General features: G+C 62.5%; 113 protein-coding genes and 3 pseudogenes (2 of these 116 only partly in view). 47 read left to right on the top strand and 69 right to left on the bottom strand.

Translation table 11 applies throughout. The features are described from left to right. The 6 genes from XI02_RS18385 to XI02_RS18360 all read left to right on the top strand — a co-directional run. Positions 1-614 carry the final stretch of a biotin carboxylase N-terminal domain-containing protein gene (locus XI02_RS18385; RefSeq protein WP_018271034.1) on the top strand. The gene continues 1381 nt to the left of window position 1, outside the view, so only the last 614 of its 1995 coding nucleotides appear in the window; its start codon lies off the left edge, out of view; its stop codon occupies positions 612-614. 31 nt (positions 615-645) lie between these two features. Then, positions 646-1416: an enoyl-CoA hydratase/isomerase family protein gene (locus XI02_RS18380; RefSeq protein WP_038373314.1), complete on the top strand. Its 771-nt coding sequence runs from the start codon at positions 646-648 to the stop codon at positions 1414-1416. 100 nt (positions 1417-1516) lie between these two features. Next, positions 1517-2719, top strand: a complete 1203-nt coding sequence (locus XI02_RS18375; protein WP_172649180.1) for an ABC transporter substrate-binding protein — start codon at positions 1517-1519, stop codon at positions 2717-2719. Positions 2720-2827: 108 nt separating this feature from the next. Continuing rightward, entirely contained in the window at positions 2828-3622 is a 795-nt protein-coding gene (locus XI02_RS18370) for an enoyl-CoA hydratase/isomerase family protein (protein WP_018271033.1), read from the top strand. A 4-nt stretch (positions 3623-3626) separates the two neighbouring features. Continuing rightward, the gene (locus XI02_RS18365) at positions 3627-4445 is read left to right on the top strand and encodes an NAD(P)-dependent oxidoreductase (RefSeq protein ID WP_026192612.1); all 819 of its coding nucleotides are present in this window, start codon (positions 3627-3629) and stop codon (positions 4443-4445) included. 82 nt (positions 4446-4527) lie between these two features. Then, positions 4528-4947: a DUF2000 domain-containing protein gene (locus XI02_RS18360; protein ID WP_016840667.1), complete on the top strand. Its 420-nt coding sequence runs from the start codon at positions 4528-4530 to the stop codon at positions 4945-4947. Between the two features lie 211 nt (positions 4948-5158). Here XI02_RS18360 and XI02_RS18355 read toward each other — a convergent pair whose 3' ends face one another. After that, complete coding sequence (locus XI02_RS18355) at positions 5159-5953, bottom strand: enoyl-CoA hydratase/isomerase family protein (protein ID WP_018271032.1); 795 nt, start codon at positions 5951-5953, stop codon at positions 5159-5161. 189 nt (positions 5954-6142) lie between these two features. On the opposite strand from XI02_RS18355, the gene XI02_RS18350 reads away from it, so the two are divergent. Continuing rightward, complete coding sequence (locus XI02_RS18350) at positions 6143-6652, top strand: ParB N-terminal domain-containing protein (protein ID WP_016840669.1); 510 nt, start codon at positions 6143-6145, stop codon at positions 6650-6652. Positions 6653-6872: 220 nt separating this feature from the next. On the opposite strand, the gene XI02_RS18345 is transcribed toward XI02_RS18350, so the two are convergent. The 7 genes from XI02_RS18345 to XI02_RS18315 form a co-directional block, all read right to left on the bottom strand. Beyond that, positions 6873-7274, bottom strand: a complete 402-nt coding sequence (locus tag XI02_RS18345; protein WP_016840670.1) for a Zn-ribbon domain-containing OB-fold protein — start codon at positions 7272-7274, stop codon at positions 6873-6875. An 83-nt stretch (positions 7275-7357) separates the two neighbouring features. After that, the gene (locus XI02_RS18340; RefSeq protein ID WP_016840671.1) at positions 7358-8554 is read right to left on the bottom strand and encodes an acetyl-CoA acetyltransferase; all 1197 of its coding nucleotides are present in this window, start codon (positions 8552-8554) and stop codon (positions 7358-7360) included. Further along, a complete protein-coding gene (locus XI02_RS18335) occupies positions 8551-9834 on the bottom strand; it encodes a CaiB/BaiF CoA-transferase family protein (RefSeq protein ID WP_018271031.1) in 1284 nt (427 codons plus the stop codon). The genes XI02_RS18340 and XI02_RS18335 overlap by 4 nt, the downstream gene beginning before the upstream one ends. 54 nt (positions 9835-9888) lie before the next feature. Further along, on the bottom strand, positions 9889-11109 hold the full coding sequence (locus XI02_RS18330) for an ABC transporter substrate-binding protein (RefSeq protein WP_018271030.1): 1221 nt from the start codon (positions 11107-11109) through the stop codon (positions 9889-9891). Between the two features lie 27 nt (positions 11110-11136). Then, positions 11137-12102, bottom strand: a complete 966-nt coding sequence (locus XI02_RS18325) for a PDR/VanB family oxidoreductase (RefSeq protein WP_018271029.1) — start codon at positions 12100-12102, stop codon at positions 11137-11139. Continuing rightward, positions 12099-13418 (bottom strand): Rieske 2Fe-2S domain-containing protein, encoded by a 1320-nt coding sequence (locus XI02_RS18320; protein ID WP_018271028.1) that lies wholly within the window; start codon positions 13416-13418, stop codon positions 12099-12101. The genes XI02_RS18325 and XI02_RS18320 overlap by 4 nt, the downstream gene beginning before the upstream one ends. Before the next feature lie 13 nt (positions 13419-13431). Then, positions 13432-13758: a type II toxin-antitoxin system HicB family antitoxin gene (locus tag XI02_RS18315; protein WP_018271027.1), complete on the bottom strand. Its 327-nt coding sequence runs from the start codon at positions 13756-13758 to the stop codon at positions 13432-13434. Between the two features lie 206 nt (positions 13759-13964). Here XI02_RS18315 and XI02_RS18310 point away from each other — a divergent pair, with 206 nt between their 5' ends. Then, positions 13965-14459 (top strand): MarR family winged helix-turn-helix transcriptional regulator, encoded by a 495-nt coding sequence (locus tag XI02_RS18310; RefSeq protein WP_016845415.1) that lies wholly within the window; start codon positions 13965-13967, stop codon positions 14457-14459. Positions 14460-14480: 21 nt separating this feature from the next. Here XI02_RS18310 and XI02_RS18305 read toward each other — a convergent pair whose 3' ends face one another. The 4 genes from XI02_RS18305 to XI02_RS18290 are packed head-to-tail and all read right to left on the bottom strand — an operon-like array spanning position 14481 to position 19669. Then, positions 14481-15674: a CaiB/BaiF CoA-transferase family protein gene (locus tag XI02_RS18305; protein WP_016845416.1), complete on the bottom strand. Its 1194-nt coding sequence runs from the start codon at positions 15672-15674 to the stop codon at positions 14481-14483. Between the two features lie 10 nt (positions 15675-15684). Then, positions 15685-17922 carry an acyl-CoA dehydrogenase gene (locus tag XI02_RS18300; RefSeq protein WP_018271026.1) on the bottom strand — a complete coding sequence of 746 codons (2238 nt, stop codon included), beginning with the start codon at positions 17920-17922 and terminating at the stop codon, positions 15685-15687. 13 nt (positions 17923-17935) lie between these two features. Beyond that, positions 17936-18745 carry an enoyl-CoA hydratase/isomerase family protein gene (locus tag XI02_RS18295; protein ID WP_225648237.1) on the bottom strand — a complete coding sequence of 270 codons (810 nt, stop codon included), beginning with the start codon at positions 18743-18745 and terminating at the stop codon, positions 17936-17938. Positions 18746-18802: 57 nt separating this feature from the next. After that, positions 18803-19669, bottom strand: coding sequence for a FadR/GntR family transcriptional regulator (locus XI02_RS18290; protein ID WP_018271025.1), 867 nt, complete (start codon positions 19667-19669; stop codon positions 18803-18805). 81 nt (positions 19670-19750) lie between these two features. Here XI02_RS18290 and XI02_RS18285 point away from each other — a divergent pair, with 81 nt between their 5' ends. The 3 genes from XI02_RS18285 (at position 19751) to XI02_RS18275 (ending at position 22487) form a co-directional block, all read left to right on the top strand. Then, complete coding sequence (locus XI02_RS18285; protein WP_018271024.1) at positions 19751-20890, top strand: acyl-CoA dehydrogenase family protein; 1140 nt, start codon at positions 19751-19753, stop codon at positions 20888-20890. Positions 20891-20943: 53 nt separating this feature from the next. After that, the gene (locus XI02_RS18280) at positions 20944-22146 is read left to right on the top strand and encodes an ABC transporter substrate-binding protein (RefSeq protein WP_085964933.1); all 1203 of its coding nucleotides are present in this window, start codon (positions 20944-20946) and stop codon (positions 22144-22146) included. Between the two features lie 137 nt (positions 22147-22283). Next, positions 22284-22487 (top strand): DUF3606 domain-containing protein, encoded by a 204-nt coding sequence (locus XI02_RS18275; protein WP_016843841.1) that lies wholly within the window; start codon positions 22284-22286, stop codon positions 22485-22487. Between the two features lie 729 nt (positions 22488-23216). Here the strand turns inward: XI02_RS18275 and XI02_RS18270 are convergent. Continuing rightward, positions 23217-24488, bottom strand: coding sequence for a hypothetical protein (locus XI02_RS18270; protein WP_018271023.1), 1272 nt, complete (start codon positions 24486-24488; stop codon positions 23217-23219). 807 nt (positions 24489-25295) lie between these two features. On the opposite strand from XI02_RS18270, the gene XI02_RS18265 reads away from it, so the two are divergent. Continuing rightward, the gene (locus tag XI02_RS18265; RefSeq protein WP_016843840.1) at positions 25296-25655 is read left to right on the top strand and encodes a PRC-barrel domain-containing protein; all 360 of its coding nucleotides are present in this window, start codon (positions 25296-25298) and stop codon (positions 25653-25655) included. A 623-nt stretch (positions 25656-26278) separates the two neighbouring features. On the opposite strand, the gene XI02_RS18260 is transcribed toward XI02_RS18265, so the two are convergent. Further along, complete coding sequence (locus tag XI02_RS18260) at positions 26279-26563, bottom strand: hypothetical protein (protein WP_157183448.1); 285 nt, start codon at positions 26561-26563, stop codon at positions 26279-26281. 548 nt (positions 26564-27111) lie between these two features. Further along, the gene (locus XI02_RS45415) at positions 27112-27483 is read right to left on the bottom strand and encodes an adenylate/guanylate cyclase domain-containing protein (RefSeq protein WP_026192608.1); all 372 of its coding nucleotides are present in this window, start codon (positions 27481-27483) and stop codon (positions 27112-27114) included. Between the two features lie 205 nt (positions 27484-27688). Here XI02_RS45415 and XI02_RS18250 point away from each other — a divergent pair, with 205 nt between their 5' ends. Continuing rightward, positions 27689-27835: a hypothetical protein gene (locus tag XI02_RS18250; protein ID WP_016843837.1), complete on the top strand. Its 147-nt coding sequence runs from the start codon at positions 27689-27691 to the stop codon at positions 27833-27835. Positions 27836-28552: 717 nt separating this feature from the next. Then, positions 28553-28996: a hypothetical protein gene (locus XI02_RS18245; protein ID WP_129964975.1), complete on the top strand. Its 444-nt coding sequence runs from the start codon at positions 28553-28555 to the stop codon at positions 28994-28996. Positions 28997-29123: 127 nt separating this feature from the next. Here the strand turns inward: XI02_RS18245 and XI02_RS18240 are convergent, their stop codons facing one another. Beyond that, a complete protein-coding gene (locus XI02_RS18240) occupies positions 29124-29768 on the bottom strand; it encodes a response regulator transcription factor (RefSeq protein ID WP_026192607.1) in 645 nt (214 codons plus the stop codon). A gap of 72 nt (positions 29769-29840) precedes the next feature. Between XI02_RS18240 and XI02_RS18235 the strand changes: the two genes are divergently transcribed. Beyond that, on the top strand, positions 29841-31187 hold the full coding sequence (locus XI02_RS18235) for an ATP-binding protein (RefSeq protein ID WP_244620788.1): 1347 nt from the start codon (positions 29841-29843) through the stop codon (positions 31185-31187). Positions 31188-31197: 10 nt separating this feature from the next. Here the strand turns inward: XI02_RS18235 and XI02_RS18230 are convergent, their stop codons facing one another. Beyond that, positions 31198-31557 (bottom strand): nuclear transport factor 2 family protein, encoded by a 360-nt coding sequence (locus XI02_RS18230; protein ID WP_016843833.1) that lies wholly within the window; start codon positions 31555-31557, stop codon positions 31198-31200. A 159-nt stretch (positions 31558-31716) separates the two neighbouring features. On the opposite strand from XI02_RS18230, the pseudogene XI02_RS46390 reads away from it, so the two are divergent. Together XI02_RS46390 and XI02_RS18225 are read left to right on the top strand one after the other, a co-directional pair. Next, a pseudogene (locus XI02_RS46390) lies at positions 31717-31957 on the top strand (hypothetical protein); the annotation flags it as partial. 492 nt (positions 31958-32449) lie between these two features. Then, the gene (locus XI02_RS18225) at positions 32450-32656 is read left to right on the top strand and encodes a hypothetical protein (protein ID WP_018271019.1); all 207 of its coding nucleotides are present in this window, start codon (positions 32450-32452) and stop codon (positions 32654-32656) included. A gap of 398 nt (positions 32657-33054) precedes the next feature. Here the strand turns inward: XI02_RS18225 and XI02_RS18220 are convergent, their stop codons facing one another. Then, the gene (locus XI02_RS18220) at positions 33055-33390 is read right to left on the bottom strand and encodes a hypothetical protein (protein WP_125459372.1); all 336 of its coding nucleotides are present in this window, start codon (positions 33388-33390) and stop codon (positions 33055-33057) included. Positions 33391-33584: 194 nt separating this feature from the next. Between XI02_RS18220 and XI02_RS18215 the strand changes: the two genes are divergently transcribed. The 6 genes from XI02_RS18215 (at position 33585) to XI02_RS18190 (ending at position 39518) form a co-directional block, all read left to right on the top strand. Next, positions 33585-33911 (top strand): hypothetical protein, encoded by a 327-nt coding sequence (locus tag XI02_RS18215; RefSeq protein WP_018271017.1) that lies wholly within the window; start codon positions 33585-33587, stop codon positions 33909-33911. Between the two features lie 641 nt (positions 33912-34552). Beyond that, positions 34553-36103: an IS21-like element ISBj11 family transposase gene (gene istA / locus XI02_RS18210; protein ID WP_080586188.1), complete on the top strand. Its 1551-nt coding sequence runs from the start codon at positions 34553-34555 to the stop codon at positions 36101-36103. Further along, positions 36100-36909, top strand: a complete 810-nt coding sequence (gene istB / locus XI02_RS18205) for an IS21-like element ISBj11 family helper ATPase IstB (RefSeq protein WP_016842034.1) — start codon at positions 36100-36102, stop codon at positions 36907-36909. The genes istA and istB overlap by 4 nt, the downstream gene beginning before the upstream one ends. A gap of 163 nt (positions 36910-37072) precedes the next feature. Beyond that, the gene (locus tag XI02_RS18200) at positions 37073-37279 is read left to right on the top strand and encodes a hypothetical protein (protein WP_018271015.1); all 207 of its coding nucleotides are present in this window, start codon (positions 37073-37075) and stop codon (positions 37277-37279) included. Between the two features lie 776 nt (positions 37280-38055). Then, a complete protein-coding gene (locus XI02_RS18195) occupies positions 38056-38331 on the top strand; it encodes a hypothetical protein (RefSeq protein ID WP_018271013.1) in 276 nt (91 codons plus the stop codon). 341 nt (positions 38332-38672) lie between these two features. Then, positions 38673-39518, top strand: a complete 846-nt coding sequence (locus XI02_RS18190; RefSeq protein ID WP_018271011.1) for a Ku protein — start codon at positions 38673-38675, stop codon at positions 39516-39518. Positions 39519-39731: 213 nt separating this feature from the next. On the opposite strand, the gene XI02_RS18185 is transcribed toward XI02_RS18190, so the two are convergent. After that, entirely contained in the window at positions 39732-41168 is a 1437-nt protein-coding gene (locus XI02_RS18185; protein WP_018271438.1) for an IS1182 family transposase, read from the bottom strand. A 359-nt stretch (positions 41169-41527) separates the two neighbouring features. Here XI02_RS18185 and XI02_RS18180 point away from each other — a divergent pair, with 359 nt between their 5' ends. The 3 genes and pseudogenes from XI02_RS18180 (at position 41528) to XI02_RS18175 (ending at position 42662) form a co-directional block, all read left to right on the top strand. After that, positions 41528-41899 carry a transposase gene (locus XI02_RS18180; protein ID WP_018271008.1) on the top strand — a complete coding sequence of 124 codons (372 nt, stop codon included), beginning with the start codon at positions 41528-41530 and terminating at the stop codon, positions 41897-41899. Further along, a pseudogene (locus XI02_RS45410) lies at positions 41857-41964 on the top strand (transposase domain-containing protein); the annotation flags it as partial. The gene XI02_RS18180 and the pseudogene XI02_RS45410, both read left to right, overlap by 43 nt. A 482-nt stretch (positions 41965-42446) precedes the next feature. Next, the gene (locus XI02_RS18175) at positions 42447-42662 is read left to right on the top strand and encodes a hypothetical protein (protein WP_018271007.1); all 216 of its coding nucleotides are present in this window, start codon (positions 42447-42449) and stop codon (positions 42660-42662) included. An 879-nt stretch (positions 42663-43541) separates the two neighbouring features. Here the strand turns inward: XI02_RS18175 and XI02_RS18170 are convergent. Continuing rightward, positions 43542-43817, bottom strand: a complete 276-nt coding sequence (locus tag XI02_RS18170) for a photosystem reaction center subunit H (RefSeq protein ID WP_075969240.1) — start codon at positions 43815-43817, stop codon at positions 43542-43544. Between the two features lie 1084 nt (positions 43818-44901). Between XI02_RS18170 and XI02_RS46385 the strand changes: the two genes are divergently transcribed. Next, positions 44902-45114, top strand: a complete 213-nt coding sequence (locus tag XI02_RS46385) for a hypothetical protein (protein WP_371814157.1) — start codon at positions 44902-44904, stop codon at positions 45112-45114. Here XI02_RS46385 and XI02_RS18165 read toward each other — a convergent pair. Beyond that, positions 45111-45839 carry a Crp/Fnr family transcriptional regulator gene (locus XI02_RS18165; RefSeq protein WP_016844137.1) on the bottom strand — a complete coding sequence of 243 codons (729 nt, stop codon included), beginning with the start codon at positions 45837-45839 and terminating at the stop codon, positions 45111-45113. The genes XI02_RS46385 and XI02_RS18165 overlap by 4 nt on opposite strands. A 443-nt stretch (positions 45840-46282) precedes the next feature. Between XI02_RS18165 and XI02_RS18160 the strand changes: the two genes are divergently transcribed. Next, positions 46283-46462, top strand: coding sequence for a hypothetical protein (locus XI02_RS18160; protein ID WP_018271005.1), 180 nt, complete (start codon positions 46283-46285; stop codon positions 46460-46462). Between the two features lie 1005 nt (positions 46463-47467). Here XI02_RS18160 and aspT (XI02_RS18155) read toward each other — a convergent pair. After that, positions 47468-49162, bottom strand: coding sequence for an aspartate-alanine antiporter (gene aspT, locus XI02_RS18155; protein ID WP_018271004.1), 1695 nt, complete (start codon positions 49160-49162; stop codon positions 47468-47470). A 26-nt stretch (positions 49163-49188) separates the two neighbouring features. After that, positions 49189-50880 carry an aspartate-alanine antiporter gene (gene aspT / locus XI02_RS18150; RefSeq protein WP_016842241.1) on the bottom strand — a complete coding sequence of 564 codons (1692 nt, stop codon included), beginning with the start codon at positions 50878-50880 and terminating at the stop codon, positions 49189-49191. 359 nt (positions 50881-51239) lie between these two features. Here aspT (XI02_RS18150) and aspD point away from each other — a divergent pair, with 359 nt between their 5' ends. Then, positions 51240-52865, top strand: coding sequence for an aspartate 4-decarboxylase (gene aspD / locus XI02_RS18145; RefSeq protein ID WP_018271003.1), 1626 nt, complete (start codon positions 51240-51242; stop codon positions 52863-52865). Positions 52866-52965: 100 nt separating this feature from the next. Here aspD and XI02_RS18140 read toward each other — a convergent pair whose 3' ends face one another. From XI02_RS18140 to XI02_RS18090, 11 genes are all read right to left on the bottom strand, one after another. Continuing rightward, complete coding sequence (locus XI02_RS18140) at positions 52966-53703, bottom strand: outer membrane protein (RefSeq protein WP_018271002.1); 738 nt, start codon at positions 53701-53703, stop codon at positions 52966-52968. 213 nt (positions 53704-53916) lie between these two features. Then, positions 53917-54147, bottom strand: coding sequence for a hypothetical protein (locus XI02_RS18135; RefSeq protein ID WP_038374749.1), 231 nt, complete (start codon positions 54145-54147; stop codon positions 53917-53919). A gap of 249 nt (positions 54148-54396) precedes the next feature. After that, positions 54397-54690: an HdeA/HdeB family chaperone gene (locus XI02_RS18130; RefSeq protein ID WP_018271001.1), complete on the bottom strand. Its 294-nt coding sequence runs from the start codon at positions 54688-54690 to the stop codon at positions 54397-54399. Between the two features lie 23 nt (positions 54691-54713). Then, positions 54714-55010 (bottom strand): HdeA/HdeB family chaperone, encoded by a 297-nt coding sequence (locus tag XI02_RS18125; RefSeq protein WP_016842236.1) that lies wholly within the window; start codon positions 55008-55010, stop codon positions 54714-54716. 243 nt (positions 55011-55253) lie between these two features. Next, positions 55254-55688, bottom strand: coding sequence for a hypothetical protein (locus XI02_RS18120; RefSeq protein ID WP_244620874.1), 435 nt, complete (start codon positions 55686-55688; stop codon positions 55254-55256). A gap of 17 nt (positions 55689-55705) precedes the next feature. Continuing rightward, complete coding sequence (locus XI02_RS18115) at positions 55706-56638, bottom strand: DUF2950 domain-containing protein (RefSeq protein WP_018270999.1); 933 nt, start codon at positions 56636-56638, stop codon at positions 55706-55708. Next, complete coding sequence (locus XI02_RS18110; protein WP_041482804.1) at positions 56635-58320, bottom strand: DUF3300 domain-containing protein; 1686 nt, start codon at positions 58318-58320, stop codon at positions 56635-56637. The genes XI02_RS18115 and XI02_RS18110 overlap by 4 nt, the downstream gene beginning before the upstream one ends. A gap of 87 nt (positions 58321-58407) precedes the next feature. Continuing rightward, positions 58408-59742 carry a TAXI family TRAP transporter solute-binding subunit gene (locus XI02_RS18105; protein ID WP_210291425.1) on the bottom strand — a complete coding sequence of 445 codons (1335 nt, stop codon included), beginning with the start codon at positions 59740-59742 and terminating at the stop codon, positions 58408-58410. Positions 59743-59833: 91 nt separating this feature from the next. After that, entirely contained in the window at positions 59834-60247 is a 414-nt protein-coding gene (locus XI02_RS18100) for a hypothetical protein (RefSeq protein WP_041482636.1), read from the bottom strand. Between the two features lie 24 nt (positions 60248-60271). Next, positions 60272-61504 carry an HlyD family secretion protein gene (locus XI02_RS18095; RefSeq protein ID WP_018270995.1) on the bottom strand — a complete coding sequence of 411 codons (1233 nt, stop codon included), beginning with the start codon at positions 61502-61504 and terminating at the stop codon, positions 60272-60274. After that, positions 61497-61934 carry a hypothetical protein gene (locus tag XI02_RS18090; protein ID WP_018270994.1) on the bottom strand — a complete coding sequence of 146 codons (438 nt, stop codon included), beginning with the start codon at positions 61932-61934 and terminating at the stop codon, positions 61497-61499. Before XI02_RS18090 ends, XI02_RS18095 begins: the two co-directional genes overlap by 8 nt. A gap of 156 nt (positions 61935-62090) precedes the next feature. Here XI02_RS18090 and XI02_RS18085 point away from each other — a divergent pair, with 156 nt between their 5' ends. Beyond that, on the top strand, positions 62091-62546 hold the full coding sequence (locus XI02_RS18085; protein WP_018270993.1) for a hypothetical protein: 456 nt from the start codon (positions 62091-62093) through the stop codon (positions 62544-62546). Positions 62547-62569: 23 nt separating this feature from the next. Beyond that, on the top strand, positions 62570-63370 hold the full coding sequence (gene ppk2 / locus XI02_RS18080) for a polyphosphate kinase 2 (protein ID WP_018270992.1): 801 nt from the start codon (positions 62570-62572) through the stop codon (positions 63368-63370). Positions 63371-63411: 41 nt separating this feature from the next. Here ppk2 and XI02_RS18075 read toward each other — a convergent pair whose 3' ends face one another. The 3 genes from XI02_RS18075 to XI02_RS18065 all read right to left on the bottom strand — a co-directional run bounded on the left by XI02_RS18075 (position 63412) and on the right by XI02_RS18065 (position 68562). Next, positions 63412-63813 (bottom strand): hypothetical protein, encoded by a 402-nt coding sequence (locus tag XI02_RS18075; RefSeq protein WP_018270991.1) that lies wholly within the window; start codon positions 63811-63813, stop codon positions 63412-63414. Positions 63814-63936: 123 nt separating this feature from the next. Further along, the gene (locus XI02_RS18070) at positions 63937-66687 is read right to left on the bottom strand and encodes a decarboxylase (RefSeq protein ID WP_018270990.1); all 2751 of its coding nucleotides are present in this window, start codon (positions 66685-66687) and stop codon (positions 63937-63939) included. 180 nt (positions 66688-66867) lie between these two features. Then, positions 66868-68562, bottom strand: a complete 1695-nt coding sequence (locus XI02_RS18065; protein WP_018270989.1) for a SulP family inorganic anion transporter — start codon at positions 68560-68562, stop codon at positions 66868-66870. 164 nt (positions 68563-68726) lie between these two features. Between XI02_RS18065 and XI02_RS18060 the strand changes: the two genes are divergently transcribed. Together XI02_RS18060 and XI02_RS18055 are read left to right on the top strand one after the other, a co-directional pair. Continuing rightward, a complete protein-coding gene (locus XI02_RS18060) occupies positions 68727-69614 on the top strand; it encodes a S9 family peptidase (protein ID WP_026192601.1) in 888 nt (295 codons plus the stop codon). Between the two features lie 27 nt (positions 69615-69641). Next, positions 69642-70223: an invasion associated locus B family protein gene (locus XI02_RS18055; RefSeq protein WP_018270987.1), complete on the top strand. Its 582-nt coding sequence runs from the start codon at positions 69642-69644 to the stop codon at positions 70221-70223. A 16-nt stretch (positions 70224-70239) separates the two neighbouring features. Here XI02_RS18055 and XI02_RS18050 read toward each other — a convergent pair whose 3' ends face one another. The 3 genes from XI02_RS18050 to XI02_RS18040 form a co-directional block, all read right to left on the bottom strand. After that, positions 70240-70614, bottom strand: coding sequence for a response regulator (locus XI02_RS18050; RefSeq protein ID WP_018270986.1), 375 nt, complete (start codon positions 70612-70614; stop codon positions 70240-70242). 169 nt (positions 70615-70783) lie between these two features. Further along, positions 70784-71416: a response regulator transcription factor gene (locus tag XI02_RS18045; RefSeq protein ID WP_075968889.1), complete on the bottom strand. Its 633-nt coding sequence runs from the start codon at positions 71414-71416 to the stop codon at positions 70784-70786. A 118-nt stretch (positions 71417-71534) separates the two neighbouring features. Further along, positions 71535-73379 carry an ABC transporter substrate binding protein gene (locus XI02_RS18040; RefSeq protein ID WP_018270985.1) on the bottom strand — a complete coding sequence of 615 codons (1845 nt, stop codon included), beginning with the start codon at positions 73377-73379 and terminating at the stop codon, positions 71535-71537. Between the two features lie 250 nt (positions 73380-73629). Between XI02_RS18040 and XI02_RS18035 the strand changes: the two genes are divergently transcribed. After that, a complete protein-coding gene (locus XI02_RS18035) occupies positions 73630-74298 on the top strand; it encodes a helix-turn-helix domain-containing protein (RefSeq protein ID WP_016842217.1) in 669 nt (222 codons plus the stop codon). A 6-nt stretch (positions 74299-74304) separates the two neighbouring features. Here XI02_RS18035 and XI02_RS18030 read toward each other — a convergent pair whose 3' ends face one another. Then, the gene (locus XI02_RS18030; protein ID WP_026192598.1) at positions 74305-74742 is read right to left on the bottom strand and encodes a potassium channel family protein; all 438 of its coding nucleotides are present in this window, start codon (positions 74740-74742) and stop codon (positions 74305-74307) included. After that, a complete protein-coding gene (locus XI02_RS18025) occupies positions 74742-75821 on the bottom strand; it encodes an AI-2E family transporter (protein WP_018270983.1) in 1080 nt (359 codons plus the stop codon). The genes XI02_RS18030 and XI02_RS18025 overlap by 1 nt, the downstream gene beginning before the upstream one ends. A 402-nt stretch (positions 75822-76223) precedes the next feature. Here XI02_RS18025 and XI02_RS18020 point away from each other — a divergent pair, with 402 nt between their 5' ends. Beyond that, positions 76224-76643 carry a hypothetical protein gene (locus XI02_RS18020; RefSeq protein WP_026192597.1) on the top strand — a complete coding sequence of 140 codons (420 nt, stop codon included), beginning with the start codon at positions 76224-76226 and terminating at the stop codon, positions 76641-76643. A 36-nt stretch (positions 76644-76679) separates the two neighbouring features. On the opposite strand, the gene XI02_RS18015 is transcribed toward XI02_RS18020, so the two are convergent. From XI02_RS18015 to XI02_RS18000, 4 genes and pseudogenes are all read right to left on the bottom strand, one after another. Next, complete coding sequence (locus XI02_RS18015) at positions 76680-76997, bottom strand: hypothetical protein (RefSeq protein ID WP_018270981.1); 318 nt, start codon at positions 76995-76997, stop codon at positions 76680-76682. 122 nt (positions 76998-77119) lie between these two features. Further along, on the bottom strand, positions 77120-77269 hold the full coding sequence (locus XI02_RS18010) for a hypothetical protein (protein WP_157183447.1): 150 nt from the start codon (positions 77267-77269) through the stop codon (positions 77120-77122). A 184-nt stretch (positions 77270-77453) separates the two neighbouring features. Next, positions 77454-78169 (bottom strand): annotated as a pseudogene (locus XI02_RS18005) (IS5 family transposase). Positions 78170-78286: 117 nt separating this feature from the next. Beyond that, positions 78287-78940 carry an ATP-dependent Clp protease proteolytic subunit gene (locus tag XI02_RS18000; RefSeq protein WP_018270979.1) on the bottom strand — a complete coding sequence of 218 codons (654 nt, stop codon included), beginning with the start codon at positions 78938-78940 and terminating at the stop codon, positions 78287-78289. Between the two features lie 692 nt (positions 78941-79632). On the opposite strand from XI02_RS18000, the gene XI02_RS46005 reads away from it, so the two are divergent. Continuing rightward, the gene (locus tag XI02_RS46005; protein ID WP_016842209.1) at positions 79633-79755 is read left to right on the top strand and encodes a hypothetical protein; all 123 of its coding nucleotides are present in this window, start codon (positions 79633-79635) and stop codon (positions 79753-79755) included. 27 nt (positions 79756-79782) lie between these two features. On the opposite strand, the gene XI02_RS17995 is transcribed toward XI02_RS46005, so the two are convergent. The 10 genes from XI02_RS17995 to XI02_RS17950 form a co-directional block, all read right to left on the bottom strand. Beyond that, the gene (locus tag XI02_RS17995; RefSeq protein ID WP_026192596.1) at positions 79783-80775 is read right to left on the bottom strand and encodes a formate dehydrogenase subunit gamma; all 993 of its coding nucleotides are present in this window, start codon (positions 80773-80775) and stop codon (positions 79783-79785) included. A 41-nt stretch (positions 80776-80816) separates the two neighbouring features. Further along, positions 80817-81413: a formate dehydrogenase FDH3 subunit beta gene (gene fdh3B / locus XI02_RS17990; protein WP_026192595.1), complete on the bottom strand. Its 597-nt coding sequence runs from the start codon at positions 81411-81413 to the stop codon at positions 80817-80819. A 12-nt stretch (positions 81414-81425) separates the two neighbouring features. Beyond that, positions 81426-84368 carry a formate dehydrogenase subunit alpha gene (locus XI02_RS17985; RefSeq protein WP_026192594.1) on the bottom strand — a complete coding sequence of 981 codons (2943 nt, stop codon included), beginning with the start codon at positions 84366-84368 and terminating at the stop codon, positions 81426-81428. Between the two features lie 2 nt (positions 84369-84370). Further along, positions 84371-84589, bottom strand: coding sequence for a twin-arginine translocation signal domain-containing protein (locus tag XI02_RS17980; protein WP_016842205.1), 219 nt, complete (start codon positions 84587-84589; stop codon positions 84371-84373). Positions 84590-84618: 29 nt separating this feature from the next. Then, a complete protein-coding gene (locus XI02_RS17975) occupies positions 84619-85410 on the bottom strand; it encodes a Cro/CI family transcriptional regulator (RefSeq protein ID WP_018270975.1) in 792 nt (263 codons plus the stop codon). A 116-nt stretch (positions 85411-85526) separates the two neighbouring features. Beyond that, positions 85527-86147 (bottom strand): DUF3306 domain-containing protein, encoded by a 621-nt coding sequence (locus XI02_RS17970; RefSeq protein WP_018270974.1) that lies wholly within the window; start codon positions 86145-86147, stop codon positions 85527-85529. Next, positions 86144-86659 carry a DUF3305 domain-containing protein gene (locus XI02_RS17965; RefSeq protein ID WP_018270973.1) on the bottom strand — a complete coding sequence of 172 codons (516 nt, stop codon included), beginning with the start codon at positions 86657-86659 and terminating at the stop codon, positions 86144-86146. The genes XI02_RS17970 and XI02_RS17965 overlap by 4 nt, the downstream gene beginning before the upstream one ends. Then, positions 86656-87663 (bottom strand): DUF6352 family protein, encoded by a 1008-nt coding sequence (locus XI02_RS17960; RefSeq protein ID WP_018270972.1) that lies wholly within the window; start codon positions 87661-87663, stop codon positions 86656-86658. Before XI02_RS17960 ends, XI02_RS17965 begins: the two co-directional genes overlap by 4 nt. Further along, the gene (locus tag XI02_RS17955) at positions 87660-88199 is read right to left on the bottom strand and encodes a DUF6505 family protein (protein WP_016842200.1); all 540 of its coding nucleotides are present in this window, start codon (positions 88197-88199) and stop codon (positions 87660-87662) included. Before XI02_RS17955 ends, XI02_RS17960 begins: the two co-directional genes overlap by 4 nt. Beyond that, a complete protein-coding gene (locus XI02_RS17950) occupies positions 88196-88951 on the bottom strand; it encodes a biotin/lipoate--protein ligase family protein (RefSeq protein ID WP_041482634.1) in 756 nt (251 codons plus the stop codon). The genes XI02_RS17955 and XI02_RS17950 overlap by 4 nt, the downstream gene beginning before the upstream one ends. Before the next feature lie 152 nt (positions 88952-89103). On the opposite strand from XI02_RS17950, the gene XI02_RS17945 reads away from it, so the two are divergent. Together XI02_RS17945 and XI02_RS17940 are read left to right on the top strand one after the other, a co-directional pair. Then, a complete protein-coding gene (locus XI02_RS17945) occupies positions 89104-91074 on the top strand; it encodes a 4Fe-4S binding protein (protein ID WP_026192591.1) in 1971 nt (656 codons plus the stop codon). 6 nt (positions 91075-91080) lie between these two features. Next, positions 91081-91371: a hypothetical protein gene (locus XI02_RS17940; RefSeq protein WP_240537094.1), complete on the top strand. Its 291-nt coding sequence runs from the start codon at positions 91081-91083 to the stop codon at positions 91369-91371. Between the two features lie 65 nt (positions 91372-91436). Here the strand turns inward: XI02_RS17940 and XI02_RS17935 are convergent, their stop codons facing one another. Continuing rightward, complete coding sequence (locus tag XI02_RS17935; protein ID WP_018270968.1) at positions 91437-92729, bottom strand: c-type cytochrome; 1293 nt, start codon at positions 92727-92729, stop codon at positions 91437-91439. A 287-nt stretch (positions 92730-93016) separates the two neighbouring features. Between XI02_RS17935 and XI02_RS17930 the strand changes: the two genes are divergently transcribed. Then, complete coding sequence (locus XI02_RS17930) at positions 93017-93256, top strand: hypothetical protein (protein WP_018270967.1); 240 nt, start codon at positions 93017-93019, stop codon at positions 93254-93256. Between the two features lie 123 nt (positions 93257-93379). Here the strand turns inward: XI02_RS17930 and XI02_RS17925 are convergent, their stop codons facing one another. From XI02_RS17925 to XI02_RS17885, 9 genes are all read right to left on the bottom strand, one after another. Next, positions 93380-93574 (bottom strand): hypothetical protein, encoded by a 195-nt coding sequence (locus tag XI02_RS17925; protein WP_016842193.1) that lies wholly within the window; start codon positions 93572-93574, stop codon positions 93380-93382. 154 nt (positions 93575-93728) lie between these two features. Next, complete coding sequence (locus tag XI02_RS17920) at positions 93729-94976, bottom strand: acyl-CoA dehydrogenase family protein (RefSeq protein ID WP_051110156.1); 1248 nt, start codon at positions 94974-94976, stop codon at positions 93729-93731. 68 nt (positions 94977-95044) lie between these two features. After that, complete coding sequence (locus XI02_RS17915; RefSeq protein WP_018270965.1) at positions 95045-96724, bottom strand: AMP-binding protein; 1680 nt, start codon at positions 96722-96724, stop codon at positions 95045-95047. A 114-nt stretch (positions 96725-96838) separates the two neighbouring features. After that, complete coding sequence (locus XI02_RS17910; RefSeq protein ID WP_233285872.1) at positions 96839-97498, bottom strand: GntR family transcriptional regulator; 660 nt, start codon at positions 97496-97498, stop codon at positions 96839-96841. Positions 97499-97643: 145 nt separating this feature from the next. Continuing rightward, positions 97644-99185 carry a sugar ABC transporter ATP-binding protein gene (locus tag XI02_RS17905; RefSeq protein WP_018270964.1) on the bottom strand — a complete coding sequence of 514 codons (1542 nt, stop codon included), beginning with the start codon at positions 99183-99185 and terminating at the stop codon, positions 97644-97646. Then, the gene (locus XI02_RS17900) at positions 99182-100300 is read right to left on the bottom strand and encodes an SMP-30/gluconolactonase/LRE family protein (RefSeq protein WP_018270963.1); all 1119 of its coding nucleotides are present in this window, start codon (positions 100298-100300) and stop codon (positions 99182-99184) included. Before XI02_RS17900 ends, XI02_RS17905 begins: the two co-directional genes overlap by 4 nt. Positions 100301-100303: 3 nt before the next feature. Continuing rightward, on the bottom strand, positions 100304-102415 hold the full coding sequence (locus tag XI02_RS17895) for an SMP-30/gluconolactonase/LRE family protein (RefSeq protein WP_018270962.1): 2112 nt from the start codon (positions 102413-102415) through the stop codon (positions 100304-100306). A gap of 115 nt (positions 102416-102530) precedes the next feature. After that, positions 102531-103553, bottom strand: a complete 1023-nt coding sequence (locus tag XI02_RS17890) for a sugar ABC transporter substrate-binding protein (protein WP_016842186.1) — start codon at positions 103551-103553, stop codon at positions 102531-102533. Positions 103554-103612: 59 nt separating this feature from the next. Beyond that, entirely contained in the window at positions 103613-104599 is a 987-nt protein-coding gene (locus XI02_RS17885; RefSeq protein ID WP_016842185.1) for an ABC transporter permease, read from the bottom strand. Between the two features lie 528 nt (positions 104600-105127). Between XI02_RS17885 and XI02_RS17880 the strand changes: the two genes are divergently transcribed. After that, the gene (locus XI02_RS17880) at positions 105128-105703 is read left to right on the top strand and encodes an alpha-ketoglutarate-dependent dioxygenase AlkB (RefSeq protein ID WP_018270961.1); all 576 of its coding nucleotides are present in this window, start codon (positions 105128-105130) and stop codon (positions 105701-105703) included. A gap of 215 nt (positions 105704-105918) precedes the next feature. Here XI02_RS17880 and XI02_RS17875 read toward each other — a convergent pair whose 3' ends face one another. Together XI02_RS17875 and XI02_RS17870 are read right to left on the bottom strand one after the other, a co-directional pair. After that, positions 105919-106191, bottom strand: coding sequence for a DUF2312 domain-containing protein (locus XI02_RS17875; protein WP_016842183.1), 273 nt, complete (start codon positions 106189-106191; stop codon positions 105919-105921). 108 nt (positions 106192-106299) lie between these two features. After that, entirely contained in the window at positions 106300-106911 is a 612-nt protein-coding gene (locus XI02_RS17870) for an exopolysaccharide biosynthesis protein (protein WP_018270960.1), read from the bottom strand. A 66-nt stretch (positions 106912-106977) separates the two neighbouring features. Here XI02_RS17870 and XI02_RS17865 point away from each other — a divergent pair, with 66 nt between their 5' ends. Both XI02_RS17865 and XI02_RS17860 read left to right on the top strand, forming a co-directional pair. Next, a complete protein-coding gene (locus XI02_RS17865; RefSeq protein WP_018270959.1) occupies positions 106978-107505 on the top strand; it encodes a hypothetical protein in 528 nt (175 codons plus the stop codon). 8 nt (positions 107506-107513) lie between these two features. Next, the gene (locus XI02_RS17860) at positions 107514-107876 is read left to right on the top strand and encodes a hypothetical protein (RefSeq protein WP_063710722.1); all 363 of its coding nucleotides are present in this window, start codon (positions 107514-107516) and stop codon (positions 107874-107876) included. Positions 107877-108029: 153 nt separating this feature from the next. Here the strand turns inward: XI02_RS17860 and XI02_RS17855 are convergent, their stop codons facing one another. Beyond that, complete coding sequence (locus XI02_RS17855; RefSeq protein ID WP_018270957.1) at positions 108030-108950, bottom strand: LysR substrate-binding domain-containing protein; 921 nt, start codon at positions 108948-108950, stop codon at positions 108030-108032. A 100-nt stretch (positions 108951-109050) separates the two neighbouring features. Here XI02_RS17855 and XI02_RS17850 point away from each other — a divergent pair, with 100 nt between their 5' ends. The 5 genes in view from XI02_RS17850 to XI02_RS17830 are tightly spaced (at most 31 nt apart) and all read left to right on the top strand, a layout consistent with a single transcriptional unit that may run on beyond the window. Continuing rightward, positions 109051-109824: an ABC transporter ATP-binding protein gene (locus XI02_RS17850; RefSeq protein ID WP_018270956.1), complete on the top strand. Its 774-nt coding sequence runs from the start codon at positions 109051-109053 to the stop codon at positions 109822-109824. Next, complete coding sequence (locus tag XI02_RS17845; protein ID WP_016846058.1) at positions 109821-110543, top strand: ABC transporter ATP-binding protein; 723 nt, start codon at positions 109821-109823, stop codon at positions 110541-110543. The genes XI02_RS17850 and XI02_RS17845 overlap by 4 nt, the downstream gene beginning before the upstream one ends. Position 110544: 1 nt before the next feature. Continuing rightward, positions 110545-111459, top strand: coding sequence for a branched-chain amino acid ABC transporter permease (locus tag XI02_RS17840; protein WP_018270955.1), 915 nt, complete (start codon positions 110545-110547; stop codon positions 111457-111459). 3 nt (positions 111460-111462) lie between these two features. After that, positions 111463-112536, top strand: coding sequence for a branched-chain amino acid ABC transporter permease (locus tag XI02_RS17835; RefSeq protein WP_018270954.1), 1074 nt, complete (start codon positions 111463-111465; stop codon positions 112534-112536). A gap of 31 nt (positions 112537-112567) precedes the next feature. Next, positions 112568-113480, top strand: partial view of an ABC transporter substrate-binding protein gene (locus XI02_RS17830; protein ID WP_026192587.1) — the 5' portion only. 275 nt of this gene lie beyond the right edge of the window; 913 of the gene's 1188 nt are visible here — the first part of the coding sequence; it begins with the start codon at positions 112568-112570; the stop codon falls past the right edge of the window.

Below are 113480 nucleotides of genomic sequence, written 5' to 3'. Positions count from 1 at the left end.
GTGCGTTTTTCTGGATGATGCGCCAGCGCGCTGCCGCTTCCGGCAACCCCTGGCAGTCCAACAGTCTGACCGGCTGGCAGATGGCGGCAGCCGATGACGGCTTGTCACCGATCCCCATTCTCCACCTCGAAGCCGCAGGCGACAGCGCGGAGATCCGCTTTGCGCCCTTGCAGCCAGATGGCTCGATGCTGATCGGTGTCGACGATGACAGGATTCGGGTGCAGCTTTCGCCGCTTGCCGATGACACGTTCGCAGCCACAGTCAACGCGCGCTGCGAGACCGTGCGGATCGTACAGAAAGACCAGGCGATCTTCGTGCACGATCCACGCCGCGCCCATAGCATGACCGCGATCCCCTACCTCAGATACATCAGCACCGACGCCGAGATCAGCGGCGAACTGCGCGCCCCGATGACCGGCCTGGTGTTGAAGATCAATGTCACGGTCGGTAGCCGCGTGAAGGCAGGCGATCCGACCGTTGTCATGGAATCCATGAAGATGGAACTGCGCATTGCCAGCGAGGTGAACGGCATCGTGACCGCCGTCCACTTCAAACCCGGCGACACCGTCGAGCGAAACGCCGTCGTCGCCGTCGTCGAGCCTGCCCCGCAATAGCCACCTCCTCACGAACCCTTCAGGAAAGCACATGTTACGATTGGGAAGTGTAAATTATGATGTTCAGGACAACATCGCGATCCTGACGCTCGACGAGCCCAACAAGCTGAACGCACTGACCAGCGGCATTCGCATGGGCATCCGCGAAGGACTACAGCGGGCCGACCAGGACGATGCGGTACGTGTCAGCATCATCACCGGCGCCGGTGGCAAGGCATTCTGCGCTGGCGCCGATATCGGCACCTTCGATTTCGATCCGGAGAAAGCGCGCGCGTTCTTCATCGACGCCATGGAGGTCCTGAGCGCTCCCGAACGGGCCCTCAAGCCGGTGATCGCCGCGGTCAACGGAATAGCCTATGGTGGTGGATTTGAGCTCGCCATTGCATCCGACTTCATCCTGGCGGCCGAGAGCGCTCGCTTTGGCGTACCCGAGATCAAGCTCGGGCTGCTGCCCGGCTTCGCTATCGTTCGGCTTCAGGACATCGTCGGGCGCGCAAAAGCCAAGGAAATGAGCATCCTCGGCGACCCTGTCGACGCCGCGGAAGCAAGTCGTCTTGGACTCGTATCGCGCGTCGTTCCCGACGAACGTCTTCTCGTCGACGCAATCGCGTTCGCGCAACGCATCGCCTCACAGCCTCGCCTTGCCGTGCAGATGGCCAAGTCCTTCTACAATCGCGGTCTTGGCGGCAACGAGATGCGCCATGCGATCGATGGGTTTCCGTTCCTGCTGATGCACGCCGATGCACGCGAAGGCATCAATGCATTCCGGGAAAAGCGCGAGCCGCGATTCGATAAGACGTAGCTGTAACGGCTGCGTTCGGCCCGACCACATCGTCGCGCAGACATCCTGTCCCGACGACCAACCACCCTACTGTCCGATAGAACAAAATGAGGGAGAACACGTGAAGAGGAATTTCCTGGCCCTGGCCATCCTGGTTGCGACAGCGTCGACCGCCTCCGCCCAAATCTCGAATGACGTGGTCCGGATTGGCGTCCTGACCGACCTGTCAAGCTGGGGACGCGACAACAGCGGTCCCGGCTCGGTCGAGGCGGCGAAAATGGCCGTTGAGGAGTTTGGCCCGACAGTGCTCGGAAAGCCAATCGAGATCGTCAGCGCCGACCACCAGATGAAGACCGACGTCGGCCTGCAGATCGTTCGCGACTGGTTCGACAACGGCAAGGTCGACGCGGTAGCGGACATTCCGAACTCGGGAATTGCGATCGCCGTTCACAATATGGTGCGGGAGCGCAACAAGATCGCGCTGCTGTCCGGCCCGGGCGCGAGCTCCCTGACCGACGAATTGTGCAGCCCCAACACCGTACATTTTTCTTACGATACCTACGCGCTATCCAAAGTGACGGCGTCGGCTGTCATCAAGGAGGGTGGCAAGTCCTGGTTTTTTGTCACCGCCGACTACGCGTTCGGCCAGCAACTTGAGAAAGACGCGACGCGCTTCATCAAGGAGCTGGACGGCAAGGTACTCGGCAACGTGCGGCATCCGACCAACACAGCCGACTTGTCGTCATTTGTACTGCAGGCGCAAAACTCCAAGGCGGATGTTGTGGCCTTTGCCAATGCTGGCCAGGACACCGACAATGCCATCAAGCAATCCGGTGAATTCGGCCTGGTTCAGGCCGGCCAGAAGCTTGTCGGCCTGCTGATGTTCGATACCGACGTGCACGCTGTCGGCCTGCAGGCCGCACAAGGCACTTACATGACGACGGCCTCCTACTGGAACATGGATGACAAGACCCGCGCCTGGTCAAAGAGGTTCTTCACCCGGACCAACGTCATGCCGACCATGATTCACACCGGCGTCTACGGCTCTGTGCTGCACTATCTCAAGGCGATCAAAACCGCCGGCACAGATGATCCCGCCGCGGTCATGGCCAAGATGCGCGAACTTCCGGTCGAGAACACATTCGTACATGGCGCCAGGCTGCGCGAGGACGGGCGGGTGATCCGTGACATGTACCTGGCGCGCGTGAAGAAGCCATCAGATTCGAAGGAGCCGTGGGACTATCTCGAGATCGTCAAGACAATCCGGGGTGAGGACGCATATCGGCCTGTCAGCGAATCGAAGTGCGCGCTTCTCAAGAAGTGAAACGACCTGATCGGCGCAGAGAGCGAGCGAAGGCCACTGCTTGGCCGGGCGGATTTTGGGAAACAAGTAAGGCAATTCATTGCCGAACATCGGAAGGACGATCAGTTCGTGACCACAGCATCATCTCCAATCGAACTCGTCGTTGCCGACAGGATCGGGACGATTTGGCTGAACCGGCCGGAGCGAGGCAATGGGATCGAGCTCGGGCTGGCGACTGCGCTCAGGGCAGCTGCCTTCGACCTCGAACGTGACGCCAGCGTCAAGGTCGTCGTCATCCGAGGCCGCGGAGCAAATTTCTCGGTCGGCGGAGATCTTCGAGCTTTCTCCGCTGCCGGCGCCACCTTCCCGCGGCTTGCAATGGACATCATCACTGCCTTCCACGACGCACTCGCTTCACTGAGACGCTCAGGAAAGCCGGCTATCGCCGCGGTGCACGGGGCTTGCGCCGGCGGAGCAATGTCCCTGGCGTTGGCCTGCGATTTCGTTCTAGCCGCCGACACGGCTCATTTTTCAGTGGCGTACCGGCGGCTGGGCGTTTCCGCCGATGGCGGCATGAGTTACTCGCTGACGCGCCTGGCGGGGCCAAGACGAGCGCTGGAGTTGATGCTCCTCTCTGACCGCACAAGCGCAAGCGAGGCACTGTCGCGCGGATTGATCACGAGAGTATGTGCAGAGCAGGAGCTCGAGGCCGAGCTGACCCGAATGGCGCGGGCGCTAGCCGATAACTCACCCGCCGCAAGCCGTGCGGTGAAAGCCCTGGTCTGGAGCGCCGATACCACAACGCTCGACGAACAACTGTCGGCCGAGCTAGCTTCATTCGTCGACTGCGCCTCCTCGGCGGACTTTCGCGAGGGCATGAAGGCGTTCAACGAGAGGCGGCCGCCAATATTCGCAGGAGAGTGAGAAAATGGGATCCCTGGACGGTAAGGTCGTTTTCATTACAGGCGCGAGCCGCGGCATAGGCCGGGAGATCGCGCTTAAATTCGCATCGGAAGGAGCGCGAGTTGCACTCGCGGCCAAATCGAGCGAGCCCCATCCAACTCTTCCCGGAACTATCCATACAGTGGCCGAAGACATTCGTAAGCTCGGTACCGCCGCCCTTCCCCTCCGTGTCGATGTACGCGACGCCGATGCGCTCGCAAACGCCATCGAAAGGACGGTTCAGGAATTCGGCGGGTTGGACATCCTGGTGAACAATGCCAGCGCCATCAGTCCGACCGGACTGCTCGATACGCCGGCCAGGAAGTTCGATTTGCTGAGTGCGGTGAACGGCAGGGCGACCTACATCTGTGCCTATCATGCTGTACCGCACCTGAAGCGGTCGTCAAATCCCCACGTTCTCACCTTGTCGCCGCCACTGCCAAAGTCGGCAATCTGGCTCGGCAAGTATCCCGCATACGCCACCTCGAAGTACAGCATGACGATGTACACGCTGGCGCTCGCCGAGGAATTTCGATCGTTCGGAATTGCCGCCAATGCCCTTTGGCCAAAGACCATGATTGCGACCGACGCCGTGCGCGTGCATTACCAGTCGGATTATCGCCGCAGCCGCTCGCCTTCAATCATGGCCGATGCGGCACACTTCATCGTTACGCAAGGCAGCCGCGAATTCTCGGGCAGAACCTTGATCGACGAGGAGGTTTTGCGTTTGCAGGGTGTCGACGACTTGTCGGTCTATGCAATAGATCCTGCCAGCCAGCTTGCGCCAGACATCTTGATCGAATGACTGCAGCAACGATCAGGGAACGCTTCCCGGCAGGGAAGCATCGAGGTACTGGGACTTACCCGGCTGCAGGAATGGCTTCCGAATGAACATCGTCAGCGCGCGCGTCGCCATTATTGTGAATCCAGCCTTGCCGCTCGGGTTGATTGCGAACACAGTTGCGGCCTTGAGCATCGGTATCGGCGCCGCGGAGCCGGACCTTGGAGGAAACTTCTTGACCGACGGCAACGGGCTCACTGTCCGGACCAGCGCAAACCGTCCGGTACCAATTCTGCAAGCCACGCCCGAAGCGCTGTCCGTACTGCTGACGCGCGCGCAGCCATTGGCGAGCGGCGCCGTTTTGGTACCTTTCCCGCAATTCGCCAGGGGGCTCCACCGCTTTGAGGACTATCTCGCCGAATTTCCGCTGCGCGCGCTCTCGAACGAGACGATCGACGGCTTGGGCTTCTACGGGCCTGAGAAATGGGTTCGGTCGCTGACGGGCAATTTGAAGCTCTTGCGCTGAAGATAACGCCGCGTCATGAACCTGAGGACTGACCTCATCATAAGCATGGTCGTGTACCCTTACGCCCATGGCGCTATCTCCGCTCAAGCATAGCGTCAAGGTGCTCTCGCTGGGCGATTAGAACCTTTCAGCCCTCATGAGCCACGTTTCAAGCTCACCGGGAAGCCCTCGAGTGCGAGCGTCCGGCTATCTCAAGGGGAGCCGCGTGACATTAGAGCTTCTGGATTTCGGCTGGTGGCCGGCCGGCCCGCAAGCCTTCCCGAGCCGAAGCTGTCCTCATCACGGTGGAAAAGCTCTTGCGCTCGTCAGCCAGACCTTCGGCCAACGGACGGTCGAGAGCTGACCGGGTAAGGCGCTTGGCAAAGGCCAGGCCTTCGGCACTTCGGCCCAACAGCTCAGCGCCGATCTCAAGGGAGCGCGCGAGGGGATCGGCGACGACCTCATGCACAATTCCGATTTCGTGGGCGCGCTGTCCGGTCACTGTCAGGCCACGAAGGATCATCTCGAGTGCCCTGGCCTCTCCAACAATCCTGGGCAAACGCTGTGTACCGCCACCACCCGGAAAGATGCCGATGCGCGTTTCCGGAAGTCCGATCGCCGTAACACTGCTCCCGGCGATGCGCAGGTCGCATGCCAGCGAAAGCTCGAAGCCACCTCCCATGCACAGGCCATTGATTGCCGCAATGACCGGCTTGTCGACGGCTGCAATCGCATCCGTCAGCGCGTGGAAACCAGGTGGCCGAGGACCAGGCGACGACGGGGCGCGAGACGCTCCGCGCTCAATGGCATCTGCGGCCTCGGAGAGTTCCGCAACGTCGTAGTGACGGATGAAAATGCCGGGTAGGCCCCCTGTAATGACAATGACCCGGACCGATGGGGCCATTCTTGCAGCGGCGACCGCATCGAACATCTCAGCCGCCCCGGCGGCCGTCATGGTGCCGAATGGGACGTTAGCATAGGTGATGACACGGACCGCGTCGCGATCCTGGATGGAAACAAGGGGCATAGCCTACCCTCACCGCAACCGCTCGCCGGACAATCACGCGTTGGCGTTGCGCCGCTCAGAATGCGCCCGGGTCCCACACCGATCAAGCCTCGGCGCGCTAAGATTGCCATTGCAGGCGAGCGGTTCATTCTTAAAATCCTGCCTCCCCGGCATGCGTTTCGGACGGGCCTGTAGAGCGGAGTAGACGTTATGCCCAAGCCGGAAAGCTTCCCAATCGAGAAGATCTACGTTCCCGTGAAAAGACGGAAGGCAATCAAGCCTCAAGTCGTCGAGGAGATCGCTGGAAGCATTCTGGAAATCGGACAACAAACCCCCATTCTCGTCAGGCCCGACGAAGACCGCTTCGTTCTGGTCGAGGGACTACAGCGGCTCGAAGCTTGCAAGGCGCTTGGAGAGACGACGGTTGTGGGCATCGTGGTCTCGGCGGAGGATGCTCAGCAAAGGACGCTCTTGTCCGAGGGACCCGAAGCAGATGCGGAACGCGACAAGATGGCGCGATTGAAAAAGCTGCGTCTCGAGAAGGAAGCTGCAGAAAGTTCGATTGCTGCCTTGAACAGGACGGATAAGGAGCGAGCCCGCCCGGCAAGGGGCGCCGGCGAGAACCCGAGAACATCGCCAAGCCGGGCCTCAGCACCGACGCCGAAAAAGACGTTGTCGGAGTGGATCGCGCAGCAAAAGCGCGACGGTGGCCGCTATTGATTGCCCGCTTTCGGTCTTGCATCCAACGTCGTCTATCCGGCGATGGAATTATCTTGATCTCTCGCTGCTCGAGCGATCTTCCAAGTCACGGCAATACTTGAACTTTCGCGCCATCCATCCTGCGCTTGTTTGAGTCAGCTTAAGCCAAGAGAAACAACGTCGACACACCGGGTCCGGCTCGTCTGCGTCTGGATTATTCTTGCCAAATCCACAAAACTTGTTAGCCGGTCGAGTGACCGTCCACCCGGTCAGCGCCTTGCTTCAGCCGCCATTGCAGCAACGAAAAGGATGGATCGGACTCCGGGTGATGTTCGAAGACCCCTCCAACCTCAGTTCCGATGATCACGGTCTGGCGCGGGTCGCCCTGCAGATTACCCACCATGCGCACGCCACCGGCGTGTGGTAGCTCGACGAGCAACGCGAGATATGGGCCGTGCTGCTTTAGCGCCGGGTGGGATGGATGCCACACGCGCTCCCAACTGTAGATGCGGCCGGTCGGCTCGACGTCAGTCCACGTAAGGTCAAAGGAATGACAATTGTGGCAAATCCATTCGGGGCCGAATTGCCAGGAACGGCAGCCGGCGCAGCGTTGCACCAGCAGGCGGTTTTCCCGCAGGCCCATCCAATACGGTGCCGAAAGCCCATCTGGGTCACTGACCGGAATGGGCAACCCGGCAGGAAGATAGTGCGCACGTGAAGACCCACTCATAGCGTCGCCTCTGAACCCAGAATGAGGTTGCTGGCCGGCGTCACCATCGGGCCGCCGATCACCAGCGCCACATCATTTCGTCGAGCCTGGCTCGCCGACGCGCCACGCACCTGACGAACCGCTTCAAGCACCAGCTCAAAGCCGTGCATGTAGCATTCGGCAAGGTTGCCGCCACTGGTGTTGAGCGGGAGCCTCCCGGATGGAGCGATCAAATTGTCGAAAGTCAGGAAGTCGTTGGCCTTCTCGGGCCTGAAGAAGCCGTGCTCCGCCAGCGCCATCACGACACCGCCGGTGAAGTTCTCGTACGCCTGGACCACACCGACATCCGACGGCCCTACCCCGGCCATGCGGTACAGATCGGATGCAACGGTGCCGAAGTTCGCGGTGGCGTAGAGTGGTGCATTGTGCGCCGTTGCCGCCGCACGATGTCCGGATCCGAAGGCCGCACCGAGCAGATAGGCCGGCTTGTGCCGGAAGTCGCTGGCGCGCTCTGCCGATACCAGCACCAATGCCGCTGCGCCGTCATTTTCCATGCAGCAATCGTAAAGATGGAAGGGCTCCACGATCCAGCGCGAGGCATCGTATCTCTCGACATCCAGCGGCTTGCCTCGCATCACCGCGCGCGGGTTGGCCTGGGCATGATGATAGGAGGCGAGCGCAATCGCACGCAAAGCCTCCTGTCGCACGCCATGCTCGTGCATGTAGCGCTGCACCCGCATGGCAAAGCGCTGCGGGGGCGCCAGCACCCCATAGGGCATCAGATAGGACCGTTCGCCCGAAACGGTGTGAATCCCGGCCGCCTGGCCGAAACGGCCATATTGGCCCTGCGCCAATGAGCGGAACACCACGACACAATCGGCAAGGCCCGCGACGATCGAGGCGGCCGCATTGGCAACCGCCGCGCTGCAACCGCCGCCGCCCCCGCCCCATTGCATGGTCGCGGAGCGTAGTCGATGCGTACCCAGCGCCGCAGCCAGCCGTGACGCCTCGCTGCGATCGTCGCTGTAGGACGAGAAGCCATCGATCTCGCGGGGATCGAGCCCGGCATCCTCGCAAGCCGCCAGGATCGCCTTCAACGCGAGCTTGAATTCCGGATCGGGAGAAGCGCCATGACGATAATATTCGGTTTCACCGATCCCGATCACGGCCACACGGCCCCGCAGCGTCCGCTCGTCTCGCGCGCGCCCGGTCACGGTTTGGCATCCTGTCGCAAAGCCTCGCTGCCGAAGGCGCCGCCTCCGGCAAGGCGCGCGATCTCCGTCTTGTCGTAGCCGAGCAACTCAAGCAGCACGTTCTCGGTGTGCTGCCCAACTGCCGGTGCCGCAACGGGATCCACGATCGGTGTCCGCGAATACCGGATCGGCAGGTTCACGTTCGGCACCCACCCCACCGTCTCATGCGGGATCCGGGTGACGATCCCGCGCTCCCTCGCCTCGGGCGAACGGATCGCCTCGCCGACGGTGCGCAGCTGGCCGCAGGGCACGCCGGCCGCCCGCATCCGCGACTGCCAGTGCGACCAGGGCTGCCGGGCAAAGGCATCGCCGAGGATCGCGAACAACTCCTCGCGCCGGCGGATTCGATCGGGGCCGGTTGCATAGATTTCGGCCCCCGCGAGATCCTCGCGCTCGAGAACCTGCGCCATCAGGCGCTGGAAGATCTTGTCATTGCCGCAGTTGATATAGAAGGAGCAATCGCTGGCCCGGAACACACCCGACGGACACGTGTCCGGGCTGGTGTTGCCGCTTCGCTTCGGATCGGCACCGCTAAAGAGCGACTGCGTGGTCGCGTAGCCGGTCATCAGGACGGCGTTCTCGAACAACGACACCTCGATGGCCTGGCCGTGCCCGCTACGCTCGCGCGCGAACAAGGCGCCAAGGATCGCATTGCTTGCCATCATTGCAGTGCTGATATCCATCACCGGCGACAATGCGCGCACTCCCTCGCGATCGGCATAGCCGTTCATCGACACGAAGCCGCTCTCGACCTGCGCGATCGGATCAAAGCCAAGCCGGTCCGAAAATGCCCCGTCGCGGCCATAGGCCGACACCGAGCAGTAGATGATTTCGGGTTTGATCTTGCGGCAGCTCTCGTAGTCGAGCCCCAACCGTGCCATCACGCTCGCAGAAAAATTCTCGACAACGACGTCCGCCGTCGCGATCAGCTCGCGCGCGACCTTCAGACCCTCGGCCGATTTGAGATCGAGGGTAATGCTGCGCTTGTTGCGGTTGGTCCACAGGAACGGCGCGCCGTGCCTGAGATCGGGATGCACCGGGGGATAACGGCGCAGATCGTCGCCGCGGCTAGGTGCTTCGATCTTGATCACCTCGGCCCCCATGTCGGCGAGGATCATGGTGGCAAACGGCCCCGCGATGAAATGCGAGAAATCGATCACCCGGATCCCCTCGAGCGCCGCTGGCGCTCCAGCGGGACGAGGCGTGTGCTCGGGGAAGTCGGCTTCAAGCTGATCCAGCATCGGGATATCCGTCAAATTTGAGAAGTGTTGATCCAAGGATCGCGGCCGTCGTCGTCAATTGCTCTTCGGCTCGACGACCGAGCAGCCGCCCTGGTCGAGCGGCCGGAAGGCCTCGGGGCCGGACAGCACTCCGACCTGCTCCAGCAGGTCCCACTTGCTCTTCGAGGCACTCGAGCTCTTCACCTTGAAGATGTACATGTTGTGGATGGCGCGGCCGTCCGCGCGAACCACGACCGGCCCGAACAAGGCGTCGTCGATCGGTTTCTCCTTCAGCTTCTGAACGACCGCCGGCGCGTCATTGGTTCCCGCCTCCAGCGCGGCGTTCAGATAAGCAAGCACTGAGGAATAGACGCCGGCGTGGAAGGCGGTCGGCGACTGCCCATGCTGCCGCTCGCTGAATTTGGCCGACCAGGCGCGGCTGGCATCGTCGAGGTCCCAGTAGAACGGCTGCGTGATGATCAGCCCCTCCCCGACCGCAAGCCCGCTCGACTCGACATCGTTGGTGGTGGTCAATAGCGCGGCGAAGGTGCGTCCGCTCTGCTTCAGCCCGAACTCGGCGGATTGCTTGATCAGGCTGACGGTGTCGCCACCGGCGGTCGCGAACGCGATCACATCCGCGCCCGAGCCTTCGGCCTGCAGGATGAACGAGGCATAGTCTGCATTGTTGATCGGCACATTGACCGATCCGAGCACGGTCCCGCCACCGGCACCGATCACCGCCGTCCCGTCGCGCACCATCGATTTGCCGAGCGCATTGTCGGTGGCGATGAAGTACCATTTCTTGCCGCCGTGATGCACGAGATAGGCGCCGATGGTGTGCGAGGCCGCCCAGGTATCGAAGGTCCACTGAATCGTATTGGGCGAGCAGTATCTCCCGGTCAGGTCGGACGACGCCGCACTCGATGCGATCAGCGCCGCTTTGGTGCCGCGCACGACCTCGTTGACCGCCAGCCCAACGGCCGAGTTCGGCACGTCGGCGACCGCATCGACCTTCTCCTGATCGATCCAGCGGCGCGCGATGGCGGCGCCGACATCAGCCTTGTTCTGGTGGTCCGCCGAGACGATCTCGACCTTGAAATCCGGATGAAGCCGCATGAAGTCCTCGGCCGCCATTTTGGCCGCTGTCACCGAACCTTCGCCGGCATTGTCCGAGTAAGGGCCGGACGCGTCGTTGAGTACGCCGATTTTCAGGGACCGCGCGGCGACCGCCGACGCCGGCGAACCGGCACAAAAGGCCAGGAGAGCTATTCCGGCTATTTGCGAAAGATACTTCATTGTTTCCACCCATCGTATGTTGTTGTCTTAGAGATCGAGCACAAGCGTCCGGGACTTGGCGCCCGAGCAGCAGATCATGACGCTCTTGTTCGCCGCCTGCTCTTCGTTGCTCAGAAACTGGTCGCGATGATCGGGTATGCCCTCGAGCACGCGCGTCTCGCAGGTGCCGCAGACACCTTCGGTGCAGGCATAGTTCGCGGCTATCCCGGCCTCCAGCAGCGCATCGAGGATGGTCTTGCCGGGCTCGACTGCAATCGTGCGGTTGCTTCGCGCCAGCTTGACGTCGAAGCCACCTTCGGCGGCTGGAGCTTCCCGGGCCTTGAAATATTCGACATGTACGTGATCGGCCGGGCGACCGGCCGTCGCCGCCTCGAGCGCCTCGAGCATGGGCACCGGACCGCAACAGTAGAGATGCGCGCGAGGCGGTGCGTTCCTGACGAGCGCCGGGAGATCGAACACCCGTCCCGATCGCTCGTCGTCGAAATCGAGATGTACCCTCGATCGATACGTGCCGAGTTCGTCGAGGAATGCGGCAGCGGCGCGCGTCCTCGCGGCATAGAACAGCTCCCAGTGACGTCCAAGCGCCTCAAGCCGTCGGATCATCGATAGCAGCGGCGTGATGCCGATGCCCCCGGCGATCAGGACAGAATGGTCGGCTTCCTCACGGAGCGCGAAGTTATTCCGCGGGGCGGAGATCCTTATGATGTTCCCGACCCTGACGGTGTCGTGGACGAAGCTGGACCCACCCCGGCTCTCGCCATCCCTGTTCACCGCGATGACATACCGGTGCCGCTCGCATTGGTCGTTTACCAGCGAATAGCTGCGGATCATGTCGTTCGGCAGATGCAGGTCGATGTGGCTCCCGGCCGTGAACGGCGTCAGTTCGCCGCCCGCCGTGGCAATCAGCTCATACGAATTGATCCGCTCAGCCTCATATCCGATACGCTTGACCAGGACCTCCAGCGTACCAGCCGTATGTTTGAATGCGCTCACAGCTCGTACCCGAAATCGGCGCCAAGCTTCGCACGCATGAACGGCGCGCCGACGTCAACCCAGGAATCCTCCGGCGGCAACCGCAGCGAGACCGCTCGCACCATGAACACGTCCGGGTCCAAGACTCCTTTGGGTTTGATCGCGTGATCACGATAGGCGCCAAGCGCTTCAAGAATGAAACGTCGCGTCATCGCGATGCCGGTATCACTTGAGCAGAGCGTCTCCTTGGTGCGATCAAAGATCGGAGAGACGCCACTTTGGCAGGCGCCGTCCTGCACCCAGAGCCCCGGCAGGCCCGAGAACCAGGTGGTCCGCTGCATCTCATAGTCGAACTGAAAGCCGTTGTTCGGATTATATTTCGTCCAGTAGCCTGCGTACGGGACCGTCACCGGGTGCTGGACGAGCGCGTGGCGGCTGGCATGACCACTCTCGCGGCCCTTGTGTCCTTCGGCGAAGACCTGCCGGGTTTTCTCCAGCAGCGGCTCCGAGGGATGATACGAGAACATGATGCAGAGCGTGTTCTCGTCATCGATCGGCACCCAGGCGTGCCCGCTCAAATCCGGGAACGGCGACAGCGGAGGCACCAGCGTATAGAACGGCAGCAGGAACTGGTTGACCCGCCAGTACAGCGTGTTGGCATCGTAATTGCGCCGCGCGGCGATGCTCATGCCGAAATCCTGCTTGATGCATTCGAAGGTCGGGCGCAGGTCGCGCTTCTGGATCCAGGCGCTCGTCGTGCCCTGCGCATCCAGCCGTCCATGAAGCAGCGGCGCGTGCGCCGAATCGATTTCACCCTCGACCGCCTGCAGCCAATTGCACTCCTGGACGCGAACCGAGATGTGCACCTGCTCGGCCGGCACCAGATTCCATTCGAGGTTCGGCAGCGGCGGAAGCTCAGCCTGGTCGGGGCCCATATAGGTCCAGATCATCCCGTTGCGCTCCTTGCAGGGATAGGCCTTGATCCGCACCCGCTCCTTGAGGCGGCTGCGCACTGGCTCTGCCGGCATGTCAGTCACGGCGCCGGTGACGTCGAATTTCCAGCCGTGATAGACGCAGCGCAGCCCGCAATCCTCATTTCGCGCAAAAATCAGCGGCGCTCCGCGATGCGGGCAGGCCTGGTCGACCAACCCGACGCGCCCCTCGGTGTCGCGGAAAGCGACCAGGTCCTCGCCCAGCAGCCGGATACGCTTCGGCTGTCCGTCCTTGGGAAGATCCGCCGACGGCAGGAAGGGAATCCAGTACAGGCGAAATAGCTCGCCGAGCGGCGTGCCCTTGCCGACCCTCACCAGGCGTTCATTGTCTTCGCGCGAGAGCATGGGTTTGCCTCCTTCAATTGCGTGTGATCGGGCCCGCCGCGCCGCCGAGAAGCGTGGCGACACGGTCAGACAGTCCGAGATCGTGAGCGGTCCAAAGCGGATCGGATGCGGTGAGCGGCTTGCGTGGGATCGGAGGCTGCTTGCCCTCCTCCACCAGGCCGACGATCAATTCGATGCGCCGCCGCTCGAGCTCGCGCAGAGCCTCCTCGACGACGGCGGCTTCCGCCGTGCACCCCGGCAGCTCCGGATAGGCAAGACGAACCCGCCATTGCCCCGGCTCGGTTTCGACCGCCTCCGCCTCAAGCAAATAGGGAATCGACAGCAGCTCACGCAGGTCCAAGTTTCAACCTCCCTGAACGACGTCTTCGCATCGCATTTGATACGTATACGTACTACATTATCGGAAGGCTGACAAGAGCCGAGGGCGACCCTGTCTCCCTCAGAAGAGGCTGGTGACGTGGTTCGCCACAGGGTTGAGGACGATCAGCCAAGCTGCTAACGGCTAGGACGCAATTCGCAGAACGCAGCTGGGATCCAGACAACGGCATGGCAGCCGATAAAGGCAAGCAGACAACCTCGGCGGCAGACGTTGCACGCGACTGGCAGCTCGAGGGTGGTGTCGGATTCCTGTTGCGTCTGCTGGAGGCCCGCTACGATGGGCTCTATCAAAGCATGACGCGCCAGAGCGATATCACGCCGCGGCAGTTCGGTGTGCTGATGGCGCTGTATCAGTTAGGTCCTCTAACCCCCTCCGTGTTGGCCGAACGGATCAGCTGCGACCGCAACACGCTCAGCGAAATGCTGAAGCGCATGGTCGCGCGCAGACTGGTCTCGAAGAAAGACAATCCGCACGACCGCCGCTCGCTCCAGGTGCAGATCACGGCTAAAGGCGAGGAAGCGCTTCTCGCCGTCATTCCGGCCGCCGCCGAGCTGCAAAACATCATGCTGGCCCCCCTTCGCAAGGAGGACCGCGCGCATTTCCTGAAATGCCTGCTGGCGATCGCGAAGGCTCCGCCGCCGGACAGTCCGGCCGATACGTGAAATCGCCGGGGTCCAGCGGCCCTACGCCTGCACCTTCCCGAACGTGCCCGTAGCGGCGAGCGTCGCGATTGCGTCCGGCGACAGGCCCAGGATCCGCGACAGCACGTCGTCCCGCTGCGCGCCGATCCCGGGAACTTGACGTCCCATCGGCGTATCGGCCCCGGACATTTGCCATGGCGCATTGACGCCGATGAAGTCACCTGCCCCGTCCGAGACGGTCCCAAACACCCCACGTTGGCGCAAATGGGCATCGGTCAGCGCCGCGCCCGGCGTCCGGTACTCGGCGCAGGGAACACCGGCGCGATCCAGCGCCGCGATGCATTCAGCAACGGTGTGGCGTTCGGTCCATTTCTCGATCACCTGCATCATGGCGGTCCAATTGGCGCCGCGCGCTGGAATGGTCGAAAAGCGCGGATCGTTAACCAGCTCTTCCTGCCCGGTCACCTCGCACAGCGCCGCGAAATTACGCGGCGTGACCGGGGCGATCAGGATATCGCCATCGCGCGCGCGGACTGGCCCATACGTCGGGCGCGGCGAACGAATCGGGAATTGCGCCTCCTGAAGCTCATAGACCAGCAGATTCAGCATGCAGTCCATCAAGGCTACATCGACGCGCTGTCCCTTTCCGGTGCGCGTACGCTGGACCATCGCGGTCTGGATCGCGGAATAGCCGAAGATGCCGCCGAGGATATCGGCGACAAAAATCGCGCCCGGCGCGGGACGCTCCCGGTCACCGGCATAACGCATCAGGGAGTGATCGAATCCGCTCTCGGCATGGACGATCATCGCATAAGCCGCGCGCTCGGCTGCTGGGCCTGACTGGCCATAACCCGAGATCGAGCAATAGATGAGGCGCGGGTTGATCTCGCAGAGCGTCTCGTAGCCAAGACCAAGGCGGTCCATCACGCCAGGGCGGAAATTCTCGACGAGAATGTCCGCCTCCGCGACCATTCGATGTACGAGCCTGATGGCGTCGGCATTCTTCAGGTCCAGCGCCAGGCTACGCTTGCCGGCATTGAGCTGGCCGAAGTAGGTGCTGTGGCCTTCGCGCAGCGGCGTTCGCAACCGCATGTCATCGCCTTCCGGAGGCTCGATCTTGATGACCTCGGCGCCGACGTCGGCGAGCAGCCGCGCGCAATACGGCCCCGCCACCATGATCGAGAAATCGAGCACGCGCACGCCGGCGAGCGGCGCCCTGTCGCCATCCTTCTGCATCCGATCTCTCCTATCTCGGCAGCCCGAGCGCGCGTTGCGCGATCAGACTGCGCTGAATCTCGTTGGTCCCGATGCTGATGACCCACATCAGCGAATGCCGCAGGTTTTGCTCGAAGCGACCGTTGTCGATCGCGCCCGGCATCTGCTCGGACAGCGCGGCACGCATACCAAGGATGTCGAGCGCAGCCTCGCCGAATCGCTCCATCAGCTCACCGGAGAAAACCTTGCTGATCGCGCCATATTCCGGCGGCGTCACGCCGTCGGCGGCAAGTTCGGCGCAATGCATCATCAAGAGACGGCCGATCTCGATCTCTGACGCCAAGGTCGCCATCCTGTCGCGGATGATTGGATCATCAGCGAGAGACCGATTACCTTGCTTCGCCTTCACATGCGAACGCAGCTGCTCGAAGGCATGCGCCACCTTCAGGACGATCCCGCCACCAACCAGCCCGCGCTCGAAGGCCAGCGCGCCGGTCAACACTTTCCAACCGTCATTGACCTCGCCAACCAGGTTCTCGGAGGGGATGCGGACGTTGTCATAGAAGATGTTGGCAAACGTGCCATCATACATGGTCGCAGACGGACGGATGGTGATGCCCGGCGCATCCATCGGCACGATGAACATGCTGATGCCCGCATGCGGCGGCTTGGCGTCCTTGTCGGTCCGCGCGGCGAGGAACATGTATTTCCCCCACCAGGTGGTGGTCCAGATCTTCTGGCCGTTGATCACCCAGTGATCGCCGTCCCTGGCCGCACTGGTGCGCAGCGCCGCAAGGTCCGACCCTGCCTGCGGCTCGCTGTAGCCCATGCCGTGCATCGCTTCGCCACGCAGGATTTCCGGAAGGTATTTCTGCTGCTGCGCTGCCGTGCCGAACATCATCAGCGCATTGGCCTGGATCGCCGCACCGATCCGCGGCGCCTCGCCCCGCTCCATCGTCTCCATGAAGGCGATCTGCTCCAGCGGCGAGCGCGCCTGGCCGCCGAACTGCTCAGGCCATCCGAGGCCGATCCAGCCGGTCCCGCCGATATCGCGGGCGAAGGGCGCATCGAATTCGCGCTTGGCGAACGGCCTCTGGTCGAACGCCGCCTTCGTGCCTCCGCTCCAGTTTTGCGCGAGCCAGAGCCGAACCTGCTCGCGAAGCGCATTTCCGGCGGCCCCGAGGTCATATTGCGGCAGCCCGGCACCGCCCGCATCCAGCAAACGTGCGGCCAGTCTGCGCTTGGCATCCGAAGCACCGCCGAGCGCGATCGTATCGAGGTGCACGCGCTTGAAATGGATTGGCGCCTCGTGCTCCTCGGCATAGCCAATCGCGCCGAATGTGTGCTGGGTCTCCAGCGAAACCCGGCGCAGTGCATCGCCCGAGTACACCGCTGCGCAATCGGCGAAATAGCGCCAATCGTCGTCGCCGCCATCATGCAGCCTGGCGACATGCTGCAGGACCAGCCTGACGCCCTCGAGCGCGATCAGGCAGTTTGCAAGCTTGTGCTGGATCGCCTGGAACCTGCCGATCGGATGCCCGAACTGGTGTCGTTCCCTTGCGTAGTCCACGACGAGCTCAAACGCACGCCGCGCCGCGCCATAGGCACGCGCGGTCAACATCGCTCTGCCCTTGATGCGGAGATGGTCGACATCGACTGCATCTATCGGAATGCGCGTGAGCGGCGCTTTGTTCAGCCGGACCTCATAGAGCCCCCACGCTCCCATCGCGCGGGTTGCGACGCACTCGACACCGGGACCGTCAAGATTGATCAGCCCAAGCTGGGCCTGGTCTAGAACGACCAGAAGATGCGTCGCGCCTCCGGCAGCCTCGACAAAACGAAGCACGCCCTTTGCCTTGAGGTCCGTGACCTCAACCGCTCCCGTGCCGGCGTCCGGATCCAGCGCACCGAATGAGAAGGCAACGGTCGCCTCCCCGGACTGCAGCCGCTCCAGCAGATCCACCGCGACGTCGACCTGCGATCCGGAGATCGCAAGATTGGCGAGCGCCGCAGACCACATCGGCGCCGTGCAGCCGGCCCGGCCGAGTTCCGCCATGACAACGAGGATTTCGGCGAGCCCGCCTTCGTCGCTCTCAGCACCGAGCGCGGCGACGCCCTGCCCAACGAGCTTGCGCCAGATCGCCGACACCTCGTCCGGCGAGGACGATGCGGTTAAACCGAGTGGACGCCAATGCTCGTCCAGCAAACCGCGCAAGGAATCGCGCAGCAGTCCTGCGACATCGTCATTCGACGCTTCGATCGCCGCCATGGTGAGGCCCGCGTTATGCCTGGCCGAATCTGGGCTTCCGCTTCTCCTTGAACGACATAGTCGCTTCCTTGTGGTCGGCAGTCTCGAACGTCACCTGCTCCAGCGCCATCGACGCCTCCAGCAGCATGTTGACGCGCTCCTTGACGATCTGGTTGATCGACAGCTTGGTCCAGCGAATGGCCCAGGTCGGACCGTTCGCGAGCTCGACCGCGATTGCGCGGGCCTTGGCCAACACCTCCGCGCGCGGCGCGACATGATTGACCAGCCCGATCCGCTCCGCCTCATTTCCCTTCAGGAGCGTGCCGCGGATCAGGAATTCCTTGGCCTTGTTGATGCCAACCAGCAGCGGCCAGATCACTGTGCCGCCGTCGCCGGCGACGAGGCCAACACGCGAGACGTGGGTGTCGCCGATCCGCGCGTCTTCCGCCATCACCGTGATGTCGCAAAGCAGCGCATGAGTCGCTGCAAGGCCGATGGCATCACCATTGATCGCCGCGATGATGGGCTTGTCGAGCTCGAGCTGGCGGGTGACCCCGCGGCGGCTGATCATGGGATCGTGTACCTCGCCCTCTTCGAGCACGTCGCCGCCGGGCCGCTCGGACATCGCCTTGACGTCGCCACCGACGCTGAAGAAGTCGCCCGCCCCGGTCAGCACCACGGCATTAACGGCGTGATCGTCGGCGAGGTCGTCCCAGATCGTGCGCAACTCGCGGATCAGCTTCTGATTGATGGCATTGCGCGCCTGCGGGCGGTTCAAGGTCACGGTCGCGACCTTGTCCGCGACCTCGACCGTCAGGCATTCATATTTGGCGTAATTGGACACGTTTGCCTCCATTGTTTCGCTGTTTGAGTTGTTGATTATTGGCAACGCAGGCGCGCGCTAGCGGCGCATCCCGGGCTGCACATCCGCCAATGCGACGTGAAGCGACATGGCGCCCGGATCCTGCTCGAGCATGCGCTGCACGGATTCCAGATGCGATCGCAGCAATCGGCTTGCCAGATCGACGTTCCGTTCGCTGAGGGCTGCCAGGAATTGCCGCCGCTTCTCGGCCAGCCGTGCCATCGCGACCCCGCTGGAAGCGACCTTGGCGTAGACGAAGCGCATGTGGATCTCGGTGACCGAGTCCACGATCATCGCAATCACCTTGTTGCCGGTCGAGGCCGCCAGCAGCTTGTAGAACTCGCGCGAACATTCGACCCGGTCGAGCAGCCGCCCCTCCTTCGTCGCAAGCTCCGTCCGCTCGATATTGGCTTCCAGTGCATCGAGATCGGCCCGGCGGGCATTGGCACAAGCCAACTGCACCACGAGGTCGAGGACGTGGACCCGCGCCTCCGACAATTCCCGCACCGAAATCGTGCCGAGGCTCAGCATGTCGCGCATGACCTCGTTCATGCGGCGGGTGTCGCCCTGCTGGATGAAGGCGCCGCCCTTGACGCCCTTCTGCAGCCGGAGCACGCCGGCCATTTCGAGGCTGCGCAATGCTTCCCGCAGCACATTCCGGCTGACGCCGAGCTGCTGAGCCAGTTCGCGCTCGGCCGGCAGCTTGTCGCCGGGCTTCAGCACGCCGAGCGCGAGTTGCTCGCGAATGCGCTCGCAGATCTCCTCGAACGTCCGCCTGGTGTGAATTGGCTTGAATGTCGGCGCGGCCGGGGAGCCGGCCGCACGATGATCGGTGGCCCGCTCCCGGCGGCTCGACGAGGCGGCACGGGAGCGCTGCGGCGCGCGAGGGCTTGACTTGGTGCTCATGCGGTGAATTATTAAATGGATCACCCATTCAATGGAAGCCCTTTTTTAGCTTCCGGCAAAGAAAACGAAACGGGAGTTCGCATGAGTTTTTCCGAGGAGCAGGTCGCGTTCCGCGACAACGTGCGCAGAATGGTCGCCAAGCACGTGGCGCCGATCGCCGCCGAGATCGACGAAACCGACCGCTTCCCGCTCGAACTGGTCAAGCTGTTCGGCGAGATGGGACTGATGCAGCTCTGGGTGCCGGAGCGGTATGGCGGCCCGAATGGCAACCTGACCATGGCCTGCATCGCGCGCGAGGAGATCTCGAAGGTCTCCCCTGCCTGTGCGTCGATCGCCGCGCTCAACACCATGTTCATCATGCCGCTGCTGCATTTCGGCTCTGAGGAGCAGCGCAAGAAGTATCTGCCGATCATCGCCGAGGGCGGCGTCGTCACGGCAATCGCGATCTCGGAGCCGCAGGCCGGCTCCGACGTCGCCGCGCTTAACACCCGCGCCCGCAAGGACGGCGATAGTTATGTCCTGAACGGCCGCAAGCAGTGGTGCAGCTATGGTGTCGCCGCCGACTACATCGTGGTCATGGCGCGAACCAGTGACGGCGCCGGTGCGGACGGCATCAGCGCCTTCATCGTCGAGCCGAAGAGAATGCCGGGCATCACGTTCGGCCGCCACGAGCGCAAGATGGGCTTTCGCGGCGCGCCCAACACGCCGATCTTCTTCGACAATGTCCGCGTTCCCGCGGAAAACCTCGTCGGTGAGGAAGGCAAGGGCTTTCGCGCGTCGATGCGCGCGCTCGACCTCAACCGGCCGACCATCGGCGCGCAATCCGTCGGCCTCGCACAAGGCGCACTGGATGCCTGCGTCGCCTACGCCAAGGAGCGTAAGCAATTCAAGAAACCGATCGGCGAGTTCCAGGGCGTGCAGTTCATGCTCGCCGACATGGCCATGCAGATCGAGGCGGCCCGCGCGCTGGTCTACGAATGTGCCCGCGCCGGCGATGCCGGCGACTGGAAGCGGCTCAACGTGCTTGCCAGCATGGCCAAATGCGTCGGCAGCGACATGGCGATGAAGGTGACGACCGACGCGGTCCAGATCTTCGGCGGCTACGGTTACACGATGGACTATCCGGTCGAACGCATGATGCGCGATGCCAAGCTGACCCAGATTTTTGAAGGCACCAACCAGATCCAGCGCGTGGTGATCGCCCGCGAGCTGCTGCGCTAGTGCAGATCGATTTCAAGAAGAAGCAATTGCAGGGAGGAACGAACTTGAACCACATCATCAACCGGGCGCTGATAGCCGGCGCGGTGTCAGCACTTCTGGCGGTACCTGCCTATGCTCAGAAAGCCTACGGTCCCGGTGCCAGCGATACCGAGATCAAGCTCGGCCAATCGACGCCGCTGAGTGGCCCCGCATCCGCGTTCGGCGCGGGCGCCGGGCGGGCGGTGGTCGGCTACTTCGAGATGCTGAACGCCAAAGGCGGCATCAACGGCCGCAAGATCAACTTCACGCAGCTCGACAATGCCTACAGCGCGCCGAAAGCGGTCGAACAATCGCGCAAGCTGATCGAGGACGTCGGCATATTGGCCGAGGTCGGCACGATCGGCACCGCTCCCAACGTCGCGATCCAGAAGTACCTGAACGCCAAGCAGGTGCCGCAGCTGTTCATCACGGCCGGCGGACGCCGCTTCAACGATCCCAAGGCATTTCCCTGGACTATCCCGCTCTATCCCGACTTCGAAACCGAAGGCCGCGTCGTCGCCAAATACATCCTGACGGCAAAGCCGGACGCCAGGATCGGCGTCCTCTATCAGAATGACGACTATGGCAAGGACTACCTGAAGGGCCTCCGCGCCGGCCTCGGTCCGAAGGCCGAGCTGATCGTCGCCCAGGCCTCCTACGAGCTCGCCGATCCGACGATCGACTCGCAGATCGTCCAGCTGAAGGCCGCCGGTGTCGACACCCTGATCGAGCAGTCGTCGTCGAAGGCCGCCGCGCAATCGATCCGCAAGGTTTACGAGCTCGGCTGGAAGCCGCTGCACGTGATCGGCGGCTCGACCGCATCGGTCGAAACTATCCTGAAGCCCGCGGGCCTCGAAGCATCGAAGGGACTGGTCACAACGCAATTCCTCAAGCAACCGGGCGACCCAGCCTGGGCCAATGATGAGGAGGTCAAGGCCTACAAGGAGTTCCTGAAGGCGTACGCACCTTCAGCCAACCCGGACGACTATTCTGTGCTCGTTGCCTATATGAACGTGCACGCCGTGGAGTTGGCGTTGCGCAAATGCGGCGACGACCTGACCCGCGAGAACCTCATGAAGCAGGCTACCTCGCTTAATGGCGAACGATTACCGATGATGCTCCCAGGCGTCGCGATCAGCACCCGGCCCGGAGACTACACACCCTTCAGAGCTCTGCGGATTGCGACATTTGATGGAGAAAGCTGGTCCTTGACCGGCGCTCCTCTATCGGCCGACTAGACCAGACTGCGGGCGAGAGCCACCAAGGCTCTCGCTACGTCCGGACAACAGGCGGGCTCGGGTTGGACTGCTCGAACAAGCAGCTGCATCCATCACCGGAAAACACTGGTTGTGGTTAAGCCCGAGTTGTTTCAGGTATGGACAACCTTACTAAGAAAGATCAGTTCGAGCGTTCGAAGATCAACATCCATGCGCGTGACCAAATGAAATGCTGGGCTCACGCGCTCGGTGTCTCGCAGGAGGAGCTTCGTAAGGTCATCGAAAAAGCCGGGAATTCGGCCGCAGCCGTTCGCAAGGAGCCGGACGCGAACCATGACGAGAGAACAGGAAGTCAGCGCTGAGTGCGCGCGGGAAGCACGAAGACAGGCTACTCTACTTCCGCCCGGTCCAATCAGAGACGCGCTGCTAGAAAAGGCTCGCCAGTACGAGCTGGCGTCACGGATTGATTTGCATCGCAATGCCAAAGAATCGACCACGAGATCGCGCTGTGGACGGCCGCTCTGCAAACAATCATCGCGGAAGGCCTCACTGTTGACCGTGCTGTGAAATCAACCGCCGCGAAGCCGCGGTACGGCTCAAAGTCAGCTTTCTCGGTCTAACCTTCGCCGCCGCGCTGCGGGGTCCCCAAGCCAAGATAGCGCCCTGGTCGTCAAACCCGAGCCCTTACACGAGTGGACGAAGCTGCAGCGGTTCCAAAGGCCAGTGCACCCGCCGCAAGTCTGAGACCGATACCCGGGCCCCATCCGACGCCAACCGCCATCGCGCCTCCGCAGGTGCAACGGTTGCGGCAGACATCGCGCGCCGACCGTCAGTGCAATATTGAGCGACAATGCAACTTCCACAAACCGGTTCCTAACCCGGGCTGGCTGAGAACGTAAAAACCAGGCACCGCCACTCCTCTGAAACAAATGCATTGCCGCGCGGTGCCACCAGTGCGACCACCGGTCCGCAGACGACGGGACAGACATCGAATTCGCGAAAATCTCGCGCGGCCTTCTTCATCGGCGGAAATACGAGCGAGTCGTGGTCGAGACTTGAGCCGGGGCCGCTAGCAAGGGTCCCCGCATGCTTCATGCTCGGCTGTTGTGTTCGTTCCACCACCGAGCTATCGCGCGGGTTTGTTCGTCCCATACTTTGGTGGGAAGGTCCGGGACGGCTATGCGGACGTTGAAGGCCCCGGTCGTCGTGTCGTGAAACCATTCCGTGGCAGCGAAGTCGAACCCGAAGCTTCCGGCATGACGGATCGGAAAGCCGGCCAGGCCAAGATCCCTGCCCATCTCCGACGCCGCTTGCCTAGCCTCTTCTTCGTCCAAGGGACTCCTGCATTTGAGCAACACGTAAAGGCCATGCGCGAAATTCGTCTGCCTCACCAGATCGCCAAGCGCCTGGCGGAAGAAGTGAGCAGTGCGGCGGCTGTTGCGGATGATCGCAGCCACTCTCCTTGTGGTCAGCGACCGATATTCGGGGCTGCCGACATAAGGTGGGAAGTGGGCCGGTAGCGCTGCGCCGCCGAGCAGTCTGACTGCATTTCGCATCCCATCGGGCAGGTTTCGCAGAGGCGACCGACCCCAGAGATCGGCCTCAGCGGAGCGGACGAAGGTCGTAGAGCCCAATCGTCCATACTCGACGCCCAGCGAATCCAACTTTGTATGGCTTCGTATCATAGCCACGGGCACTCCGGATCTGCGGCCCTTCCGTAACGTCCGCGCGATCTTGCCGGAGCCACCGGCGAGGCAACTGCTATCAAAGATGCAGAGGTCGAATTGCGCCCAGGGTGACCGCAGACAGGCTTCGAAATCCTTTGCCGATGCGCAGGAATCCAGAAGAAGGATGCGGTGCGACGCGCCTGAAGTGGGGGCGCCCAGGACTTCTACGGCCGTGATGCTCTTCAGGTGCCTAGCGTACGCTTCGATGAACTCCAGGGTCTCTCCGTACGTCCCTGGCAGCGAGACGATATCCGCGCGATCGAACAAGTGCGACGACGCCAAAAGCAGGGCAGATATGGAGGCCATGCCAGAAGACGTGTAGACGGTCTCGCACTTGATGTCATCGCCGAGATCATAAAACGACGGGCCAGCCACGTCGAGATCGGCGCGCTGATAGTCGTACCGGAAGTCGAACGGGCTATCAGAAGATTTCTTGCGATGCGACCAAGCGGTTTCGGTCGTGGTCCAATCTTTTAGATCGTGCTGAGCTCTGATGGCCGCCGTCAGCTTGAACTTGAGTGCGATCGCTTCATTGATCGATTTCGGAGTTGCCGGCGCAAAGGACTCGTCAAGACAAGCGTCCAGCAACTGAAGCTCCTCATGCTTTCGACGCAGATAGGCATTCATGGTCTCCATGAACCTTCAACGTCGGGCCATCGACCTTGGCTCCTATTGCGCGGGAAACCGCCAGCTGAGGCTTCGTGACCGACCGGACAGCGAGCGCCTAGTCTTATTCCAGCTGGTGCTGATGCCGGTGGCGGGCGCGGATCCGGTGCGTTGCAGCAACGGCTCTGGCAAGGGCCTTCAAGGCGGCACTAGTCGTCCAAGGTCACCGGAACTTTTCCATCTTCCGAGAATTCTGCTGTTTTTAGCTGGACCGTCAACTTTGGAGAGAGGAGCCATGAAGCGACGACGCCGGGTTAGACAGATTTTCCCTCTTGAAGAACGCCTTAACAGAGAAGCCCAGGAGCTACGCCAACGGGCCAGGAAAACTTCCCCCAAGTCGGGCCTGGCGGCCACGGCCAACCGAACCAAAGCCGTCTTTCAGCCGATAGAATTCCATAAAACATTGCCCTTCCCGCCAGGTCGATGAAGCGTCTCGATGCCATTTTCGGGACGAGCCTGCTCTGATCGCCGGGAGGCTTTCGCTGGCGACCTTCGATCTTCCCGGCCAGCCAAAACGCCAGGTTGATACCTGCCGACACCCGGCTGCGGCAATGACCTTCTCCCTGATCGCATGACGTACGCGCCGACGCGACGGGCTGGCTCGTGGCGGCTGGAGAGCGAGCGCCGCGGAGCGAACGATTGAAGTCGAACAGTTGGTGACGACGCCCGGCGTCGCAATGCCGCTTCGAACTACTTCTCCCGGCAAGAAGGCAACGATAGGAACGTTCAACGAACTTGATGATTTGCAGCCAAAGCTATTTGTATTGGAGGACGACCATGGCTTTAGACGACAATGAATCCGACGCTCTGATTGGAAGCGACAAGGTTGAAGGCACGGCAGTTTATGGAGCCGACGGCAACAAGGTCGGCACCATCGAACGTCTCATGATCGATAAAACAAGCGGCAAGGTGTCGTATGCCGTTCTCAGCTTCGGCGGTTTCCTCGGCATCGGGGACGATCACTATCCCCTCCCGTGGCAGTCGCTGAAGTACGACACCAATCTCGGCGGCTACGTCACCGGCATAACCGAAAGCCGATTGCAGGGCGCGCCAAAGTATCGCGATGAGGCCAGCTGGAATTGGAATGATCCGGCGGCCGGCCGGTCGGTGAACGACTACTACGGCGTCCCGATCTGATTGCCCTGGCGCGCGTTCGGCTGCCCTTCCACAAGCAGACACGCGGAGCGCGCGCGCCAGTTCGAGCGGTGGCTGCGCACAAAAGTGATTCCAGGCTCTAGGCTGATTTTGAACGACAGGCGGCCAATGACGAAGGGACAGCCCGACTGTGGCCCCGCGGCTGACTAGCTCACTCGGACCCGCGTTTCAGACGAGTGACGAACCGATGGTCGGTCCAAAGCTCGATGAACTCGTGGGCATTCAGATATCCCTTAGCCCGCTCTGTCGCCTCGTCATCACCATGGCTAGTGAACTCATAGGTGGCCCGAGAAACGCCCGCGGCATCGACTGCGAAAGCTACATAAAGTCTGAGCCCTTCAACCATTTTCGTTCAATCGATCGATAGAGCATTCCAGCCCACTTAATACTCGCCTGTTAACTGATCGAATATGCCCCGGGTTCGCCGGGGGCTAGAGCCGGGCACGTTCATTCGCCAACCGCTCTGCCGCGAGCGACGTATTACTAACGACGCTTCGAAGGTACCGTTCCTAACGACTTCTTCATCGCCGATCCGAGCCGACGCTCAATTCGGTTGCGGCTGATGCCGATCTTGTTGACGGCCCCCTTCACCGACGCAGCCGACTTCAGGGTTTTCTTCGCCTCGTAACAATCCTGCCCGCCGGCGACGTGTGCGCCGTCCTGCGACCGCGCGCGATCTGCTTCTTCGCTTCTTTGCCATTCAGACCTTCCAATCGGGCGCGGGTCGCGTGAGCGGTCGAGATTTTTCTCGCCCGATACCAAGGATCGTCACATGGCTGCTCGTAGGCGCGGCCTGCATCGGCCTTGTCTTCTGGCGCGCGGAATCGGCAATGGTTCGTTACCTTGACGATCGGCACGTTCAAGGCAAGCCTTCTCGCGGCCATCTTCATGAAGTTGCGCCATCGCATCGGTCTCACGCTCGTCTTCGCCGGCGCCGGACTGTTCCGGCAAGGAATCCTACTAAGGCTAGGGGGAATTCTTGACGCCGACGTGAGACTTAGTTCGTCCTAGCGTCGAGCGCCGTGCGTTCATTCCTCGCTTCGGCCTCACCGACCGGCGTCGTCTTGCCGCAGTGGTTGCGCATATAGGGTCGCGACGGCCGCCACCTGCGCGTCATTCAATTGCCAGCGAACGCAGGCACGGCCGGGCCGGTGGGCTCCTTGTAGGTCGCCACGCTCTGTGCGCCTGGAGGATCACACGTGACACTGTCGTCGGATCGCCCGTGCTGACTGAGAAGATCCGGCAATGGTAGTTGCAGGCGCTGCACAAGAACATTCACCGATTTGAAAAAATTTGGAAGAGCTGATTTCGCACGACCATCCTATCTGCAAAGTATTCCTGTTCGGGATCGCTGCTCATGTTCTGGAACGAAAGTATTGCGATCGACGGTTTGTCAGGAAGCGGTAGCGATACGTTTCGGTTGAGGGTTTCGCAATCGCTAGTGCAGGTGACGATGCGATGTTGACGCCATCGCTGAATATGTCACCCCATCGATGATGACGTCGCCGATATTGATGCCTATCCGGAAGCTAATTCCACGATGGCTACCCTTGTTGCGCACTTCCATCTCATCTTGAATGGCCATTGCGCAGGTGATGTCATCTACCGCAAACTCCACGAGCATTCCGTCGCCCGTGGTTTTGACGGTCCGTCCGTTATGGCGTGCGATGGCTGGGTCGACAACCTGGCCCCGAACCGTCTTGAGGCCTTCGAGGGTCCCTAGTTCGTCAACGCTCATGAGGCGGTTATAGCCAGCGACGTCAGCCGCCAGCACTGCAGCCAATTGTCGTTCGACACGCTTGCTCGTCACACGAAGACCCCCGCTCGATCTTGCCAATCTGTGCCAGTCCAATCATGGTATAATCGAAGCTACCGCATACGGCCATGCCTTGGTTGCATCAGCCGGCTGCGACCCGCCGGCGGCAGCCGCCGCATGTTGCCGGTTTTTCCCGACATCAGGAACGAACCGGTTCCTGCCACGTTCACGGTCCGAGGCAAAACACGGAGTGGCTGAGATGGGCGCTGGCGATCAGGTCGCATGCATGTCGGTGGTGGCATTGTTCTCGCTTGCACTGATCGTGACATCGAGCCTGTTCGTGCAATCGAGGGCGGCAAAGTATCCGGCGATGCTTGCCGCGCAGCAGGTGCGCGCTCCGTTCTAGCGCTGGCAACCCGCCTCAGCTCGCTCGGACCCGGCAACCATTGTGCGGTGTGAGACAGCGCATCCGGCTGATTGCTTGATCAAAATCCCTTCCACGTCAAAGGCGCGGTCGACGCGCTCTCCTGCTCGCCGCACCCGGCACAATAATTAGCTCCGGCGCAGCCGGGGAACCGCGCCGGAGCCTTTGGGGAAGTTGATTGTGCTCGTTTAAGCAGGTCATCAACTGCCGCCGAGGCAAACCGTTCCCAACCATTTGCATATTTTCCCGACAAAAAGGACGGCGGCAAACCGGATGTTGGCGCAGCAGCAATGGTTCCCACCTGAGGAGATATGAGATGAGACGGCTCGGCAAGACGGCCGCAGCGCCATCCTTGGCGCCAGCTTCCTGGCCACGTCCGCGATCAGCGCATCGGCGGCGATCGCGTGCGCTGGGCGGGTGTGCAGGCACACCCATGAGACCTATGCCTATCCGCGTGAATCCCGCGTCGTGGTTCACGGCAATTGGCGCTGGGGTCGCGCGAGCGGTTCGCGAGCACGAAGGACGCGACTATTGGCGCGGCCGCAACTGGGTGACCTGGTGAGCGTACCGACGACATGATGAGGCCGCCCGCGGGTGGCTTCATGTTTCAGCGCATGCGATCGGCGAGGAACGTTTGCCATTTTCTCCCGTTGATCGGCGCCGGTGCCGATATGCGGTCCGGGATTGCGGTGAAGGTTGTTGATGCCTCTGGTCCGGTATTTTCTGTTTACAGGCGCGACGCTGCTCGGTCTGCTGTTTCTCACCGACTGGTATTTTTCAGCCCCGGCGCCAGTCACCGTCGCTCGCAACGACATCGATCGCACAATCATCCGCATTCGCTCGCAGCACAAATGGCCGGAGGCGATACGCATGGACACGAGCACCCCGCTCCCTGCCGCCGCGCCTGCCCTCCCAGCTTCGGCGGCTGTCGCCGCGCCGCTCCCCGCTGCGCCGCCCGCGACGGTTGCGCAGGTTGATGCGTCGCGGGCAGCTCCGCGGGCGCGCCCCGAGCGCAGCGCGCGACACGCAAAGCCCACCCGGCAGGCGCAGCGCGAGAGACGCCAGCAACTTGCACAGCGCGGTCAGCGCTTCGCGAGCTATCGCGAGCCGGAATGGCAGGGCTGGTCGTTCCCGAACTGGTGAGCCGTGAAGCTCTTGCTTGAAGATTGCCGCTACCGGTGGGTTCGTTTGGCCTGATGAATGCCGCCTGGTGTACGGCAATGAAGAATTGTCGCGTCACTGCACGCGATCAGTTCAATTTATGCAAGGATCAGCCAAGTTCCATTTCGACGGCGATCCGTACCAGGTCTGAGTGGTTCTTCGCGCCGAGCTTCTGCTTGAGCAGCGACGTGGCATTGGCGACAGTCTTGTAGGAGATGCCTAGCGCTGATGCGACTTCGACGATCTTGTCGCCGCGGCCGAGCAACCGCAAGATCTCCAGCTCCCGCGCCGACATCTGCGAGGCGGGGCTGGCCTTGATCGCGGCGCCGGCGAACGCGATCGCCTCCGCGAGATGCGGCGAAATGAACCGCTCGCCTGCCGCGACCTTGCGCACCGCCTTGACGAACAGGCGCGGATCGTCGCTCTTGGAGAGATAGCCTTGCGCCCCCATCTCCACCGCTCGCACCACGAAAGCGGGATCGTCGTTCATGCTGAACATGATAATCCGGGCGACCGGGTCGTCTTTCCGGATCCTGCGCAGCAGCTCGAAACCGGAGACATCGGGAAGCTTGATGTCGATCACGGTCACGTCCGGCCGCTTCTGGGTAAAGGCGCGCAGGCCGGCCTTGGCATCGGCGGCCTCCTCGATCTTCACCGTCTTGTCGGAAGCAAACAGGGACCGGCAGCCCGACACCACCACCGGGTGATCGTCGACGATCAATACTCTCATGGACGATTTGGACGTATCGTGCATCATTCTCTCCCCTGCCTTTGATAGAACTTCGCGCGGAAATTGAAAGAGAAGAATCGCTGAACGGAGCCCGACGTGGCAAGACTCTGGAACAGATTCTGGAACCACCTCTCACTTCGTGCCCGGCTGTTGCTGCCGATGGCTGCGATGGTGGTCGGCGCCTTGCTGCTCGGCGGCCTCGCCCTGCAGATCGTCTCCCCCGAGCAGTTCGAGAATGAAAACGCCCAGGCCGCGCGCTCCGCCGAGCGGGTGGCCAATGCGCTGAATGCCGCGCTCGCAGTTGCCGGCAACCCGCCGCAAACCCTCGACGCATTCGCAGACAAGCTCGGGAGGTCCGAGACCATCGCATTCGTGCCGCCTGGAACGCGGCCGCAGCGCAGCGCGGCGGACCGCCACCACGGCAACATTCCCGCGTGGTTCACTGCCCTGCTCAAGGTTCCCGAGCTCGGCTCCACGCATCCGATCAGGATCGGGGTGACGCATGTCGGGGACATCGTCTTTAGTCCCGATCTGTCGCCGGACATCGAGGAGAAATGGGCGGGCTTCGTTGCGATCGTCTCGTCGAGCTCGGCGCTGATGCTGCTCGCCGCGCTGAGCGCCTATTTCACGACCGGCGCGGCGCTTCGGCCGCTGGCTCAGCTCGGCGCCGGACTGACCCGGATGCGAAACGGCGATTACGATGCCGCCATTCCGCTGGCCGGCCCTCCGGAGATCCGCAAGAGCTGTGCGGAAGCCAATCAGCTTGCAGTAACGCTGAGGCGGCTTAGCCAAGACAATCGGAACCTGCTGCGCAAGATCGTCGCCGTGCAGGACGAGGAGCGCCGCGAGCTCGCCCGGGAGCTACATGACGAGATGGGCCCGCTTCTGTTCGCGATCCGCGCCAACGCTACCGCGCTGTCGGATCCCGAGGCGGAGGGCCCGCCCGAGCCGGGTTCGCCGGCGCATGGCATCCTCAGCGCAGCCGAAGCCTTGCAACAGGCTAACAGGCGCGTCCTGGAGGGACTGAGCCCGCTTTCTGTTGCGGATCTTGGACTAGCCGCAAGCGTACAGACGTTGCTGCGAAACGCCCGATCCCAAGCGCCCGGCCTCCGCGTGACATCCCGGCTCGACGATCGGCTGGATGAGCTCGATGCCCTGCTCTCGCAAACCGCGTACCGCGTTATCCAGGAGGGAGTGACTAATGCGCTCCGGCACGCTCACGCGACCACGATGGGCGTCGCGGCGACCGTCAACGGCGATCAAATCCAGCTCGAGATTTCGGACGACGGCACTGGCCTGCCGCCGGACCTGACCTTCGGGAGAGGCCTGATCGGCATGCACGAACGGGTGCGCGCGCTCGACGGAACGCTGCAGCTGGTCCGCGAGCAAGGCCAGACCATCGTGCGTTGCCGGATTCCACTCCAGAACCATGTCGCGCGATGAGGACGCGTCATCACCGCGAAGACGGGGCGCACCGCATATGCGAAATCTTGCCAAGGGCATCGAATACAAACATGATCCGAACCCGCTTGCCTTCATAGCTCAGATAATCCAGCACCACCCCGTCGTCCTGCGGCGTGATCTCCTCGAGCCCGAAGGCGTCCGCGGCCACCGTAGACAGCTTCGGCCGCCAATAATCCGCCAGCGCGGAACGGCCGCTGATCCGACTGCCCTCGCAGGCACACTCGAGCCGAGCTTGATCGGCATAAAGGTCGAGCAGCGCCTCGAGGTCGTGGCTCCGGCAGCAGTCGAGCCAATCCACCACAGCAGCCATTTCGTCAAAATGATTGGTCAAATCGAACCTCGCCAGCATCAATTGCCTGCTAGGCTTCACGAGCAGCAAAACCGCGTCGGCTGATTGAAGCATGAATGCCGCGCTGGGCTAGTTTCGTCCAGCGCGTTTCAGCATAGAGTATGAAGGCAAGCAATGGCAGACCGACCATCAGGTGGCCAGACATACCAGTGGCGTGGCCCGGTCGACCCGTCGCCCTCGATTGACCAGGCTATCAATGCCGGCTATTGGCTCGAGATAAATGCTTGCGATGCAAGACACCGCGCGCGGTCGACCTGGCCGCACTGCGCCACGTTCCGACCACCAGGGTGCACCATCTCGCCGGTCGCCTGCGCTGCGTGAAGTGAGCACGGCTGGCAAGCGCCTGGCCGCGGAGCCGCTGCAGCTGTGGCAGCGCTGCCCGATCGGAGACGAGCCGTGACCGAGCTCACGCGCCGGGCGCGACAAGGAAGCCGTCCGGGAGAAATGGGACGTCTTTCATGGCGACGTCCGCGTCGGGGCGATCGGACTGCGCACCGGCGTGCCGAACCACGCTGACCAATGGGAATGGAAATGCGGCTTCTATCAAGGCTGCGATCGGTCGACCGGCGGCCCCAGCCTCGACGTTCGACGACGTGCGCGCGGGGTTCGAAGCAGCATGGGGCGAGTTGCTGCCGACCTTGGCCGAGGCGGACTTCCAGGCGCGATCATCGCGACTGGATCGCGCGCAAGCAGGCATGTGGGACCGCGGCGAAAAGCTCCCTTCTCAACAGTCGTCGTCGCTGATGCGCTGTCCCTGCGGCGCGACGTTTGATAGCCACCGTCCGGCCGAAAGCCAGATTCACACCCCTCACATCTATGGTGCGCAAATCGACGATGAAGATGAGGGAAGACCGGCGCTGGGCGGACCCGGAGAAAGGCTGCCCGCCGGATCATGGAGCACGCCCGCGCCTTTGAACCGATCCAGGACGGCTGGATCTACATTGAGAAGATCAACTATCCGATGATCTACCAGGACAAGGCGACGCCGGCCGAATACTGGGTCGGCTCGCAGTACGCCAAGGATCAGGGCTGGCTCGAGTATCACGAGAGCGGGACGTTCGTGAGGATGCTGCAGCCGGGCAAAGACCTGTTCGCCTGACACAGCGCGATCGGCAGAGACCACGCCGGGTGCGCAAAAGCGTGGGCGCGGCGCCGTTCCGACGGCCAGCGCTACCCCTTCAGAGGTATTAAACTTTCTAAGTCTTTGTGCAGACTTACCTTAGCCAGGATTTTGCAGATCCTCCTGGGGCTAGACGGCGCCGTCCGCATGCATTTTAAGCGGGCGGCGTTCGTACATTCTGAGCCGGCGTAAAGCAGCAAGAAGCCCCGACGGGGGCTAGCGGCGTCAGGGCTTCTTCCCGGATACGATCCTCCACGGACCACATCTTCAGCGCGCGACTGGCTGGGAGCGTCGTCGAGTCTATCGGGAAACCTCAGCAATTTAGACCGCTCTCCCGGATTACCTCGACTTGACACGTGTCTAAATTCGATAATGTCTCAGTTTGAATTTTTGTCCCGCTTTGTCACGTTTACAGACGATTGCTCCATCTGCTCGGCCGTAAGACGGTAGCTTTCGGCGATCTTGAGCAGGGTGTCACGGCGGCTTGCGGTGTGTGCCACCATCGCTAGCTGCTCGGCCTCATCGGCCTTGTCGCGAAACCGCTTTGCGCTCTCGTTAAAGCGCCAGGGCACACTTTCGCTGCCGCCGAGCAGATAGTTCAAAGCCATGCGAGCGTGGAGAGAGGCTTGGGGATGGCAGCCGAGTTTCGCAAGCTCCTCTAATGCCCAAGTCAGGTACTGCTCGGCAACGCGAGTATCTGGTTTGGAACTCACGGCTCTACCCTCTGCTCAAAGCGAACCGGCCCAGGATTAAAAACCTACCCCAAGTTATCATCTGCCTATGTTCACAAGTAAACTAACCCGCCCGCCATGCGTTATGAAGCATCACCGGCTAAGGCTTTGCCCGTGGGCGCCGGTGGCTGAGAGACAAAGAGTGCTCCCGCCTGCATTGAGGAGGGAGCGCGGCTATGGCCGATCAGTGCGACATTGCCGAATACCAAGCGTGGCTTCAAAAGCTCGCTGATGAGGCGCGCAGCACAGTTCGGCATTCTATCAAGATTCTGGCCGAGAACACGCCGCCCGACACCTTCATCGGCCGCAAGACGCATGAGCCTTTTCCGCAAGAGCAAAACAGGTATGGCGAAGAAACGGACCGTGGGACCCAACTCAATACGCCAGCTAAGCGGGCGCGAGCCAGGTTGCGTCGGTTGAGTGGTAAACTGAGGCAGATCAAGCTGGAGATGGTGAAGTCCGACAGCAGCCCCGCTCCTCAGAACGTCGATACGAAGGACTAAGGGCGCCCTAAAGAAACGGCCCCAGCGAGTGGGTTTCTCGCTGAGGCCAAGGCGGTTGGATCAATCATGAGATGACAGGCCCAGATCGACGGAGGCCGACGCTTACGATGAGCGCTACGAACGATACCGCCGCCAACGCCATGAAGCTGCGCTCGACGCCGTCGTGGTGACTGAGCCTGAACACTGCGCCAGTGTGCGCCCGAATATTCATTTCCATATTTACTTAGGCATGTCAGAAGTGGTGTCGTAATCGACGCAGAGAACGGCCCCAGCGAGGGGACTGGCTGGGGCCGCGTCGGCGGCCCTGGCGAGGTGCCAGCCGGGCCGCCGCTCGACATGTGCCCCGAGTCTTCGGGGGCAAGAGCCGGAGCACCTTCATTGCCACTTCCGCTCTACCGAGGAGCGGCACGTTGCTAACGACGCTTCGAAGGCGTCGTTCCCAACACCTTCTTCGTCGCCGACCCCGAAGCCTAGGAACGTTTGCCGCGCGGCGAACAGGATGGAAGTGGAGCGTCGACCATGATGAGAGGGCTACGCCGGGCTCGTGACGCAGGGAGGGCGTAGCCCGACCGGAGTTACGAGCCCGGCGTCGGCGCGATCCACAGCGGACCGCGCCGACTGGTGATCGCGGCCGGCTGGTTATGCAAGTGGTTCTTCCGCCAAGAGGAATCACTCGCGTGCCAGGCCGACACATTACCGATCACCAAATGAGGCTCTACATGAAGTACCGTCAGACCGATAGCCCGCCCGTGGCCGCCGCCAAGGCGTCGTTCAGCACCTCGACCGCTTACCGGATCGAGCAGGATCGACGCCTTCCGTCGCAGAAGAAGGCTCCTCGCGGCCGTCGCCGGCCAGATCCCTTGGCCCGCGTATTTGAGACAGAGATCGTGCCGATGCTGAAGGCCGCCCCCGGTGTGCGGCCGGTCACGATCTTCGAGGAGTTGCTCCGACGCCATCCTGAGCTCGGCGCCGGCATCCGTCGCACGCTGGAGCGCCGGATCCGGGCCTGGCGGGCGATCCACGGCGAGGAGCAGGAGGTCATCTTCCGGCAGACCCACGAACCCGGTCAGCGCGGCCTGTCCGACTTCACCGACATGGGCGAATTGGGTGTCACGATCGCGGGCGTGCCGCTCGACCATCGTCTCTATCACTTCCGGCTGGCCTATTCCGGGTTTGAGCACGCCCATGTCGTGCTCGGCGGTGAGAGCTTCATCGCTCTGGCCGAAGGCCTGCAGAATGCCTTGTGGTCACTCGGTGGAGCGCCACGGGAGCATCGCACCGACAGCCTGTCGGCCGCCTTTTGCAATCTCGACCGCGACGCCAAAGACGATCTGACGCGGCGATACGAAGACCTCTGTGCCCATTACGGCATGCGCCCCTCCCGCAACAATCGTGGCATCGCCCACGAGAACGGGGCGATCGAGAGTTCGCATGGCCATCTCAAGCGGGCGGTCGGCGACGCGCTGTTGCTGCGTGGCACCGCCGACTTCGACGATCTCGCTGCCTATCGTGGCTTCATCGATGAGATCGTCAGCCGCCGCAATGCCCGCAACGCCAAGCGGATCGACAGCGAACGTACCGCACTTCAGGATCTGCCGGACCGCCGCACGTCGGACTATGAAGAGGTGATCGTCCACGTGACATCGTCCGGCGGCTTCACCTTGCGCAAGGTGTTCTACACGGTGCCGTCGCGCTTGATCGGCCATCGGCTGCGGGTGCGCCTGTATGACGATCACCTCGACGTGTTTGTCGGCGGCACGCATCTCCTCACCTTGCCGCGCGGGCGGCCGCATCCCAATGGCAAGCACGATCAGGTCGTCGATTATCGGCACGTGATCCATTCCTTGCGGCGCAAGCCGATGGCGCTCCTCAACCTGGTCTACCGCGACCAGCTGTTCCCCCGGGAAGCTTACCGCCGAGCCTTCGACGTCTTGCGCAAACGCTTACCGGACAAGAAGGCCTGCCGGATCATGGTCGATCTCCTCGCACTCGCCCATGAGCGCGGTTGCGAGGCCGAACTCGCCGATCAGCTCACGGCCGACCTGAACGACGGCCGGCTGCCCGACCTCAACCGGCTACGTACTCACTTCGCCCCGGATCCCGCCCAGATGCCGAACGTCGTGGTGCGCCTCGCACCGCTCGCCACCTATGAATGCCTCATCGGTACTGCCGAGATCGGAGGTGCCGCATGAGCACAACCAACGTAGTCGACACCGCGCGCCTCAATCTGTTGCTCAACGAGCTGCGGCTGCCCGCCATCAAGGTGCTGTGGCCGCAATTTGCCGAGCAGTCCGATAAGGAAGGCTGGCCGGCGGCGCGCTTCCTCGCCACCATTGCAGAGCACGAGATCGCTGAACGCAGCCGTCGCCGCATCGAGCGCCATCTCGTCGAGGCGCGGCTGCCCACCGGAAAGACCTTTGACAGCTTCGACTTCGAAGCCGTACCGATGATCTCCAAGGCGCAAATGACCGCGCTCGCCGCCGGCGACGGCTGGTTGAACAAGGGCGCCAATCTGCTGCTGTTTGGTCCGCCCGGTGGCGGCAAGAGTCACTTGGCAGCAGCAATCGGCTTGGCTCTCATCGAGAACGGATGGCGCGTCCTCTTCACCCGCACCACCGATCTCGTGCAGAAGCTCCAGGTGGCGCGCCGCGAACTCAACCTCGAGGGTGCCATCAACCGCCTCGATCGCTTCGATCTCGTTATCCTTGACGATCTTGCCTATGTCACCAAGGACCAGGCCGAGACCAGTGTGCTGTTCGAGCTCATCAGCGCACGCTACGAGCGACGCTCTTTGCTGATCACCGCCAATCAGCCCTTTGGAGAATGGAACAAGGTCTTTCCGGACCCAGCTATGACCCTCGCGGCGATCGATCGCCTTGTTCACCACGCCACCATCGTCGAGATGAACGTCGAGAGCTATCGCAGGCGGACTGCCCTCGAGCGAAAGCGTGGTCCAGGGCGGCCACCGGAGCACGCGACACAAAAAACGCTCGCTTGATTGACGCTCCGCGACAATCAAAGCAAACAAAACTCTTGCGCGCGACAATCATCGCGGCGATCATCATCGCGCCGCGACACTGACTCGCCATCCTGATCGCCGCGCTCTTCCGACCCAGATCGTCGCGCTATAAACGTTACTATGTTCAGCCGCATATAACGGTATGAGTGCCGACGATTATGCGGAGATGGCGGAGCACTATAGGCGGGCCAAGGAGGCGACCAAGGACGATTTCACGCGGCGCTTTCTGGAGCAGATGGAGCGGAGCTTCCGCGTCCTGGCCGCAAGCGAGGCTGTGCTGGAAGGCTCCAGAAGGACGCGGGACGAGCTGGAGAGGAGCCCCAGCAAGGGACCGTCAGACGAGCCGTAACACTACCGATATACTGCGGCCCCGTTTGAGCGCTTCATTCTCCATTGCCCACCTGAAATATATCGGCATTCGCCCGGCGCGTCAGCGCCGGGCTTTTGCGTTGCGGGCCAGCTTGGCCATTCGCAGATGCGAAATAGGCCGCTCAAACGAAAGGCCCGGCCGCGAGGGCCGGACCGTTTAGGACGACCGCTCAGCGTTCGTACACCGCAGGCCGGCCGCACAGCGCGTGCGGTGGTTCAAGACGTTCGCGATGAAAGTTTCTCAAATCTGTGATGGGAATGAAGATCGAACAGCACAGGGCCGTCCAACTGAGGCGGCCTTATCTCAATATGAGCATGGCAAGGCTTGCGACGAGTATGCAGGTGCTCAGTGCTACCGCCGTAAGCGAATGAGCTTTTAGCTGGTCAAGTTTACGTTCCATAGTCCTGCCCATCTGCCCCGTTGCAGTGGGAGCTTAAGTTACAAAGTGAACACTTGTTCCTATGAGCGACTCCAGCAACTGGGGGCAAAAGTGCAATCTGTGCCAACGGCACAATTACGTTTCGGTAGGTCGGAGGGGCCCGGCCAAAAATTTGTAGGTCGGCACCCAAGCTGAGTTCCAGATTTCGAGCGTCGCCCGCACAACGAGCATTCAAAGCTGCTGATCTCCCGGGCCGGGACGCTAGACACTCTCGCATTTCGGTTCCTAGCCTGCATAGCGGGCATAAGTGCCGGCCCGGCGAAGAGGCGTTGACGCAAATGCTATAATTGGCAGTGTCGATTGATTCGAGGCCACCATGAAGACCAACGCGCAACGTCGCCTGCCGCTGCAGGCCTCCCGTCCGGCTTATCGCAGTCTCGAAGGCTGGGCGCTCGGCATGCTGATCGAGCACCACGCCGTGAAGGAGTGCGAGCACCACGGTCATGCCCTCGATCGCAGCGATCCCGATGCGCGGAACCGGGCTCGCGAGGCGGCATGGAGCCAGCCCTTTTCGGGCGCCACGCCGGAAGAGTGCCGGGCCGCAATCGACGAAGTCCTGCGCGGCATCGGAGATAGCTGTCCGGACTGCTAGGCTCTAGGCTTTAGAATGGGCGCTTGTGCGGATCTTCCGTGCGTTGTCTTCGCGCTGTGTCTTGATCCAACCGCGCTCGCTCGCTTCGCCGAAGGCGGCCAGCTTTCATGACGCCGTAGACCAAAACCGCCCCGAGCACAAAGGCGCCGATGAACCAGAGCCACACCATTAGATAGGATGTCTCGCCAAGCATGGTCGCTTCCCTTGGGTTGGTTCCCCGGCAAGCGATCGATGCAACAGGAGGTTCCTATCGGCTGAGGCGCCTAATGTCGCGCTTGGCCACTCCACTTCGCTGACAGTCGTCCTATATTGATACCATTCAGTGTAGGTGGAGTTTGAGTATGGCCCCGCGCGCCAATTGGAAGGGCTTTCTGCGGTTGTCCCTGGTGACGTGCCCCATCGCACTGTTCCCGGCGACCTCTGAATCCGACAAGATCAGCTTCAATCAGATCAACAAGAAGACCGGCCATCGGATCAAATATCTGAAGGTCGACGCCGACACCGGCGAAGAGGTTGACTCCGACGACATCATCAAGGGCTACAAGGTCGATACCGACCGATACCTCGAGGTCACCAAGGAGGAGCTCGAGAACATCGCGCTGGAATCGACCCGCACCATCGAGATCGACGAGTTCGTGCCCAGGAGCGAGATCGACGATCTGTATCTCGTGCGGCCCTACTACATCGTCCCCGATGGCAAGGTCGGCCATGACGCCTACGCCGTCATCCGCGAAACCATCAGATCGCTCGACAAGGTAGCCCTCGCCCGCGTGGTTCTGACCAACCGCGAGCACGTCATTTCGCTTGAGGCGCGCGACAACGGACTGATGGGCATGCTGCTGCGCTATCCCTATGAGGTGCGCGATTCAGCCGAATACTTCGAGGACATCCAGGACGTGAAGATCACGAAGGATATGCTGGATCTAGCCAAGCATATCGTCGAGCAGAAATCGAGCCACTTCGAGCCCGATAAGTTTGAAGACCGCTATGAGCAGGCGTTGCAGGAGCTGCTCGACCAGAAGCGCAAAGGCGAACCGATCGCAGCGACACGAAAGCCCGCGCCGAGCAATGTGTTCAATCTGATGGACGCCTTGAAGCAGAGCATCCAGAGCGGCGGCAAGGCGGCGCCCGCGAAAACGACGAAGGCGAAAAAGGCGCCGGCCAAGCCGAGCCGCAAAGCGGGCTAGTGGACCTCGAGGGCCTGGTTTCGAAGCATCTGTTGGTGGTGGCCAGCCTGATAGCTAGGGCGTGTACTCATAGATCCGTTCCCCGCGTGTGCGGGGATCGCGGGGGTCCAAAGCAGGCGTCGAACGACGCTAAAGTGAGTGTCCGCTAAGGGCCCAGGCCGTGTGAAAATCGCGCAACTCGGGGCGCTGATTAGGTCGCTCAGAGGGCCGGCCTCACGCCCGCATCGCCTCCAGCAATCCGCCCACGCCCACGATCATCATCACGCGCTTCATATTGTAGGCGAGGACGTTGAGCGCCATCTCGGTGGCCACCTTTGGCAGATTTTTCGTGAGAAAGTGTGTTGCTCCCATCCAACACTTCATTGTGCCGAACGGATGCTCCGCTGTCTGACGGCGGACACCCATTGCATTGGGGTTGTGGTCGAGCCGATTCTGAACTCTCTCCAGAACAGCTTCGTGCTCCCAGCGTGAGATGCGGCGCTCGGGGCCTGTCGTGCACTGAGCTTTTAGCGCGCAGGTTTTGCAGGCGCTTGTCCAATAGCGGCGCAGTGTCTTTCCGTCCTCTATGTTCGTATAGTGATAAGTTAGCCGCTCGCCGGCGGGACAGCGATAGACATCGTCGGCAGCGACATAGACGAAGTCCTGTTTGCCGAAGCGGCCAGCAGCTTTGGCGCCCGAAGTCATCGGCTTCGGCAACGTCACCGTGATGTCGGCTTCCTCGCAGGCCTTGATCTCCTCTCCATCGTAATAGCCGCGGTCTGCCACGGCTTCGAGCGTCTCGACAGCCATCTCGTCGCGCGCCCGCCCGGCCATGTTGGCGAGTTGGTGGCGGTCGGTGCCCACGTTGGTCACCTCGTGAGCCACGATGAGATGATGCTGCGTATCAACTGCAATCTGAACGTTGTAGCCAACGATCCCGGTGTCCTTGCCACTTGTCGCCATCGAGCGCGCGTCAGGATCGGTCAGCGAGATCTGCTTGTCCTCGCTCTTCATCATCTCCGCATTGATCGCATTGAGCCGGACGGTCTCCTCTTTGAGCTTCTCGATTTTACCTTTCAACCGCTCAACCTTCGCCTCTGGCACCGCATCGCCGTGCCGATCGGCGGTCTCGAGCTGCGAGAGATAGCGGGCGATGCTCTCGTCGATCCGCTCAAGGCGCCGCTTCATCTTCGCCTCAGTGAAGTTCTTGTCCCGCGCATTGACGGCCTTGAACTTCGATCCATCGATGGCGACGCTCGCTGCAACAAGCAGATCAAGCTTGCGGCACAGCGCGACAAACTCGCGGCAGACCTCACAAATGGCCTTGCCATTGTCCTTGCGGAAATCCGCGATGGTCTTGAAGTCCGGCGCCAACTGCCCGGTCAGCCAGATCATCTCGATATTGCGCTGGCATTCTCGCTCCAGGCGTCGGCTCGACGGCACGCGATTGAGGTAGCCGTAGATGTAGAGCTTGAGCATCATGCCGGGATGGTAGCCGGGTCGCCCCGTGTCGAGTGACTGGACGCCAACGAAGCCGAGCTTATCCAGATCGAGCCCGTCGACGAACACATCAACCGCACGCACCGGATTGTCCTCGGACACGTAGTCGTCGAGCAGTGCAGGGAACAACGTGCTCTGTGCGCGATCAACCCCTTCCACGAATCCCGCCATCGCTCGTCCCCGCCGATTCATCGGAGAATACTAATAGCAGAGGCGGAGTTTTCACACGGCCTGGGCCAGTTGCAGACTGGTCGGCGGTCAAAGGCTAGTCTGGGGTTTCCCGGCTCATTCCGATTGCATGGAATGTCTTTCCGCAAAGGGGTCGACGGCCCGAAGATGTTCACCGATGCCTGCAAGCTCGGCTACGAGGGCGTGTGTCGAAAGATGCGCGCTGCCTTCGAATAGGGGTCGAAGTGAGGCTGGTTGATCATGGGCGGCCTATATTGGCGCGTAAGCGCTGTTCAGCGGCCACCTACCGGATGACAGGGTGATCTGCGAGTCTGCGGTTCGGTTCGACCGTTAGGCTTAGAATGAACACAGTGCATACTGCTATCACGGAGCCGGTGCGGCGGCTTGAGGTCTTCACCGGAGCCGGTCGTCGGCGGAAGTGGAGCAACGAGGACAAGGCGCGGATTGTCGCGGAGATCGTGTCGAGTGGCGACTCGGTGTGTTCCGTGGCACGACGGCATGGCTTGTCACCGCAGCAGCTGTTTGGCTGGCGGCGGCAGTTGCGAGAAGCCGCAGGCGGTCATTTCGAGGCGGACGAAGTACAGTTTGTGCCGGCGGTGGTGGACGCCGTGGTACCGGCGCCCGCTCTTGGCCGTGAGCGCAAAGGAATGCGGTGCAAGGCCAAGCCGGATATCTGGCCGACGTCCTCACAAGGATCGTCAACGGCCATCTAAACAGCGATATCGATCAGCTGCTTCCTTGGGCCTATCGCGCGCAATCCCTCAAAGCCGTGGCTTGAGAACGACGCTTACATTGGCGCCCGCAGAGCGTGGGGACATCAGCCACTCGGCCAGATGAGCCGCCGCTTCGTCGCGCTGGGATCATTTTGAACGAGCGCAGGCAATACTCGAGAGCGAGCGCGGCCCTTGGATCAGCGAAATTCGAACTGAGCCTTGTCGAACAACGGAACCGGCCTGTCGCAGAGCCACCCTTGTCGACAATTACGCGAGCCCCCTGTCTCGGGAATTGCCATCTATTCCAAAAAAATGGCTTCAGCCGAAGGCGCTGAAGCCAAGTCTCCGCTTTGGTCGTCGCCGGCGACGGTAGCGTTCGACGCCGGCAGAGTAAAACCGCCGCTTCATCCTGCCGTTCCTATTGCAACTTATTCCCGCCATGGCCTGCCGAAAAACCCTGCAGCGCAAGGTCGAATTCAAGGAACGGCTAGCTCTTGGAAATGATTAAGCTCACACGGCTGCAACTGCACAGGTGCGATGGACTAAGATGTACAAAGACTCGATCATGGACGAGTTGCGGCAGATTGAACGTGATGTTGTGGAGGGAGAAAAACGGCTCGCGGAGCAGGAGGCGTTGCTGATCGAGTTGAAGCGGTCAAACGAAAGCACCATCAAGGCTCAAGCTCAGTTCGAGATGATGCGAAAAGCTCAACTTGACCGCGAACAGCGTCGACAATGTCTGCTTTCTCTTTTGCATCCGTGATCTAGGCAATTTGCTGCATCTCGCGGGACAGTTACCACCTAAAGAAAATCAGCAGCCCGCCAACGATCCAGAGCGGCGAAAATCCGAGTAACATTGACGTCCAGAACCGCAGTTCTCGTTTGAGCCGGCCGCGAAAGACGACACAGGCATTTCGGAGCCGTTCAACCTGGGTCCGGCTAATCAAGCATGGCGCTGAGCCGCAATACTGAGAAATCCGACGATCAGAGTCCAGTCTCGGCGCTCTTCTGTCATAGCTTGCCTTCACGAAAGCGAACTGCCCAATGCCCCGGGAGAGCACTGAGCCCGATGCCCGTCCCACCTCCTGAGAGCAACCTCCCTTGCAACTCCACAAATTGCCACTTGTTCCTGAAAGTAAAACGGCCTCAGCGCGGTAGGAATCGCTGAGGCCGCGCTTTGCTTACATACTGCGGCGTCAGACGTTGTGGGGCGGGATCAGCGCCTGGCTTGAGAGTAACCCAACTTCGTCAGGCCCGCTCCTATGAAAAGGACGGCCAGAAGGCTTTGGGCGCAATCGGCCTGTGCTGGGGGCGCGTCCTGTTAGGCAGCACAAAAAAGATGGCCCCAGCATCCGGATCATGCTGGGGCCAGGCCAGATCGAGGACCGCTGTCCGCCGAGAAGCAGCGAGCCTGTTTCCAAGGCTGAAACAATACGAAATGAAAGTTATCTGGCCTATTGTTCGGATGCCGCTACTTTTCTGGCTCCACTAGCTAAACGCATATGCGGTCAGGCTAGCGACGAGAACCAAGACACTCAGCGCAGTAACAGACGCAAATGTCCGCTCCACTCCATTCATGCGTTCCATGGTTTTAAGCCCGCTCGTAGGAAGCCGATCGTCGCAGTGTGCAGCAGCGGAGTCATTAACCTTCGTGAATCTCGCGCCGTAATTTGGTTTTGGCGATTGGCTTTCTTGAGAGATCCCCTTCCAATTGCTTGACCATCGCTATTGGCCATCGACCTTCATGTCCCGCAATTGCAATGCGGAGCCCATGGACGTCATCTACAAATACGTGCTCAATTGTGCCGGCTTTCCCATCGGACAAGACGACCCCCTTGCCCACCAACTCTTTTTCGGAAGCATGAAGTTCGGAGAGGATGTTTAAAGCGCGTTTGCTGCAGTCAAAAAACTCGTTCATGGGTACGCAACTATCCTAAATGTAATCTGAAGCTGCGATCGATTTACGCTGGGGTCGAGCGGTAGCCCACGCCATATGAGCGCCACGCTCGAAGACGAGTTTTCTATCATGCGGGCACCGCGTCATTAGCACATGTGAACCGCGCTTATGGGGGCCTGCTGCTTTCTGGCGGGGCGTCTTCGTTCCCCAATTTTCATCACGAATGGAATGAGGAACCTAGTACGCCCATATCCGACGCATTGATCTTGCAAAGTGGCGGGTAGGCCTGGCGCCTATAGGGAATAGCTCGCGCTCGAAGACCAATTGATGGGGGCGATGCAAGGACATCGCCATGAGCACCGATCATCTCGCTGCAATTGCGATTGTACCGCTGATGCCGGCTTGGCCGCCTCCATTCCGTCAGCTCGGTAACCTTTGACAATACGACCGTCACCGGCGGCGCGAATAGCGGCATACGTGAATGCTTTCGTGCCTCAGTCCGGCGGCTAAACACCCTCCAATCAAGGTACCCACCGCCCTGCCGCGCCGCAGCATATCCGCAGCGTTCATCGAGCTCGTATCACTTTCGCCAGGCCGTCCTAGTTGACGGCCGGGCTTTTGCGTTAAACCGAGGCTGCTAGGTCGCGGGTTCGGCAGATAAATTGCGACAAAGGCTCAGGCTCACCGCCGCGACCTGCCTGTTAATGTTGCATTCGGTGCAAAAGAGAACCGCCAATCCGGGTACGGTCGGGCTTGGCGGCTCCGTCCTCTTAGTCGACCGCGAGATCACACCACGAGGCTGAGCTAGCTTAGATCGGTGGCGACGATAGTCGAGACCGGACGCCTACGGTTTCCGCGACAATTGCTCAGCGCTGGGGCATGACAGGGCGCGCCTTGTCGTAGCACTAGCGGAGCGCATTTGGCTCCCCGGATCAGGTAACCCAATCGTTCTATCGGTTGCTATTTTCCCCGGTACTATGCGGCGGCTGCGGCCCGCTCGGACCGGCCGTGTGGCTTGTACAAAACCTAGAGCACACTCGGCTAAATATGAAAGTGAGATAGACCCTCTAGTTCGACGACGAGTTGCCGGCTACGCTCCTTCTCCATTTCGAATGACCGTCCGTTTGATGATCCCGATGGCGAGGAGCTGCTGAACGACGAGGTGGCCTGGCAGAAGGCCGTGATGACGGTTCGCGATGCCGAGTCCAATCTGGATCCCGACAAATCCAATCGTCGGTCGATCGTGGTCAAGCGAGAGGAAAACGCAATCTTTCAGATCGACGTCACCGCCAAGCGCATCGTCTCCCCTTCGAGCTAGCCAGTCGGCTCCAAGTGAAGATAGGCCGGATCGAATCCGGCCAATTCCTCCAATTTATCGTGGTCCAGAATGCGGTAGTGTGGCCGCTCGACTTGCATGATACCTTCTTGCCGCAGTTCCTGCAGCGTGCGGTTGACGTGGACCGTCGAAAGTCCGAGACAATCTCCAAGATCGGATTGCGTAATAGGGAAGTTGAAATCACCGTCGCTCGTTCGACCGACAGCCCTCAATCGACGATGAATTTCGGCGAAAAGGTGGGCCATACGCTCGTCCGCGGACCTGCGGCCGACATTGACGATCCATTCCCTAAAAATCGCCGCGTCAATGAGCGTTTCGCGCCAAAGCGCACCTGTCACATTCGGGCGCTGCTTGCACAAGGCCTTGATCGCTTCATGAGGGATGAAGCCAAGCGTGCAGGGTGTCAGCGTCGTGAAATCGTGATCCATGACGTTGAGGTAGAGGCTCTGCAGATCCGGTATTTCGCCGGGAATGTGCAACGAGAGGACTTGCCGCTTGCCGTCCTGCGTGATTTTTGCACGGTACGCAAATCCTTCGGCAAGCAGGCAAGACTCCTTTGGTCGGCTGCCATCGGCGACAATAATGTGCTGAGCCGGGACTTGGCGTTCCTGGATCGGAAGCTGCTGAAGTGCCTGAATATCATCGCTGTCGAGCCGGTTGGAGGCAGTTAACTTTGTGATCAGGCTAGTCGCGATGTTTGAAGTCATCGGCGTTCTTCCCGCATTGGAGGAAATGAGCGTAGCGCCGGCGGTGAAATGCCTGCTTCGCCAACGGATGATCGGGAGCACGACACTCTCAGCCACCGGCGCCCAATTGATAGTTGCCGATGATGCTTAGATAACAATTGGGGGGACCGCGATGTTCCTCGATAACCTGGCTGAAGCCCGGCAGTCTGAAGGTATGGCCCGATGGAGAAGCCATACTCCAGATTGATCGACCGGCGGCTCGAGCAACTCCGAGCGCACCGCACCAACATCCGGCATTATCGGTGGCTCCTGAAAACGCAGCTTTCCGACTTGGAGCGTCAGTTCATCGAAAGGCGCATCGGCGCGGAGCTCGAAGCCGTGCAACGCGTGGCGTCTGACGTACCCCCCATCGGTACGTGTCTGACGTCTATCCCGACGGCCAGAACATCGGGAAAAGGCCATCCATGATCGACCTTCAAATGACACTTATTCGCGGCAGCGAGAAGATCATCGACCAATACCAGTATCTCCTGGCTACCGCGACCTCGGAACGGGAGCGCGAGCGCTTTCGCCAACGCATCAACGAAGAGCAACTGCTGCTGGACAAGCGTCGGCAGCCTGAGCAACCCGCTCGCGCAACGTGACAGAACGGATGACATGGCCGCATGGGTGAATTGAAGAGCTTGCCCCTGGACGAAGCCATCCGACTTCGCTGGGTCTTGCGGGACATCAGAGCCAGGCGCTTTATCGTCAACCCGCTCGGTCCGGCTGACGTTCAGAATCTCACCCAGATGGGCTACGTCGAAAACATAACATGCTCCCCGTTCGCGGTATGAGGAACAACTCGGCCGTCTTGAGGAAGCGCTAGCGAAGGGTATCAGCGCGGGCGACGGAGAGGCCGCCGAAGCTATCAGGGACCTCGTCGAGACCGTCACCGTTTTCCGCGATCCAGAGCGGCCGGGCGGCGTAACTGTGGAGATCGCAGGCCGGCTAAATGCCCTGCTGGGCGAAAAGGCCTATCCGAACCGCGTCAAAGGAGTGTGGGGAAAGATAGTAGGGGGGAGCGCTACCAACCCACACTGCATCTGTTCTCAGTCAGACCACCAAAGCCGCGCGATGCTGATGCGGCGGCTCCGACAATTGAAATTGGTTCGTCAGCGAAAGTGCCCTGCCCTGCGAAAATTCATGTCGTGCATGTCCGCCTGTCTGACGGGGCACCCCGTTCGAACCTGCTCACATTGCCCGCCGTGGGATTTTTCTTGATCTCCCGGTGCACACGTCGTGCACACGCCACCTTCTAATTGGTTGAAAAAATTGAACTCTCGCTCCAATCCATCATCGGGGCGACGGAGAACAGATAGTCTCGATATTCCAAATAGTTATCCCATCTCTACCATGGACTGGAACAGGAACACGTGCACACATGTGTACTCCAAACCAGTCGGAATTGCGCACGTATGTACCTCATTTGATCTCCCGATGCACATGCAGCGCACACGAAAATCGGGGTGAAGTGCACACGCAATGTCGATCTTTACGAAGCCGAAATCGGGGAGCTGCACGTTCCGACATTCGGTGTGCGCAGCGATCTGGCGAAGCCACCGGCGGGCGGGTTGCGGTCGTCCGGACCTGGGGGAGTCCCTGCCCCGTCATCCGGCGAAAACGACGACCATGACCGATCCCCAGGTTGTCAGCAGAATATTGGAGATCGGATAGGCGGGCGTGTAGCCAAGCACGACCACGGAGCTGCCCGAGCGCTCCTGAATGGCAGCCATCGCGGCCGTGACCGTCTGTGCGCCGGTCAACGCACCGAGCAAGAGGATCGGGTTCATGCGCAACACGAAATGGCCGAAGCAGAAGCCGACGATCTGCGGCAACAGGGTGACGATCATGCCGCCCAGCAGCAGCCCGATGCCCGACTCGCGTATCGCGGCAAGGAAGATCGGCCCGGCATGAATCCCGGTCAGGCCGACGAACGCAGCCAGTCCGAGCGACGTCATCAGGCTGATGGCGCCGTCGGGGATTCGGCCGAAATACGGCAGACGCGTGCGGAGATAGCCGACCAGAAGTCCGGCGAGCAGCGTGCCGACGCTGGTGCTCAGCGAGATCGTGACGCCACCAACCGAAAAGCTCACGAGAACGCCAACGAGGCCGCCGAGGAAAATCGCAAGCCCCAGCACCACGAAATCGATCGTGGTGCTGGGCGCAACGATGACGCCGATATTCTTGGCCGCATTCTGCACCACGGCTTCAGGACCCACGATACGCAGCAGATCGCCGCGCTCCAGAACCGTGCCGGCAGCGATCGGAAGCGCTTCACCACCCCGGCTCACGGAGCGCAGATAAAGGCCGCGCGTCCAGTCTTGTTCCGACGCCTGCTGGAGGCTGCTGCCCGCGAGCTTCGTGTTGATCAAGAACACGTCCGCCGCGACCACGGGGATATCGAGGAGCTCTCGGTCCTCGACCTCCTCCCCGCGCGGTCCGATCAGCTCGACGATGATCTGGCGCGGCGCCGACAGCGCGACGACATCGCCTGCCGCGAGCACCGTTGCAGGCTCCGCCTCGAGGATGCGCTCGCCACGGCGGATGCGGTGGATGAACACGCGCTGCCCAGGCACGCGGGCTTCGGTCGCGGCAACCGTCAGCCCAACGATCGCAGCGTGAGCATCCAGCCGGTAGGCGCGCAGTTCGAACTTGCGCCAGGCCGACGCGAGGCCGGGCTTGGCGCGCGTGATGCCCAGGGCCTGTTCCAGTTTGAGCGCTTCGGTCTTCAGATCGATCTTCAGCAGCGCCGGAACGACAATCGTGCAGAATGTGATCACGCCGGCATAGCCGAAGATGTAGCAGACCGCATCCGCGACCGCGATGTGCGAGACAAACAACGCGCGCTCTGCCTCGGACACAGGCAGGGAATTGACCGCATCGGTCGCCGTACCCATTGCAGCGCTCTGGCTGAGCGCCCCCGACAGGAGCCCGGCGGCAAAGCCGGGGTCGAGCCGCAGCGCGCGTGCCACGACGATCGCCGCCGCAAGGCCGGTGAGGCTCACGACAACGGCTATCAGCATCGGCTTCAGCCCGTCGCGCTTCATCGCCAGCACGAATTGCGGACCGACCGAATAGCCGACCCCGAACAGGAACAGCAGGAACAGGAACGATTTGGTCATGCTTGAGACGGGCACATGCGCAAAATCGCCGACCGCGAGCCCCGCGAACAACGCGCCCGTCACCGGGCCAAGACTGAAAGCGCCGATCCTGAAGCTCCCGATCCAGTAGCCCGCCGCGATCACCAGGAACAGCGCGAGCTCCGGATAACGAACGAGAAATTGCGCCAGCCAGGTCAACATCGTCTCAACACGGTCCCGGGCCGCGGCTATGTCATCATCATCACCAGCACCATGCCCCAGATCGTCAGCAGCGTGTTTCCGACCGCGTAGGTGACGGTGTAGCCAAGACCGGGAATCTGGCTCTTCGCGCGGTCGTTGATCATGCCCAGCGAAGCGGTCGTGGTGCGCGCGCCGGAGCAGCATCCGAGCAGGATCGCGTCGTGGAAGCGGAACACGTATTTGCCGACAAACATCGCCAGGATCAGCGGCACGGTGGTCACGACGACGCCCCAGAGGAACAGGCTGAAGCCGAGCTTTTGCAGGCCGGCGACAAATCCCGGGCCCGAGGAGATTCCGACCACGGCAATGAAGACGTTCAGGCCGACCGAGTTCATGAACCACACGGTGGGTGACGGGATGCGGCCGAAGGTCGGATGCACGGATCGAAGCCAGCCGAAGAACAGACCTGAGATCAACGCGCCGCCGGAGGTGGACAGCGTGAGCGGCACACTTCCGATCTTGTAGACGAAGGCGCCGACAAGGGCGCCGATCGCGATGGCGGCGCCGATGAACGCGACGTCGGCAACGTCGGTCGCGCGATCCGGCCGGCCCAGCAGCCTTGTGGTGGCGGCGACATCGGACGTGCGGCCGACCAAGGTGAGGATGTCGCCCCGATTGATCTTGGTGTTCGGCAGGATCGGAATCTCGGTCGCGATCGCGCCCCGGGCGATCCTGCGCAGGAATACGCCGCGCGCGCCCGGTTCCTTCGCCAGCTGCTCCAGCGTCTTGCCGTCGACGTCCTTGCTGGTGACGTAGACATCGACGCCTTCGATCGGCACCGCCAGCAGCTCGCGGTCGTCAACCTCCTCGGCCTGCTCGCCGATCAGCTGCACCAGCACATCGCGGCGCCCGGCCACGGCGACGACATCGCCGGCATGAATCACGGTGTCGGAGGTCGCCTCCACGATCTTTCCGCCCCGCCGAAGCCGGAGAACGAAGATGCGATGATCGGGAATCAGCGCCTCGGCCTGCTCGACCGTCTTGCCGACGACCGGCCCCCGCTCGCTGACGCGGTAGGCACGCAGGTCGAACTGGTGCCAGGCCGTGCCCGGGCCGCCCAGCTCCTTCTTGCCGCCATGCTCCTCCTCGTATTTCTTGCACGCGGCTTCAAGGTCGATGCCGAGCAGCGCGGGCCCCAGCAGCGCCAGCACGATCGCCGACCCAACCGTGCCGAAAATATAGGTCACGGCGTAGGCGACCGGCATGGCATCGAGCAGCTTCTTGGCTTCATCTGCGGGCAGACCAAGGCGATTGATGGCGTCGGTTGCGAGGCCCATCGACGCAGAAATCGTCTGCGAGCCGGCATAGAGCCCGATGGCCGATCCGACGTCGTAACCGGCGAGCTTGGCGCCGAGATACGCAGACAGCAGACAGAAGACACAGACCACCGCCGCGAAAACCGCCTGCGGAACGCCGTCCTGCGCGATGCCGCGCACGAATTGCGGTCCGACACCGTAACCGATTGCGAACAGGAACATCAGGAAGAAGAACGGCTTCAGCGGCCCCGAAATGGTGATTCCGATCTGGCCGATGATGACAGCGGCGACCAGTGTCGCGGTGACCGCGCCCAGTCCAAGACCCTTGTAGGTGAAGGATCCGAAATAGTAGCCAAGAGCCAGCGAGAGGAAGATCGCAATTTCGGGATAAGTGCGGAGCGTCTGGAAGAGCCAATCGATCATGATGTCACCCGTTCATGCTGTCCCGGGGCTTCGGCGTGCGCCCGCTTCGATCTCGTCAGGGCCGAAAACGGCGAGCAACCGTATCGGTCGACATCAGATGGCGGCTGGCGAGCAGGATGTTGATCTATGTCAACCGCAACTGCGAGAGCCTTGCGATTTCATGATCTTGCCGACACTACGCATGTGCTGCGCACCTGCATCGTGAGCGGCGATCCGTCGCAGCGATCGCATCGCCAGCGCGCGACCGTTGACATAGATCAAGGCTCGTCACCGGTCGCCGATCATGCTGCGCGCGATTGCGCAGGCAACAGAGCCTGTCGCCTCCATTCCAACAGCCTGCATCGCCCCGGGAGTGTCAAATGGCCGATCTTCTGACCCTGAAGAAATTCGAGGCATTGAGCCCCTTCGAGATCAAGGACGAGTTGATCAACCTCGCCAAGAGCAATTCGAAGCGGAGCCAGATGCCCTTCCTGAACGCCGGGCGGGGCAATCCGAACTGGGTGGCGACGACGCCGCGCGAAGGCTTCTTCCTGCTGGGACAATTCGCCATCACCGAGAGCAAGCGGGTGATGGAGCACCCGGCGGGCATCGGCGGCATGCCTCAGGCAAACGGCATCGCCGGGCGGTTCGAGGCCTGGCTCAAACAGCACAAGGACATGCCGGGCGCGAGCTTCCTGACCGAGATGCTGCCCTTTGCGGTCAAGAAATTCGGCTTCAATCCGGACGCCTTCGTCCACGAACTGGTGGATTCGATCATCGGCGACAATTACCCGGTGCCGGACCGGATGCTGGTGCACAACGAAAAGATCGTGCACGAATACCTGATGTGGGCGGTTTGCGGCGAGCCCCGGCCGGCCGGGAAATTCGACATCTATGCGGTCGAGGGTGGCACCGCGGCGATGTGCTACCTCTTCAAGTCGTTGAAGGCCAACCGCCTGCTGGTGCCTGGCGATACAATTGCGCTGGCGACGCCGATTTTCACGCCCTACATCGAGATGACGCACCTGGAAGACTACGACCTGAAGGTCGTTCAGATCAGGGCTCCGCAAGAAAACAAGTTCCAGTTCACCGACGAGGAAATCAAGAAGCTGGAGGATCCGAAGATCAAGGCCTTCTTCGTGGTCAATCCGTCCAACCCTCCGGGGATGGCGTTGAGCAAGGAGACGGTTGCCAAGCTGGCCAATCTGGTCAAGACCAAGCGCCCCGACCTGATGATCCTCACCGACGATGTCTATGGCACCTTCGTGCACGGCTTCCGTTCGCTGCTGGGCGAACTGCCGCACAACACCATCGGTGTCTACTCCTATTCGAAGTATTTCGGCTGCACGGGATGGCGGCTCGGGGCCATCGCCATCAACGAGGACAATATCTTCGACAAGATGATCGCCAAGCTACCGGACGACGCCGTGAAGGCACTCGACAAGCGCTACGGGCCGCTCACGCTCGAGCCGCGCAAGCTCAAGCTGATCGACCGCATCGTCGCCGACAGCCGCGACGTGGCGCTCAATCACACCGCGGGATTGTCGTTGCCGCAGCAGGTGATGATGAGCCTGTTCTCGCTCGCCGAGATGATGGACGTGAACAAGGCCTATCAGGCGGCCTGCATGGAGATCGTCAACAAGCGCCTGTGGTCGATGCTCGACGGGCTCGGGTTGGCCGACAAGCTAAGCCCGAATCCGAACTACGATGCCTACTACGCCCTGATCGATTTCGAGTTCTGGGCCCGAAAGAACATCGGCGACGCTGCGGTCGAATATCTAAAGAAGAACGTCCATCCGCTGGACCTCGCGTTCAGGCTGGCCGAAGCCCACGGGATCGTGCTGTTGAACGGCGGCGGATTCGATGCGCCCGAATGGTCGCTTCGCGTGTCGCTCGCGAACCTGCCTGACGATGTCTATGACGACATCGGGCGCGGCGTTCGGACGATCGCGAGGGGCTATCGCGACGCCTACGAAGCAGCGGAGGGCGGAGCCACGAAGCGCTGACAGCGGTGTTTGCCGCGCATCGAGCGTCCGATCCGGCAGGGCTGAAGCAAAAGAAGAGCCCCGGCGATAGTGCCGGGGCTCAAATTACATGTCACGAAGATCAGTATCTCGCGACGACCGGCCCGCCGAAGCGATAGTTCAGGCGTATCGTCAGCAGATCCACGTCTTGTCCGATCCGGTTGGCAGCGCCGGCCACGATGGGATTGACGACCGAAAAAGTGTTGTTCGCATCGCCCATGAAAAGACGGTCATATTCGAGCCCGACGGACCAGTTCGGAGTGAAGCCGTATTCGAAGCCCACGCCGACGGTGCCGCCCCAGCGGGTCGACGTCGCCGACGCGACCCCAATTCCGCCGACCGTGGTCCAGATGTCATAGCGATTGCTGGTGACCGCTGCACCGCCCTTCACGTAGAACAGCGCGGCATCCCAGGCCCAGCCAAGCTGGCCGGTGAAGAGACCCAGGCCGTCGGTCTTCGTTGTCGTCGAGAACCTCGGATCGATCAGGCTGAGGCGCGAGCTCTTCAGGTCCGCCCAATCACCCTGTCCTTCCAGGCCGAAGACGAACTGGCCGGCCTGCCAGCGATAACCGAGCTGTCCGCCGAAAACGCCGCCGGAGCGCGAACTGCACCCGTCGGCCACGACACCTCCGAGGGCGGGGAGGAAATCCCAGCAGGTGCGGCTCTCACCCCAGCCGCCATTCGCACCGATATAGAAGCCGGTCCAGTTGTAGACCGGCGGAGGGACCGGCACAGGCGCCGCCTTGACAGCCATGTCAGCCGACAACGCCGGCGTGGCCATGCCGACAATCGCGGCGACAGAAAGCAAAAATCTCTTCATGGAATGATCTCCGGGTCTCTTCGCGTTAATCGAGAAAAGCAGTCCTTGCGCTCGCCCAATCGGGGCAGTGGTCGAAGCCTAGATGTGAGTCACGAAAAGCCACGTGCCAAAATGGCAACACTCAAGGGCAAACGAAACACCGTGCTCGGACTCCGCGTTCAACTTCGGTGCAGCACGAAGCTCGTCCTGCCGGAGAGGCGGCGCCGCGCCGGCTCACTGCTCGACGAGCCAATCGGCAATGTTCTGCGACGGGATCAATTGCCTGGGGAGGTGCGGATTGATGGTGCCGGCAAACACGACCAGCCCTTCGTCCAGTTTTGACCGGGCGAATACCTTGGCTTCCGATTCGCTGGCAAATGTCCTGGTCTCGCGAGGACTGCGCGCCCTTCGAGCCAGCAGACCACGTCGGCGAATTTCATAAGTGACATACCAGATGGCCGACACTGCGACACCGGGCAAGAGCGAACAGCCCTAGCGACACACCATCTGGCCGGTGGCCGCGCCTTGACCTTGGTCAAGGGCGCGGACCGTAAAAATACGGGCGCCGCGGCCCGAGTTGAGGGAGGAGCGATTCGATCAGAAGCGCGAGTGAACTGCGACGAGCCTGCCGACCGTTGGCATCGCGGGGCTTCACCTCCGACCCGAAAAGGACAATGATGCCGTCCAATGCCTGCGCGTTCGCAACAACGATGATCAGCGCCAGTTCTTTTGCATCGCATTCATTACGGTGTCTGCCTTGTGCGACTTGCAGTACTTGCCGATTACCTTGCCGTTTCGCTCGACGTAGCGAAAATCGACGACGGTCAGATTTTTCGATGCGCTGAAATAGCCCGACATCCAGGAGCTGATCAGCGTTTGTCGTTCCTGATCCGACTCCAGCAATTGCTTGCAGGTAATGAGGGACAGATCGACGACGACCTGCGCTTTGGCCACGACGCTGGTGGCGAGGAGTGCAACAGTCGCAATTGCAAGAATCGATGGTTTCATTGTTATCTTCCAACCCTGTTTGATCACTGGCCGGCCGTGGAGCGCTCAAGGCCGGCCATCACGGTCTGAGTGGGATTAATCGCGCACCACGCCTTCACGCTTGCGACATTTCGCGCATACGCGTTGAGATCGACGAAGACGTATCCCTTCTTTTGATTGAACCAGCCACTCATCCAGGCAGAAAACACGGAAGAATCGCCCGGGGACATGGCGAGGTATTGCGAGCAAGTTATCCGCGCCATATCGATGCTGGTCTGAGCTTGCAGCGGGCTCGACAACGCCGCACCGGCAAGCGCCAGGCACACAGTGATTTTGTTCATTCGATTTCTCCCAAGCTCCGTGCACAGTGATTTCTATCCAGCGATCTGCGCCCTCACTGCCAGACAAGGACCGGAGTCCTTGCTTGCGTCAGCACCTCAAATGAAGGCTGAACCTGAGCCTCGGACCCGGCCTTGAGATAGATCAATCCATCCCTCAGTGCCGCCCCCCGGACGCTGGTCGTCGCGCGGCGGAGGCACCTTCCACGTGCGGCCCATCTGAGGCAGGGCGAATCGAGCCCGAGTTCACCGCAGCGAAATCGTGAGGCCGCCCAGATTGGCGGCGAATTCCAATCCTGCTTTCGGTCCCTTGAGCATGAGCACAACGCCCTGTTCATTTCGCAGGCTCACCCCGCCGACGCCACCGGCCCATGCGCCGCCTGCTCCGACCAGCGTGTAGCTGCCGGCGAAATCGTTGACGTCCCTGATGCCTGAGGCGGTGCCTTCCAGCCAGGTCACCGACGCACCGGCCGTCACGCCGAGGCTGAAGCCGGACGCGATGAACCGATAGTGCCGCCCACGGTAGGTCAACGTGCCGTTGCCGCCGCCGCCACCCACGACGAGCGCCGCCTTTACGAACTTGACCTGGACGTGGCCGACGGCCTGCGCGAAGCATGGCGCGACCAATAGGACCATCGCCGCAAGCGCCAGTATGACGGAACGGATCACGGATCGCGTCACTGCGGTCCCCTCCTCGCTCAGGGATTTGCCGGGTCCACTTTCTTCCAGGTCTGATCCGGATCGAAAACGACCATGCGCTTGGCGAGGAAATCGGTGCGTGAGCCGAGATCCTTCTGATAGACCGTGCCTGCGTGGTTGACCAGGAAGGTCATGACGCCGGAATTGCCGTATTCGGCGGGATAGGCGACCAGCGCGAATCCACCGATCATCTTGCCCCTCACGACATAGTTCAGCGCGCCGCCAGGAGCGTCGGAGCCCTGTGCCTTCAGGATCCGATAGTAGTAGCCGTGGTACGGCATGCTCTGCTCGCCGACCTTGTAGCCTTCCGCGGCGGCCTGGGCCGCCAGCTCGCCGAGCGGGCTCGGATCCTTGTCGTCGCGCCAGAACAACCCGTCCGTCTTGCCCGGCCTGCTGACGATGCGCTGCGCATAGGCGCCCACACCCTCGCCGCGATCCTTCTCTGCGTATTCGTTCTGTGCGTCGACATAGGCAAGACAGGTCTGGATCGCGGCCAGCTCGTTGCGGCCGATCCTGCGGTAGAGGATTTCGCGACGTCCCGCGGCGGCGTCGAAACTCCAGCCGTCATTGTTGTTGACGAGCGGGATCGGGAGCGGGAAATCGTCCCTCCCCAAAATCAAGGTGGCTCTCTTGTTGCCGTCAGCCTTGATCGAATGCTTGGCGTCGTAGGCGGAAAGAAAGCTCTCTCGCGCATTGGCGTCGGCGACATCGTCGCCCGACTCGATGATATCGGCGGCATCGCGGCCCAGCACCTTCAGCATCGCCCGACTGGTGCCGGCCTTGACCGCGGTTGCCAAGGCGGACGCCGCGTCTTCCGGATTGGGGAAGCCTTGCTGCGCGCGCGCAGGAGACAGCAGCAAGGCGAGTGCTGTTGCTGCGACCACGCCGATCGAGGCAATACGATCCAGTCGCGAGTCCGAGGAGCGTGTCATCGTGATGCCTCCGACGGGGATGGAATCTTCGCGCCGGCGGCAAGCCAGTCGTTGTAGCTGCGGAACTTGAGTCCAAGCTTGTCGTAATAGACCCTGAGATAGCCGTCGGCGCCGCGCGTCACCGCCGCCGGCATGATCTGCTCGACCTCCTGCGCCATCACGCCGACATAGCTCTTGTTGCTGCCGAGATAGCTGAAGCGATAGTAGCCTAGGCCGTTGGCGAGGTGTCCAAGCAGCTCGATATCGTGCTTGAGCGCGATGTCGGAGCGTCGTCCACCGCCGCCGCCGCCGCGAAAGCCGCCACCTCCGCGGAAGCCGCCTCCGCCGCCGCCACGGCCGGCAAAACTTGCGCCGCCGCCGCGCGGCATGCTGGCCATACTCGATCGCCCGCGCGCCGATGCCGCCGCAGCCGCCCGTCCGGACGATACGTTCATGGCGCCACCGCGACTGCCACCGCCACGATTCGCCGCAGCTGCGCGGTTACCGGCATTGCCGCGGTTGGCGGCCTTTGCGCGATCGCCCCCGCCCTTGGCCTTGTTGCCGGCGCCGGCGCGGTCGCCGCCCTTGGCGCGATCAGCGGCACCTGCGCGGTCGCCGCCTTTGCCGCGATCGCCCGCACGGTCTCCGCCGCGGTCGCCTCCACGGTCTCCAGCCCGATCTCCGGCGCGATCACCGCGGTCTCCTGCCCGGTCACCGGCGCGATCTGCGCCCGGGCGATCGCCGCCGGGCTTGAGAACCTGCTGACCATCGCGGCCGCGAAAATCCATCCGGTCGCTGGCACCGGCCCGATTGGCGTTGCCGCCGAAGCGCTGCTGCACGTTGCTGTTGTTGTAGCGGACGCCCTGGCGATGCGCCGGATTGTGCTGCCAGCTGTTCCCGATGTTATTGACCCGGTTGAAATTGTTCACATAGACGTTCCGATTGCCCCAGTTGAAGCCGCCGCCCCAATAATTGCCCCAACGTCCGATCGCCCATCCGGCGCCGAAGACAAGACCTGCCGCGATCACCCCGGCGCCGATATAGGACGGATAGCCGAAATAATACGGCGGATAGTCTGCATAGGGCCACGCGCCATAGACCGTCGCGGGATCGTAATAGGGCACGTAGACCGTGTTCGGATCGGTCTGCTCGATGACGATAACCTGCTTGCTCTCCTGAGTCTGGACGCTGACCTTCTGCTGCTTGGTCGTCACCAGCTTGTTGTTGGCCTGCGCCTTGCTGCGCAGCCGCTGGATCGCATCCATGACGTCGGGCTGCTGCGCCAGCACGGCATCGCCCAGATTCTTCGTCCAATCGATCTTGTCGCTCATCATCGCGAGCACGTCGGCGGTGCTCGCGAGCGCCTTCACGCTGTCATCCCAGGCCTGCTTGTCGACCTCGGCCTTCAGTGCATCCCCTTTCAAGCTCTTGCGCTCCTTGAGCCAACGATCGGCCTGCACGACCTCGAGCGGATAGGTCGACGCCGCCAGCACGTTGGCGAGCAGCGAGTCCGGATAAAGCGCGATCGGCGCCACCAGGGCTTCCAGCTGTTCCGGCTTCAGGAGCTGATCGGCAGGCTGCGTTGTTGCCGCGGCCGGCTGGCTGGCCTGGGCCGGCGGCTTGTCGGCAGTCTGCGCGGTTGCGGCAACGGACGTCACCGACACCAGCACAACCGCAAGCAGAGTCTTGCCCCAACGGAACATCGCGACCTCCATCGACACCAACGGTCGACAACATCGGCCACGGTCCCGTCCCCTCCTTGATCAAGATCAAGGAAACGGCCCTTCCGTTCAGCTTTCGGCTCGGCCTTCGATTTGGCTTTCGGCTTGGCCCGGCTGTCGCGACGCAAGGTGGATGCGGCGATCGTGGATCAGGTTCTCGAGCCGATGGGCCGCAACGTTCACCGCCGTGACGGCGCGCTCGGCCTTGTCGTCCGCGACCGGCTGGTCCCGCTGCGTTCGCAGCACCTGGTCGATTTCGCGCTCGATCTCTTCCAGCTCCGACTCACGCCCGGCCGCGCGAATCCGGCGCCCCAACGCATAAAGCGTGTCGAGCGCCTCCTCGCGGCTCGGTGTCTCGACCGGTCGGAGGAATTTCCACGCTGCCGCAAGCACGGACGCAAGTCCACCGGCGATCATCGGCGCCAGGAAGATCGCATTGCCCCACTGGTCGAGAAAACTCTCCCTGGTCCCCTCATAGACCGCCGCCGCCCCCGGATGCACCGGGATGTAGGCGCCTGCGTCGGTATCGGGCGTCGCGATCTGGGAGAGTGCCGGCAACTCGGCAAGCAAATCCCGTCGCGCATTCATGATCGACTGCGTCAGGTCGCCGATCAGGTCATTTCCGAGCTTCTTCTGCGCTACCAGATAGAACGACGTCTGCAGCGTCGTCAGGTCGTCGGCAGGAACAGGCGGCGAGCCGCGCAAGGTCCCCTTCGGCACGTCGAAGCTTTCATAGGCGCGCTCCTTTTCGGCGATCGCTCCGGCGGACTCGATGGCGATCATCACCGGGCCGGCTCGCGTGGTGCGCGAGAAGACATTGCGCAGCAGCGAAAGATATTTTTCGGTCAAAGGCATGACGAGCAGGATCGCCCGGACTTCCTTGGCATCGAGCGCCCGGCGCGCGTCCGCGGGGGCGAGCGGCTTGAACGTCACGCCCGCGCGCGTCAGATCGTATTCATCGGTCAGCACCTTGATCAGCTTCTGATTGGCTTCGGCGCCGATCACGCCGATGGTGGCGCGCTTCAACTCCGCTACGTCGGATATCGCAGCGCCGGGCGGCGCGACCAACAGGACGGTGGCGTGGGCCAACACGATAACGGCCTGGGCCTGCGAGAGATCGCCGACGTCTCCACGCACGACCGCGAGGTCCACCTTTCCGGACGCGAATGCCTTGGCAGACTCAAGCGGTCCCGGCGTCTGGACCAGGCTGAGCCGGACTGGCGCTTTCGACTGGGCAAACTTCCCCGCGATCGCCGAGACCAGCCTGCCGGCCTCGCCGTCCACCGACCCGACTGCGATCGTCAAGGTCGTCGGCCGCTCGTACCAGCGATAGGCCAGCAAGCCTGCGCCCCCAACCAAAAGGACGAGGCCGGCCACCAGGGCGATGCGCAATGACCTCGGCAACCTGCTGGGATCCACGGCGCATCACCCAATCGGTCCGGCCTCAGCCGACAACGGTCTGGCGGCGCGGAGCCAGCGCGGGGAGCGGACGCCTCTAGATCTTGCAACGATGATAGTTGACCTCCATCCCCTCGATGCCCGGGAACTGGCGCGTAATGGTATCGTTGTCGACGGCCTTAAGGAAGAACTGCACATTCGATACCATGATTCCGGACGCGCAGCCGACGATGATGTTGATGGTCTGGCCGTCGTCCTTGCGCGATTTGATCTTGCAGTTCTCGAACTTGCCCCGCAGGCGATCGGGCTCGGCGATGAATCCGCCGCCATAGACGCCTGAGAAGTTCGTGAAGGTCAGCTGGTTCGCCCTGCCCTTGTGGGCGAACACTTTTCGGCATTGCTCGGCGCTCGTGGCCCAGGCACCCGTGAGATCGAATGCGTGCGCGTAACCCGGCAATCCGAAGATCATGCCTGTCGCCACGATTGCGCGAAGCTTACGGTCCGGTCTCATGGGCTGTCTCCCTGTTCGCGCCCGTCAGTGACCGCTGAGCACCAGCGTCTGGATCGGCAGCAGCAGAGCCTGAATCCGAAGCAGCAAGGCATGAACGAGTGCAGTCGCGTCGACGGCGTGCAGGGCAAGGCCTTTTAACGTGCCGGTTTTCGGATCGGCAATCACGTCATGATTGCTGGTGTAGGCATTGACGATGCACGTGCTGCCTGGTGTCACGCCGTCAAGGCCGCCCTTGTAAAGCGGCTCCAGGAACACGAGGATCGAACCTGGCTTTTGCAGGCTCTGCGGGTCGATCAACAGCTCGCTGGCCCGAAACTGGCCGGCGGCGATGAAATCCTGCACGCTGGTGACGACCAGCGGAATGATCACCCAGGGTTTCGACATGCAGGTGGCTTCCGCGATCATGCCGGGCTTCATCACCTGGGCCTCGATCTGCCCGAATCCCGCCTGCAACCTGTTGCGGCCCGCTTCGTCCGGTATCATGATTCCGGCCGGCCGCATGATCTGGGCGACGAGGTCCCCGGGGCGAACCAGGAATTGCTCGACGCGGCCATCGACGCCGGCACGGACGAAAGTCTTGTCGAGATCCACCTGCGCCTGCGCCCGCGCGGCCTCGGCGCTCGCCTTCTCGGCCGGCAACAGCGTGGAGACGCGTAGCGCTGCCGATTGCTTGGCGGCGCCGGCGGCATCGACGCCGGACTGCCGCTGATCAACCAGGACCTGCAGCTTCTCGATGTCACGTTGCGGCACAATGCCGGGATTGCGGCGCTGCAACTCGCTCTTCACCTCCAGCTCGTCCTTGGCCTGCTGCAAGGAGGCTTTCGCCTCCCCGATCTGAGCGTCCGCCTTGACGACGTCGGCCTGCGCCGCGATCAACGACGCATCGACCTCGGCGATCTTTCGCTTGGCGGTCTCGAGTGCGGCCTCCTGCTTCGAACTGTCGAGCCGGAACAGAACGTCGCCTTTCTTCACCGGCGCGGTGAAGTCGACATTGACCTCGACGACGCGACCGGAACCTTCGGGCAGGATCGGCACTGTCCTGAAGTAGATCGCCGCGGAAGTTGTCGAGGGATGAAAGTAGAAGATCATCGTGATCAGCGAGATCGTGAGCATCAGGCAGCCGGTGATCCCCCATCTCAGTTCGTACCAGACAGAGAAGAACGTGATCTCCTTGCCGAACCGCTTGCCTTGCCGATAGCGGCGGTAGAGGTAATCCGGCAGGATGGTCACCAGCGAGCAGATCATCAGCTCAAGCATGGTTGTGCACCTCTTGCTTCGCGGGCGTCCGGACGTCGGGACTGCCGTCAGGTACGGATTCGGCTTCCGGTTCGGCAGCGCCCGGCGTGGCGTCGGCGATGCGCTCGACGGAATCGGCGATGCTGCGCATCGGCGTGCCGAAATCCGGCAGGTCGATGAGTGCCAGCAAGAGGCCGGCGACCCAGAAGATATGCATGTGGGTGAACAGCGATATCAGGCCGAGGACGGCGACGATCTCAAACTGAAGTTTCTGGCTCTTGTGCGCCATGCGCTCCGGCAGGCTGTGCAGCTTCCAGTACAGAGTGCCAACCCAGAAGACTGTGGCTACGAGGAAGATGCCCATCACCACCATCAGGGTGTCCGACCCGTCGGCGCCGGGAATGAAAAACGGCAGATGATGGGGGGCCGCCGGATGCATCTGTTCGCTCAAGCCAAGTCTCCCGGTCGCAATAACACCGCAAGCGAATCTTGATCGACACTGCTGACGATCCTATCGCGCTTGCTTGATCTGGATCAAGGAAGCCGGTCGGCTCATCCCTACCGTTCCGGGGGCAAGGTGGAAGATCGGGCTTAGGAGTCCCCAGCCATGCGAGACAAGATCGATGATCTGATCCCCAAGGCACACGAAATCCAGAAGCAGGCGGCGCTCAAGGAAGCGGAGAAAGCCGAGGAGCACGCCAAGCGTGCGGCTGCCATCGAAGCCGAGAAGCGCGCGTTGATCGAGCGGCTGAGCAAGCCCTCCGGGCTCAGCGAGGACGAGAAGGTCAAACTGGCGTCGACGGTGATTCAGCGGGCGGTGCGCAACGGGTTGAGCGAAGTGCAGGTCTATCGCTTTCCCAATACGCTGTGCACCGACAAGGGGCGAGCCATCAATCAGATGGAGGCCGGCTGGGAGAAGACGCTGACGGGCATACCTAAGGAAATCTACCAGCTTTGGGCTGACTACCTGCAGCCGCGCGGCTACCGCATCCGCTATCAGATCGTCGATTACCCCGGCGGCATGCCCGGCGATATCGGAATCGTCATTGCCTGGGGCGACTAGTTGAAAACGACGGACGGGGATCCATGGCGAAAGACAAGTCCGCGGAGAAGATGAAACGCAAGGATTATGAGAAGGAGCTGCAGAAGCTGCAGGTCCAGCTCTGTCATCTTCAGGAATGGGTGAGGGCGAACAATCTCAGGGTCATCATCCTGTTCGAGGGACGCGATGCGGCCGGCAAGGGCGGGACGATCAAGGCACTGACTGAAAAGGTCAGCCCGCGTGTGTTTCGCGTGGTCGCACTGCCCGCGCCGTCCGATCGTGAGAAGACCCAGCTCTTTCTCCAACGCTATATGCAACAGTTTCCGGCGGCTGGCGAGATCGTGATCTTCGATCGCAGCTGGTACAATCGCGCAGGCGTCGAATATGTGATGGGGTTCTGCACCCCGGCGGAGCACAAGCGGTTTCTCTCGCTCTGCCCGCAAATGGAGCAATACATCATCGAGGGCGGCATCATCCTGATCAAGCTGTGGCTCGAAGTCGGGATGGATGAGCAGGAGCGCCGCTTCAGGGCCCGGATCGACGATCCGCTGCGGCAGTGGAAGCTGAGCCCGATGGACACGGAATCCTACCGCCGCTGGTATGATTACTCCCGCGCGCGCGACCTGATGTTCAAGGCGACGAGCTCGAAGCACGCGCCCTGGAACGTCATCCGTTCCGACGACAAGCGGCGGGCGCGGCTGAACTGCATCGCGTTCCTGCTGAAGACGATTCCTCACGGACGGGTCAGGCGCGACAAGGTCAAGCTACCCCAGCGCTCCAACAAGGGTCGCTACAACGATCAGGCCGGACTGCGCGGAATGAAGTTCGTCGAGGAACGCTACTAAAGCTCCGGGCCGCGCCGGGCGCGGCCTGGATCACTCCGGACCTATTTCAAGCGAATGGTAACCCCACCCACGGCGGCTGACACTTCGGCGCCGACCTTCGGGCCGCTGAGCTGCAGGATCACGCCATTGGCGTTCTGCAGTTGCACGCCGCCGGCGCCCGCGGCGATCGCCCCACCGGCGCCTGCAGCGCTGTAGGAGCCCTCGATCGAGGCAGGCCCTCTGAGATTGAGGGCGCGCCCGACCAGCTTGGTGGTCGAAGCGCCGATCGTGAAGCCGACGCTCATGCCCGACACCGTGAACGGATAGCGCTTGCCGCGCAGGGTCAATACGCCCTCGCCGCCTCCGACACCAACGATGAATCCACCCTTGGTGAAGATGACGGCGACCGAGCCGGTTTCAGCCAGCGACGACGTGCTGAATCCGGCCAATCCAATCGCCAGCATAGCAAGAGCTCCGATCAAATTCATTTTTCTCATCGTGTCCCTCCAGGAACCGGTTGCGTTACGCTTGTTGCGCAAGACTCATCGCCGCAAGAATGCGAAGACGCCTTGCGGACTCTCCTTCGTTTATGATGCAGCCTTGAACTTCGGCGCGGCCGCTCGCGGCTTGCCCTTCCTGGCCAGTGCCTCGGTCGTCACGAGCTTCAGGCCCTCGGCCGCGTCGTAGCCATGGATTTCCTTCACATCCAGCTTGCGCATGAAATCGATGGTCTCCTGCGTGACGACCTGGCCAGGCACCATGATCGGGAAGCCCGGCGGATAGGGAATCACGAAGCTTGCGGAGACGAGATCGGGCCCGTTCTTCAGGCGCCGGTCGATCTCGGGATCGTTCAGGCGAATATATTCGCATCCTGCAGCGTCATAAGCCGAATAGAACCCGCCGCGGATGTCGCCCTCATTCGTCTTCGTGCCGGCATCGCCGCGATAGGCATCGTGGAAATGCGAGAAGTTCGGCAGGTCGGGGACGTCCTTCATCAGGCTGTTGACCCGCATGTCGAAGTCGACCCTGGCGTTCGCGCCGCCCCTGGCCAGGCTGCGATCGATTTCGCCGGAGATTTCGGCCAGCACCCGGACGAGATGCGCGACGTCGCTCCGCGTGTTGTTGATGTTGGACTGGATCAGGACCGAGTTGCGCGAGGTCTTGTTGACCTGGATGTTGTAACGGCTGGCGAGCAGCCCCTTGAACGACGTTCCGTCGTACCCGGCGGTGCCGCAGACCAGCGTCATCCGGGTCGGATCGAGGCAGAACTCGTCGTCGTTCAGGCTCTTCAGGGCGCTCGCCCAGTTGGTCCCGGCCGCCAGATAGTCGGTGAAGCCGCTCTGGCGGTATTGCTTCGGCACCATGGCATCCGCGCCGAGAACGCGGAAATACCTCGAAATCAACGGATTGGTGTTGACCGCGTTGCGGATGGCGAACGCGATCTCCATGGCATTGGCCACCAGTCCATACCCCTCGAGTTCCATCTGCCGGCGCGAGACGTCGAGGCTGGCGATCAGCTGCTGGTTCGGGCTGGTCGAGGCGTGCGTGAATACGGCCTCCTTGAACTGCGCTTCGACGGTGTGGAATTCGATGTCCTTGACCGCCAGCATCGAGCCCTGGCGGATCGCCGACATCGACTTGTGCGTCGAATTGGTCTGGTAGACGCGCAGCCGGATCTGGCGCGGATCGGGGATCAGCCTGGTCTTGAGCAGCACCTCGTCGGAGGGATTCTTGCCGAGCTCGGCCTGCTGTTTCTCATAGGCGGCGACCGATTTCGGATCGCGCATCCAGGCTTCGATCTCGTTCGCCGCGCCCATCGCGGTTCGCCGCCTCAGGAACGGCGAAAACCGCGCGAAGCCGAACCAGGCCTCGTCCCAGAGGAAGATCAGGTCAGGCTTGATCGCGAGGCATTCCTCCATCACCCGCCGCGTGTTGTAGATGTGGCCGTCGAAGGTGCAATTGGTCAGGTCGATCATCTTGACCCGGGCGAGCCGGCCATCGGCCTTCGCGTTCAGAAGCGCCTGCTTGATCGTCTGCAGCGGCACCGCGCCGTACATCGAGTATTCGGTCATCGGGAATGCCTCGACGTAGAGCGGCTGCGCGCCGGCCAGCACCATGCCGTAGTGGTGCGACTTGTGGCAATTGCGGTCGACGATTGCGATGTCGCCGGGACCCAGCAGCGCCTGCACCGCCATCTTGTTGGATGTCGAGGTGCCGTTGGTCACGAAGTAGACGCGGTCGGCGCCGAGCGCGCGCGCGGCCTTCTCCTGCGCCTTCTTGATGTTGCCGGTCGGCTCCAGCATGCTGTCGAGGCCGCCGGTGGTCGCGCTGCTCTCGGCAAGGAACAGGTTCAGCCCGTAGAATTCGCCCATGTCGCGAATCCAGTCCGACTTGAACACCGACTTGCCGCGCGCGATCGGCAGCGCGTGGAAGGTACCGATCGGCCGCTGCGCATATTTCTTCAGATTGTCGAAGAACGGCGTGTCGAAGCGATCCTGCACGCCCTCCAGAATTGAAAGGTGCAATTCGAGGATATCCTCGACCGAGTAGAACACGCGGCGCACCACGTCGGCCTCGGGATCGCCGGCGATGGCTTCCACGTCGCGGTTGGACATCAGGTAGATGTCGAGTTCGGGACGAACCCGTTTCAGGATGTGGGCCAGCCCCAACGCAGACGCGTCGGACTCTTGGCTGAGCCCCATCGCGGTCATCATGGATCGCAGCACCGGCGCATCGTGACGCGAACGCAGGGCGAAGCCCTCATTGATCACGACCGCCGCAATGTTGGGGTTGAGCATTGCCGCACAGAAGGCGTCCTCGAGACTACCTACCACGACGGGCTCATAGATGAAGGCGTCGAGCGGACGCCGCAGCTTGCGCCATTCCGCCAGGAGTCCCGGCCAGTTGCTGGCCGGCACCCCGGTCACGATCAGGGTCTCGAAGTAAGGACGTCGCGCAGCCGAATGTCCGAGCGTTGGCGGGAGCAAATCCGGAACGTCGCCATTGCCGTCATCCTGCGTGCTCCAGTCACCTGCATGCTGGCGGAAGGATTTTGTCTGAATCGCTTGCGCGATCCGCGCCGCAAGCATATGCGAGGTGGCGGCGTCGCCGGCCGTCGCGGCTTCCTTCAGCGCCGTCATCAAGCGCAGGCCCGGGTAGCCGTGAAACTCCTCCGTGACCGCAAGCGCCGACAGCGCCGCGTCATACGGCGCACGGTCGCCGCCCCTGCTCCACGTCTTTGCCGCCTCGACCAGATCGCGCCAATTGTCGGCCCGTCCGCCGGGCCCGGAGAAGAACTGGTCGATGCGCTGCTGTGCCGGCTTCGCGTCGTTGGCCATGAGTATCTCCCGATCTCGTGATCTCAGCGCTGGTTCCGTCGAATCGTACAAACCGGGCCCATTGCGCCCTTTGATCCAAGTCAAGCTGCAAGCTGCATTGAGGCAGCCCCCAAGCGCGCATGATCGCGACGTCTTGACGACGCAACAAGACCGGAATGTCGCAGCAGTCCGCTCGGCACGCTAGATGCTTGCCTGCGGCTTCCTGTTGCTCAATACGCTGTCGAGCGTACGCATCCAGTCGCCGCTATCGGTCTTGTCGGCAAGACCATCGGCCCGAAGCAGGTCCCGCAACTGCGCGTGCGCGCCCACGATGCAGAATGTGATCTGGCGCGATGCGAGCTCCTGATGAAGGTCGTGCAGCATGCGCGAACCCGCAAGGTCGATGAACGGCGAGGCCGACAGGTCACAAGCCACCAGCTTGACGTCCGGCGACGTCCGAAGCGCCGCCAGCACCGTCTCGAAGATCGTCTCGGCATTGACATAAAGGAGCGAGGTCTCCGGGCGGAACGCGATGATCCCGGTCAAGGGCTCGACGTCATCGTGTCGTGCCCGGTCGGAATAGCGCCCGCTGCCGGCTTGACGGCCCAGAAACGCGATATTGGGCTGGGACGCGCGCAACAACAGCAGGAAGATCGAGGCGACGGCCGCCAGCAGCACACCCTGCAATATCCCGAGGAACAGCACGGACACCAGCGCGATGATAGCGGCATAGAAATCGATCCGGCTGATCCGCCACATTCTGGCGAGCGCCGCAATATCGACCAGTTTGTAGACGGCTGAGAAAACGATCGCGGCGAGCACGGTCTTCGGCAGATTGGTCAGCAGGCCCGTGAAGAACAGCAGGCAGAGCGCGAGGGTTGCCGAACAGAACACCAGCGCCAGCGGCGTGCGTGCGCCGGCGGCGTCATTCACGGCCGACTGCGACAACCCGCCGGCGACGGGATAGCCATGCCCGAAGGCTGCGGCGAGATTGGCCGCGCCGAGTCCCAGAAACTCCTGCCTGACATCCAGCGCGTAACCGTGCTTTGCCGCAAAGCTTCGTGCGGCGGACACCCCTTCCACATAGGCCAGCACGAGGCATCCGGCGGCGATCGGAAAGAGATCGTCAAATTCGAGCAGACCAAAGGTCGGTAGCGAGATCGTCGGCAACCCGGTCGGGATCGGCCCGGTCACCGGCAAACCCAGCTCTGCGAGCCCGAATGCGCTGGCCGCGAGGATCGACAACGCGACCACCGCCAGCCCAACGGGCTTTCCGGGCAGTCTCTTCTCGCCGAGCAGGAGCAACACCGTCGCAGCCACACCAATGCCGAGCACCAGCGGCCTAGTATCGCCGAGCTGGCCGGCAAGCTTGATCACGCGGTCGAAGAAGTTGTGGCCGCCTCCAGCGACGCCGAACAGGCTGGGCAGCTGGCTCATGATGATGGTGAGGCCCGCTCCGGCCTTGAAGCCCACCAAAATACTATCGCTGATCAACCGCACCAGCAGGCTGAGCTTGAACAGCCAGGCGATCAGGCACAGCACTGCGACGCTGAAGGCCACGAGACTGGCAATCTGCCCATAACGCGCGGCATCGCCGCCGGCCAATATGCCGACGGCGCCGGCGATCATCAGCGAGATCGCCGAGGTGGGTCCGACCGCGAGCTGCCGGGACGAGCCCAGCAGGGCGTAGCCCGCGCCGCCGAGCAGATAGCCATAGACGCCGATCTGCGGCGGCAGACCCGCGAGCCCCGCATAGGCCAGCGACACCGGGATCGCGTAGGCCGCCAGCGTGACCCCGGCGATTGCGTCCGCCCCAAGCCAGGATGCGCGGTAGTCGGCGAGCCAGTTCGCCGGCGGAAACCAGCGCATCCAACTCGTCTCTGCCTGGATCGACATCAAGCCCGCCGTATCACGCCACAAATGGTCGCATGTGGTTGCGCCGGCGGGTCCGATGCGCGTTGATTCAGATCAAGCCTTGCAGCCTTCAATGTGCTTCTGATCTTGCGCGGCTCGATCGTCGTGACCTGCACATTTGCCAGATGACTGCCGGAGCGCATGGCATGCGTCAGCACCGCTTACGGACCCTCGCAACCGCAGCGCTGCTGTTGCTTGGCCTGACCGCTCCAGCACGCGCCGATGACCAACAGTCACCCCAGCGCATCCAGGAAGAGATCTGGGTGTTGCCGACGCCGCTGCCAATGTTCGCTTATCTGGTCCGTCCGCTCGGCGACGGTCCTTTCCCGCTGGTCATCATGAACCATGGCGTGTCACTGAACGCCAGGGATCGCAGCTTCTTCCCGCTGGTCGAATTTCGCGATGCCGCAATGTGGTTTGCACGGCGCGGCTACCTCGTGGTGGCGCCGGTCGGTACCGGCTATGGCGCGGCGGCCATCGATATTCCTGAACGCGGTCTTTATGGCCCGTTCTTCTCCAAGATCGGCAAATGCACCGATCCGAATTTCCACGATGCGGGCCTCGCCGTCGCCCAGGTCGATCTCTGGATCATTGACTACATGGCCGCCGAAAGGCGCATCGTGCCGAAGGACGTGATCGTCGTCGGACAGTCGGCCGGCGGCTGGGCGGCGATTGCCCTGTCGAGCCTCAATCCGCCGCAGGTCAAGGCCATCATCACCTTCGCGGCGGGCCGCGGCGGCCGTGTCGACGGCAAGCCCAACAACAATTGCGCTCCCGACAGACTGGTCGAAGCGACCGGCGCGTTCGGCCACACCTCGCGGGTGCCGATGCTGTGGCTCTACATCGAGAACGACACGTTTTTCGGCCCGGCCCTGTCAAAGCGAATGCACGAGGCCTTCTCGCGTGCCGGCGGTCGTGCCGAATACCGTCTTTTGCCGCCGTTCGGCGACGAAGGGCATTTCCTGATCGGCTCTCCCGATTCCATTCCCACATGGTCGCCCTTGGTCGAACGATTTCTCAACAAGGTTCGCTAGGCGGCCCTTTCCGCTGGAGGAGCATCCATGGTCCGATATGGTGCCTTGGCGAAGTCGGTGCTGCTTGCGGCCGGCATCAGTGCCGCCCACGGTCAGCAGACGCCCTCACCACCGGCTGCGGCGAAGGACGGTGGCGAGGTGGCCCCGCGGGGGACACGCCCGCCGGTACGAGATATCAAGTATGGCGAGTGGCGAAAGCTCTGCTTCAACGCTGCCGGCGCCAAGACATTATGCCGAACGACGATCACCGGCGCCTTCCCAACCGGGCAGACGGCCGTTCGCGTCGATCTGATCGAGCGAGAGGACGGCACCGACCGCGTCCAGCTATTCCTGCCGGTCGGGATGTATCTGCAGGCCGGCGTCAAGCTATCGGTAGACCAGAAGCAAGCCTATCGCCTGCCTTATACTTGGTGCGTGACCAACATGTGCATCGCGGCCGACGTCGCCGATCCCAAGCTTCTCGAGGACATGGATGGCGGAAAGACGCTCTCGATCGAGGTCGTCGACACCAGCATTCTGACGATGACGACATCGGTCCCGCTCGACCGCTTTGCGACCGTGCGCAAGGGAGCGCCCGCGCTGACGCTCGATCAAGTCATCGACGAATGATTGAGACCACTGGCCGCTAGACCACTTCGGCCAGTAGCCGTTCAATCGGTTGGATCAGCGAATTGGCCGTGAATGGCTTGGTCAGATAAGCGACGCATCCCGATGCCATTGCCGCCATGCGCGTCGCCGGGCTGTCATTTCCGGTGATGTAGATGATAGGAATTTTTATGCCCTGATCCGCCAGGCGGTGCCGCAGTTCGATCCCGGACCCATCGCTGAGATTGACGTCCAATATCAGACAAACCGCGCTGTCAAAGCTGCCATGTTTCAGTAACGCGCTTCCGGTCTCGAATAGCCTGGATGCAAATCCAAACTGCCGTAGAAGCCGTCCGATTCCACGGAGCATCGAGGGATTATCATCCACGACGAAAACGAGTTTCGCGGTCGGCAAATCCTGAAGCCTCTACCTATCGCTGAATGACCTTCGCTCGCGCATGGACAAAGGGCACGTCAAGCGGCTACCGGCGCGCAATATTCTCGCGGCCGATATCGGAGATACGCCGCGTCACAGAGCTTTCATATTGTACCATGGGACAGGAGGGGCAGAGCAGCGCGGCAGATCAAGCCTTGACTTCGCCACCGGACGCGCGCGTGCCGAGCTGCTCCGCGATCGACACCAGCTCGGCAAGCGACTGCACCTGCATCTTCTCCATGACCTGGTGACGATGCGCCTTGATCGTGCGTTCGGTCGTGCCAAGTTCGTGAGCGATCTGCTTGTTGATCCGACCGCGCACAATCAGGTCGAACACCTGCCGCTCGCGCGGGGTCAACCTCGCCAGCAGCGCGCGCAGTGAGTCGAGCCTGGTTCGCCGGCCACGAGCCAGCTCGTGCCGCGCAGCGGCGCGATTGATCGCCTCGATCAGCTGCTCCGACGCGATCGGCTTGGTCAAGAAATCTTCGGCACCTGCCTTGATCGCCTGGACTGTCGTCGCTGTATCGGCATATCCGGTCAGGAAAACGATCGGGAGCGTCGATCCCAGCTCGTTGAGGCGACGCTGCAGGTCCGGACCACTCATTCCGGGAATGCGTACGTCCAGCAGGATACAGCCGGTCTCTTCGTCGTCGGGCAATTGGCCAAGCAATTCACTGGCCGATGCATACGTAGCAACCCGATAGCCTGCAAGTTTGAGCCGGCGCTCGAGCGCTGTACGAAACGAGGCGTCGTCGTCAACTATGTGCACGTAAGCGTGCATTATTGGCTCCACCGCCTGCCGATCGCCGCTACTTATTGAATGACCATCAGCCATGGCTGAAAATACTGCGTTGGTCGTAAATCGAACCTTGCACCTCGGCAAACAAGACCCAAACGCGCTACGCCGCCAGCGGCAGTGAGAGGTGGAATACCGCGCCTCCTCCAGACTGGTTCTCGGCCCAGAGCTGGCCACTATGCGCCAGAACGATCGTCCGCGCGATGGACAGGCCAATGCCCATGCCCTGCTCCTTTGTGGTGAAGAACGGATCGAAGATATCGTTCAACCTGTCCTGGGGAATTCCCGGACCTGAATCGCAAATGGAAATCACCGCTGACGCGTCCCCATTGACCTCCGTCCGACCGATGATGGTGCGCCCGTAGGGCATTTTGGCCATCGCGTCCATGCTATTGACCACGAGGTTGAGAATGACCTGCTGCAACTGGACGGGGTCGCCTTTCACCCGCAGGGTCTGCGGCGAGGTCTGCAGGTAGATTGCGACGTTGCGCGCCGAGGCCTGCAGCTTGAGGAAATCGAATGCTTCCCGCATGGTTTGGTTGAGGTCGATCTCTTTCTTCTCAAATGGCGCACGCTTCAGCAGGCTGCGCATCCTGCGGATCACCTCGCTTGCACGCAGATCATCGCGCTTGATGTCGGAAATGATTTCCCGCACCTCCTGAAGGTCGGGTGTCGGCGAAGCGAGGATCAGCTCCGCGCTCTCGGCATTGGTCAGGATCGAGCCGAGCGGCTGGTTGAGCTCATGGGCGATCGAGGACGAGAGTTCTCCGGCTGTCGCCTGCCGATTAATATGGGCGAGCTGAGACAGGCGATTGCGGGCTTCGACTTCGGCGCTCCGCCGCATGTGACGCTCATGTAGCAGAAACGCAATCAGAGTTGTTTGAACCAATAATGCCGTGGCCAGGGCGACGGCCCGCCAACGATATTTTTCCAGGAAGGTCGGTTCGCGGAAGCGAATCTCGCTGCCTGGTGGCAGGTTGGCTTCGCTGACGTTCCAGCGCTGCATCTGCCGCCAGTTGAAAATCGGCTTCACCACATCGATGACCGACGGTGGGAGGCTTTCCGGTTCCTCGCCATCCAGAATCCGCAGCGCCCTGCCTGCTGCTTCGGCACCGACCAGGGATGGGACGATGACAAATCCGCCGATGCCGCCCGGTTCGAGGAACGTCTCCGCCGGAACCACGATGGGACGATTTGCCTTCGCCGCGACAAATGAGAGGGCATCCGAGGGCGGATAGTAGTTGCCCTTCCCGTCGCTATAGAGGCCCGTGTAGATGATCGCGCTATGGTCGGGAAGCGCTGCGACCTGCTCGACGATATCAGGCATCGGACGTGCGATGATCTCGATGATGTCGAGGCTCGGAATGCCGGCCGCGGCCTGGTCTTTCCAATTGCGAAACAGAACCTGCTGCTCCCAGTCCGCACCGACGAGCGCGACGGTCTTGAGCTCCGGCACGACGGCGCGAGCGGCCGTGACGGCATCCTTGAGCTTCGATGCCACGATGCCGCCGGTCACAAAGGCAGGCGGTCGCAATCGCTTGAAATCGGCCTCTTCGACCAGCGCAAACGCGATTGGCGTATCGGGCCAGAGCTGCGGACGCCAGTGGAGCGCAAGTTCAAGCGCAGCCGCTCCAATGGTGACCACCACGCCGATCGGCCGATCGCGATATTTTGCCTCGAGGAATCGCCGGAAATCCTCCTGATAGGCTTCGCCACCGAACCGATTGAGATCGAGGCTCTCCGTGTAGACGGTGGTCGGTGCGTGACCGTGGGCGCTCACCGCATCCCTCAAGCCAACGAACACCTGGTAGTAGAAGGGGCCACGTCGATCGGATTGGTCCAGCACCAGCATGGAATGCGGGCGCATCGGTTGCGCCTGGAGGCCGGCCGGCGCCAACAACGCAGCCAGGAGGATGACCAGGCCAGAGAGCCGAATTGCCTTGCCCATAGCGTTCGGAGCCGGAGACCAACGGGTTCAAAAAGTAGCACCCGGTTATCGCCGTGAAAATTGAAAAGTAATCTAAGATGGTGCGCATCAATTACGAACAAATTGCCGCATTTGGCGCACCCTGTCCTTTAGGACAATGACCTCAAGACCAATAGAGACTGGCCGGGCCCTGTCGTAGTCATTTGCGCGCGGACAAGCATTTCGAGCCGCCGCGGACGCTGCAACAGTCGTTACCCAAGAGAGTTAGTCCATGTTCGCTCGCGTCAATGTCAGACCGGCCAACGTACCGAGCATCCTCGGTGGGCTGACCGCCCGGCACGCCAACTGCACCACCAGCGAATTCCACTACAGGAAGGGCACCGAGATCTACGGGGAGAAGGAGCCGGCGGAGTACGTCTACCAGGTCGTTTCGGGGGCGGTCCGCAGCTACAAGCTGCTCTCCGACGGACGCCGCCAGATCGGCGCCTTTCACCTTGTCGGAGACATCTTCGGCCTCGAGAATGGCGAAACCCACCGCTTCACCGCCGAAGCCATCGTCGACACGAACGTGCACCTGATCAGGCGAATGAGCCTCGAACGCGTGGCCGATTCCGATTTCGCCCTGGCTCGCAACCTGCTGGTCATGACCACCAGCAACCTGCGACATGCCGAAGAGCACATGCTGCTGCTCGGCCGCAAGACCGCGCTAGAGCGGGTTGCCGCGTTTCTGCTCGAAATGGATCGCCGGCTGACCGGAGTCGGCGTCGTCGCCTTGCCGATGTGCCGGCGCGATATTGCCGACTATCTCGGGCTGACGCTCGAAACCGTGTCACGTGCGCTCTCCAAGCTGCACGCCTACGGCGCGCTCAACTTCCTTGGCTCGAACCAGCGCGAAATCATGCTGGTTGACCGCGACCAGCTGTCCAGGCTGGACAACTAGCCGACGTCAGGGGGATTTCGTCAGCGCCGCCTGGCGCTCGATGGTCTTTTGCAACACTTCGAACAAGACCGCGGTCGACCACCCGAACATGAGAATGCCGTTCATGGCCGCCATCGGCCCGATCAACAGCCACTGCTTGACCGGGATGACGTCGCCATAGCCGAGCGTGGTGTAGTTCACGAAGGCGAAATACAGCAGATTGCTGCCGGCGGGCGCGGCGCCGAGCACCCAATAGGCCACGCTCCACACCACGATCTCGAGCGTGTGAGCCAGCATCAGCGCAAGCGCGGTTGCGACCATCACACCGCTGAGCTGCAGCCCCGCCCGGCCGGCCGCGCTCAAGGCAACGTTGCGAAGCAACCCGATGGCCGCGACTGTCCAGAGCGAATGGATCGCGATGTTGATCGCGCTCACCGCCGATCCCACGAGGAGCTGAAACAGCATCATCGCTCTCCCGCCAGCCGGGCGCGATCGTCCCGGATCCATGCCGTGATCAATTCCCAGGCGACCGCGAGAATGATTGGACCGATGAACAGGCCCACGATGCCGTGGGCAAGCGTGCCGCCGATCACGCCGACGAAGATGACGAGCGCCGGCGTGGTCAGGCCCCGCCCCATCACCAGCGGCTTCAGCACATTGTCGAGGACGCCGACGACCAGGAAGAAGAACGTGAGGGCGAGCGCCGTCGGGAAGTCCTTGGCCGACCATAGCCAGATGATGACCGGAAACAGCACGATTGCCGCCCCGATCTGCACGATCGCGAGCAGCATCACGACAAACGCCAGCAGCCCAGCGCTCGGGATCCCCGCCAGCTTGAAGCCAATGCCGGCCAGCAGCGATTGCAGGACGGCGACGCCGATGACGCCGCGGGAGACCGCCCGGATGGTCGCACCTGCGAGATCGAGGAAGTGCTCGCTCTGCTCCGGCACGATGCGGGACAGGAAGCTCCGGCACGCCGCTGCAAGCTGCGAGCCATACGGAAACAGAAACCCTGCCACGACGACCGCCAGCAGAAACTTCACCATCCCGATCCCGGCATTGCTGGCAAACGCAAACAGGGTCCCGGCCAATGGCTTCAGATGCGGCACGACCTCGCGCAGCACGGCGCGCAAATTGGTCGACGCCCGGTCCCAGATCTCATAGAGTGGGTCGCCGATCAGCGGCCAATCCTTGACCTCCGCCGGCGGCGACGGCACAACAACGTTGCCGGCGCCCAGTTGTTCGGCGAGCTCCTTCATCCCCTCTACCGCTCCGATTCCGAGCCAGGTCGCCGGCCCGATGACGACTCCCAGAGAGATCAAGGTCAGCACGAGCGCCGCGATGCCGGCATGGCCGCCGAGCACTGCTGCGAGCCAGGTGTAGACGGGATAGAGCGCGACCGCGAGCACCACGCTCCAGGCCAGGATCGGCACGAACGGGCTGACCAGGACGAACGACCAGTAGATCAACAGCGCCAGCAATCCGAGGCGAATTGCGAGCTGGATGAACTCGTCTCCGGTCACGAGCTGGCGCAGGGTTTTCAAGAGCGTGCTTTCGATTGAGCATCAGCAGCTACGTGGGAAGCGGTGCCATCGCCTTGCCGCGCACGGCTTGATTCAGATCAAGTGTGACGTGTCCGGACTTTCGCCGCAGAGGCGGCCCCGGTTCGGGGGCAGGAATCGGGGCCGCTCCGACTTCGCCGGGATGCATTCGCGATCGGGATCACTAGCGCGATCGCGCCCCCATCAGGCGGCGCCTGCCTATCCGAGGCAATCGTCCCAAGCTGCAGGATCAATCGTCCGCACCGCCCCCGCGCCACTTTGATTCAAATCAAGCTTCGGCCGGCCGCGGCTGACAGGCTCGGCCTGCTCATGGATCGGAAAGCCGCTCTCGATTTGGCTGCTTCGATCGCGACTGGCTGTGTCACCCCCGATGTGGAGGACGTCATGAAGAACACCAAGACCTTGCCGGCCTTGATCCTGCTTGCGAGCATGGTCGGCATTGGCGCGGGCCAGGCGGCGCCACTGCCGACCAACGTCGCGGCCATGAAGGGCATGGTCGAGACCAATACCGCCCTTCAGGTGCGCTGGGGCGGCTGGGGCGGCTGGCGCGGCGGCGGCTGGGGCTATCGCGGTTGGCGAGGCTACGGCGGCTGGGGAGGCTATCGTGGATGGGGCTATCGAGGCTGGGGTGCAGCGGCCGCCGGAGCGATCGTTGGCGGAGCCATCGCGAGCTCGGCCTACTATGGCGGGTATCCCTACTATGGCGGCGGATACGGCTATGGCGGCGGCTATGGCTACGACTATTGCCCGCCGGGCGGCGGCTATGGCTATTACGCTCGGCCACGCTACTATTACGGATGGTAGTGCCGCCTTTACGTGCCAGGCCGGTCTTCGGTGACGTCACCGCAGGCCGAGCAGCGAACGCCGGTAGCCGCTTTCGCGCGCTTCATTCCTGCACACGAAGCCGCCATCGAAGCCCCTGGCATAGCGGCGTTGCCCTTTGAGGTAGTAGCGTCCGCGCCGAAAATCGAGCCAGACCACGCTATCGCCGGGGCAATGCCGCTGAGCCTGGGCTTCATAGCGGAACGGCGTCAGCGGCAGCGCCGCCGCCGGTTGCGCGCAGCAAAACAGGAAGGTCGCGGCGCAGGCCCCGACGCCCAATTTGGCCGCCAGACGGTCTCGACGTCCGCTCGACTTTTCAGCCAGTTCGAAGTGCATTCATTGCCGCCGGGAATGATCCGTGTCGCGCTGGAGACGATAGCTCATATTGTCAGAGCTTCGCGGGCGGAGCACCTCAGAACAGCGATTTCAGCACCACGCACGGCGAACAAGAGGCGCGCTCAGGACGATAGCAATCCAAAGGCGATCGCCGCGGTCGACAGCATCCCGGCCGTCACGACCGCGACCGTGAAGGCAATATCGCCGTCGGCCGCTGCAAGCCAGCGACGCAGCCACTTGCGCAAGCCAGCCGGCTGGCTTGCGCCAGGCACTCGCCGGAATCTGTCACTGGCATATCCCATGACTGCCATTGTAGATCGCGGCGGAATGGAGAGACCAGTGCAGCTTGTGCCAAGCAATCAGGATCACGTGCGGCGGCTTGACTGACCCAATTGAGCCATACGAGCCGGCTCGGCCCAAGGCCCGCTCAACCAGCGCCCTAGGTGGTGTGGACACTTACCGCAGCCAGAGAATGATGGCTGCGAGGGTGACGACCGCCCGATAATTTCGAGCGGTCTTTTCGAAGCGGGTTGCGACACGGCGGAATTGCTTGAGCTTTGAGAAGCAGCATTCCACGAGATGGCGCTGGGCATAGAGATGCTTGTCGAGCGGATATTTGAGCGCGCGTGACGGGTTGTTGGGGATGACGGCAAGCGCGCCTTTGGCAGCGATGGCTTGGCGCAAGTGATCGGCGTCATAGGCCGTATCGCCCATGACGACCTCGGCAGGCAATCCCTCGATCAACGCGGCGGCTTGCGGTGCATCGCCCTTCTGGCCTGCGGTGAGGGTGAACCGCACGGGGCATCCCAACCCCCGAACGGCCAGATGGATCTTCGTGCTCAGACCACCGCGCGAGCGGCCGAGCGCCTGATCTTCAGACCCCCTTTTTTGGCCCCGGCAGCGTGCTGGTGGGCGCGGACGATGGTGGAATCGACGATCAGATATTCGAAGTCCGGATCATCAGACATCGCCTCAAAAATCCGCCACCAGACGCCTTTGGCACTCCATCGACTGAAGCGCCGGAACACGCTGTTCCAATCTCCGAACGCTTCCGGAAGATCACGCCAGGGAGAGCCCGTACGCACGATCCACAGCACCCCTTCCACGAACATCCGATTGTCGCGGCCGGTCGAACCCTTCTGGTCCGGCCGGCCTATGATCAACGGCGCCATCCGCTCCCACGCCGCGTCGTTCAAAACCAAACGATCCATCACGCCCAAGACTGCCTCCCCAAAAGCAGTCTTGAATCTGATTTGGTCCTAAAAGGGAATCCTTAGAGTCCACACCACCTAGCCTCCCTTCGAGCCGGCGGCGTTCCGCATCGGACGTTCCTGCTCCGACGCGCTCTTCGAGGGCGCCGCGCCGCAGATGGAGCTACGCCTTGAATCCGCGGTCGCCGTGCGAGCGGTGCGGTCAAACGGATTCCGCTCCATGACCTTCAGCGAAACGAGCTCTTCCTTGTTCAAAAAGGAGATCTTTCCCGGCGGAGTCATCACCATCCTGCCGATGGCCGACGGAGGAATACGGAGCTTGGCCGACAACCTCGCAAGCTTGATCGTATCACGAATCGTTCGACTGTCCTCGTTGCCGTGTAAATTGGAAACCGAATGGACGCCGATCTTGGCATTTGGCGCCACATAGCGCTTCCTGCTCGCCAGGAAGATAAAAGCGCATGCCGAGTCGCATTCTCCGGAAACATAACTGGCGATCTGCTTCTGGTGCGCGAGCATGGCGATTCGGAAGCCTTCGTAGAGAGATCCACCTCGGGAATCGAGATCGAGGCCAACGATCCGGCGTTCAGTCGCCAGATATCCGCGAAAGCGGACAAAGTCCCCATCCCTGATATCTCCACTGAGCTTCAAGACATCTCCAAAACACCCTTGGACGCGGGAAAACTCCATCGCGAGACAATCCGTCGAGGTCAGCACGACCGCGACGCTCAAAACGCATCCTGCAATCCGCATCGAGCGAACTGCAGGCGCTCGAGAATGAAGCTGACCCGTTGCGACATCGCTTCGGCATGGCCGCAACCCATGCGCGGCGCGCCGGCTGTTTGCGTCGCCGTCGATAAATGTCGCGCGGAGGACCCTCAAAGCGTGCTTCCAGGCTGCCACGGCGCTCCCCATTGGACCCGGGACCTCACACGATAAACAGAGCATCGGAGCGCATCGTGGGTTGATCTGAATCAAACCCAATTCAGCAAGCGCGCAGGCGGGAGCGCCATTTTGACTTCTGGAGAGGGGACGCTGGCCCTCACGCGCACACTCTGTGCCGAGAGCAAACATCATCTACCGACTTTAAGATCAGCCAGTCCAACCCAGTGCCGGGTCACGGAGAATTTCCACATTAAGTCATTAGTTCTATTCATCTATTTTCGGCACCCGATGCTTGCGGGGATTGGGGCGAGGGAGGAATTCCATTAGGCTCAAATTGCGCGATCAATCCATCCCTCCACGCACACTGCCAGGCAACCTAACACGGGATGCGACGTCTCGATGGTGCGGCGTCCCGAAAGCCGCCGCTTGCGCCCCCATGGCTTGGGCGCTGGCTGCTCACGCGCACGGGACAGCGCTGTTCGCGACGCGCCATCTTGTGTAGACTTTCACGGCATCCCGATCAGTTTGGGAGAACGACAATGAAAGTCTTCTTGCTCGCCTGCGTCGTCGCCGTCGTCGTGGCGACGATCGGGGCGTTGGCGCTAGATCGCGTGCAAGAGCCGGTCGCACAGGCCTTTGCGACGACGGGCGTACGGCTGTAGCAAGTTCGCGTTCAACGGCTGCGCGCCCTACTCCGCTGCGGTGACGGAGGGCTGGGGTCGGGCATCGCGCGCATTCTCCTCCTCAAGCCAGAGGCTGTGGTGCTCCCTGGCCCAATTGACATCGACGGTGCCGCTTCCCATCGCCTCGAACGCGCCTTCCATGCCGATCGTGCCGATATAGATGTGCGCCAGCATCACTGCCGTAAAGAGCACCGCCACGATGGAGTGGACGATCTGCGCGAGCTGCATCCCTTCGATGCCTGACAGGTAGAACGGGAACATCAGCGCATATCCCGTCGCCGCCACCAGACCTCCGCCAATGACCACGATCCAGTAGACCGCCTTCTGGCCGGCGTTGAAGCGATAGGCCGGCGGATGATCGTGCCCGACGATGCCACCGCCGCGCTTGATCCAGTCGACATCGACCTTGTTCGGGATATTGCCGGCGATCCACATCAGGAAGATCAGCACCACGCCAATGGTGAACGGAAAGCTGAGATAGTTATGAGCATATTTCGCCCATTGCGACCATTCGGAAAACGCCTCGTAGCCGGTCAACGGCAGCAGCAACGGACGTCCAAAAGTGACGTTCAACCCCGAGATCGCCAGAATGATGAAGCAAGTCGCCGTCATCCAGTGCACGAAGCGCTCGAATGCGGAAAAGCGCACGATGGTCCGGCCGGAACGCCCGCTCTGTAGTCGCACCATCCCGCGGCTGAGATAGAAGATGACCAGCCCCGCGAGCATGCCAAGAATCGCGATGCCGCCGATCCAGCGCAGCGTCACGTTCCGGAACTCGCGCCATTCACGGCCCGCCGGCTGTTCGAGAACGCCCGAGCGCTGGTCGGGAATGCTGACGCGTCCCTGCACCCGGTTCAGTTCCTGCAGCAGCTGTTGCTCCTTGACCGAACTCGCGGTCGGATTGACCTGCTGGGCGATGGACGGGGAAGCCGCGGAGACGAGCAGCAGGAGTCCAGCCACGCCAATGACGAGCCGAACAAATCGTGCAAAACACGCCATAAGGTCCTCCCGATATCGACGCGACCCGCGCCAGGCCGTCGTCAGGACTCGATCGTCTCGCGATAGGCGGTCTTCCAGCCCCATGCGCCTGAGCCGTAGCCGCGCTTCAGCACGCGCTCCCTATAGATCTGGGCAATGATCTCGCCGTCGCCGGCGAGCAGCGACTTGGTCGAGCACATTTCCGCGCACAGCGGCAGCTTGCCTTCGGCAAGCCGGTTCGCACCGTATTTCTCGTATTCTTCCTTGCTGCCATCGGCCTCGGGGCCGCCGGCACAATAGGTGCATTTATCCATTTTTCCGCGCGAGCCGAAATTGCCGACCTTCGGATATTGCGGCGCGCCGAACGGACAGGCGTAGAAGCAGTAGCCGCAGCCGATGCAGAGATCCTTGGAGTGCAGGACCACGCCGTCGGCGGTGGTATAGAAACAGTTCACCGGGCACACCGCCGCACAGGGCGCATCCGTGCAGTGCATGCAGGCCATCGAGACCGAGCGTTCGCCCGGCTTGCCGTCGGCGATGGTGACGACCCGGCGGCGGTTGATGCCCCAGGGGACCTCGTGCTCGTTCTTGCAGGCCGTGACGCAGGCGTTGCACTCGATGCAACGGTCGGCGTCGCAGAGAAATTTCATACGTGCCATCGTCGTTGCTCCTTATGCCGCCGCGATCTGGCAGAGAGTGACCTTGGGCTCCTGCATGCCCGTCGCGGGATCGTATCCATAGGTCGTGATCGTGTTCGCGCTTTCGCCGAGCACGATCGGATCGGTGCCCTTCGGGTAGTTGCCGCGAAGATCCTTGCCCGCAAGCCAGCCGCCGAAATGGAACGGCATCCAGGCAACGCCCTTGCCGACCCGCTCGGTGACGAGTGCCTTCATCCTTGCCCTGGAATTGTTCTCGGCGCCGGTGACCCAGACCCAGCCGCCGTCCTTGACACCGCGATCGGCCGCATCAGCGGGATTGATCTCGATGAACATGTCCTGCTGCAATTCGGCGAGCCACGGGTTCGTGCGCGTCTCCTCGCCGCCGCCCTCATATTCGACCAGACGGCCGGACGACAGGATCAGCGGGAACTGTTTTGCAATGCCCTTCTCCACTGCGGCCTTCTGCACGGAGAATCCGATATTGGGCATCCGGAACTGCTTGGCGTCGGGCAACGTCGGGTATTTGGCGACGAGATCGACGCGTGGCGTATAGATCGGCTCGCGGTGAACCGGGATCGGATCCGGCAAGCCGAAGGCATTCATGCGCGCCTTGCCGTTGCCGTAGGGTACGCAGCCATGCGCCAGCGCGACGCGCTGAATGCCGCCCGACAGATCGAGCGACCACGACACTGTATCCGGATTGGCCGGATTGATCTTGTTGATCACGGCCATTTCCGCTTCGGTGAGCTCGCTGTCCCAGCCGAGCTTCTTCAGGCTCGCCAGCGTGAATTCCGGATAGCCATCCTGGATTCCCGACCCCAACGAATACGAGCCGTCCGCGAGCAGGCTCACCTTCCGCGTCGTGCCATCCGGCAGCTTCTCCTCGCGCTCGACGCCGAACCGCGGCCGGAACGTGCCGCCGCCGTCCATCACGTGCAGATTGGTGTTGTAGAGCAGCGGCGTGCCGGGGTGCTTGACCCCGGGCGATCCCCAGCACGGCCAAGGCAAGCCGTAATAGTCGCCGCCAACCTCGGGATCGTCCTTCGGCGCCCGCATCGTCAGCATGTCGAACTTCGCCTGGTTCTTCATGTGCGCCTTGAGGCGCTCTGGCGATTGTCCGCAATAGCCGGTCGACCAGCTGCCGCGGTTCATCTCGCGCAGCACGTCCTCGGCCTCCGGCAGGTTGTTCTCGACCTTGATCTTCTTGAACATCTGGTCGGCGAAGCCGAGCTTCTTCGCCATCAGATAGATGATTTCGAGATCATCCTTCGACTCGAAGATCGGCTTCACGATCTGCTCGCCCCATTGCAGCGAGCGGTTGGAAGCGACGCGCGACCCCTTGCACTCGAACTGCGTGGCAACCGGGAGAATGTAGACGCCATCCGTGCGTCCCGCCTCGACCGCGAGCGAGGCCCAGGTCGTCGGATGCGGATCGGCGATGACGAGCAGCTCGAGCGCCTTCAGGCCGTTGAGGGATTCAGGGATACGGGTGATGCTGTTGGAGGCGTGTCCCTGCACGAACACCGCCTTCACGTTGTCTTTCTGGGCGACCTGCTCCTTCGGCAACGTCACCGCTTCGAACCAGCGGGTCAGCGGAATGCCGGGGGTTTCCATGATCTGCTTGGAATCGAACCGCGACTTCAGGAAGTCATAATCGACCTCCCAGACCCGCGACCAGTGCTTCCAGGCGCCCTCGGCGAGGCCGTAGTAGAACGGCAGCGTGACGATATCGAGCCCGACATCGGTCGCGCCCTGCACGTTGTCGTGGCCTCGGAAGATGTTGGCGCCGGCGCCGGCCTTGCCGACATTGCCGGTCATCAGCAGCGCGATGCAGCTCGCCCGCACATTGGCGGTGCCGACGGTCTTCTGCGTCTGGCCCATGGCCCAGATCAGCGTTGCCGGCTTCTCGGTGGCGAACATCTTGGCGACGCGCCTGAGCTGCTCGCCGGGAATCCCGGTGACGCGCTCGACTTCGTCAGGAGGCCATTTCTCGACCTCCTTCTTGAGGTCGTCGAAACCGTAGACGCGTTGCCGGATGAACTCCTTGTCCTCCCAGCCGTTCTGGAGGATGTGCCACATCATGCCGTAGAGCACCGGAATGTCGGTACCCGGCCGCATCCGCACATATTCGGTCGCGTGCGCGGCGGTGCGCGTCAGGCGCGGGTCAATGACGATGAAGTTGGCCCTTTGCAGCTCCTTGCCCTCGAGCAGATGCTGCAGCGAGACGGGATGCGCCTCGGCCGGATTGCCGCCCAGGATGACCTGCGTCTTCGCATTGCGGATGTCATTGTAGCTGTTGGTCATCGCGCCGTAGCCCCAGGTGTTGGCGACGCCGGTGACGGTGGTTGAATGGCAGATGCGGGCCTGGTGATCGGTATTGTTGGTGCCCCAGAACGCGCCGAGCTTGCGGAACAGGTAGGCGCCTTCGTTGGTCATCTTGGCCGAGCCGAGCCAATAGACGGAATCAGGACCCGATTTCTCACGGACAGCCTGCAGCTTGTCGCCGATCTCGTTGATCGCGGTGTCCCAGGGGACGCGGGTCCACTGCCCGCCCACCAGCTTCATCGGATAGCGCAGCCGCCGCTCGCTGTGCACGAGTTCACGCACGGACGCGCCCTTGGCGCAATGCGAGCCGCGATTGATCGGCGAATCCCAGCTCGGTTCCTGGCCGATCCATACCCCGTTCAAGACCTCGGCCGTCACCGTGCACCCAACCGAACAATGCGTGCAGATGCTCTTGCGGACGGTTGCGCCCGCCGTAAGCGGTCCGGCCACCGCGGCTTCCGCCTTGCGCACGCTGCCGAGCGGCAAGGTGCCGAACGCGGCAAGCGCGCCGCCGGCAAGACCGGATTTGCGCAGGAAGCTGCGGCGGTCGAGGCCACCGGCTTGATCTGCAGAGGAGCTGGCGGCGGAGCCTTGGCGCAGGGAACGCTGGTTTGTTCGCTTGATCAGCACGGTCAACCTCCCTTGGCCGGATAACGATTGACGCGGTAGAACGCCTTGACGTGATCGGTTTCCTTGTAGCGCGCCTTGCGCTTCTCATCGTTGGTTTCGCTGTCAGCTTGCGCAGCCCCGACCAGCGGCGTTGCGAGTGTCGCGCCGGCGCCCGCCGTGCCGACGCCGACCTTGCGCAGGAAATCGCGGCGCCCGACTGTGGTTGTCCTGTCTTCACTCATCGCATCTCTCCTGGACCTGCGGATGCGGGTCAGTTCGCGAACGTGAATGCTTCTGTCTCAATTTCGATAAAGGCGCGACCGAGCGCACCGACCGCACGATAGAAGACGGCGCTCTCCGCGCGCTCGATGTCGGCGAACAGCCGCCCCATCCATGGCGCGACGTGTTTGCCGAAGAAGGCGCGCTGCGTGTCGAACGGCGCCGGGAAACGCCCTCCCGCGAAGCCTGCCATGATCTCGCACAGGATCGCCGCGTGATCTTCCGGCTCGGAATTGTTCGCGATGCGCTCGATCCCGGACGCCGCGAGGTCGGCGCGCAGGCGCGACAGCGGCCGCTCGTTGAGAAAGCCGGTGAGATAATAGGAGGCGTAGGGCAAGAGCTCGCCGCGGCCGAGACCTGTGAACAGCTCGAAATATTCGCGTTCGACTTTCGCTGGGACTGCATTGGCGGCGGCTGCGGCGAGCCCGGCATGCGCACGCCCGAGCGGCGTCGCGTCGACGGCCAATGCAGCAAGTTGATCGAGCAGTTCCCCTGAGGGAGCGGCGGACAAGAGAGTTGCGAGCAGCAGATATTCCTGCGCACGTGCGACATCGACAGAATCGATCGGTGCTTCAGCGTTAAGCGGCTCGCTGTACAGATCAGGCCGTAAATTATCGCGCGATATGCCGGTGGCGGCTTCGACAGCGATCACCCGTTGCGCGGGCACCTTGCTCCAGTTCGAAACAGAGGGCTGGCTGATGCCGATTTTTCGCGCAAGCTCCGCAACGCCGCCAGCAGCGTCAATGGCTCGCTCAAGGCCAGCATCACGCACGTGGACCTCCATCCAAGTCCCGTCTGCTGATTTTGCTTTTGTTACAAAGCGCTAGCGAAGCGTAGTCCCGGTCCAACGGGGGGTCAATCGGCGCCATAGTCTGAGGCTATGGCCTTTCGTCGCGGTCTCTAGCGAGGCAGCGCACTGCCGTGCGTGCGGCGCTCAACCGACGGCCGTTCGCTTTCGGCGCTGTCGGCGACCGTTCGTTGCGTTGCAGCAGGATCAGGTGCGGATCCCGTGGTCGCGGCAGCTTCGGCCGTGATGCCCGGCAACTCGACCTCGCACAATTCCTGCGAAGAATCCGCGACTTCAACTGGGGGCTCAGGCAGCGCCTCGGCCGGCTTGCTGAGGCCGCCGACGATCCTGTCGATGAGCGCAGCCAGCTCTGGCTCGGAGCAATCCAGCGGGCCAAAGCCCGGCATCGCAGTCGGGTCGTTGAAGTCCCAGGCGTTCTCGGCAAGCCCGACAAAGTCGCGGATGACGGGATCGGCGCTCCAGGCGCGACGAAGCGCCGCACGCGTCAGCTCCTGCGGAATTCCCTTGCGCAGGAAGGCCGTGATGTCGGTCGCCGACGTAATCGAGTCGATCGAAGGCAGGCTCGAGAGGTCGAATTCCGTGTCGTCGTCGTTCACGGCAGGCGGCGGCATCGACCGCATGTCGTCGCGCATCGCCGGGCCCGGTGGCGTGGCGTTCGCCTTTGCCTCCTGCTTGCGCCGGGACCAGCGCGCCAGGAACTTGTCCTCACTCATTCGTGTCCGCCTTCATGCTGCCGGCGCGCGAGCGCCTCCGGATCGGCCTGCCGTCGCTTGCGCTTGAAGAACTCACGTTCGACGTGGTGCTCGGCAACGAAGCTTTCAATCTGCTCACGCAGCATCTCCGGCATGGGGACGGCCTCGACCAGATTCGCACCGGCCTCCGTGAACGCCTCCCCTTCCGAAGGATCGGCGGTCGCGGCAGCCACCGAATAGGGCCAGGCGCCTTCCGCCGGCGACAATACGGTCCAGATCCCCGGACTGCCCGAGGCGAGATTGTCGCGATAGCGTGCCGTCTCGGAACCATAGAGATCGACCGTGGCGCTGCCGGCATAAAACAGCGTCGTCCCATTCTCTTCGCGAAGCACTGTCCAGGGTTTTGTGTCCGGTTCGTCGGGCAGCACGGCAACCGCGCGCCAGACGAAGTCGGTCCACGGCGAATCCGCCTGATGCCGCTCGACCACGACACCGACGGGAACGCGCACAAGCGGCAGCGCGGCCGGGCTCATGTCGCCATCTCCAGATGTTTGACCGGCAGCCCCGTCAGCAAATTCTGCGGCTTCATCCGGAGCTTCCGGTCGGCGTTCATCGACAGAATGAGATAGACCGGCTCGCCTCGCATCTCGTCTGCGGCCGCGCTCGTGTCCGCAAATGTCAGGCGGAACAATGAGAGCACGCGTCCGGCACTGCGATCGTCGAGCTGCTCGCCATGCCAGAGACGATCGCCAAGCCTGGTCGCGTCGGCGTCGAGCCCGACATACCAGATGAGACGTGCATCACGCAGCTCGTGCAGCGGCTCAATGCTGACGTCGATCCCGAGCAGATGGGAGATCCAGCGTGCCATCGCCTGCGCCAGCGCCGCCGGCCCGCGGCCGCCTGCGGTGAGGTCGAATGCCATGTCGAAATGATCGCTCCGGCACCAGTAGTCGTCAGCATTGTCCTCGCGCAAGACGTCGAGCTCGGCATCGGTCACCGCCCCCAGCATCGACATCAGCGAGAGCACCGGGGTCGGAGTCTGTCCACCGACGACCTCTTCATCGCCGAGCAGCAGGGCCTGCTCTTGCGGCAGGATGCGCTGCGGGCGGAAGAACAGCTCGGCTGCGCGCAGCACGAACGGATCATCGCAGCCGTCGAGCGCATTGCGCAGGATCACATGCACGAGCTGATTGACGAACAGCGGCGGCAAGTCGTTGGTCCCGGACCGGACGGTTGCAAGATAGGCCCGCTCCAGCGTCGGGTGCCGCACGAGGAGATCGCGGAACGCAAGCACGAGCCGCCAGTTCTCCCGGGCATCCGCATCGACAATCGCTTCGATCTCTTCCGCGCTGACCGGCCTGCGGGGAGAAGCGAGCAGCGCGCGGTGCAGCCGCCGCTCGACCGGGCATGCTTCGTCCGGCGGAATCAGCTCCGGACGAGCAAAATAGGCCTTCAGGAACTCGTCGGTAACGCAAAGCCCCCCGCTCTCGTCGCGATCGAGCAGATGGTGGCCGCACGCGATCCAGAAATCATTCATCGGTGCTGCGACTCCCGGCCCATATCGGCAAGCTTGAGATCACCGTCAGGCTCGACATCATCTTCGACTTCCATGAACGAGAACGCCTTGCTGTGTCCCTGACCCTGGCGCAGTTGCAGCCTGCGGAACGACTCCCGGACTTCGCCGTCGCTCACCGAACGGTGAACGGCAATGAGCGAGCTGACCGGATGGTTGCAGAGCGACTGCGCGAAGGCGACCTCCTCTTCCGCCGCCGTCCGCGCGGTCGCCAGATCCGGCGCTCCGAAACGGTCGACGAGTTGCCTCGCGAGGCGGTCGATCAGCGCGCTGCAATCGTTCTCGGTCGCAGGGACGATCTGCACCAGCGTCGACCAGCCCCAGGATTGCACCCCGAGGAAACCGCTGCGGAACGCGACGCGCGCCTTGCCGGTCAGCTTCGTCGGATCCTGATCGCAGAAGCGGAAGGCACCGGAGACGGCCCATTCGCCCGGGGCGGCCGCCACATCGAACACGAAGGTGTCGGAGGGATCGAGCGCGATGCTGCGGAGCAATTTCACAGTCGCGGCCCTCCGAGCTTCGGATCGAACCAGGACGGCGTTACGAGCGCCTTGGCGAGTACGCTGCGTTCAATCCTGTCGGCACCAACGCGGCGCGTGAGGAGATCGCCGCCGTCATCGATCCGCAGCACGGTTCGCCGCTCGCGGGGAACCCGGCTGAGATAATCGCGTGCGAGGCTGGCAAAGCCATCGGTCTGCCAGCTATCGATCGCACGCATCAGGTGCCGCGCAAAGCTCTCGGTCACCTGCACCGCTCCCGCTTCTCCAAACCCCTCCTCATCCAGCGCGGAGGCGAGCGGATGAACCCCTGGTCCCTGATCGGCCATTGCGACCGTCCGGATCATGGCGCCGAACACCAGCCAGGCAGGCGGCTCGTCCTCGCGCGCGGACGTCGGCCATCCCATCCGTCCGCCGCCGACCAGCCCACCGTCGATCACGACGGTGTCGGGCCAGCCGATCGCGACCGTCTTGTGCGGCGGCGCATAGGCGCGCAGAGCGTCGGTGAGCGCGACCATGCCGGCATAAAAGGCGCGCCGCGCGGTGCCCAAGGGCTCGCCCGGCTCGAGCACCACGGCGAATTCGGCAAGATCGAACCGTCCGACGCACACCAGCGTGCCGGCACCGCTTTTAGGTGCAATGCGGCAAGCGTGAGCAAAGGCGTCTCCGCTCTCACGTAACCGGACGAGCGTGAATGGCGGTGGCAGATGGATCGCTTCCGCCACGGACACGCGGCTGGTCGGGGTCGACCGCAAGGGCCGTCCTCCACTTTCCTTTTCCTTCCGATAGTGAATATCTATACGAGGTGAAGGAATGGCGCGAGTCCGCAAGACGGCGCCGCACCCGCGGAGGGATCGACCTGGAGCAGCCAGCGAAGACCGTCCTGATCTGCTCGTGTGAAGGCACGATGCGCCTTGACGTGGCCGCGATCCAACGGGGTTGTCCCAACTGCGAGATCCGGAGCCATCGTCATCTCTGCGGCGCAGAGCTCGAAGATTTCCGCAACGCCGCGAAAACCGAAGGCCCGCTGACCGTCGCCTGCACGCAGCAGGCCGGGCAATTCACCAATGAGATGGGCGAACGCCCTGGCGCGATCAGCTTCGTCAACATCCGCGAGACGGCGGGCTGGTCGCGCGACGGCGCGAAGGCGGGTCCGAAGATGGCGGCGCTGCTTGCGGCGGCCGCGATTCCCGCGCCGGACTATCCGCTGGTCACATTGTCGAGCGACGGCATCATCCTGATCTATGGGCGCGACGAGACCGCGATCGAGGCCGGCCGGCTGCTGGCGGACCATCTCGATGTCACGGTCATGCTCAGGAAGCCGGCGGACGTCGTGCCGCCTGCCGCGGCGGTGTTCCCGATCGTGAAGGGCATAATCCACAACGCACGGGGGCATTTTGGCGGCTTCGAGCTCACGGTCGACGACTACGCGCAGCCACGCCCGTCCTCGCGCGCCCGCTTCGAGTTCGAAGCCCCGCGCGACGGCGCGATCTCGCGCTGCGATCTCGTGCTCGACCTTTCCGGCGAGCCGCCTCTGTTTCCCGCGCACGATCTGCGGGACGGCTATCTCCGTGCGGATCCGAGAGATCCCGCGGCCATGCTGCGCGCGGTGCTTGCGGCCCGCGATCTCGTCGGCAGCTTCGACAAGCCGAGATATGTCGACTTCACACCGAGCCTCTGCGCGCATTCGCGCTCGAAGCTGACCGGATGCCATCGCTGCCTCGATTTGTGCCCGACCGGCGCGATCACGCCGGACGGCGACCATGTCGCAGTCAACGGGGAGGTGTGCGCGGGCTGCGGGCAATGCGCGGCCGCCTGCCCCACGGGAGCGGCATCCTACGCGCTGCCCCCCGCCGATACCCAGTTGCAGATCCTCCGCGCCATGTTGCGCGCCTATCGCGAGGCCGGCGGCACGCATCCGGTCCTGCTGCTGCACGACAGCCAGCACGGCACGCCGCTGATCGATGCGCTCGCCCGCCATGGCGACGGATTGCCGGCCAATGTGCTCCCCCTCGCCGTCAACGAGCTGACGCAGATCGGCCTGGAAGCCATCATCGGGGCCTTCGCCTATGGCGCGGCTGCCGTGCGGCTGCTGCTGCGCGCCAAGCCACGACACGACCTGACCGGTTCGTTGCAGACGATCCGAATGGCCGAGACCATCCTCGCCGGACTCGGATTTGACGGCCGCCGCGTGAGCACGATCGAAACCGACGATCCCGACACTCTGGCCGAGCAACTGACGGGGATTGGCCCCCTCGCCGGCCTCGATAATCCCGCGACTTTCCTGACGGTCGGCAAACGCGGCGATCTGCTTCGTTTCGGCTTGAGCGAGCTGCATCGCCTCGCCCCCAAGCCGGTCGACGTGATCGCCTTGCCCGAGGGTGCACCTGTCGGTGCGATCACCGTCGACGTCGGCGGTTGCACGCTGTGCCTGTCCTGCGTTTCGGCCTGCCCAACCGGCGCGCTCCGCGCCGATCCCGACCGCCCCGTCCTCAAATTCGTGGAAGACGCCTGCGTGCAGTGCGGCTTGTGTCAGAGCACCTGTCCTGAAAAGGTGATCAAGCTCACCCCGCAGATCGACTTCCGGGCAAGACGCGCGCCGGCGCGGGTGATCAAGGAAGAAGAACCGGCCCTGTGTGTTCGCTGTGGCACGCCCTTCGGCGTCAAGAGCACGATCGATCGGATCGCGACCAAACTCGAGGGACGGCATTGGATGTACCCTGCCGGGGACCGCCGGACCGAGACCTTGCGGATGTGCGCCGATTGCCGGGTCATTGTCATGAGCGAACAACAGTTCGATCCGATCCAGGACGTGCCGGAACGCGCGCCACCACGGACGACGGATGACTACCTGCGTCAACGCGAGAACAAGGACTAGCCCCGCATGCCTCGATTCATGATGGTTCTGTCGACGTGCCTTGTCACCACGGTCCTTGGCGGCACAGCCGCCGAGGCAGCCCTTACGAAGGCGGAAAAGGTTGCCCTCAAACAGGCGGTCGTCGCCTGCAAGGCCGAGGCGAAGGGCAAGAAGATCAAGTGGTTGTCACGCCGCAAATACGTCAACCAGTGCGTCGTGGCTGCGCTCAAGGAACATCCCAGTATTAATGTCGCTCGCATGCTCAAGGAGACCCCGGAGCTGACGAAGATCCCGGTGGAGCAATGGCCGGGGTATTAGAGCCTGATATCGCGGCTTGACGCCATCGCATGAGGACGCCGCAAGGCAGCTGCCGCCAAATCAGGCTATTTCGACGTCGCGCGCGCCAGGAAGTCCGTGAGCGCGCGGCGATCTTCGGCCGAGCCGATGTGCTGCTCCGGCATCTTCGTGCCTGGCGTATAGGCGTTCGGCCCGATCTCGAACAGTTTTGAGACGGTCTCCGGCGTCCAGACGATGTCCATCGTCTTGAGTGCGTCGGAGAAGCGATAGCCCGGCAGCGAGGCGATCTTCCGACCGAACAGTCCGGCAAGCGTCGGACCGGCACGCTGCACCTCCGTCTCCGACAATGTGTGGCAGGCGACGCAGGCCCTGAAGATTTCGGCGCCGTGATCGCCGGCATAGCCGGCGAGCGGATCCCCCGGCGTGCCCACCACATTCGATCCGATCGCGGCGCCGGTCAGTGCGTTCCAGCGCCTGATCTTGCCGTCGGCACCGCCGGTCAGGAGCGTCACGCCATCGGGCAGGAATGCAACCGACCAAACCGGCCCGCCCAGCCCGGCGAGCGTGCGCAGCACGCTGCGCGCCTTGCGATCGACGATCGCCACCGAGCCGTCAATTGCCGCCGCGGCGATCAAGGCGCCGTCATGCGCGACCGCCAAGGCGACGATCGGCGTGGTGCCGGCCATGACCTCGCCGCTTGCCTTGCCGTCGGCCGTCATCATGCGCAGCTTGCCGTCCGCTGCGCCGGTGACGATTTCGCCGTCAGGCGAGATGGCCACGGCATTCAGCGGCAGCGGCACCGTGACGACCTCGGCGCTGCCGTCCGGCAGGCGCCAGATCCGCACCGTCAGATCGTAGCCCACGCTCACCAGCGATTGTCCGTCGGGGGCAAAGGCCACGCCATTCACGTTTTGCGAGTGACCTTGCAGCACGCGCGAGCCCCCGTCGGACAACGACGAGACCCGCACGGTGTGGTCCCACGAGGCGGATGCGAGCTTAGATGCATCGGGCGAAACGGCGAGCCCGACGATGGGTCCCGCATGGTCCGCGAAAACCCGGTCCGGCTGCGGCCGGCCCGACGTCCAGATGGCAATCTGGCCGTCCGCACCAGCCGTTGCCATTCTTCCATCGCCGAGGAAGGCAACCGCGTTCACCGCACCCGAATGGAAGCGAAGAACCTGCTCCGCAGACTCGGTTGCCAGGGACCATCGGATAGCTGCGGTGTCGAAGCTACCCGACAGAACCGTCCTGCCATCGCCTGAGACGGCGATCGCGCGGACAGGTCCGCCGTGTCCGGCCAATTGCGCTTGCGCCGGTTGCAGCGCGAGAAGCAGCGATGCCATCACAAGGAACGTGGCGAGACGCAAAATCGAATCCATGGCCGTCGGCGACACCCACAGCGAAGCCCCCGGGTCATTCTGCCCGGTTCTTGCGGCACAGCCAAATGCCCCCTGGCGTCCATCGGGCCCGGCCGCCGATCGTTCTGGAAATCTGGCGTGTCCGTGGTCGACGGGCTTGGCCTCTGGCAAGAACGCCCCATTTGATTCATTGATCCAGCTCAACGAGGGGAGCACATATTCGGCTCAAGGTGCGACAAGCGGCGCCTTGAAAGACGGTCCACACGATCGCAGTCTTGCCACGGGCGCCTCACAAATCGAGGTCGAACATGCAAATACACCCCAAAGCATATCTGCAGTTCATCTCGCGCATTTGGCACTTTCGCGTGTTGCCGCCGCGGGATCGCAATCCCGCCAGCCGGGACGCGTCGCCACTGCTGATCTACATTGCCGCTGTGTTGGCGCTACTACTGGTGATCCTGATCGTCGATCGCCACCGTGTGCCGTTTCAATTCCCGGGAGATGTCGGCGATCTCGCCGGGATCAACCCGATCTTCATGAGTTTTTGAAACACAGCCCGCGACGGGGCTGCGCAAGCGGACAGGCCGTCCGACGCGTCGAGCTGTTCAACGCGAGACGAATTTCCCGACCCGTTCATCTGGACTCGTTCAGATGCGGCGGCAGTCGTCTCTCTACTGCTGTGCTCCCCTCGGAAACACCAGCGATCGATCTTCGAAATCTTCGACCGGCAGTTTGTCTTGTTCTTGCACAGTGGGCATCCCCGCCACTGACGTGTGGCTCACGGACGATGGATGCGATCTCGGGACATTTGTCGCGGCCACAACAAGCGCGAGGGCGGTCAGGCCGGCGATCATCAGGAGCTTCATGCGAACCTCCGTTGGTTCTAAGCGAGTCCGATCCCTGACTAGTGCAGAACTCGCAGTCCACCTGTGAGACCGCTCACATCTCTCCTTTTGTTGATCAGCTCGTTGATCATCGCTGGAGCCGATGCCGTCCGGCTCCAGCCCCTTCCCACCGCGCCTATGGCAGATCTTTCGGGCGCGGCCACAAGCCTCCTTCGGACCAGGATTCAGATTCATCGGGCGACAACGGATCCGCGCCACCGCCGGTTCGTGCGGGATCGACATTGAGCCATCGGCGCAATTCGAGCTTGCCGATCTGGTTGCGGTGGACCTCGTCGGGGCCGTCGGCCAGTCGCAACAAGCGAGTCGTTGCGAGTGCTGCCGAAAGGAAATGGTCGTTGTTGGTGCCGCCTCCCCCGAACGCCTGGATCGCCCAGTCGACGATGGTCTGCGCCATGTTCGGCGCGACGACCTTGATCATCGCGATTTCCTGCCGCGCTGCCTTGTTGCCGACCGTGTCCATCATGTAGGCAGCTCTGAGCGTCAGCAGCCGCGCCTGATCGATCTTCATGCGCGCTTCGGCTACGCGCTCGAGCGTCACGGTTTGCTCGGCGAGCGGCTTGCCGAAGGCGACGCGTTTCAGCGCGCGTCGGCACATGCGCTCGAGCACGCGCTCGGAAAGGCCGATCAGCCGCATGCAGTGATGAATGCGGCCGGGACCCAACCGCCCCTGCGCGATCTCGAATCCGCGCCCCTCGCCGAGCAGCATGTTGGCGGCCGGCACGCGTACGTTGGTGAAGATCACCTCGGACGCGCGATCAGGTACGCCGTAGAAGCCGAGCACCGGCAGCGAACGGACGACATGCACGCCGGGCGTCTCCTTCGGCACAAGGATCATCGACTGGCGCTTGTGGCGATCCGGATTGTCCGGGTCAGTCTGCCCCATGAAGATGATGATCTTGCATCGCGGATCGGTGGCGCCGGTGGTGTACCATTTGCGACCATTGATCACGTAATCGTCGCCATCACGGACGATCGAGCTGGCCACATTGGTCGCGTCGGACGAGGCAACGTCGGGCTCCGTCATCGCAAAGGAAGAACGGATCTCACCCGCCAGCAACGGCTTCAGCCAGCGATCCTTCTGCGCCTCCGTACCATAGCGCAGGATGGTCTCCATGTTGCCCGTGTCAGGGGCGCTGCAATTGAAGACCTCGGGAGCAAGGTGCGAACGTCCCATGATCTCGCATAGCGGCGCATATTCGAGATTGGTCAGGCCGTCCTCGTGAGCGGGCAGAAACAGGTTCCACAGGCCGGCCTGTTGTGCGAGCGGCTTCAGTTCCTCGACAACGGGATGCACAGCCCAGGGCCCGAGCCGCTCGGCCTCCTGATAGTATCGGCGCTCATTCGGGTAGATGTGCTCCATCATGAAGCGCTGGAGACGCGCGGCCAGTTGCTGGCTGCGCTCGCTTTGGGTGATATCCACGTAAATTCTCCTTACAGGCCGCGCAGGCCGTCCCTGAGCGTGTTTCGGGTGATTTTTCCGGATTCCGTCTTCGGCAGATCGTCCAGCACGCGAATGTCGACCGGGCACTTGTAGGCCGCCAGCCGCTCGCGGCAAAAGCGCGAGAGCGCGGCGGCGTCGATCACGGTGCCGGGTTGAGCGGAGACGAAGGCGACCACCGTCTCGCCGCGATAGGGATCGGCGGCGCCGACGACGGCTGCCTCGCGCACGCCCGGAAAGCCATAGATCACGTCTTCGACTTCACGCGGCCAGACCTTGAAGCCCGAAGCGGAGATCATGTCCTTCTTGCGATCGACGAGATAGAACCAGCCGCTCTCGTCAAAGAAGCCGACGTCGCCGCTATGCAGCCAGCCGTTGGTCAGCACCTCATCGGTTTCCGCCGGCTTCCTCCAGTAGCCGGCCATCACCCCTGGGCCACGCACAACCACCTCGCCATGCGCGCCGGGTCCGAGCGGGCGGCGTTCGTCGTCGACGACGATTGCATCGACGGCGGGCGTCGGCCTGCCGATCGACAGCGCGCCTGAGTCAGGATCGACCGGAATCCGGCCCTCGTTGGGCGCAAGATGGCTTGCAGAGGTCAGTTCGGTCATTCCATAGGAACTGCGGATCGCCCGTCCAAACCGTCTCGCGAAGGCATCGATGACCGAGGGCGCGATCGGCGCGCCGCCGGAATAGATATGCACGAAGCTCTCGAAATGCCGGCTCGTCGCGTCAGCCTGGTTCATCAGCGCAATGTACGCGGTGATGGCACCGACGATGAATGTCGGCCGCCATTCAAGGAAGGCATCGAGCGCGACCTGGGGCTGGAAGCGATAGGTCAGCACCATCGCCGCACGCGCGGCAAACGCCGCGACCATCTGGATTTCAAAGCCGGTGATGTGGAATAGCGGCGCGACGCCAAAGATGCGCGACGTGCCGTTCAATTCGAAATGATCGCAACAGATCAACGCGGTCGCCACCAGATTGCGATGCGTGAGCATGGCGCCCTTCGGAACGCCCGTGGTTCCGGAGGTATACAAGAGAAGGGCGATGTCGTCGGACGTCAGAACCGGTGCCGGTGGAGCGGGAGCATTTTCGGCGAAAACCGTCGCCAGCGCCTGAGCCGGCGGAGCTGCGCCCGGCACCGGCAACACCCGGACATCGTTCCGCGTCTGGAATTCGCGCGCGCCGGTCCAGAACACCAGCTCGGAATCGACCGAACCGGCGGCCGGGAAAACGTTCTCCCATTGATCGTCGTGGCAGATCACCGCCTTCGGTTCGCAATCTCCGAACAGCTTGCGAAGCTCCGGCGTGCGGTACATCGGGTTGAGGCTGACGACGATGGCCCCGACCTTCCAAGCCGCCACGCTGACGATGACGAACTGCGGCACATTCTGAAGAATGACGGCCACCCGATCGCCGCGCCCGACCCCTTTCTGTGCCAAGCGGGCGGCGAGCCGGTCGCTGAGCCGATCGATATCTGCATAGGTCTGCGTCGCGTCGAAATAGAACAGCGCCGGCGCCTCGCGCGGTGCGGCACGAAACAGATCAAGCGCCGTCCGCCTTCCGGGATCGGGCGAAGCGACCGACGAGTCCCCGAGCAGCGCGCGCAGCCGGCCCGCGGCTTCCTCGTAAGCGCGCGCACGCGACACGGACTCCAGGCCGACAGTCATCGCCGCTTGCCACCACTGTCGTAACGATGGCGGCCCCGTCCGGCCCGGCGGCCGCTATAGGCGGCCGCCACCACCTGGCGCAGCAGGAACCGTGGCAAGAGGCGTTCGCCGCCACTACTCATTGGCACTTTTCCCTCGATAGACCGAGCCGAGACGCGCATGCGGTAGCGCGGCACGGCTTGCAAGGGGCGGTTGGGCCGCCCCACTCTCTTTTGCTTGAATGACCACGCGCGTGCGCCGGATGTGGAGGCGCACCAACACCTGCGCAGCTTCGACATCGCGCGCCCGGATCGCGTCCATGATCAGGACATGCTGGGGATCGGAGAACGGAAACCCGTCCTTGGCGTAGGTTTCGCTCACAAACTGCCGCCGGAAATGCTGCGTGCTGTTCCAGAAGCGTTCGACCATCGCCAGCAGTTGCGGCATCCGCGCCCGCGAATAGGTCCGTAGATGAAACTCCCGGTCAAGCTGGATGTATTCCTCGAGCGTGGTGACCTGCTCAAGTTCGCGCACAATGCGGTCAAGCGTCTCGATATCCTCGTCGGTCAGATTTGGAACGCTTTCGCCGATGGCGAGCGGCTCGACCGCTTCACGGATCTTGTAGATCTCGATCGATTCTTCCGAATTGACGTCCGCAATCCAGGCGCCACGGTTCGGCGCCATCACGACGAGCCCCTCGTTCTCGAGTTGCTTCAGCGCCTCGCGCACGGGAATGCGGCTTGCTCCAAAATGAGCCGCAAGGAGCTCCTGCCGAATCCGCGTGCCCGGCCGCATCTCGCCGCTCAGCACCGCGCTGCGAATTTCGCTTGCGATCCTCTCGCTCATCAGGCGACCGGACTCCGGATCGTCTTCAGTGCCGTCCCGCGTCATGTCCTTCCAATGGGGAGGCCGCTGATAAGGACTCATGAAAGGCCCTCCTTCAATGAATGGCCGCGTACATGATCTTGTCCTCGGTCGCATCAGCCCGCGCCATTTCCTCGACGATACGCCCGCCACGAGCGACCAGGATCCGATCCGAGATAGCCAGAATCTCCGGCAGATAGGAAGAGATAACGACAACCGCCTTGTTCTCGCGCGCCAACCTGCGAATCGCCTCGTGAATTTGTGGGATGGCGCTCACATCGACGCCTCGCGTCGGTTCGTCGAAGATGACCACCGTGGGTTCCTGGGCCAGAGACTTTCCCACCACGACTTTCTGCTGGTTGCCGCCGGAATATTCGACAATTTTGAGCGTCCGTTTCAATGCAGAAATCGAGAGCGCCGAGATCCATTGATCGGCGATCCGCTTCATCTCGCGCGTGGAGTAAAGGAACCGCTTGACGCGCGGCGACGACAGATAGCCAAGATAGATGTTCTGATCCACCGTCATCGTTTCGAAGAAGCCGTCGACCTTGCGGTCCTCGGTGATATAGGCAATTCCGTCGCGCACCGCCTGCCGCGGCACCCGGTAGCGGACCGGCTTGTCCCGCAGATAGATCATCCCGCCACGCAGGAAGTTGCGCTTGCGCGCGCCGCTGACGATCTGCGCGATCTCGGAGCGTCCTGCCCCGACCAGCCCGAAGATCCCGACGACTTCTCCGTTGAACACCGAGAACGACATATTCTTGACGATGCTGCCCATCGTCACGTTCTCGACCGAAAGCACCTTCTCGCCGCGGGAGGCATGCGGCTTCGGCGCATCCGGATCGGCCCCGTGGGTCGCGTACTGCGCTGCCGTTTCCTCACGGCCAACCATCATCCGCACCAGCGCGTCACGCGTGACGTCCTTCGCCGGTACGGTGGCGACCAGCTTGCCATCGCGAAGTACGGTGATGCGATCCGCGATGTTCAATGCCTCTTCCAGTGCATGCGAGATGAAGATGATCCCGGCGCCCTTCTCTTTCAGGGTGTTGAGAAGATGGAACAGATGCTGCGTCTCTTCAGGGGTCAGCGATGCGGTCGGCTCATCGAAGATGAAGACCTGGGCGTTGTGGCGAACCGCACGTACGATCTCGACCATCTGCCTCTTGGCCGTTCCGAGATTCTCCACCAGCACCAGCGGGTCGACGTTGAAGTTCATCGATTGCAGCGACTGGGTCGCCGCAATGTTGATCTTGCTGTAGACCGTGACCCATTTCTCCATGCCGAGTTCAAGGTTCTGCGCCACCGTCATGGAGGGGACCAGGCTGGATTCCTGGTAGACCATCGCGACCCCACCCTCGAGCGCTTCCTTTGGCGACGCGAACGAAACCTTGCCTCCCTGGATCAGGTAGTCGCCGGAGGTCAGCACGATCGCACCGGCGATCGCCTTGCAGAGCGTCGATTTCCCCGCACCGTTCTCCCCCAGCAGCGCGTGGATTTCGCCCGGCCGCAGATCGAAATTGACGCCGTCGATCGCGTGCAGACCGCCATAAACCTTGCTGCCGTTGACGATCTGAAGCAGCGGGGTCCCTGCCTGTTGTTCGGCCGGCATGGCGTTCATCCTTCCTGCATGCCGCGACCAGGCGGCAGTTCGACGAGGCAATCGCGTCCCTTGGACACCGCCAGCACATGCGAGCCGATCGGGCGGACGGCGGTTATTCCATGAACACGACCATCGACGCGGCTGTGCAGCGTCTCCGTCGCCGCGCCTCTGGCGTCGAGCCGGGCGACGAGGCCATAGGAACGCGGCGGCGCCCACGGCTTCTGGATGCCGAGCTTCTTGATGCGGCCGATCTGGGTCGGTTCGCGCGGATTGAGCCGACCATCCAGCGCCGGCCCAATCCAAAGCTCCGGTGGCACCGTCCGCATCATCTCTTCGCAGAATGCCCGCTCGCGCAGGACGAATTCGGTCAGTTGCGTGCGCAGCGCGAGGAAGGCCATCCAGATCTCACCGTTCGCGCCTCGGGCAAGACGCGCCGGATAGCCGGTATGATTCTTGACGATCACGCGCCTGTCGTCACCCGCGCGTGAAAAAGCGGTCAAGCGGTGGGCCCAGGACTCGGCGACCCACACTTCCTTGCCGTCACCGGACACGACCACGCCGAGCGGCCATGCGAGCTTGTCCGCACGCACGCTCGCACTGCCGAGCGAGGAATTGCAGACGATGAGCCGGCCCGACGGGGCACGGTTCTGCATCAAGTCGGTCAGCCATTGCTCTGGCCGATTGTTTCGCGAGCCGTCGGTCAGGTAGATCGCCCCGTCCGGCGCGACCGTCACCGACAACGGACAGGCGATCTTCTCGCCACCGACGCTTTCGAGCTTGCCGATGATCTCGCCAGTTGGCGAAAGCGCCACCAGCCCCACGCCGGAGACGCAGGCGAGCAGCCTGCCGTCCGGCGTGCAGCCAAGCCCACCGACCGGGCCGTCGAGCGTCGCGAACGCCGTGCGCGTGTTGAAGTCGTCTCCCGTGCAACGCAGGATGCGGTTGCCGGTCGAGACGTAGAGCGCGCCGTCCTGCCCGAGCGTGATGTCGTCCGGTCGCTCGATCTCATCGCCGAGCCGGCGGGCCTGATCGAGCCGCTGGTTCGGGGAGAAGGCGCCGTCGAGCACCGGAATGCCGTGAATTTCCCGGTTCGGGGACAGCACGCGATCGATGATATCGCCAAGCAGCGACATGGCTCAGGCCCCTCCCCAATAGGACTTGTGCGCTTCCCAGGTCGGGTCGGCGTCCGGCAGGCGGATGCGGCCGATGCGGTTGTTCTCCAGACCGCCGATATAGAGATGGCCCTTGTGCTCGCGGACCGAGGTGATGGTCGGATGCGAAAGCCCGCCCGGATCCCAGAGCGATTCCGTCACCACGCCGTTGTCGTCGAACTTGACCACGCAGCCGTAGTTGATGCCCGGGCACAGCCACTCGTCCGGCGGGATTTGCTTGACCATGCGGGTGCGGAAAACAGGGTTGCGCATCGCAAGGTCATAGACCGGCGTGCGCAGACCGACGAAGGCGAGCCAGTACTTGCCGTCGGAGGCGCGGTTGATGTTGTCGCAATAGCCCGGAAGGTTGTCGATCAGGATTTCGCTGGTGCCCGCCTTCGGGCCGGCGATCCAGAAGCGGTTGATCTGGCACAGCCAGGTGCTGGCCCACAGCACCGACTGACCGTCATGCGAGATGCAGATGCCGTTGGGAAACGTCAGGTTCTTCAGGACCGTCTTGGTGATTCCGGTTTTCGGATCGTGGCAGATCAGGCGGCCGTTGCCGCGCCCTTCGAAGCCGTCGAGTGCCCAATCGGTCAGCTCGTAGCGGGTCGAGGCCTCGCTGAAATAGATCCTGCCGTCGGGCGCAACGTCGAGATCGTCAGCGAGATAGAGTCGCGAATCGTCCTTGAGGCGTGTGCGCGTGCGCGTGGTGCGGTCGGTGACCTTGAAGACCGAACGATCGGGCTTCACACCGTAAACGCCCATGCCCGCGATGCAGACGAGGAGGTTCTGATCCCGATCGAACGCCAACCCGAGCGGCCGGCCGCCGATGCGCGCGAACTCCTCGCGCACAGTATAGTCCGGCGCAAGAAAGCGGATAATCGAGCCGTTGCGGTTGACGGTGTAGAGGTTGTCCTTGCGGTCAAGGATGATGTCTTCCGGGCCCTCGATCATGTCGAGCGCGATCGCTTCCGCGTTCTTCAGGCGATCATTCTCCGCGAACGGCGTGCCGCTGCCCCGCTCGACCGACGGCGGCGGCTCGAAATCAACCCAGCTTGGGGTGACATAGACCTTCTGCAGCACCTTGCCCTTGTTCTTGACCCACTTCACGTTGAAGCCGACCGCGAGCAGCAGGATGATGCCGATGATGGCGGTCGTCAGGTTGCCGGAGATACCGAGCCGGACCATGCCGCTGGTGAGCATGAAGATGATCGCCGCGCCCATGACGGCGCGCGCGATGGTGCCGCGGCCGCCGGACAGGCTGATGCCGCCCAGAACCACCGCGGCCAGCGCGTTGATCTCCCAGCCGACGCCGGTGTCGGTGCCCGAACTGCTCTGCCGGGCTGCATAGAGGATTCCCGCCAGCGCCGCGATCGCCCCCGACATCACATAGGCCGAGAACAGCACGCGCTTGACGTTGACGCCGGCGTGGCGGGCCGCCTTGCGGCTCGACCCGACCGCCATGATGTGGACGCCGGGCTTGATGCGGGTGAGGAAGAAGTGCGTTCCGACCGCGAGCAGGATCAGGACCAGCATGTTGAAGGGAATGCCGAGAACCCTCCCCGATCCCATGAAGTCCCACGTGCTGGACCCGCTGTCGATGCTGGCGAGCTCGTTGGTGAACGCGACCGTCACCTTGTTGTAGGCGGCGCGGACGATGATGAGGACGACCAGTGTCGTCAGGAACGGCCGGGTCTTGCCATAGGCAATCAGGCCGCCGTTGATCGCGCCCATCGCCGCGCCGAACAGGACGACAAGCACGATGGTCACGGGCAGCGGCAGCCCGAGGATGAGATACAGATAGAGCGCGAGGAAGTTCGACATCGCGAACACCGCGCCGACCGACAGGTCGATGCCGCCCGACAGCACGGAGAAGGCCATCGCGACCGCGACCATGCCCTGCTCCGCGAAATTTCGCATCAGTTCCTGCAGGCTGCCTGCCGTCAGATAGCGCGGAATCATGATCGCGAAGGCCAGGAAAACCGCGATCGTCAGCGTGAATGGAATGATGGGCTCCATCCAGCGCTTCTCAAGCAGTTCGCCCAGGAACAATTGGGGCGAATGGCGGTGCCAGGCTCGTTGCAGGCTCTTCATCAACAGACTCCGGCGGGCTCGGCGCGGAAGCGGCCGAACGGCGGGACAACGCAGGGGATTGGGATCGATGGTTCCGGCCTGCCCGCGCCGCAGTGGGCGCGGGCGCCGGAACGACTTACTTCGCGCCCTTCGGGATGCTGAAGCAGTACATGCGATCATCCTTCGACTTCACCCAGGCAGGGGTCGTGTAATAGGCGATGTTCTTCGCGCCCGGCTTGTCGCCGCCCTGCAACAGCGCAATCACCGCGTCGGCGATGGTCTGGCCCTGCACGTCGGCGCGATACGACAGGTTCGCGGAGAACGCGCCTTGCTCGAGCAGATCGCAATCGGCGGGCTGGCCGTCGCTGGCGACGAACACCTTCACCTTGTCACCCATGTTGGCCGCCTTGATCGCCTGCGCCGCGCCCGCCGTTTGCGGACCCCAGACGCTGAGGATCCCGCACAGCTTGGGGTGCTGCTGCAACACGGTGGTCGTGATGTCGCCGGCCTTGTTGGCATCCCAGCTTGTCGGCTGCGACGACACGACCTTGATCGACGGGTCGGTCTTGAACACCTCCATCGCGCCATTCTTCATGTCGAGCGAATAGGCGGCGGTCGCCTCACCTTCAAGGATCGCAACCTCGCCGGAGCCCTTGCCGCCGCCACACTGATTGATGACCTCGCGCGCAATCTTGGTGCCGAGATCCTTGGCATCGACACCGACATAGGCATCGGTCAGGGTATTCGATGCCATGTTGACCTGCACGACATAGATGCCCGCGTCCATCGCACGCTTGAGCTCCTTGGCGAGCAGCGTGACGTTCGGATTTTGCACCACGATCACGTCGGGCTTTTCGTTGATATAGTCGCTGACGGTCTGAAGCTGGATGTCCGACTTCATGTTGGCGTCGCGGGTGACGAGCTTGATGCCGTAATCGTCGAAACGATCCTTCATCACGCGCGTCCATTCGGATTCCAGAACGCCCATCCAGACCGGCGACCAGGCCACCGTCTTGCCCTTGAGCGACTTGTCGAATTTCTCGCGCAGCTGGTCGCGCGGCCCGGCCGCCTGCGATGGCGCGGCCACCAGCGCGGCGGTCGCCACCATCGCGGCGAGCCCGATGCCGGCAAACGCCCTTCTGTGCACAGCTTTCGTCATGTCAATTCCTCCCCTGTTATGTCGGCCGACTGTTGCGGCCCGTTGGTTGATGCAGAGCTTTAATCGCCCTGCTTCGACGTCTCCTCGTCGCGCGGATGCAGCCGGGAATCGAGCAGGATCGCGATCAGCAGCACGACTCCCTTGACGATGTTCTGGGTCTGCACGTCCATGTCCATGATGGTCATGCCGTTCAGCAGCACGCCGATCAGCAGCGTTCCGGCGATGACGCTCATCACGTTGCCACGGCCGCCGACGAGGCTGACGCCGCCGAGCACCACGACCATGATGACGTCGAAAATGATCGTCGATTCCGCGACCTGGAGATGCATCAGCGCCGTCTGCGCGACCATCACGACACCGCCGACATACCCGATCGCGGCGCACAGCGCGTACTCGATCATGGTCAGCGGGCGGGTCGGCAGACCGGTCTGACGCGCGGCGTCGGGATTGTCGCCATGGGCATAGACGAAGCGCCCGATTACGGTGCGCGACAGGAAAAGATGCACGACGACCGCGGTGGCCGCGAAGATCAGGATCGAGATCGGAACGCCGCCCCAGATGTTTCCGCCGAGCCGCAGGAATTCGTCATGCCCCTTGGAAAGATAGACGACATAGTGCTGCACCGCTGTGGTGCGTACGATTCCCAGCACCGCAAGGCTCGACGCCAGCGTCGTCAGCAACGGCGGCATCTCGATCACCGAGATCAGAAACCCGTTCAGGATGCCGATGGCGATCGCCATCACGAAGCCGATCAGCAGCGCGACCGGCGTCGCGTAGCCCGAATTCATCAGGATGATCGCGATCGCGGTGGAAGCGGCAAAGGAGGCGACTTGCGACAGATCCAGTCCACGCCCAATCACGACCACCGCCATGCCGAGCGCGAGAATGCCGAGTATCGAAATGTTGCGCGCCAGCGCGAACAGATTGCCCAGCGTCAGGAAGCCCTTCAGGAAGATCGAAAAAATGACGATCAGGACCGCGCACATCACCAGCACGGCCGTCGTTTGCGTCAATTTCGCCCCGCGCGCGCCCGAATTGCCGGTCACCGGGTTCTCCCAGGATTGATTTTATTGTGGGCGGAAATTGAACAGAATGTATCCAGAAGTCAATGTCCGTATCCAGGATTCGGACAGCAACTGGCTTGACCCAAGGATATATTCGCGCCTGAATCCCTCATAACATTTTGTATTCCGTTGATATATGCATCGGCGAGTGACCGCAATTGAAGCGCGTTTTCCAAGTTCGATCGGCCTTTCTGAAGCCGAAATTGCGATATTGGATACATTTGGCCTGAGGAGCCCGTCCCTAAGGTCGACTGGTCCTCACAGCGCGATCCAGCCGCGGCGACCGGACGGAGCCGACGACGTTGCGGCAATCGCTTCCCGGCCAAGGCCTGAAGATCGCGGCGATAGAGGATGCCGGGACCGAGCGTTGACGCCGTCTTCCGCCCATCGAAGCCGCGCCAGGTGGAAGCCCGGGCGACCTGACCGCCGGTTCAAATTCTGTCTCGGCGCGCCCATATTCGTGACAGCTTCGCAAACACTGACGGCACCCGATTGTCCGAACAATTGTCGATGTTCGATGCGCCTGCCGCGGGACCGGCGGGTCTGCACTACGCGCCGGATTTCATCTCCAAAGCGGCCGAGGGCGAACTCATCCGCCACATCCGGGCACTTCCGCTTGCCCCGTTCCAGTTCGGACAGTTCGAAGGCAAGCGCCGCGTGGCTTCGTTCGGTTACCGGTACGACTATGCATCGCGCCGACTGGAATGTGCCGAACCGATCCCGTCCTGGTTAAACGGCATCGTCGCCGCGATCCAGACTTTCGGCGGCGCGTCGACCGAGATCGGGCAGATCCTGTGCACCGAGTATGATCGCGGCGTCGGCATCGGCTGGCACCGCGACAAGCCGCATTTCGACCGGATCTTTGGACTGTCCCTGGGATCCGCATGCAAGTTCCGCTTTCGTCGTCGGACGGAAAACGGATGGGAGCGGTTCACGCTCGATGCGGCGCCCCGATCGCTCTACCTGATGGCCGGCGATGCACGGCAGATATGGGAGCACAGCATTCCGCCGGTCGAGGCCCCCAGATACTCGATCACCTTTCGAACCATGGTCGAAACGGTGCGGGGCGCTAAAGCGTCGCGATAACCTTGGATTGCCGGTTCCAGCGCTCCGCTGCGCATCGCCGCATCAACCCTGATCGAGCGCTACTCCGATCCGATCGGAAGACGCAATTACAGGCGGAAGGTGCGACCAGCGCCGCGCGAATGGTTGATGGGACGGAGGCGGACGAGCTTGGGAAGTTCGTCCGCCGAGAGATCGCGCGCCCCCGGATCTCGATCGCGGGGAACGCACCGGGCTTCTCACGCCGCTTTCGCAGCAGCCTTGTCCGCCGGTGCCGTTTCCATCGCGCGCATGTAGAGATCGAGCAGGGATTCGCGCTCGTCGCGCTCATCCTGATCCTGCTTTCGCAGTTTGACGATCTCCTTGAGGATCTTCACGTCGAAACCCTCACCCTTGGCTTCCGAAAACACTTCCTTCTTCTGCTCGTTCAGTTCCTGCAGTTCAGCGTCCAGATTCTCGATCCGCTCGATGAAGGAACGAATTTTTCCGCCGGGAATGGTGATGTCAGACATGGTGCCTCTTTGTTGAATGAGGCGGTGAAAATGAAAGCAAAGTGATAACCAATGTCTTAAACTTCAACGGTCCTGCAGCGCATCTATCCGGCGGCTTGCCGCGGTATTTCAGACCGCGATCCAGCTGATTACGGCCGCGGCCGACGTCCAGAGCGTCCATCCAAGGCCAAGCAAGGACATCACCGCGGCCGCCATTGCCACGGCCAACAGCAGACCATCTTCCTGCAGGTAAGCGATCGCGATCAGAACGACCACAATCCCGGGAATGACGTTGACCAGAGGCAGGGGCCAGCCCGCCAACAGACCCAGCAGGAACACGACCAACCCCACAAGGCGGTCAGTCACGTCATGGCGCGCGTTCCAGCGCGGCCGGCTGATGTTCTCGATCGCGCGCAGCAGCGGACCCGCCCTGACGGTGAACCGCTTGAATCGCTTGAAGTCGAACGGCCGCTTCGACAGGAAGCGGGGAAAAGATGGAGCACTGTGCCCCAACATCATCTCGACCGCCGGAAACAGGAGGGCCAGCGTCGCAACCGTGGCCACGCCAGGGACAATCACGAGCAGCCCCAGCAACAGCAGGAGCAGCCCGAACGAGCGCCTGTCCAGATGGCTGAGGAGCCATTCGAGGTCGACGGGGCCGTCAGGTGCTCGCGCGACGAGTTCTTCGAGGAGCTGGGAAGTACGGGTAGGCGCTGAGCGGGGAACGGGCAAATGAAGCATTACCCGGTAACATGGTCGAACTCCGTATCGATTGCAACGAATGCCAGAGGCGCCTAGGAAGCATTGATGGACAACGATTCCGATCAGGCGTGGCATGGCCATGCGCCGAAAAGCCCCCTGCCCGCCGGTCGCCGCCGCTGGCCGTGGCTGCTTCTGATCGTCGTCCTCGCCCTTGTCGGCGCCGGCGGCGTCTACGCTTGGCCCGAAGTCGCGGCGTTGGTTCCCGCCATAAGCCACGAATCGTCCGGCGGAGCGATGACGACGAGCGACAAGGAGGCGTTGCCAACTCTCCTCGCGGCCCAGCAGAAGCTCGAGGAAGACCTCGCCGCACTCGATCGGTCGGTAGCCGACGGGCAGGCGCAGTTGAAGGCCATTACCGACCAGTTGGCGGTCCTGACCTCGAAGGTCGAAGAGTTACAGCACCTGCCCCCGCCGGTAGCGCCGCCGCCACCTGTTGCGGCCGAGGTGCCGCGCGCCCCGATCGCGCCGCCCGCCCCGCAGCCGAGAAAGCCGCCGCCCCGGGCCGCCAGGCCGTCGGGTCCCGTTTCGGTTGGCGGCGCACCGCTCAATGCCGCGCCCAACATGGCCCGTTGAGATCAGAAATGCCCCAAACCGTATTCCGATATTTGGCTTGGGGTTTGATCCTGGGCCTCTTCATCGTCACCGATACAACGCTGGCATTTCGTCCCCACACCTTGATATCGCCAAACGCCGATCGCTTTGCCGCGCTGTTCGTTGTCGGTGCCGTCTTTTCGTTCGCCTATCCGAAGCACGTCCTGCCAATCCTGCTGGCGCTTCTCACCGTCATTGTCGGCTTCGAACTCATTCAAAAGCTGCTCGCCGGCAGGCATGGCTACATGAAAGACATATTCGTCAAAGGCGCCGGCTGTTGCGCAGGCGTTGTCGCCGCCACTGCCCTGAGACGCGCGCTTTCGGCGATGTCCAAGCCTACAGGTACCTCCTGACGTCCTGCGCTGCCTTTGCCTTGTTCGACGTTGGGGCAAAGACACGTGTCGGCAACCATCGATCCAATCCATCATGGACCGGTTTAACCAGGCACCGGCCAAGGAAAGACGCTGAGGCAGACGCTCAAGCCTGTCCTTGGCAGGGCAAGTTCGCTATTCAAATTGGACCGGCTCGGATCCGGGATAGGAATGAGCAACGAACTCGCAGAACGCGCGAGCCGCCGGAGAAAGCTTCGTCTTGTCCTTCCAGGCAAGCCCGACATCCATGGTGTGGACATCGTCATCGAGCGTCTTGAGATCGATGCGATGTCCTTCGAGCGACCAAGGACGGTAGACCATGTCGGACAGGATTGTAATTCCCATGCCGGTTGCGACCATGCTGCGAACCGCCTCGACCGACAGGGTCCGGAAGATGACGTTCGGCACGTACGCGGTATGCTGCCAGTAACGCATCGCGGAGCGTTCGGCTTCATCGACGGTCAACATCAGATAGGGCTCGCTCGCCAGGTCCGCCAGCTTGATGCTGTCCTTGCGAAGCAGCGGATGATTGACGCAAGTCCACAAGCGACGCGGCGAGCGCAACAAGAGCCGCGAGCGAATGGAGTGCCGGTCATGCAAGTTCGCAACCAGCATGATGGCCGCATCGACGCTACCACTGATCAAGCTCTGCTCGATCGCGTCACGCGAAAACTCGTGGAGACGCACCGTGATGCCCGGGAATGATCGCCAGAAGCGCGACAACAAGGGCGGCAGGAAATATCCGGCGATGGTGTAGCTGACGGCGACATCGACGGTGCCGTCGACCTGCATTCCCCAGCGATGCGGCCCGCGTATGGCATCCGACACGCTGGCCTCGATGGCGCGGGCACGCTGCAAGAACTCCCGTCCGTCAAAGGTCAGCGTCACGCCGTTCGAGTGACGGTCGAACAGCTTGTGGCCGAGCTCGGCCTCGAGCGCCTTGATGGACGCGGTGACCGCAGACTGCGTCACGCTGAGCGCCGCCGCAGCGGCCGAAACGCGCCCGGTCTCGGCGGTTGCAATGAAATGCCGAACCTGACGGAACGTCAGAGACATAAAAATTTCCGATATCAGCGAACGATATTTCGAATTTTACAATCCCCCGGCGGACCGGAAAAATCAATCCATCGGTTCGCGAGTGAGAGGCATTGAGGTCATGTCCGATGGTTTCGAGTTGGTCGCTCGCGATATCAGCGTCCAATTCGAAGGCCTGAAGGCACTGTCCAACGTGACCTTGGCCGTACCGCGGGGACGTATCGTCGGACTGATCGGTCCGAATGGAGCCGGCAAGACCACTCTTATTAATGTGCTCACGGGTTTCCAGCCGGTTGGCGCCGGAACCGTGGAACTGGAGGACGAGACGCTGAGTGGCATTGCAGCGCACAAGCTGCGCCGCAAAGGCGTAGCGCGAACCTTCCAGTCGGGCCGGCTTTTCCGCGACCTGCCGGTGATGGACAACCTTGAGGTCACCGGCGTCGGCCTGGGCCAATCCCGTCCGGAGGCGATCGGTGAAGCCGAGCGCGTCATGGCCTGGCTCGGCATTTCGCATCTGTCCAACACGATCGCCGGCGCCCTGCCCTATACCGACGAGCGCCGCGTCGCGATCGGCCGCGCCATCATGTGCACACCGCGCTATCTGCTGCTCGACGAACCGGCGGCTGGAATGTCGGAGCATGAAAGCCACGAGCTTGCCGCCATCATCCGGCGGATCGCCGGCGAGCTCAATGTCGGGGTGCTGCTGATCGAGCACAATATCGGCCTCGTGCTCGAGCTCTGCGAGCGCATCTACGTGCTCGATTCCGGCGAGGTCATCGAAGTCGGCCCGCCCGCTCAGATCCGTGACAGCGATGCGGTGCGGCACGCCTATATGGGTACGCAGCGCGACGAGCCGCTTCCGCCGGTCGCCGCCGAAGAGGCCGTCGCGTCATGACGCTGCTTGCCGTCGACGACATCACGGTCAGCTACGGGCGCCTGACGGCTCTCCGCGGCCTGACGCTGAAGATCGATAAAGGCGAAATCCTGTTCGTGACCGGCCCGAACGGCGCCGGCAAGTCGACCTTGCTCAACGCCATCGCAGGCGTCGTGCCACCGGGCTCCGGGTCCATCATGATCGATGGCGCCAAGATCACGGGTGCCGCGCCCGAAGACATCGCGCGGCGTGGATTCTCCCTGGTTCCGGAGGGACGCAATGTCTTTGGCGCGCTGACGATCGAGGAGAATCTGAAGGTCGGAACCGGCATGCGCGCCGACCGCAAGAAGATCGCCGACGATCTGGATCAGGTCTACGAGGAATTCCCGATGCTGGCCGAGCGCCGCCACACCCCGGCGGGCATGCTCTCCGGCGGCCAGCAGCAGATGCTCGTCATCGGCCGCGCCTTGATGGCCGCGCCCCGCATCATGGCGATCGACGAGCCGTCGCTAGGCCTTGCGCCAAAGATCATCGACCAGGTCTACGAGATCCTGGTGCGGCTGCGGACGCAGCGCAAGCTCACCCTCCTGATCGTCGAGCAGAGCTCGACACGCGCCATGATGACGGGCGGACGGATGGTCCTGATCCGCGGCGGTCGCATCGTGCTCGAGGGCCCTGCGGCCGACATGGTCAGGGATGATCGTCTGAAGCAGTCCTATTTCGGCTTCGGAGATCATTGAGATGCGCGAGCTGCTGCAGATCATCTTCGATGCCCTCAGCCTCGGCAGCCTCTACGCCCTTGGTGCGCTCGGCATCGCTCTGATCTTCGGCGTGATGCGGCTCGTCAACTTCGCCCACGGCGATTTCATCGCGTTTTGCGTCTTTGCCATGCTGTGGCCGTCGATCGATGCGGCGGCGATCGTCTTTGCCGGGCAGCTGCCGTTCTATCTGTTGATCCCGCTGCTGCTCTTGATCGGAGCCGCGCTGTCGATCCTGTCGGAGATCGTCGTGTTCCGCCGCTTCCGCAATGCCAATCCGGCGACGATGATGATCGCTTCCTTCGCGCTCGGCTTCGTGATCCGGCATCTCCTGCTGATGCTGTTTTCCAGCCGGCCGAAGTCGATCACGCTGTGGTCGAGCCTCGGCCTGCCGGTCGAACTGCTGGGCGCTCACATCCCGATGCTCCAGGTCGTGACCATCATCATCACGCTGGCCGTGCTGGTGGTCCTCGTCCTGTTCCTCAAGCGCACGCGCTACGGGCTCGAGATGCGCGCGGCCGCCGACAATTTCACCATGGCGCGCATGCTCGGGGTCCGCGCCAACGGCGTGATCCTGCTGGCCTTCGCCATCAGCGGCATGCTTGCGGCGGCGATCGGCCTGATCCTGGCGACCAATTCCGGCACCGCCGACATCGGCATGGGCGCCAACGTGATGCTGATCGCGTTCATCGCGACCGTGATCGGCGGCCTCGGCAGCATTCCCGGCGCCGTTGCCGCCGGCTTCCTGATCGGTGCGGCCAGCGTCGTGTTCCAGGCGACCCTGCCACACGACGCCAGGGTATTCCGCGACGCCTTCGTCTACAGCGCCGTCATCGTCGTCCTTCTGGTGCGGCCGCAGGGCCTGTTCGCACCGAAATCCGCCAAGCAGAGGGTCTGATCGATGTCGCAGCGGCCGTCCGTCATCCGGCAAACGATCATCACGCCGATCGTGCTGATCGTGGCGCTGCTCATCATGGCCGCCCTCTCCTATCAATTCGGCAGCCGGGCCTTCAACCGCACCGTGGTCGAGATGTTCATCAACATCATGGTGGTGGTCGGGCTCTACGTCTTCGTCGGCAATTCGGGCCTGCTGTCGTTCGGCCATATCAGCTTCATGTGCCTCGGCGCCTACATGACCGCCTGGCTCACGATTCCGCCGGTGATGAAGTCGATCACGCTCAAGGGGTTGCCGGCGTGGCTGCTCCACGCGCAACTGCCGATGTGGGTGGCGACGCCGATATCCGGCCTGTTTGCGGCACTGTTCGCGCTGATCGTCGGCCGCGTCATCATGCGCCTGTCGGGCATCGCCGCCTCGATTGCGACCTTCGGCCTGCTCGGCGTCATCAACAATGTCTATTCGAACTGGGATTCGGTGACGGGCGGACAGGGTTCGATCGTCGGCATTCCGCCCACCATGAATGTCTGGACCGGATGGATCGGCGGCGCCGTGGCCATCGCGATCGCCTATCTCTACTCGATCTCGCGCTCCGGACTGGCACTTCGCGCCACGCGAGACGAAGCGGTCGCGGCCAGCGCCTCCGGCATCGATATCGTCCGCGAACGGCTGATCGCCTTCGTCGTCAGCGCCTTCATCATCGGGCTCGCCGGCGCGCTGTACGCGCACTTCCTGAGCATCGTCAATCCCGGCGCATTCTATCTGCGGACGACGTTCATCACGCTGTCGATGCTGGTGGTCGGCGGCATGTACAGCCTCAGCGGAGCCGTCTCCGGCGTGGTCGCGATATCCGTGCTGATCGAGCTGTTCCGCAATCTCGAGAAGGGCATCAGCCTCGGCGGTCACACCGTCGGCCTGCCGAACGGTGTTCAGGAGATCGCGATCGGCATCATCACCATCGCGATCCTGATGTATTTGCCGACGGGACTGACCCGCAACCAGGAATTCTGCTGGCGTCGATGGCCGTTGCAGCGCCGCCTGGCGCCACCGGTCCAGACCGCTCTGAAGGAACTGCACTGACGCTCGTTTGTACAATTGGAGGAGTGGGGTTATGCGCTTTACGACATTACTCAGCATCTTGGCCGGAGCATCCGCGCTCTGGTTCACACCGGCCCGGGCAGCCAACGAGATCGTTGTTGGATTTGCGACCGCGGCATCCGGATTCATGCAGGCCTATGACAAGCCGGCGCAGGACGCGGCGCTGATCCGCATCGAGGAGATCAACAAGGCCGGCGGCCTGCTCGGCAAGAAGATCAAGCCCGTCTTTGCCGACACCAAGACCGATCAGGCCGAGGGTGCCAAGGCCGGCCTTGCGGTGCTCGACCAGGGTGCCGACCTCGTCATCGTCTCCTGCGACTACGATTTCGGCGCGCCCGCGGCGCTGCAGGCGCAGGCTGCAGGCAAGGTTTCCTTCTTCCTCTGCGCCGAATCGATCAAGGCCGGCATCCCCGGCGTCGGCCCGTTCTCGTTCTCGGCCTCGGTGCTGGCACCGGTGCAGGGAGCGACCATGTCGGAATGGGCTTACACCAAGAAGAACGCACGCAGCTTCTACCGGCTGCTCGACAGCTGGACCGTCTACAACAAGGGCATCTGCGACGGCTTCGACTGGATGCTGCCGCGCCTGAAGGAGGCCAAGCTGGTCGGCAGCGACACCTTCAAGAACGACGATGCCTCGATCGCCTCGCAGATCACGCGCATCAAGAGCCTGCCGAAGGAGCCTGACGCCATCATGCTCTGCACGATGATGCCGGGCGCTGTCTCCGCCATCAAGCAGATCCGTGCCGCCGGCATCAAGTCGATGATCCTCAACGGGTCGGGTGTCGACGGCAGCTACTGGATGAACGCAGTTCCTGACCTCTCGAACTTCTACGTCCCGGTGCAGGGCTCGGTCTATGGCGACGATCCGAACCCAAAGGTCAACGAGTTCAACAAGAAGTACAAGGAGATCACCGGCGGTGACCCCT

The sequence above is a fragment of the Bradyrhizobium sp. CCBAU 21365 genome (assembly GCF_015291305.1).
Taxonomy (GTDB): domain Bacteria; phylum Pseudomonadota; class Alphaproteobacteria; order Rhizobiales; family Xanthobacteraceae; genus Bradyrhizobium; species Bradyrhizobium elkanii.
The sequence above is the reverse complement of the archived record's forward strand: the minus strand, read 5'-3'. Positions and strand labels throughout refer to the sequence as shown.

Bases quoted from the DNA above. Each gene is read 5' to 3' on its own strand.
- XI02_RS18260 (WP_157183448.1), bottom strand. From the start codon at position 26,563: ATGAAGATGGCCGCGAGAAGGCTTGCCTTGAACGTGCCGATCGTCAAG.
- XI02_RS46005 (WP_016842209.1), top strand. From the start codon at position 79,633: ATGAAAGTCTTCTTGCTCGCCTGCGTCGTCGCCGTCGTCGTGGCGACG.
- XI02_RS18265 (WP_016843840.1), top strand. From the start codon at position 25,296: ATGGCTTTAGACGACAATGAATCCGACGCTCTGATTGGAAGCGACAAG.
- XI02_RS17875 (WP_016842183.1), bottom strand. From the start codon at position 106,191: ATGTCTGACATCACCATTCCCGGCGGAAAAATTCGTTCCTTCATCGAG.
- fdh3B (WP_026192595.1), bottom strand. From the start codon at position 81,413: ATGGCACGTATGAAATTTCTCTGCGACGCCGACCGTTGCATCGAGTGC.
- XI02_RS17940 (WP_240537094.1), top strand. From the start codon at position 91,081: ATGCCTCGATTCATGATGGTTCTGTCGACGTGCCTTGTCACCACGGTC.
- XI02_RS18060 (WP_026192601.1), top strand. From the start codon at position 68,727: ATGCGTCAGCACCGCTTACGGACCCTCGCAACCGCAGCGCTGCTGTTG.
- ppk2 (WP_018270992.1), top strand. From the start codon at position 62,570: ATGGCGAAAGACAAGTCCGCGGAGAAGATGAAACGCAAGGATTATGAG.
- XI02_RS17965 (WP_018270973.1), bottom strand. From the start codon at position 86,659: ATGAGCCCGGCCGCGCTGCCGCTTGTGCGCGTTCCCGTCGGTGTCGTG.
- XI02_RS18330 (WP_018271030.1), bottom strand. From the start codon at position 11,109: ATGAAGTATCTTTCGCAAATAGCCGGAATAGCTCTCCTGGCCTTTTGT.
- XI02_RS18310 (WP_016845415.1), top strand. From the start codon at position 13,965: ATGGCAGCCGATAAAGGCAAGCAGACAACCTCGGCGGCAGACGTTGCA.
- XI02_RS18305 (WP_016845416.1), bottom strand. From the start codon at position 15,674: ATGCAGAAGGATGGCGACAGGGCGCCGCTCGCCGGCGTGCGCGTGCTC.
- XI02_RS18365 (WP_026192612.1), top strand. From the start codon at position 3,627: ATGGGATCCCTGGACGGTAAGGTCGTTTTCATTACAGGCGCGAGCCGC.
- XI02_RS18070 (WP_018270990.1), bottom strand. From the start codon at position 66,687: ATGGCCAACGACGCGAAGCCGGCACAGCAGCGCATCGACCAGTTCTTC.
- aspT (WP_018271004.1), bottom strand. From the start codon at position 49,162: ATGTTGACCTGGCTGGCGCAATTTCTCGTTCGTTATCCGGAGCTCGCG.
- XI02_RS18300 (WP_018271026.1), bottom strand. From the start codon at position 17,922: ATGGCGGCGATCGAAGCGTCGAATGACGATGTCGCAGGACTGCTGCGC.
- XI02_RS18030 (WP_026192598.1), bottom strand. From the start codon at position 74,742: ATGCTGTTTCAGCTCCTCGTGGGATCGGCGGTGAGCGCGATCAACATC.
- XI02_RS17960 (WP_018270972.1), bottom strand. From the start codon at position 87,663: ATGAATGATTTCTGGATCGCGTGCGGCCACCATCTGCTCGATCGCGAC.
- XI02_RS18140 (WP_018271002.1), bottom strand. From the start codon at position 53,703: ATGAAGAGATTTTTGCTTTCTGTCGCCGCGATTGTCGGCATGGCCACG.
- XI02_RS18165 (WP_016844137.1), bottom strand. From the start codon at position 45,839: ATGACTTCAAACATCGCGACTAGCCTGATCACAAAGTTAACTGCCTCC.
- XI02_RS18065 (WP_018270989.1), bottom strand. From the start codon at position 68,562: ATGTCGATCCAGGCAGAGACGAGTTGGATGCGCTGGTTTCCGCCGGCG.
- XI02_RS17905 (WP_018270964.1), bottom strand. From the start codon at position 99,185: ATGAACGCCATGCCGGCCGAACAACAGGCAGGGACCCCGCTGCTTCAG.
- XI02_RS17855 (WP_018270957.1), bottom strand. From the start codon at position 108,950: ATGTCTCTGACGTTCCGTCAGGTTCGGCATTTCATTGCAACCGCCGAG.
- XI02_RS18215 (WP_018271017.1), top strand. From the start codon at position 33,585: ATGGCCGATCAGTGCGACATTGCCGAATACCAAGCGTGGCTTCAAAAG.
- XI02_RS18350 (WP_016840669.1), top strand. From the start codon at position 6,143: ATGCCCAAGCCGGAAAGCTTCCCAATCGAGAAGATCTACGTTCCCGTG.
- XI02_RS17975 (WP_018270975.1), bottom strand. From the start codon at position 85,410: ATGGAGGTCCACGTGCGTGATGCTGGCCTTGAGCGAGCCATTGACGCT.
- XI02_RS18085 (WP_018270993.1), top strand. From the start codon at position 62,091: ATGCGAGACAAGATCGATGATCTGATCCCCAAGGCACACGAAATCCAG.
- XI02_RS17880 (WP_018270961.1), top strand. From the start codon at position 105,128: ATGTTCGATGCGCCTGCCGCGGGACCGGCGGGTCTGCACTACGCGCCG.
- XI02_RS17870 (WP_018270960.1), bottom strand. From the start codon at position 106,911: ATGCTTCATTTGCCCGTTCCCCGCTCAGCGCCTACCCGTACTTCCCAG.
- XI02_RS18185 (WP_018271438.1), bottom strand. From the start codon at position 41,168: ATGGCGGGATTCGTGGAAGGGGTTGATCGCGCACAGAGCACGTTGTTC.
- XI02_RS18285 (WP_018271024.1), top strand. From the start codon at position 19,751: ATGAGTTTTTCCGAGGAGCAGGTCGCGTTCCGCGACAACGTGCGCAGA.
- XI02_RS17890 (WP_016842186.1), bottom strand. From the start codon at position 103,553: ATGACGAAAGCTGTGCACAGAAGGGCGTTTGCCGGCATCGGGCTCGCC.
- XI02_RS18270 (WP_018271023.1), bottom strand. From the start codon at position 24,488: ATGGAGACCATGAATGCCTATCTGCGTCGAAAGCATGAGGAGCTTCAG.
- XI02_RS18020 (WP_026192597.1), top strand. From the start codon at position 76,224: ATGAAGAACACCAAGACCTTGCCGGCCTTGATCCTGCTTGCGAGCATG.
- istB (WP_016842034.1), top strand. From the start codon at position 36,100: ATGAGCACAACCAACGTAGTCGACACCGCGCGCCTCAATCTGTTGCTC.
- XI02_RS18290 (WP_018271025.1), bottom strand. From the start codon at position 19,669: ATGAGCACCAAGTCAAGCCCTCGCGCGCCGCAGCGCTCCCGTGCCGCC.
- XI02_RS18380 (WP_038373314.1), top strand. From the start codon at position 646: ATGTTACGATTGGGAAGTGTAAATTATGATGTTCAGGACAACATCGCG.
- XI02_RS18355 (WP_018271032.1), bottom strand. From the start codon at position 5,953: ATGCCCCTTGTTTCCATCCAGGATCGCGACGCGGTCCGTGTCATCACC.
- XI02_RS18200 (WP_018271015.1), top strand. From the start codon at position 37,073: ATGAGTGCCGACGATTATGCGGAGATGGCGGAGCACTATAGGCGGGCC.
- XI02_RS18095 (WP_018270995.1), bottom strand. From the start codon at position 61,504: ATGCTTGAGCTGATGATCTGCTCGCTGGTGACCATCCTGCCGGATTAC.
- XI02_RS18195 (WP_018271013.1), top strand. From the start codon at position 38,056: ATGAAGACCAACGCGCAACGTCGCCTGCCGCTGCAGGCCTCCCGTCCG.
- XI02_RS17840 (WP_018270955.1), top strand. From the start codon at position 110,545: ATGCGCGAGCTGCTGCAGATCATCTTCGATGCCCTCAGCCTCGGCAGC.
- XI02_RS17835 (WP_018270954.1), top strand. From the start codon at position 111,463: ATGTCGCAGCGGCCGTCCGTCATCCGGCAAACGATCATCACGCCGATC.
- XI02_RS18075 (WP_018270991.1), bottom strand. From the start codon at position 63,813: ATGCTGGCGATTGGATTGGCCGGATTCAGCACGTCGTCGCTGGCTGAA.
- XI02_RS18360 (WP_016840667.1), top strand. From the start codon at position 4,528: ATGAACATCGTCAGCGCGCGCGTCGCCATTATTGTGAATCCAGCCTTG.
- XI02_RS18055 (WP_018270987.1), top strand. From the start codon at position 69,642: ATGGTCCGATATGGTGCCTTGGCGAAGTCGGTGCTGCTTGCGGCCGGC.
- XI02_RS18100 (WP_041482636.1), bottom strand. From the start codon at position 60,247: ATGAGACCGGACCGTAAGCTTCGCGCAATCGTGGCGACAGGCATGATC.
- XI02_RS18250 (WP_016843837.1), top strand. From the start codon at position 27,689: ATGGGCGCTGGCGATCAGGTCGCATGCATGTCGGTGGTGGCATTGTTC.
- XI02_RS18045 (WP_075968889.1), bottom strand. From the start codon at position 71,416: ATGCACGCTTACGTGCACATAGTTGACGACGACGCCTCGTTTCGTACA.
- XI02_RS18040 (WP_018270985.1), bottom strand. From the start codon at position 73,379: ATGGGCAAGGCAATTCGGCTCTCTGGCCTGGTCATCCTCCTGGCTGCG.
- XI02_RS17945 (WP_026192591.1), top strand. From the start codon at position 89,104: ATGCGCCTTGACGTGGCCGCGATCCAACGGGGTTGTCCCAACTGCGAG.
- istA (WP_080586188.1), top strand. From the start codon at position 34,553: ATGCAAGTGGTTCTTCCGCCAAGAGGAATCACTCGCGTGCCAGGCCGA.
- XI02_RS18175 (WP_018271007.1), top strand. From the start codon at position 42,447: ATGTACAAAGACTCGATCATGGACGAGTTGCGGCAGATTGAACGTGAT.
- XI02_RS18130 (WP_018271001.1), bottom strand. From the start codon at position 54,690: ATGAAACCATCGATTCTTGCAATTGCGACTGTTGCACTCCTCGCCACC.
- XI02_RS17845 (WP_016846058.1), top strand. From the start codon at position 109,821: ATGACGCTGCTTGCCGTCGACGACATCACGGTCAGCTACGGGCGCCTG.
- XI02_RS17915 (WP_018270965.1), bottom strand. From the start codon at position 96,724: ATGACTGTCGGCCTGGAGTCCGTGTCGCGTGCGCGCGCTTACGAGGAA.
- XI02_RS17920 (WP_051110156.1), bottom strand. From the start codon at position 94,976: ATGATGGAGCACATCTACCCGAATGAGCGCCGATACTATCAGGAGGCC.
- XI02_RS17910 (WP_233285872.1), bottom strand. From the start codon at position 97,498: ATGCGGCCGGGCACGCGGATTCGGCAGGAGCTCCTTGCGGCTCATTTT.
- XI02_RS17860 (WP_063710722.1), top strand. From the start codon at position 107,514: ATGCCCCAAACCGTATTCCGATATTTGGCTTGGGGTTTGATCCTGGGC.
- XI02_RS17970 (WP_018270974.1), bottom strand. From the start codon at position 86,147: ATGAGTGAGGACAAGTTCCTGGCGCGCTGGTCCCGGCGCAAGCAGGAG.
- XI02_RS17935 (WP_018270968.1), bottom strand. From the start codon at position 92,729: ATGGATTCGATTTTGCGTCTCGCCACGTTCCTTGTGATGGCATCGCTG.
- XI02_RS18125 (WP_016842236.1), bottom strand. From the start codon at position 55,010: ATGAACAAAATCACTGTGTGCCTGGCGCTTGCCGGTGCGGCGTTGTCG.
- aspD (WP_018271003.1), top strand. From the start codon at position 51,240: ATGGCCGATCTTCTGACCCTGAAGAAATTCGAGGCATTGAGCCCCTTC.
- XI02_RS18190 (WP_018271011.1), top strand. From the start codon at position 38,673: ATGGCCCCGCGCGCCAATTGGAAGGGCTTTCTGCGGTTGTCCCTGGTG.
- XI02_RS17995 (WP_026192596.1), bottom strand. From the start codon at position 80,775: ATGGCGTGTTTTGCACGATTTGTTCGGCTCGTCATTGGCGTGGCTGGA.
- XI02_RS17925 (WP_016842193.1), bottom strand. From the start codon at position 93,574: ATGAAGCTCCTGATGATCGCCGGCCTGACCGCCCTCGCGCTTGTTGTG.
- XI02_RS18160 (WP_018271005.1), top strand. From the start codon at position 46,283: ATGATCGACCTTCAAATGACACTTATTCGCGGCAGCGAGAAGATCATC.
- XI02_RS18230 (WP_016843833.1), bottom strand. From the start codon at position 31,557: ATGCTGGCGAGGTTCGATTTGACCAATCATTTTGACGAAATGGCTGCT.
- XI02_RS17980 (WP_016842205.1), bottom strand. From the start codon at position 84,589: ATGAGTGAAGACAGGACAACCACAGTCGGGCGCCGCGATTTCCTGCGC.
- XI02_RS17900 (WP_018270963.1), bottom strand. From the start codon at position 100,300: ATGTCGCTGCTTGGCGATATCATCGATCGCGTGCTGTCCCCGAACCGG.
- aspT (WP_016842241.1), bottom strand. From the start codon at position 50,880: ATGATCGATTGGCTCTTCCAGACGCTCCGCACTTATCCCGAAATTGCG.
- XI02_RS17895 (WP_018270962.1), bottom strand. From the start codon at position 102,415: ATGAAGAGCCTGCAACGAGCCTGGCACCGCCATTCGCCCCAATTGTTC.
- XI02_RS18225 (WP_018271019.1), top strand. From the start codon at position 32,450: ATGGAGCACGCCCGCGCCTTTGAACCGATCCAGGACGGCTGGATCTAC.
- XI02_RS18240 (WP_026192607.1), bottom strand. From the start codon at position 29,768: ATGCACGATACGTCCAAATCGTCCATGAGAGTATTGATCGTCGACGAT.
- XI02_RS18110 (WP_041482804.1), bottom strand. From the start codon at position 58,320: ATGTTCCGTTGGGGCAAGACTCTGCTTGCGGTTGTGCTGGTGTCGGTG.
- XI02_RS17865 (WP_018270959.1), top strand. From the start codon at position 106,978: ATGGACAACGATTCCGATCAGGCGTGGCATGGCCATGCGCCGAAAAGC.
- XI02_RS18275 (WP_016843841.1), top strand. From the start codon at position 22,284: ATGGACAACCTTACTAAGAAAGATCAGTTCGAGCGTTCGAAGATCAAC.
- XI02_RS18345 (WP_016840670.1), bottom strand. From the start codon at position 7,274: ATGGGCCTGCGGGAAAACCGCCTGCTGGTGCAACGCTGCGCCGGCTGC.
- XI02_RS17850 (WP_018270956.1), top strand. From the start codon at position 109,051: ATGTCCGATGGTTTCGAGTTGGTCGCTCGCGATATCAGCGTCCAATTC.
- XI02_RS18335 (WP_018271031.1), bottom strand. From the start codon at position 9,834: ATGCTGGATCAGCTTGAAGCCGACTTCCCCGAGCACACGCCTCGTCCC.
- XI02_RS18180 (WP_018271008.1), top strand. From the start codon at position 41,528: ATGAACACAGTGCATACTGCTATCACGGAGCCGGTGCGGCGGCTTGAG.
- XI02_RS18035 (WP_016842217.1), top strand. From the start codon at position 73,630: ATGTTCGCTCGCGTCAATGTCAGACCGGCCAACGTACCGAGCATCCTC.
- XI02_RS18170 (WP_075969240.1), bottom strand. From the start codon at position 43,817: ATGAACGAGTTTTTTGACTGCAGCAAACGCGCTTTAAACATCCTCTCC.
- XI02_RS18015 (WP_018270981.1), bottom strand. From the start codon at position 76,997: ATGCACTTCGAACTGGCTGAAAAGTCGAGCGGACGTCGAGACCGTCTG.
- XI02_RS18115 (WP_018270999.1), bottom strand. From the start codon at position 56,638: ATGACACGCTCCTCGGACTCGCGACTGGATCGTATTGCCTCGATCGGC.
- XI02_RS17930 (WP_018270967.1), top strand. From the start codon at position 93,017: ATGCAAATACACCCCAAAGCATATCTGCAGTTCATCTCGCGCATTTGG.
- XI02_RS18320 (WP_018271028.1), bottom strand. From the start codon at position 13,418: ATGCTCTCGCGCGAAGACAATGAACGCCTGGTGAGGGTCGGCAAGGGC.